Raw genomic sequence first — 109465 nt, forward strand, 5'->3', positions numbered from 1 at the left:
GCGCCATGGCCTCGGCGATGCGGCGCGAGGCGAAATACTGGCTCTCGGCATAGATGTGCCGCCGCGCGCGCATGATGAGGTCCAGGTACAACGCCTCGATCTCATGGATGGCCGGCGCGTCGGGCATCTCGGGCCGCGTGCGCGCGATGCCGATCTCGACATCCTCGAATTGCGGCGCGAGCCATTCGGGCCAGAGATCGGCCTGGCCCTCCACCGGCGGCAATTCCTCCCCGCCCGCGATCTTCCAGCGTTCCCGCGCCAGCTCCGCCAGGGCGGCGGCGGCGGGGCCGGTCAGGGCCGTGGTCGCGTCATGCCAGGGCTTGTCGGGCGCGCCATTCGGGAGGATGCGACGCGGCTCGTCGTCGGCATGGTCGCGCGTGTCCCAGCGTTCGCCCGTCATGTCGATGCCGCCACAGAAGGCGATGGCGTCGTCCAGCACCAGGATCTTCTGGTGCTGCGAGCCGCCCACGGGGTGCGCGCCATCCAGCCGCGCGGTGATGCGCGGATGCGCCTTCCAGCGCAGCAGGGTGAAGAAGGTGGTGCCGCGGAACAGGGTGCGGATGGCGCCCAGGTCCCAGCGCAGGATGAAGACCTCAAGCTCCGGCCGCTGCCGCACCAGCCACAGGATGAAATCGGCGAGCCGGGGCGGCGCGCCCTCCGCCGCCTCGCCCGGCGTCAGCTCGATGCGCGCGTCGAAATCCCAGCCGATGAGCATGATGCGCCGCCGCGCCCGCAGCATCGCGTCGCGCGCCGCGCGGAAGTAATCGGCCGCGTCCACGACGACGGCCATGCGGTCGGCGCGGGCGGTGCGCCAGCAGGTCTGGCCTGGGCGAAGCAGGTCGTGGTTGCTCATTTCCCGCATTGGCGGGCGCGACGCCGCCAGGGTCAAGGCATGCGCGCGATTTGCCAACCTGCCGTGCGGGCGGCCGGCGCGCCCGCAGCCTGCGGTGGCTTGCCGCCCGGCCGGCGCCAGGGCTATGCCTCTCCACATTCCCCAGACAGAGATCGAGGTGCGCCCGATGGCGAAGACCATGTTCACGCCGGCCGGCCCCGTCCACCTGCATTTGCACGACCTGCCCGCGGGGCTCGACCTCGGGCCGGTGGTGGCGGTGGACACGGAGGCGATGGGCCTGGATGCGCGGCGCGACCGGCTGTGCCTGGTGCAGCTTTCCTCCGGCGATGGCGCGGCGCACCTGGTGCAGCTCATCCCCGAGAGCCTGGGCGGGCATGGCTACAAGGCGCCGAATCTGGCCGCGCTGATGAGTGACCCCGCGACGGTGAAGCTGTTCCACTTCGCCCGCTTCGACGTGGGGCTGCTGCACCACGCGCTGGGCGTGGAGATCCGCCCCGTGCGCTGCACCAAGATCGCCTCCAAGCTGATCCGCACCTACACCGACCGGCACGGGCTTAAGGACCTGCTGCGCGAATTGCTGGGCGTGGAGATCAGCAAGCAGCAGCAGACCAGCGACTGGGGCGCGCTCGAACTCACGCCCGAGCAATGCGCCTATGCGGCCAGCGACGTGCTGCACCTGCACGCGCTCTGGGCGAAGCTGGAGGCGTTGCTCAAGCGCGAAGGCAGGCTGGAACTGGCCCAGGCCTGCTATGATTTCCTGCCGACGCGCGGGAAGCTCGATTTGCTGGGGTATGAGGAGCCGGACCTGTTCCATCACTGACACGCGATCGCCGCAGGGCGCAGCCCGGAGGCGTGAATCGCGTGTTTCATCACTGACACGCGATCGCCGCAGGGCGCAGCCCGGAGGCGTGAATCGCGTGTCCCGTTCCAGCAGGCCCGGCGCCGGGGTCAGCCGGGGTCTATCCACCCCACATGCCCATCGGCACGGCGATAGACCACGTTGATCGTGCGGCTCACGCTGTTGCGGAACACCACCACCGGCGCGCCGGAGAGATCAAGCCGCATGGTCGCCTCGCCCACCGAGAGCACATGCAGCTCGCCCAGCGGCTCGGCCACCACGGCGGGGTGGTCGGCATTGGTGATGGCCTCACCCTCCTCGGCGTCCTCGTCATGCGTGACGACATACTCGCGCAGCACCTCGGACGTCTCGCGCTCGGCCGCCTGGCCGCGGGCGTGCTCATTGGCGCGGCGGCGGTAGCGGCGCAGGCGCTTGGCCACATGCTCGGCCGCCTCGTCGAAGGCGCGCTGCGCGTCAGGCCCCTGCCCCTCGCCGCGCAGGCTCAGCCCGCGCCCGGCATGGAGGTTGATGTCGCAGGCGAAATGCCCGCCATTGCTGCCCTTGGCCCCCTTGTGGAAGGTGACGCGCGCTTCCAGCGCGTGGTCGAAATACTTGCCCGTGATCGCTTCCAGTCCGTCGGCCACATGGACGCGCAGCGCGTCCGATGTCTCGACCTGCTTGCCAGCGACGGTGATGTGCATGGGCTACCTTTCCTCTGTCCAGCCGTCATCCGGCCAGCAGGGAGGTCGCCCTTCAGGCCGTGACGGCCTTTTCGCGCTTGCGCTGCACCGATGAGGGGATGCGCATCGCTTCCCGGTATTTGGCCACGGTTCGACGCGCGATGTCCACGCCTTCTTCACGTAGACGCAACACGATTGCATCATCCGAAAGAATGGCGCAGGGCGGCTCCGCGTTGATCATTCCGCGAATGCGATGACGCACCGCCTCTGCACTCACGCTTTCTCCGCCCGCGGTGCCCGCGATGGCGGTGGTAAAGAAATACTTAAGCTCCAACGTGCCACGCGGCGTGGCGAGATACTTGTTGGCGGTGACGCGGCTGACGGTGCTTTCGTGCATCTCCACCGCCTCCGCCACGTCGCGCAGGATCAAGGGGCGCAGGTGCTCCACGCCATGGCGGAAGAAGGCGTCCTGCCGGCGGATGATCTCGCTGGCCACCTTCAGGATGGTGTTGGCCCGCTGCTCCAGGCTCTTCACCAGCCAGTTCGCGGATTGCAGTTGCTCGGCCAGGAAGGTCTTCTGCTCGCGGTCGCGCAGGTTCACCACGGCGCGGGCCGCGAAGCCGCGGTTGACCAGCACGCGCGGCAGTGTCTCGGGGTTGAGGTCCAGCACCCAGCCGCCCTCGGGCGAGGGGCGCATCAGCACGTCGGGCTGGATGGTCTGCAAGGGCGCGTCATCGGCGCCGGCGCCGGGCTTGGGGTCGAGGCGCTTCAACTCGGCCACCATCTCGGCCAGGTCCTCGGCATCCACGCCGCAGGCCTCCATCAGGCCGCGCATGTCGCGCCGGGCCAGCAGGCGCAGGTGGTCCAGCAGGCGGGCCATGTAGGGGTCGTAGCGGCCCCGGTCCTCCAGCTGCACCTGCAGGCATTCGCGCAGGTCGCGGCAGAACATGCCCACGGGTTCGAAGCGCTGCATGGCGCGGCGCACGCGCTCGACCACCGCGACATCGCAGCCCAGCCGCGCGGCCATGGCGTCGGCGTCCAGCGTCAGGCGGCCGCTGGGCTCCACCATCGCGAGAAGGGCCGCGCCGATCAGCCGCTCCTGCCCCTCGGGCAGGTTGAGGCGCAGCTGCTCCGCGAGCCGTTCGCGCAGGTTGGGGCCGGCGCCGGCCATCTCCTCGATGCCCGAGAGATCATCGCTGAAATCGGCACGGCCGCCCGCACCCACCGGCCCGAAATCCGGCGTGTGCGCCTCGCCCGCATCCACCACGTTGGAGTAGTCGGCGTCGAGCGCCTGTTCGGGGAAGGTGTCGGCGCTGGCGGCCGCGGCGGCGTCGGGCGGCGGCGCCTCGGCGGCCACGGCCACGCTGCGGGCCTCGTCGCGTTCCAGCAGCGGGTTGCGCTCCAGCTCCTCCTCGACGAAGGCCATCACCTCCATGTTGGAGGATTGCAGCAGCTTGATCGCCTGCCGCAGCTGCGGCGTCATCACCAGCGATTGCGACTGCCGCAGGTCGAGGCGCGGGCCGAGCATGGACGCCATCAGCCGCGCTCAGTCGCGGGGGCGGCGGGCCCTGGCACCGCCGCCATCAAAGGCTGAATTTTTCGCCCAGATAGACGCGCCGCACGCCTTCATGGGCGACGATCTCCTGCGGGCGGCCCTCCATCAGCACCTGGCCGTCATGCATGATGTAGGCGCGGTCGATGATCTCCAGCGTCTCACGCACATTGTGGTCGGTGATGAGCACGCCGATGCCGCGGTTCTTCAGGTGCTTCACCAGGTCGCGGATTTCGCCGACGGCGATGGGGTCGATGCCCGCCAACGGTTCGTCCAGCAGGATATAGGCGGGGTGGGTGGCCAGCGCGCGCGCGATCTCGCAGCGCCGCCGCTCCCCGCCCGACAGCGCCAGCGAAGGCGCGCGGCGCAGATGCGCGATGCCGAATTCGTTGAGCAGGCTGTCCAGCATCTGCTCGCGCCGGTCGCGCTTGGGTTCCACCACTTCCAGCGCGGCGCGGATGTTGTCCTCGACGGAGAGGCCCCGGAAGATCGAGGCCTCCTGCGGCAGGTAGCCAAGGCCCAGCCGCGCGCGGCGATACATGGGCAGGTGGGTGACGTCGGCCCCGTCCATGGTGACGCTGCCCTCGTCGGGACGCACCAGGCCCGTGATCATGTAGAAGGTGGTGGTCTTGCCCGCGCCATTGGGGCCGAGCAGCCCCACTGCCTCGCCACGCTTCAGGTGCAGCGAGACCTGCCGCACCACGGGCCGCTTCTTGTAGCGCTTGCCCAGCCCAGTCGCGACCAGCCCGCCCGAGCCCTCGACGGCGGTCAGCGCCGGCGCGGCGGGGCGCGGCGCGGGGGTGCCGCGGATGACGGCGGGGGCGGCCGGCGGCGGGGTTTCGGCGGCGCGCATCCGCGCGGTGGGCGCGGCGGGCGGGGCCGGCGCGGGCTTGCTGGCCGGGACCACGGCGGCCGGCGGCACGGGCGCAGCCGGTCGGACCGGCGCGGCGGGCGGAACCGGCGCGGGCTTGGGTGGCGCAGCCTCGGCGACTGGGGGCGGGCTCACGGGCTGGGGCCCGGGTGGCGCAGGCCGCGCCGCGTCCGACGTGGCCGGCTTGGGCGGCGGAGGCGTGGACGCGACAGCGGCCGCGAGGGGTGGCGCCACGGAAGGCGCCGCCGGTGCGGAGGATGCGCCCGCGGGCAGCCCGGATTGTGTCCCGGCGGGCAGTGTGTTTGGCGTCACGGGCGCGGCCGCGGGCGCGGGGGGCGCGGCCGGCTGCCCCACGCTCACCTCCGGCGGCGTGGCGACGGCCACCAGCAGCCCCGCCAGGGTCGTGCTCCGGCCCGGCGTGGTGAAGGCGGGCGCGGGCGAAGGCACCGTGTTCGGCGCGGCGGCGGGCGCCCGACCTTCCGGTGGGTTCTCCTTCCCCCCGCTCACGGCCGCGTGCCCTGTCCGGGCAGGGTGGATTCCCGCGCGCCGGGCGCCACCACGCCCTGCACGCGCTGGCCGCCCTGGCCCACCAGGCGCGAGACGCCGGTGTTGAGGTTCACCAGCGCCTCCTGCCCGTTGATCTGGTTCTGCCCGCGCGTGATGCGGACATTGCCCAGCAGCCGCGCCTGGCCCGTCTCGGCCGAATAGACGCCGCGGTCACCCCGCACCACCTCCTCGGCGCTGCGGATCTCGACATTCCCGAACAGCTCCACCCGGTCGAGCCGCCCCTGGCCGGGCGGGGGCGCGGCGGCGCCCTGGGTGCCCGGGCGCGGCGCGGTGCGGGCGGCCGCGGCCTGCGGGTTGTTGGCGTCCTCCAGCAGATAGGCCACCAGCACGTCGGCGGTGATGCGCCGCCCGTCCTCGGTGACGACCAGCGCATTGCCCCGCGCCACGGCCATGCGGCGCTGCGTCCAGTATTCCAGGCTGTCGCGCGCGGTGATGGCCTGCTGCGGCGTGGTCAGGCTGATGTTGCGGCCGGAGAGCACGAGCACCGACTGGTCCATGTCATAGACCGCGCGGTCGCCGGTCGCGACGTCGGTCGCGGTGGAGATGCGGACATTGCCCTCCGCCTCCAGCCGCCAGATCTCGTTGCTGCCGCCCAGCGCCTCGCTGCGCGGGCCATTGGCGGGGGCCGGGGCCGCGCCGGGCTGGGGCCGGTAGCGCGCCAGCAGCCGGGCGGCGTCCACCGCGGTGCCCGCGCGCTCGGCCCGGGCGCCGCCGCGCGCCACCACCACCTGCTCGGCCTGGCGCCACTCGATGCCGTCATTGGCCGTGATGTCCACGGGCCCGCCCTGGCTGAGGTCTATGGTCTGCGCCAGCGCGGGACCGGTCAGCAGCAATGGCCCGAGGATGGCGAGGGTGCGGATCATTCCCGCGCCTCCAGCACCGCATGGGCGCGTCCGGTGAAGATGACGACGGCGCCGCGATCGGTCATTTCAAAGCCTTCCGAATGGATGGTGCCGAAGGGGCCCTGGGCCCGGGTGGGGCTCTGGCCGCTGGCCGCGCCCTCGGTCACGCGCACGGCGGCGCGCTGGGTGCGGAACATCATCCCGTTGTCGTGAAAGACGGTCACCTCGCCCTCCAGGTCCAGCAGGCTGCCGGCGCGATCGTAGCGGCCGTCCCGGCTTTCGAGATAGACCCAGCCGCCATCGGTCAGCAGGATGTCGGCCTTGGGCTGGTCCAGCACCACGATCTCCTGCCCCTCGGGACGCCCATCCTCGCCGCGCGCCACCCGGCCGCCGGCGGCGCTGACGGTGTAGGGGCGGCTCACCTCGTCCACGCCCTGGTAGCGGGGGGCGACCATCTGCAGGGCCTCGGGCTCCGGCCCCGGGGCGCGGCGGAAGGAGAGGCGGGCGTCGCGCCCGTCAATGTCCGGCCAGAACAGGATGAGGGAGAACAGCCCCGCCGCCAGCAGCGGCAGGCTCAGCTTGGCCAGCCGCACCGTCCAGCGCCGCCGCGCGAGCGCGCGCCTGGTGGGCGCCACGCGGGCGCGCGAGGGGATGAGGCCACGCTCGCGGTCGCTGGGCAGCACCGCGAAGTCCTGGCGCACCGGGCGGTTCGCGTTCACCGGGTCGGCCATGGCGCCCCCCCTTTCCCGACACGCGCGCGGCCCCACGCGAGCGCCACGGGGGCGCGGGCGGGCCAGGGCGCGGCGGGGCGTGGACGCAAGCTGGACACGGGCCTTGTATGGGGGCCGGCCCGCGCCGGGGTCAAGGCAAGGATCATGCCAGAGATGTGGCGGCCTGTTGCGAAAGGTGTCAGACCCGCTCGGACACCTTGATCGCCACCTTGCAGCCCAGCTTGATCGCGGCCGAGAGCACCCGGTAGCCGGGCGTCAGTTCCGCCTCGTTGGCGAGGCCGATGTCGCGGTGCTCCAGCTCCTCCGCGCGGAAGCGGGCGATGTCCTCGCGCAGCTTCGCCTCGTCGGGGCCGAGCTTGGCTTCCTGTTCCTGGTAGTGCTCGTCGATCGCCTCCTCGACGGCGACGGTGCAGGCCATGGCCGCCCGCGCGCCCATGGCGGCCGTGGCGGCGCCAAGCGCGAATCCGGCCACATGCCAGAAGGGCAGCAGGGCGGTGGGGCGCACCCGCCGCTCCGCGATCAGGCGGGAGAAGGTGTCGAGATGCTCCTGCTCCTGCTCCTGCATGTGGCGGATGGTGGGCTCGTGCTTCGTGCCGCGCAGCACCGCGAGCTGGCCCTGGTAGATCCGCTTCGCGCCATATTCCCCAGCATGGTCCACGCGGATGACCTGCTCCAGGTAGCGGCGGGGGGTGGTGCTCATCGGCGGCGGTTCCTCTCGGCGATGACGAGGGCGAGCCCCGCCAGGGAAAGACCATAGATCAGGTTCAAAGCGGCCATGGAAAGGGGGACGCCCGGAATGAGCCACACCGGCTCGTCGCAGGGCTTGGTGGGGGCGGCGGCAAGGCTCGCCATCATCTGGTCCAGCGTCATGGCGCCGCCGGCCGTGGGGGCCGCGCAGCCCGGCAGGGGCGAGGGCCACCAGCCGAACTCCACCCCCACATGGAAGCCCGCGATGCCGGCCGAGACCAGCGCGGCCGCGCCCGCGGCCCACAGCAGCTTGCGCCGCGCCACGAAATGCGCGGCCAGCGCCAGCGCCGCCGCCGCCCAGTAGGGCCAGCGCTGCCACAGGCACAGCTCGCAGGGGACGAGTTCGAACCAGGTCTCGCTGCCGCGCGCGAAAAGCGGCGCGGCGGCGGCCAGAAGGGCGACGAGAAGGGCACCGGACATGTGGCGGCATGTGCCCTGCGTCCGCCCCTTCCGCAATGCCCGGCGGCCACGTTACGCTTCCCGCACCAAAGGGAGGCCATTGTCCATGCTGCGTATCTGGGGCCGCACGAGCTCGTCCAACGTCATGAAGCTGCTCTGGCTCTGCGAGGAGCTGGGCATACCCTATGAGCGGGTGGATGCCGGCGGCGCCTTCGGCCGCACGCGGGACGCGGACTACCTGGCCATGAACCCCAATGCCCGCGTGCCCACCCTCGAGGAGCCGGACGGCTTCGCCCTGTGGGAGAGCAACACCATCTGCCGCTACCTGGTGGCCACCCGCGCGCCCGGCCATGCCCTGCACCCCACCGAGCCCCGGGCCCGGGCGCGGACGGAACGCTGGATGGACTGGCAGCTCGGCCATCTCAACGCGCCCATGACCGTGATCTTCTTCACCTATGTCCGCACGCCCGAGGAAAAGCGCGACATGGTGGCCACCGCCGCCGCCCGGAACGAGGCCGAGGCGCTGTGGGACATGGTGGAAAACGCGCTGGGCGACGACCCCTATCTGGGCGGGGCGGAGCCGAGCCTGGCCGACATCGCGCTCGGCCCCTACCTGCACCGATGGCTGAACCTGCCGATCACGCGCAAGGCGCAGCCCCGCATCGAGGCCTGGTATGCGCGGCTGAAGCAGCGCCCGGGCTTCGCCACACACATCGCCGTGCCGATGAGCTGAAAGGGAGCGCGCGCATGCGAACCACCGTCACCCATGCGGAGGGGCGGGACTTCACCCGCGGCCTGCGCGCCTTCTTCGAGTATGGCGACCTCGGCATCGCCGGCGCCACCGAGGGGCGCTTCGGCGCCCATGTCATCCGCGCCATCCCGGGCGAGCACCCGCAGCCGCAATGGCACCTGCACGAGCTGGAGTTCCAGATGGTCTGGGTGGTGCGCGGCTGGGTTCGCTTCGAATACGAGGATATCGGCGAGGTGACGCTGACGGCGGGCACGAGCGTGCTGCAGCCGCCCCGCGTGCGCCACCGCGAGATCGCGCATTCGGATGACCTGGAGCTGGTGGAGATCACCTCGCCTGCGCAATTTGAGACGCGGCTGGTGGACGGGCCGGGCTGAGGCTTCCTCGGCGCCCCCCCTCCAGCCCCCCCTCCAGCCCCCCCTCCAGCCCTCTGGGGCAGGCGTCCAAAAAAAATGGCGGTGCATTGCTGCACCGCCAAGTTAAGGGAGGAAACGTCCAAGAAAGCGGGCAGGAACCGAAATTCCTGCCGCCCTCTTCATATAGCCGGGTGATCGCTCGCATGCAAGCGAGTTATTGCATTGCAACATGGAAATTTTTGATAGGCGGCGCGGGGGGTGGCACGGCGGTTGCAAACCACCCTCTCCATGAGGAATTTCCCGGCTTTTTCCGCCCTCGCCTGGGCCGTCATCATCAGCCTGACCCTGGCCTCGGAGGGGGTCCGCGCCCAGCCCTTGTCGCCCACGCAACTCTGCCGTGCCGCCATCGCAACGGCGGAGCGCGAGGCCAGCCTGCCCCCCGGCCTGCTCCAGGCCATCGGGCGGGTGGAATCCGGCCGGGCGGACCCGATCACGGGCGAATTCGGCCCCTGGCCCTGGGCCATCAATGCCGAGGGGCGCGGCCATTTCTTCCCGGACAGGGCGGCAGCCATTGCCGGTGTGGAGGCGCTTCGTGCCCGGGGGGTGCGGGTGGTGGATGTGGGCTGCATGCAGGTGAACCTGCATTTCCACCCCCAGGCCTTCCCGGACCTGGCCACCGCCTTCGACCCGCTGGCCAATGCCCGCTATGCCGCGCGCTTCCTGACGGACCTCCAGTCCCGCACGCCGGACTGGCTGCAGGCCGCCGGCCACTACCATTCCCACACGCCCCATCTGGCCGAGGCCTATCGCGCCCGCATCGCCGCCGCCTGGCCCGAGGCGCAGGCGCGGCTCGCCCAGGACCGGGCGCTGGCCACGCGGGGCGTGCCGCGTGTGGCGGCGCTGTCCAATGGTGAAGAACGCGCGCAGATCCTGGCCGGGGCGCCGGGGGGCGGGCGGGGGCTCGATTCCTACCGGGCGCGGCCCGTGGTGATCGCGGGGCGTGGGCCGCCCGCGCTCGCCATGGCCAGCGCGCCGCCGCCCGTGCCGGTGACGGCCGCGTCGCGCCGGCTGCCGTGGTATCGGCCCCCGTCGGAGTAAGGAACGCTAATAGACCGCGCGGCCACCCGAAACGTCGAAGACCGCGCCGGTGGTGAAGCTCACGGCATCCGAGGCGCAGAAGGCCACCATCTCGGCCACCTCCCCGGGCAGGCCGAAGCGGCCCAGGGGAATCTTGGACTTCATCCAGGCGATCTGCGCCTCGGTCATCTGGGCAAAGAGTTCCGTCTCCACCGCGGCCGGGGTGACGCAGTTTACCCGCACGCCCGTCTCGGCCAGCTCCTTCCCCAGCGACTTGGTCAGGCCGATCACGCCCGCCTTGGCCGCCGAATAGGCGCTGGCCATCGGGTTGCCGTCCTTGCCCGCGATGGACGCGATGTTCACGATCCGCCCCGCATTCCGCGCCCGCATCCCCGGCAGCACGGCGCGGCAGCAGAGATAGACGCCGATGAGGTCCACCTCGATCACCTGGCGCCAGGCCTCCACCGGATAATCCTCCAGCCGGTGGTTCGGCCCGGTGATGCCGGCATTGGCGACCAGGATGGCGCAGTGGCCAAGGGCCGCCTCGGAGCGTGCCAGCGCTTCCCCCACCGCCGCCGCATCGGTCACGTCCACCGCCTCGGCATGGGCGCCCAACGCCTTCGCCGCCGTCGCCACCGCCGCCGCGTCCCGGTCCCAAAGTGCCACCCGCGCGCCGCCCGCGGCCAGCCGTTGCGCGATGGCAAGCCCCAGCCCCCGCGCGCCGCCCGTCACCACCGCCATCTTCCCATCCAGACCGCCCACGCACCGCCTCCCTGCCGCGCCGGGGGCGCTTGGCCCCCATCCCTTGTTTCAAGGGGGCCACGGTGCGATGGTGCGGCCCGCATCGCAACACTCCGGTTGAGGACCCCTGCGGGCGCGTGCGCTGGCGGGGTTAAGATAAAGGCAAGGACCGCATGGCCAAGATCAAGGTGAAAACCCCCGTCGTGGAGATGGACGGGGACGAGATGACGCGCATCATCTGGGGGTTCATCAAGGACCGCCTGATCCTGCCCTACCTCGACATCGACCTGAAGTACTACGACCTCGGCATCGAATATCGCGACCAGACCGACGACCAGGTGACGGTGGATGCCGCCAATGCCACCAAGCAGTATGGCGTGGGCGTGAAGTGCGCGACCATCACCCCCGATGAGGCGCGCGTCGCCGAATTCGGCCTGAAGAAGATGTGGCGCAGCCCGAACGGCACCATCCGCAACATCCTCGACGGCACGATCTTCCGCGAGCCCATCATCTGCAAGAACGTGCCGCGCCTGGTGCCGCACTGGTCCAAGCCCATCGTGGTCGGCCGCCATGCCTATGGCGACATCTACCGCGCCGCCGAGACCAAGGTCCCCGGTGCCGGCAAGGCCACGCTGACCTGGACGCCCGCCGATGGCGGCGCGCCGGTCGAGATGGAAGTCACGAACTTCCCCGCCGGCGGCGGCGTGCTGATGGGCATGCACAACACCCGCGCCAGCATCGAGGGCTTCGCCCGCGCCAGCCTGAACTACGGCCTCTCGCGCGGCTACAGCGTGTATTTCAGCCACAAGAACACGATCCTCAAGGCCTATGACGGCGAGTTCAAGGACATCTTCCGCAAGGTGTTCGACACGGAATTCGCCGACAAGTTCAAGGCCGCCGGCATCACCTACGAGGACCGGCTGATCGACGACATGGTGGCCTGCGCGCTGAAGTGGGAAGGCGGCTATGTCTGGGCCTGCAAGAACTACGATGGCGACGTGCAGTCGGACATCGTGGCGCAGGGCTTCGGCAGCCTCGGCCTCATGACCTCCGTGCTGCTCTCGCCCGATGGGCAGACGGTGGAATCCGAGGCCGCCCACGGCACGGTGACGCGCCACTACCGCGAGCACCAGAAGGGCCGTGAGACCTCCACGAACCCCATCGCCTCCATCTTCGCCTGGACGCGCGGCCTGGCCTATCGCGGCAAGTTCGACGGCACGCCCGACGTGACCGACTTCGCGAACGCGCTGGAGCAGGTCTGCATCGAGACGGTCGAGGGCGGGCAGATGACCAAGGACCTCGCCATCCTCATCGGCAAGGACCAGCCCTACCTCTCCACCCAGGCCTTCCTGGCCGCGCTGGACGAGAACCTGAAGAAGAAGATGGGCTGAACAGGCCCAGGACGCGCCGGGCACCTGCCCGGCGTGAACGGCCCCGGAGGACTTCACGATGCATGTGGATTACTACTACTCGCTGAATTCCCCCTGGGCCTATCTCGGCTCCACGCGCTTCGAGGCGATGTGCGCGAAGCACGGGGCCACCGTCGCCCCCTTCCCCGTGGATTTCGGGGTGATCTTCCCGGCCTCGGGCGGGCTGCCCCTGCCAAAGCGCGCCCCGCAGCGCCAGGCCTACCGGCTGATGGAGCTGGCCCGCTGGAGCCGGCACCTGAACCTGCCGCTGAACCCGCAGCCATCTTCCTTTCCCTTCAACGAACCGCCCATCGCCGCCGCCGTGGTGGCCCTGCGCGAGACGCAGGGCGTGGTGCCGGCCATCCGGCTCTCGCACCGCATCATGCGCGCGATCTGGGCCGATGACGTGAACCCGGCCGACCCCGCCACCTTCGCCACGCTCGCCGCCGATGTGGGCCTGGACGGCCCGGCCCTGCTGAAGCTGGCCGAGGACCCGCAATGGGCCGACCGCCGCCGCACGGACAGCGAGGCGGCCCTGGAGCGCGGCGTCTTCGGCGCGCCCAGCTTCGTCATCGAGGGCGAGATCTTCTGGGGCCAGGACCGGCTGGACTTCGTGGAACGGAAACTCGCCGGCCAGGGGTGAGCCCGGCATGACCGGCTGGCCGATCAGCCCGCTCGACCTCGCGGCCCTGCTGGTCTTCCTGGGCTGCTGGACGGGCTATTCGGCGGTGGTGGACCGCGTTCCCTCCATCCGCTCGCGCTCCGTCATCGCGGCGATGGACATGCACCGCCGCACCTGGATGCGCGCGCTGCTGACGCGCGACAACCGCATCAGCGACACGGCCATCATCGGCAACCTGATGGCCAGCACCTCCTTCCTGGCCAATACCTCCATCTTCATCCTAGCGGGCCTGGTGGCGCTGCTGGGCGCGCCCGATCTCGGCCAGCGGGCGCTCTCCGCCCTGCCCTTCGCCCAGCCGCCCGCCACGGACTTCGCCTGGGAGCTGCGGATCTTCCTGCTGGTCTTCATCTTCGTGCGCGCCTTCTTCGAGCTGACCTGGGCGTTGCGCCAGTTCAACTACTGCTCGATCGTGGTGGGCGGCATCGGCCTGGGCGAGGACGCCCTGCCCCAGGCCGACATGGCGGCCGAGGTCGCCAACCGCGCCGCGCGGCACTTCAACACGGGGCTGCGCGCCTACTACTTCGGGCTGGCCGCGCTGACATGGATTCTTCACCCGGTGGCCCTGATCCTGGCGTCGCTGCTGGTGCTACGTGAGCTGCACCGGCGGGAATTCCGCTCGGTGGTGCGGGAGGCGCTGACGCGTGGATAGTGTGGTTCGTCATGTCCTGGAGCTGTCACGGCGCGGGGCGCTGCGCGGGGCCGCGGGCCTCGCGGCGCTGGCCGCGCTCACGCCGCGCCCGCTGCGCGCCCAGGCGCCGGGACCGCTCTTCACGCTGGGCGTGGCCTCGGGCGACCCGTGGCCGGATTCGGTGGTGCTCTGGACGCGCCTCGCCCCCGCCCCGCTGGAGGATGGCGGCGGCATGGGCAATGACCCCGTGCCCGTGGCCTGGGAGGTGGCGGAGGATGACGGCTTCCGCCGCGTGGTCGCGCGCGGCGAGGCGACGGCCCGGCCAGAAGCGGCCCACGCCGTGCATGTCGAGGTAGGCGGGCTGCGGCCGGGGCGCCCCTATTTCTACCGCTTCACCGCCCAGGGCCAGCAGAGCCGCACGGGCCGCACCCGCACCGCCCCCGCGCCCGGCGAGGCCGCTTCCCTGAACTTCCTCGCCGGCGGCTGCCAGAACTACGAGCACGGCCACTTCACCGCCTGGCACCACGCCGCGCGCGAGGAGGACGTGGCCTTCGTCTTCCACTATGGCGACTACATCTACGAGCACGCCGGCCGCCGCCCGGGCCAGGGCGGCTGGGGGCCGGTGGTGCGCTCCCACCACGGCCCGGCGACCTTCACGCTCGACCAATACCGCAGCCGCCACGCGCAATACCGCACCGACCCGGACCTCGCCGACGCCCAGGCCGCCCACCCCTTCATCACCACCTATGACGACCATGAGGTGGAGAACAACTGGGCCGCCATGCAAAGCCAGCGCGACGGCACCGGCCGCTTCCGCGACGTGATCGTGACGCCCGAGCAATTCGCGCTGCGCGCCGCCGCCGCCTTCCAGGCCTGGTATGAGCACACGCCGGTGCGGCCCTCCGCCCGCCCGCGCGCGGAGCACATCACCGCCTTCCGCCGCCTGCGCTTCGGCGCCCTGCTGGACTTCCACGCGCTCGACACCCGCCGCTTCCGCGACGACCAGCCCTGCGGCGACGGCACGCGAATCCCTTGCGAGGCGGTGGCGCGGCCGGACGCGCAGATGCTGGGCCCCGTGCAGGAGCAATGGCTGCGCGAGGGCCTGCGCGAGGGCCGCGGCACCTGGCAGGTGCTGGGGCAGCAGGTCTTCTTCACACCCCGGGTCTTCCCCGGCGGCCCCATCAGCATGGATGGCTGGGATGGCTACCCCGCCGCCCGTGCCCGCGTGCTGGACATGCTGGAAGGCCGCAATGCCGTGGTGCTGACGGGCGATGTCCATCGCGCTTGGGCGGGCGACATCCAGCGCACGCCCGAAGGCCCGGCGCTGGGGGTGGAGTTCGTCACCACCTCCATCAGCAGCGAGGGCGATGGCGGCGAGGCCCAGGCCACGGCCGAAGGCGTGCTGCGGAACAACCCCCATCTGCGCTTCCACAGCAACCGCCGCGGCTACACGCGGCACGAGGTGCGGGCGGACCGGCTTTCGGCCATCTACCGCGCCGTGCCCTATGTGGAACGCCCCGGCGCGCCGCGTGAGGACCGCGCGCATCTGGTCACGCTGGCCGGGCGGCCGGGCATCGTGCCGGGCTGACGCGCCGGCTCAGGCCGCCGCCCGCGCGGGCTGCGCCATGCGCCGACCCACCAGCACGGCGCGCAGCACCTGCTCGGCGCAGGCTTCGAGGTCGGCGGCCGCGCGCGCCATCGCCTGCTCCAGGCTGCCCGGCCCGCGCAGGCTGGCGAAACGGGCGTCGAGGCCCAGCGCCTCCGCCCCTTCCCCCAGCGTGCCGGCCAGCGCGATGACGGGCACGCCGAGCGACCGCGCGCGCCGCGCCACCTCGGCGGGAATCTTGCCGCGCAGGCTCTGGCCATCCAGCCCGCCCTCGGCGGTGAGGACGAGGTCGGCGCCCGCGATCCGCCGGTCGAGGTCGAGCCGCGCCAGCGTCACCTCCGCCCAGGGGCGCAGTTTCGCGCCGAGAAAGGCATGCAGCCCGGCGCCCAGCCCGCCCGAGGCGCCGCCACCCGGAAGGTCGAGCAGCCCCACGGCGCCCAGGTCCCGCGCCGCCACCGCCGCGAAGCGATGCAGCCCGGCCTCCAGCCGCTCGATATCGGCGAGCGAGGCGCCCTTCTGCGCGCCGAAGCCGCGGCTGACACCCTCCGGCCCGCAGAGCTTCACGCGGGTGTTGCAGGCGACTTCGACGGTCACGCCGGCCAGGCGCGGGTCGCGGCCGGCGGTCTCGATCCGGTCCAGCGCGACCAGCGCGCCCCCGCCCGGCGGCAGGTCTTGCCCCTCGGCGTCCAGCAGCCGGAAGCCCAGCGCCTGGGCGAGGCCCGCCCCGCCGTCACAGGTGCCGCTGTCGCCGCAGCCCAGCAGAATGCGGCGCGCGCCGCCCTCCAGCGCGGCGCGCAGCAGCTCACCCACCCCGCGCGTGGTGGTGGCCAGCGGGTCCCGGGCGTCGCGGGGCACCAGCCGCAGCCCGCCGGCCGAGGCCATCTCCAGGATGGCGGTGTCATCCACCCGGCCCAACACCGCCTCGACCGGCGCGCCGGTGGGGCCGGTGACGCGCACCGCCCGCAGCCGCCCCCCGCCCGCCGCGGTCATGGCGCGGGTGAAGCCCTCGCCGCCATCCACCAGCGGCAGGCAGGTGACCTCCGCCGCCGGGCAGGCGCGGGCCAGCCCTGCCGCGATGGCGGCGGCCACCTCCCCGGCCAGGAGGCATTCCTTGTAGCCCGAGGGCGCGACCAGAATCCGCATGCGTCCTTCTCTCCGTCTCGCGGAAGGGTGTTGCGGGAAGGTGGCCGCAGCATGAACGGGGCTGCCATTTTTCCGCCCGCATGGACAATCGCCCGTGCCGGGATAGGGTTTCGGCAAACGGAGGAAGAACATCATGGCGCGCATCGGCTTCGTGGGGCTCGGCAATATGGGCCTGCCCATGGCCCGCAACCTGGTTCGGGCGGGGCATGAGGTGGCGGGCTATGACCTCAGCGCCGCCGCCATGGACGCCGCCGCCGAGGCCGGCATCACCCGCGCGCAATCGGCCGCCGATGCGGCGCGCGGGGCGGGTTTCGTCATCACCATGCTGCCCGCCGGCACCCATGTGCGCGAGGCCTGGCTGGGCGCGGGCGGCATGGCCGAGGCTGCCGAACCCGAGGCCGTGCTGCTCGACTGCTCCACCATTGACGTCACCACGGCGCGGGAGGTGGCGGCAGGACGGCCGATGCTGGACGCCCCCGTCTCGGGCGGCACCATGGGGGCGGAGAATGGCACGCTCACCTTCATGGTGGGCGGCGATGCCGCGGCCTTCGCCCGCGCCAGGCCGATCCTGGAGGCCATGGGGCGCAGCATCGTCCATTGCGGAGAGGCCGGCGCGGGCCAGGCGGCCAAGCTGTGCAACAACATGCTGCTGGCCATCTCCATGATCGGCACCTGCGAGGCCTTCACGCTCGCCGAAAAGCTCGGCCTCAGCCATGAGGCGCTGTTCGAGGTGGCGAGCAAGTCCTCCGGGCAGTGCTGGTCGCTGACCACCTATTGCCCGGTGCCCGGCCCGGTGCCGGGCAGCCCGGCCAACCGCGGCTACGCGCCCGGCTTCGCCACGGCGCTGATGCTGAAGGACCTCGGCCTCTCGCAGCAGGCGGCGGGCGCGGTGGGGGCGGCCACGCCGCTGGGGGCGGCGGCACTCACCCTCTATGAGCGCTTCGCGGCCGATGGCGGGGCGCTGCGCGACTTTTCGGGCATCATCGAGATGCTGCGGGAGGCCTGATCCGGGGCTTCCGGTTCAGCTAGGCATCGAGCGCCAGCAGGGCCAGCGCCGTCAGGATCAGGTTCAGGGGTTCAGCGAGGATCAGCATGGGGGCAATATGCCCCTTGCCCGCGTCAGGCTCGGTCGCAACCTGTCAACGAAAAACCAGCACCGGAATCCGGCAGCCGCGCAGCAGGGCGGAGGTGGTGCTGCCCAGGATCATGGTGCGCAGCCGGCCGTGGCCATAGGCGCCCATCACCAGCAGGTCCACGCCCGCATCGGCCACATGGGCGGCGATGGCCTCATGCGTCTCGCCTTGCAGCAGCACGGGACGGGCGGGGCGGCCGGCGGCCTCCAGGATGGCGGCGGGGGCGGATTGCAGCGAGGCCCCGCCGGAGCCGACGGTGACGAGGTCCAGCGCCATCCCCTCCAGCAGCGGGCTGCGGGCGGCGAACTCCACCATCCGCAGGGCCGCGGCACTCCCGTCATAGGCGATGGCGCAGCGCGCGATGGGCTTGAAGGCGCGGGCCGAGACCAGCACGGGCCTGGGGCTGGAACGGAGTACGCGTTCCAGGTTGGCGCCCAGGTGGCCGGCCGCGAAATCCGCCGCCTCGCCCCGCTTGCCGATGACGAGCAGCTCCGTCTCGCGTTCCAGCTCCAGCACATTGTCCACCAGCGCGCCGTGGCGTTGGGTCAGGCGCACCTCCGCCACACCCGCCGCGCGCAGCCTTGCCTCGGCGGCGTCCAGGATGGCGCGGCCGCGCTTCAGCGCCAGCTTCCCCCGCGCCTCGTCCAGCGCGGCGAGTTCCTTCAGCAATTCCTCGGAACGGTCGAGGCCCAGCGCCCCGCTGCGGTCCACCGGCGCCTCGGCGGGCGTGCGGGGGAGGACGTGCAGCACTTGCACGCCGGCGCCCAGCGCGCGCGCCGCCCGGGCGGCGTGATCAATGATGCTCTCGGCGTAGATGGAGCCGTCGGTGCAGGCCAGGATGCGTGGCATGTTCTCGTCCCCCCTCAGTGCGTCGCCGGAGCATCGGTGGCCCCTGGCTTGTCGTGGCGACCCAGCCGCCCGAGCAGTTCGGAGCTGGCCTGGTTGAGGCCGAGGATGTCCACCTCCGTCCCCTCGCGGCGGAATTTCAGCACAACGCGGTCAATGGCCGCCACCGCCGTGAGGTCCCAGACATGCGCGCCCGAGACGTCGATGACGGCGCGCTCGATCGCCTCGCGCAGGTCGAAGCTGTCCACGAAGGCGTCGGCGGAGGCGAAGAAGATCTCGCCCGTGACGGTGTAGGTCCGGCTGCGGCCATCCTCGGAGAGGGTGGAGGTGATGCGGAAGATGCGCGCCGCCTTGCGCGCGAAGAAGATCCCCGAGAGCAGCACGCCTACCGCGACACCCTGCGCCAGATCATGCGTCAGCACCGTCACGATCACCGTGGCGACCATCACCACCGAGGATTCCCAAGGATGCACCGCGAGGTCGCGCAGCGAGGACCAGCGGAAGGTGCCGATGGAGACCATGACCATCACCGCCACCAGCGCCGCCATGGGGATCTGCCGCACCAGGTCACCCAGCAGCATCAGCAGGATCAGCAGGAAGACGCCGCCCCACAGCGTGGACAGCCGCCCCCGCCCGCCCGACTGCACGTTGATGACCGATTGCCCGATCATGGCGCAGCCCGCCATGCCGCCGAAGCAGCCGGCCACGATGTTCGACAGCCCCTGGCCCGCGCCCTCGCGGTTCTTGTTGGAGGGGGTGTCGGTCAGCTCGTCCACGATCTGCGCCGTCATGAAGGATTCGAGCAGCCCCACCACCGCGAGGGTGAGCGAGGTGGGCAGGATGATCCGCAGCGTCTCCAGGTTCCAGGGCACGTCGGGCAGCAGGAAGGCGGGCAGGTCGGTGGGCAGTTCGCCCATGTCGCCCACGGTGCGGACCTCGATGCCGAAGAGCAGCGCGGCGGCCGTGAGGAAGACGATGGCCACCAGCGGCGAGGGCACGGCCGTGGTGAAGCGCGGCAGGATGTAGATGATGGCCAGCCCCACGGCCACCATCGGGTAGGTGATCCAGTTGACGCCGATGAGTTCGGGCAGCTGCGCCATGAAGATCAGGATGGCCAGCGCGTTCACGAAGCCCGTCATCACCGAGCGCGAGACGAAGCGCATCAGCACGCTCAGCTTCAGGACGCCCGCGATGATCTGGAACACGCCGCACAGCAGCGTCGCCGCCAGCAGGTATTGCGGCCCATGGTCGCGCACCAGCGTCACCATCACCAGCGCCATCGCACCCGTGGCCGCCGAGATCATGGCCGGCCGCCCGCCCGCGAAGGCGATGACGATCATGATGCAGAAGGAGGCGTAGAGCCCCATCTTCGGGTCCACGCCCGCGATGATGGAGAAGGCGATGGCCTCCGGGATCAGCGCGAGGGCCACGACCGTGCCGGCCAGGATGTCGGCGCGGACATTGGGGAACCATTCGGCGCGAAGCCGTTCGAGATGCGTCAAGTGAGGAAACTCCGCGGGGGGCGCGCCAAGGGCGCGCGCACGTCAACAGGCCGCGCCCGGAAGGGTGGCGCGGAGGTCAGGCCAGTGACGTGGTGTCAGGGCGGAGCGAAACGCATCTGCGAGTCCTACCGCCCCATATTGCGCCGCACAACCCGCGAAGTGTCAGTCGCGGTCTCACAGCCAGGCGATGGCGCTCACCACCAGCACCAAGCATGCGCGGCGGATTCACGCCTTCGGTGATCCCACCGAAGGCGATCCGACGCGAGTCGCGGGATGAGGACGAAGGGCTCGCTCAGCAGGAGGGCGAGGCCGAGCACAGGCTCAATCCGGGAAGGGGTCGGGCACGCCCTCCGGCAGCGCCACGCGGTCCACGTTCAACGTGAAGGAGACGGCGGTGTAGTAGCCCGTGATGCCGAGCAGTTCGGCGCAGCCCTTCTCGCCGAAGAGGCGGCGGGCTTCCTCGAAGGCCTCGTCGCTGACATCGCCCGTGGCCTGCACCTCGGAGACGAAGCGGAACACCGCGGCCTCGTCCTCGGCCATGTTGGACGGCGTGCGGCCCAGCCGCACATCCTCCGCGATGGCGGGGCTGAGGCCGCCATCCATCGCCATCTTGTGGTGCGCGAACCACTCGAAGCGCGCGCGCCAGCGCCTGGCCGTGACGAGGATCGCAAGCTCCGACAGGCGCGGCGGCAGGCTGCTCTCCCAGCGCATGAAGCGGCCCACCTGCTGCAGGCGCTCGGCCATCTCGGGGCTGTGCAGCCAGGCGGGGAAAGGCCCCTTCACGCCCGAGCGCGCGCCCGAGCCGATGCTGGCGGCCACCTCGCGCTGGCGGGTGGTCATGGTGGCCTCGGTCAGTGGCGTGAAGCGGGTCATGGGCGTTTCCTCCTGTGCCGTTGCGGGTAGGATGGAACGAGACAGGGGGAACGCCAATGGCCGCGCGGAACGTGCTCTTCATCATGTGCGACCAGCTGCGCTGGGACCATCTGGGCTGCGCCGGCCACCCGCACCTCCGCACCCCCAACCTGGACCGGCTGGCCGCGCGCGGGGTGCGCTTCGACCACGCCTATGTGCAATCAGGGATCTGCGGCCCCTCGCGGATGAGCTTCTACACGGGCCGCTATGTCGCGAGCCACGGCGCCACCCACAACCGTGTTCCCCTCAGCGTGGGCGAGGTCACGCTGGGCTGGCACCTGCGTGAATCCGGCCGCACCCTTGCCTTGGCGGGCAAGACCCACATGCTGCCCGACAGCCACGGCATGAAGCGCCTGCTGCTGGACGGTCAGGACGAACTGGCCGTGCTGCTGCGCGAGGGCTGGTTCACCCTGCTCGACCGCCATGACGGCCACCATGCCGAGACGCAATCCGCCTACGCGCATTGGCTGCGCGCCCAGGGCTATGACAGCGCCGACCCCTGGACGGACTACGTCATCGCCGCCACCGACACCGACGGCAGCATCCGCAATGGCTGGAAGATGCGCCACGCCCGCCTGCCCGCCCGCGTGCGTGAGGAACACAGCGAGACCGCCTACACCACCGACCAGGCGCTGCGCTTCATCGAGGCGCAAGGCGACACACCCTGGGTGCTGCATCTGAGCTATGTGAAGCCGCACTGGCCCTACATCGCCCCCGCCCCCTACCACGCGATGTATGGGCCGGAACACGCCTTGCCCGTGCGCCGGCACGCGGTCGAGCGCGGCAGCAACGCCCACCCCGTGCTGCGCGAATTCCAGGAGGAGGAGGTGGCGCAGAGCTTCCAGAACGATGCCTGCATCGAGGCCGTCCGCCCCACCTATATGGGCCTGATCACGCAGGTGGACGACCATCTGGGCCGTGTGTGGGATTTGCTGGAGCGCATGGGGCGCTGGGAGGACACGCTGGTGGTGTTCACCTCCGACCATGGCGACTATCTGGGCGACCACTGGCTGGGGGAGAAGGAACTCTTCCACGACTGCGTCCAGCGCGTGCCGATGATCATGTATGACCCCTCGCCGGACGCCGACGCCACGCGCGGCACGGTGGAGCCACGCTTCGTGGAGGCCATTGATCTCGTCCCCACCTTCCTCGACGCACTGGGCCTGCCGGAGGCGCCGCATGTGCTGGAAGGGCGTTCGCTGCTCGGCCTCACGCGCGGCACCGCGACCGCGTGGCGCGAGGCGGCGATCAGCGAGCTGGACATCACCTTCCGCGCGGCGCGGCGGCGGCTCGGGCTGCCCACCGGCCAGCATCGCGGCTTCATGCTCCGCACCGCGGAGTGGAAGTACATCCACTGGACCAGCGGCCTGGCGCCCCAGCTTTATGACCTCCGCGCCGACCCGGACGAGTTTTTCGATCTTGGCACCGACCCCGCCCACGAAGCGACGCGCGTGGCGATGCGCGAACGCCTGCTGGACTGGGCCACCAACCTGAAATGCCGCACCACCCTCACCTGGGCCGAGGCCGAATTCCGCACCGACCGCCACAAGGCCGCCGGCGTCTTCTATGGCGAGTGGTGAAGCCAGCCCGGCGCGAAGACGGTGATGCCATCCACCTCGGCCAACAGGTCGCGCGCCGGGTCGCGGCGCGCCTCCACCAGGGCGCGGGTGGCGTCGTCGCGCAGGATGTAGAGGGTGCCGGCCTCCCACTGCCCCGCCTCCAGCGCAGCGCGCACGCGGGTGTTCAGCGCCACCACCAGCGCCGGGTCCACGCGGGAGAGATAGACGGCGTCGCTCGGGATGCCGCGCGGGGCGGTCCAGCGGCTCAGCTCCTCCCAATCCTCGCCGAAATTGCCGGCGGGCACGGCGCGGACGCGCTGGATGCGTCGGGCGGCCTCGTCCCAGAAGGGGTCGGGCAGGCGTTCGGCGGCGACGGGGGGTGCCGCGGCCACCAGGGTGCGGAACTGCCCCATGCCGGCCTGGATGTCGGCGGCCTGCAACAAGAAGGCCCCCAGCAGCGCGGCCCGCAGCCAGGGCCGCGCGAGGTGCCGCGCCAGCACCGCGATGGCGGCGAAGATCAGCGCATAGCCCAGCGGCCAGAAGAAGCGCTCGGAGGAGCGGAGCATGTCCGCCAGCCGCCGCGCGAAGCCCGGCAGTTCAAACAGTGGAAAGACCTGCCCCGCGATGGCGAGGTTGGGCGAGATGGCGAAAGCGAGCATCCCCGCCAGCACCAGCAGCAGCACCGCATGCGGCCGCAGCGCGGGCCAGGCCCCGCCATGGCGCAGCACGAACCACAGCGCCAGGGCCAGCAGCAGCAGAGTGCCGGCGCCGAGATAGCTGCCCCCATGCTCCCAATGCCGCAGCCCCGGCAGGCCGGGCAGCAGCCAGCCCCAGGCGGTGCCGTCGAAGGGGGCGGTGAGGTCGAGCTGCGCCAGGCCGTAATGCAGCCCCATGGGTGCCACCTCGCCCGTCACGGTGAAATACCCGGCGAGCCAGAGGGCGGAGAGGAAGCTTGCCGGCACCAGCACCGCCTGGATCAGGGTGGCGCCCCAGGCGCGCTCCCGCCACAGCCGCCCGAGCAGATCCGCGACCCACAGCCCCGCGCACATGGCCAGCACATAGGCGTTGAGCAGCGCGACCGTGCCGAGGCAGGCCATCCACCACGCCGTCTGCCCCCGTGCCGCGGGCCGCAGGCAGAGCCACAGCGCCCAGAGCAGCGCCCATTGGCTGACCAGGGCGAAATGCCCGCCCATGCGGTTCAGCAGCATGGGCTGCCAGGCGAAGAGGATGGCGCCGAAAGCCCGCGCCCAGGGGTCGCGCACGGCCACGCCCAGCAGCTTCCAGGCGAAGCCCGCCTGCAGCGCCGCGCTCAGCACCAGCCAGGGGCCCCAGTATTGCGGGATTTCGACGATCGGCCGCAGCGCCTTGGCCAGGAAGGCCATCAGCGGCACCACATCCACGTAGAAGATGGCACTCGACAGTTCGAGCCCGTAGTCCGGGTTGCGCCCGGGCGGCCAGGCCCAGGGGGCGGGCGCGAAATACATCCAGGCGACGAGGTAGGCCACGGGGTCCGGCCCCAGCGTGCCGTGCAGCAGCCAGCCCAGATCGTTCACGTCGAGGATGCGCGGGCCGAGTGTCAGCAGCGGCGCCAGCGCGCCGCACAGCAGAACAAGGGCCAGGGCGGCCCATCCGGACCACCGGCCGGCGCGTGCGCCTTGCTTCCTCACCCGGTCAGGGTGTCAGTCCGCCCCCCGGGGCTGTCAAGCTGGAGCTATGCCGAGACGTTCCAACGCGCGGCTTACGCCGCGACACTCCAAAGCGCGGCTTACGCCGGGAAGTTCCAACGCGCGGCTTACGCCGCGACCTGCCGGTAATTCCGCGCGAAATACAGCAGCGCCGGGTCCGCGCCGCCGATCCGCACCGCCTCCACCTCCGCGAAGATCACGACATGCGTGCCTTTCTCGATCATGTCGGTGATGCGCGCGTCAAAGGCCACAAGGCAGCCCTCCAGCGCCGGCGCCCCGGTGACGATGGGCGACCAGGTGCCGAATTCGAACCGCGCCTCGCCATCCACGCCCGTGGCACCCGCAAAGATCCCCGAAAGCTCCTCCTGGCTGCCGCACAGCGTGTTCACGCAGAGCGTGCCATTCGCCCGGAACAGTTCGGCCGAGGAGACGGTGCGGTTCATGCACACCAGCAGCGTGGCCGGGCTGTCGGTCACGCTGCACACCGCGCTGGCCGTGAAGCCACCGCGGCCGGCGGGGCCGCCCGTGGTGATGATGTTCACCGCCGCCGGCAGGCGGGCCATGGCATCACGGAATTCCTTGCGCTCGATGGGCATCGGGTTTCGGTTCCTAACCGCAGGGGGTGAGACGGATGTTCTCGACCATGGCCGAGACGCGCGCACCGGTGTCGTCCGTATCGGTGCCGAGGGCAATCTCTTGCAGGGGTGGCGGGGGGCCGCCGAAACTTTCGGTCCAGTCGGCGGCGAGGTCCACCCGCTCCTCGAACCAGCGCCCGGTCGGGGCGGCGGCGGGGCGCAGCACGCGCACCTTGCCGAGGCCGCCCATCCAGGGGCTGTAGAAGGCCGCGGGTTCCCGCCCCGTGCCGCCCCAGACATAGATGAGTGCCGAGCGCGGCAACGGGTGGTCGCCCGCCCGCGCCTGGGCCACCGCGTGCTGGGTGCGCTGCCAGAGCGAGGCGCGCGCCGGCCAGCCGGAAAAACCCACGGTGAGTGAGATGGCGCGGTCCTCGCCGCCACGGCGCGTCAAATCCGTCGGCGGCGGGCCATGGTCCACCCGCCAGCGCCAGGTGAGGCAGGCGGCCTGGCCGGGCGTGCGGCGCCAGATGAAGCTGCCGGCCGAGACGCCCTCGATGGCCACGCCGTTCGGGGTGGCGCGGAAGCGGGCCGGCGTCAGCCCGTCATAGGGCGCATGGGTCCAGCCGGCCTGAACCAGCGCCGCCTCCAACGAAAGGGCGGCGCGCGCCCTGCCTGGACAGACGATGCCTGGCAGGGCGATGGCGGGCGCGGCAAGGGCGGCTATCATGGCACGACGCTGCATCGGCCTTTAAATGGCCGTAACCACGCGACACGCCAAGGGAGTTCCCGACCATGTCCAGCCTTTCCATCCAGGCCACCGACGGAACCGGCCGCTTCGACACCCTGCTGGTTCGCCCGAAATCCGAGCCCGCGGGCTGCGTGGTGCTCATCCAGGAGATCTTCGGCGTGAACGCCGCCATGCGCGCGCTGTCCGAATGGGTGGCCGACATGGGCTTCATCGCGCTCTGCCCCGACCTGTTCTGGCGGCAGGAGCCGAATGTGGACCTGGACCCCGATGCCGGCCAGGCGCAGTGGGAACGCGCCTTCGCGCTGATGAACGGCTTCGACCAGGCGAAGGGCCTGGATGACCTGGCCGCCACCATCGCCGCGGCCCGCGCCCTGCCGGGCAGCAACGGCAAGGTGGGCACCATGGGCTTCTGCCTGGGCGGGCGCATGGCCTGGCGCACCGCGGTCGGCACGGATGCCGAATGCCATGTCAGCTACTACGGCGTGGGCATCGAGGGGATGCTGGAGGACGCGCCGCAGATCAAGCACCCGCTGCTGATGCACATCGCGGAAAAGGACAAGTTCGTGCCGCCCGAGGCCCAGGCCGCCATCCTGGCCGGCGTGAAGGGCCACCCGCAGGTCACGGCCCATGTCTATCCGGGCGTGGACCACGCCTTCGCCCGCATGGGCGGCCATGCCTGGGATGCGCGGGCGGCCACCATCGCCAATGGGCGCACGGCCGAATTCCTCGTGCGGCACCTGGGCTGACCGGCGATGGAACTGCGCTTTTCCGACATCACCGCACCCCGCCCGGACCGCGACGCCCTGGCCGCGCGCTACGCCGCCCTGAACGCGGCTCTCTCCCAGGCGCCCGAGGCCACCCTGCGCGAATGGGACGCGCTGCGGCGCGAGGTGGATGGCTGGATGGCGCTGGCCCATCTGCGCTTCGCCCAGGACACCACGGATGCCGCGGCCAAGGCCGAGCGCGAATATGCCGACGCCCTCGGCCCCGTGGTGCAGGGCCATGAGACGGCGATGAAGCGCCGCGTGCTGGAGGAGGTGGACCTCGCCTTGGTCGCCGAAATCTGCGGCGCGCACACGCCGGCGCTGTGGCGTTGCGACATCACCACCTTCGCCCCCGAGATCGCGGCCGATATGGAAGAGGAGGCGAAGCTCTCCGCCCGCTACACCGCGCTGCTGGCGGGGGCGAAGCTGCGCGTGGCGGGGGAGGAGGTGAACCTCTCCGGCCTCGCCCCCCATGCCGAGCACCCGGACCGCGCCCGCCGCCACGAGGCGGAGGCCGCGCGCTGGTCCTTCTTCGCGCAGAATGGCAAGGAATTGGACGCGATCTACGACGCGCTGGTGAAGCTGCGGCACGGCATGGCCCGCAAGCTGGGCGACGAGAGCTTCACCGCGCTGGCCTATCGCCGCATGCGCCGCCTCGACTACGGGCCGGAGGAGGTCGCGCGCTACCGCGAGGAAATCGTGGCGCGCGTGGTCCCCCTGGTGGCCGAGCTGCTGGAGGCCCGCCGCGCCGCCCATGGCTGGGACCGCCTGCGCTACTGGGACGAGGCGCTGATAGACCCCGACGGCAACCCCGCCCCGCTCGGCGACCACGACACCCTGCTGGCCGCGGCCCAGGCCATGTTCGACGGGATGGACCCGCGGCTGGGCACCTTCTTCCGCGGCATGGCGGCGGGCGGGTTCCTCGATCTGAAGAACCGGCCGGGCAAGGCGGGCGGCGGCTTCTGCATCAGCTTCCCGGTGCAGGGCGCGCCCTTCATCTTCGCCAACTTCAACGGCACCCACCACGACATCGGCGTCTTCACGCACGAGATGGGCCATGCCTTCCAGTGCTGGCAAAGCCGCGCCCTGCCCGGGCTGGACCAGCTCTGGCCTGGCATGGAATCGGCCGAGATCCATTCGATGGGCCTGGAATTCCTGACCCATCCCGGCATCCATCATTTGGTGGGCGAGGCGGCGGCCGAGCGGTTCCGGCGCATGCACCTGATCAGCTCGCTCGCCTTCCTCCCCTATGGCGCCTGCGTGGATCACTTCCAGCACGAGGTCTACACCAACCCTGACGCCACGCCCGCCGAACGCCACGCCATCTGGCAGCGGCTGGAGAAGCTCTACATGCCCTGGACCGATTACGGGGACCTGGAATACCCGGCCAAGGGCGGGCGCTGGCAGGCGAAGCAGCACATCTACAACTCGCCCTTCTACTACATTGATTATGCGCTGGCGCTGTGCTGCGCGATGCAGTTCTGGCAACGCTCGCGCCGCGACGCGCCGGCCGCGCTGGAGGCCTATGTGGCGCTGTGCGGCCGTGGCGGGTCGCTGCCCTTCTCGGGGCTGGTGGATTCGGCGGGGCTCGCCTCGCCCTTCGCGCCGGGGGCGCTGGCGGGCGTGGTCGAGGAGGCACGGGCGGTTCTGGCCTGAACCCGCGCCCCCCAGGGCTCACTCGAGGCGCCCGCCTCGGGAGAGGTGCGGCCGCTGCATGTGTGATTGCATTGCAGGCCCGGGCACCCACGTCTAATCCTGCGTCATGCAGCGCAAGCTTCTCATGATCGGCACCAGCAACACCATCAAGCATGACGGCTTCGCCGCCGTCCTGCGAGGGATGGACCCGCCCTTCGCGGTCCAGGCGGTGGGTCTGGGCGGCTCGCCCTCCGCCCTGCTGCCCTACATGCTCAGCAGCGCCGACCTGGCCGGCGTGACGCACCTCGCCATGGACCCCGCGGACAACGGGCAGATCTGGCAGCACGGCGACGGCGTGAGCAGCCTGGTGCTGTGGCACACGGTGGATTGGCTGCGGGCCCGCGGCATCGTGCCCGTGCTGCTCATCACGCCGCAAACGCCCATCCAGGACATCGCCCAGGCGGCCCGCGCGGCCCGGCTCGCGGAGGCGAAGGCCCGCGGCGTCCCGGTGGTGGATGGCTATCAGCTGGTCGAGGACGGCGCCTGCCCCTTCGACATGCTGGACACCATGCACCTCGGGCCGGCCCTGCGCGCGGCCATGATGGAGAGCTTGCTGTCGGTGGTGACGAACGTGGCACCCGGCCCCTTCGCCGAGCTCCCGCCATCCTTCGCCGCCCCACGGTTCGAGGCGGCCGGCGCCGAGGTGATCGAGCGCCAGTCCAGCCTGCGCCTCCAGCGATACACCTTGCTGCGCCCTGGCGAGGTTGCGCGGTTCAGCCTGCCGGCCCACGGCATGATGGTGGGCCTCTCCTTCAACATGCTGGGCGATCCCGTGCGGGTGCGGATCACCTCCGACGAGGCCGAGCGTGTCGAGAGGCTCCATCGCATCCCGCCGCAGCAGGACGGCAGGATCCTGGAGCTCATCCACAAGGTCGATCAGCTGGGGGTCGCTCTCCCCGGCCGCCACTTCGCCCTTCGCCTGGAGGATGAGGACCGCATCGAGCTGGAGGCGGCGGTCTGCATGTTCCCCCGCCCGGCACAGGAAGCGGCTTGAGCACCGCGACCGCGGGGGCTGAGGCATAATGTGCGGCTGATTCACGCCGCCGGCCTGCGCCGGCGACGATCAGACGCGTTATTCCACCCGCGCCCCCGCCGCGATCCAGGCGATGATCTGCGCGCGCTGTTCGGTCGTCATGTCGGTCAGGTTGCCGGGGGGCATGGCCTCGCTCTGCACCTGCTGGCGCATGGCGGCGGCCCAGCGGCGGATCTGCTGCGGCGTTTCCAGCATCACGCCCTTGGGGGCCACGGCGATGCCCTCGAAGGTGGGGCGGGCGGCGTGGCATTGCGCGCAGTGGCTCGCCACCAGCGCCTGGACGTCCTGGAAGGGTGGCGCCTCCACGCCCGCGAAGCGCGGGTCGGGTCGGGGTGCGGCGATCACGAAGATCAACGCCACCGCCAGCGCGCCGCCCGCCGGCAGCGCCCAGTTCCGCCGCCCCGAATGGCGCAGCACGAAGAATTGCCGCACCAGCGCGCCCGCCAGCGCCAGCAGGATCAGCAGCAGCCAGTTCAGGTGGTGCTGATAGATCAACGGGTAGTGCGGGCTGATCATCAGGAACAGCACGGGCAGCGTCAGGTAGGTGTTGTGGACGCTGCGCTGCTTGCCCCAGGCGCCATATTTGGGGTCGGGTGTTTCGCCCGCCCGCATGGCGGCCACCATCTTCCGCTGGCCGGGGATGATCACCATCGCGACATTGGCCACCATGATCGTGCCCGTCATGGCGCCGATCAGCAGGAAGGCGCCGCGGCCGGAGAACAGGTGCGTGGCGATGAGCGTGGCCACCACCAGCATGGCGGCCCCGGCGGCCAGCAGCTTGGTTTCGTTCTCGCCGAAGCGCGAGCGGCACAGCAGGTCATAGCCCACCCACCCCCCCACCAGCATCAGCGCGGAGAGCAGGATAGCCAGCCACACCGGCAAATCCAGCACGGCGGGGTCAATGAGATAGGTGCTGGCCTGGCCCCAATAGATCAGGACGAACAGCGCGAAGCCGCTCATCCAGGTCCAGTAGGCTTCCCATTTGAACCAGTGCAGCTTCTCGGGCAGGGCTTCGGGCGCGTTGATGTATTTGCGCTTGTAGTAGACGCCGCCGCCATGGATGGACCATTGCTCGCCGCGCACCAGCCGGTTGCCATCGGCGGGCGGGTCCAGGCTGTTGTCCAGCGCGATGAAATAGAAGCTCGCCCCGATCCAGGCGATGCCGGTGATGATGTGCAGCCAGCGCAGCAGCAGGTTGGCCCACTCGGCCAGATAGCCAGCGTCGAATTCCATCCCTCAGCTCCCCCGATAGGTGCTGTAGCCATAGGGCGAGACCAGCAGGGGCACATGGTAATGCCCTTCCGCCATGCCGAAGGTCAGCGTCACCACGTCGAGGAAGGCGGGCTCGGGCAGGCTCACCCCCTGGGCGCGAAAATAGGCGGCGACCTCGAAGCTGAGCTCGTAGCGGCCGGGGGCGAAGGCCTCGCCGGCCAGCAGGGGGGCGTCGGTGCGGCCATCGGCGTTGGTCACGCCCTGGGCCAGCAAATGCCGCGCCTCGCCGTCCCGCCGGTGCAGCGCATAGCCCATGCCGGCGGCGGGCCGGCCATGGGCGGTGTCCAGGACATGGGTGGAAAGCCGGCCCATGGGGGTGCCTCGATGTTGCAATGCAGGATAGCGCGGCGGCCACGGCCACTGGCAAGCGCCCGGTGATGGCAGGGATGCCGGGCTTGCGCTTGATTGCCCAGGCCTGCGGCCCTAATCGCCACATTCCGCCGCAGGACACCGCAGATGCCGCCCATCGCCCCGAACCTCGTCGCCGCCGTCAATGAAGCCCGCCACTGGCAGGACATGATGGCGATGGCCGAGCTGGGCGCCTTCACCGACCCGGACGGCCATATCGGCGTGAACCGCCCCTGCCTGTCCGACCTGGACCGCCAGGCGCGGCGCCTGCTGCTGGGCTGGGCGGAGAAGGCCGGGCTTTCCGCCAGCGTGGACCGGCTGGGCAACCTCTTCCTGCGGCATGAGGGCACGGACCCCACGCTGGCCCCCGTGCTGACCGGCAGCCACATGGACAGCCAGCCCAATGGCGGCCGGTTCGACGGCATCTGGGGCGTGATCGCGGGCTTCGAGGCCGTGCGGGCGCTCCGCGAGGCCGGCGTTCAGACGAAGCGCCCCATCGAGGTCGTGGCCTGGACCAATGAGGAAGGCGGCCGCTATGCCCCCGGCTGCATGGGCAGCATGGCCTATGCCGGCTTCGCCCCCCCCGAGACCTGGGACGCCATCACCGACCGCGAGGGCATCCCCTTCGGCCAAGCCCTGACCGCCCTGCTGGAGAGCGAATCCGACCTCCCCCGCCGCAAGCTCGGCGTCGTGGAAGGCCCGGCCCCCTTCGCCTATGTCGAAGCCCATATCGAGCAGGGGCCGATGCTGGAGGCGCGGGAGGCGGACATCGGCGTCGTCACCGGCATCCAGGGCAGCCGCTGGTTCATCGTGGACATCATGGGCAAGTCCGACCACGCCGGCACCACGCCGCTCGCGATGCGCAAGGACGCGGTGCAGGACATGCTGCGCGCCATCCAGGCCCTGAACACGCTGATGCACGACCCGGCCGATGTGCTGCGCTTCACGGTCGCCAGCATCGAGGTGCAGCCCAACACCTCCAACTCGGTGGCGGGCCTCGCGCGCTTCACCATCGATTTCCGCCACCCCGACAATGCCGTGCTCCAGGCGCGCGGCAATGCGATCGAGGGCGTGATCCAGGCCGCACTCCGCCACTGCACCGCCCGCGTGACCGAACGCTTCCACGCCGTCCCGGCCGATTTCGGCGCCGTGGTGCCGGATGCGGTGGAGGCCGCGGCGAAATCCCAAGGCCTGCGGCACATGCGCCTGCCCTCCGGCGCCTTCCATGACGCGCAGTTCCTGGTGCCCATCTGCCCCACGGGGATGATCTTCGTGCCCTGCCGCGCCGGCGTCTCCCACCACCCTTCCGAACACGCCACCCCCGAGGCCCTGGCCGCCGGCACCCGCGTGCTGGCCCAGGTCCTGGCGGACCTGGCCAACCGCTGAGATGCCCATGTCCGAACTCTCCTTCCCCAAGGCCCGCATCCGCACCCTGCTGCTGGAGAACATCTCCGACACCGCGGTGAACCTGCTGGCCGAGGACGGCTACACGAACGTCACGCGCGAGAAGAAGGCGCTGGAGGGCGAGGCGCTGCACGCCGCGCTGAAGGGTGTCCACATGCTGGGCATCCGCAGCCGCACCACGCTGACGGCCGAGGCGCTGGCCGCCGCCGACCGGCTGCTGACCATCGGCTGCTTCTGCATCGGCACCAACCAGGTGGACCTGGACGCGGCGCGGCGCCTGGGCATCCCGGTGTTCAACGCGCCCTTCAGCAACACGCGCAGCGTGGCCGAACTGACGCTGGGCGAGATCGTGATGCTGCTGCGCGGCGTCTTCCCCAAGTCCAACGCCGCCCATGCGGGCGAGTGGGACAAGAGCGCCGATGGCTACCGCGAGGTGCGGGGCCGCACGCTCGGCATCGTGGGCTATGGCAATATCGGCAAGCAGCTTTCCGTGCTGGCCGAGAGCTTCGGCATGCGCGTCATCTACTACGACACGGCCGGGCGCCTGCCGCTGGGGAACGCCTCGCGCTGCGCGAGCCTGGATGAGCTGCTGCACTGGTCCGACGTCGTCACCGTGCATGTGCCGGAAACCGCCGACACCATGGGCATGATCGGTGCGGCGCAGATCGCGAAGATGCGCCGCGGCGCCTTCCTCATCAACAATGCCCGCGGCACGCTGGTGGACCTGCCGGCCCTGGCCGAGGCCCTGCGCGCCGGCCACCTGGGCGGCGCCGCGCTGGACGTCTTCCCCGAGGAGCCCAAGCGCAACGGCGACCCCTTCCACGCCCCCGTGCAGGGCCTGCCCAATGTGATCCTGACGCCGCATATCGGCGGCAGCACGGAGGAGGCGCAGTCGCGCATCGGCGAGGAGGTGGCGCGCAAGCTGGCCGACTACTCCGACACCGGCAGCACCGAGGGCGCCGTGAACTTCCCCCAGGTGGCGCTCCCCGCGCGGCCCACCGGCACGCGCTTCATGCATGTCCACCGCAACGCGCCGGGCGTGCTGGGCAACGTCAACCAGGTCTTCGCCAAGCGCGGCGTGAACATCGCCGGCCAGTATCTGCAGACCGATGGCGAGATCGGCTATGTGGTCGTGGATGCCGGGGCCACGCGCGACAGCGAGGCCATCCTGACGGAGCTGCGGGCCTTGCCGGGGACGATCCGGGCGCGGTTGCTCTACGAAAAGGAGTAGGGTCGTCGCCATTTCGATCGCGACGCGACACGAAATCCATGCTGAACTGGGGTATCTTCCTGCCAGGAGCCCCCCCATGCCCACCCCCCGCACCGCCCTTGTCGGCCACGTGCTGGTCTATCTCGTCGTCCTGCTGCTGGCGCTGGACGGTTTGGCGCAGATCCTCCAGCCGGGCTTCATGGTGGCCATCATGGAGGGGTCGCAAATTCCGCTGGCCATGGCGCCGCTGCTGGGCACCATCACCCTGGCCTGCGCCGCCATCCTGGCCGTTCCGCGCTCGGCGCCGCTGGGCGCGGTGCTGGTCACGGGCTTCCTGGGCGGGGCCATCGCCATCCATTTCCGCCTGGGCGAGGTCGGCACCCCGCCGCAGATCATCTGCCTGGCGCTCGGGCTGGCCGCCTGGGTGGGTCTCTATCTGCGCGATGCGCGCATCCGCGCCGTGGTGCGGTCGCCGGCCTGAATCCTGGCGCCTGATCCGCGGAGGCGGAGGCGCCGGAGCGGGAGATCACTTGCTCCAAGAAGGCTTTAGCGCAGCCGCCGCCCCCGCCGGAACCGCCACCAATCCTGCACCGGCCCCAGCACCAGCAGCGGGCTCGCCGCCAGGGTCGCCAGCGCGAAGGCCGCCGCCACCTCCCGCGCGCCGGAGGCGAAGGCCGCCACCGTCAGCCCCGCCAAGCCTCCCACCACCACCAGCCCCAACGCGAAAAGCCCCAGCACCAGGCGGTGCCGGGGGGAAAGCCATTCGGGCGGGGGGGACACGCCCTCGCGCGGGGCGCCGTCGCGCCCGACCTCGAAGGTGCGGGTGGGGTCGAGGCCGAAGGGCCGGTCGTCAGCCAGGCAGGAACTCCGGCCTCAGCGGCGGACCACGAAGATGGTGGCCGGCTGGATGCCCGCCTGGCGCATGCGCCGGCGGCGCCACCAGATGGAGATGGCGGCGATCAGCCCCGCCCCGATGGCCACCGGGATCAGCAGGCTAATGAACAGGATGGCCACCGCCACCAGCACCAGCCCCAGCGTGGCCGCCAGCACCAGGATGGCGATGCCGCCGGTGCGCGCCAGCACGCGGTCCAGCCAGGAAGGCCGGGGGGCCTCGCGGAACTCGCCCTCGGGCGTCATGTCCAGGATGGGCGGGCGGCAATGGGGATCGTTCATGGCGCCCCCACATGTCGCCCCGCGCGGCGATCGGTTCAAGCCCCGTTGCGCCCGCCGACACACTCCGTAAAGGAGAGGTTCACGCGACGGAGTGCCCCCATGCCCCTGCTCGGCTGCATCGCCGATGATTTCACCGGCGCCACCGACCTCGCCAGCACGCTGGTGCGGCAGGGCATGCGCGCCGTCCAGGTGATCGGGGTGCCAGATGGCGACCTGCCCGAGGCGGACGCCGTCATCATCGCGCTGAAATCCCGCACGATTCCCGTGGCCGAGGCCATCGCCCAGTCGCTGGCCGCCTGCGAGGCGCTGCTGGCGGCAGGTGCGAAGCAGATCCTCTTCAAATACTGCTCCACCTTCGACAGCACGGATGAGGGCAATATCGGCCCGGTGGCGGAGGCGCTGATGAAGCGGCTCGGCACCGGCTTCGCCATCGCCTGCCCGGCCTTCCCGACCAATGGCCGCACCATCTACCAGGGGCACCTCTTCGTGGGCGCCCATCTGCTGAGCGAGGGCGGGATGGAGAACCACCCCCTCACCCCCATGACCGACCCCAACCTGGTGCGCGTGCTCTCGCGCCAGACGCGGGCGGGGGTGGGGCTGATCCCCTTCGCCAGCGTGGAGCGCGGGGTGGCCGCCATCCGCGCCGACATGGCCCGCCTGACCGAATCGGGCCGCGGCCTCGCCATCGCCGATGCCGTGACGGACGCGCACCTGATGGCGCTGGGCGAGGCCTGCGCGAACCATGCCCTCATCACCGGCGGCTCGGGCATCGCCATGGGCCTGCCCGAGAATTTCCGCCGCGCCGGGCTGCTGCCGGTGCGCGACGACGCCGATGCGCTGCCCCCCGCCACAGGCCTCTGCGCCGTCGTCGCCGGCTCCTGCTCGCGCGCCACGCTGGGGCAGATCGGCCTCGCGCGCGGTCATGTGCCGGTGCTGGAACTGGACGCGCTCGCCACGCCCGATGCCGCCGCCCTGGAAGCCCAGGCGCGGGAATGGATGGCGGACAAGCTCGACGCCGCGCGGCCCGTGGTCATCGCGGCCTCGGCGCCGCCGGACAAGGTGGAGGCCTTGCAGGCGAAGCTCGGCCGCGACGCCGCCGGCGCGCTGGTGGAGGACACGATGGCCGCCATCGCGGCCGCCCTGGTCGCGGCCGGCGTGCGCCGCCTGGTGGTGGCGGGCGGCGAGACCTCGGGCGCCGTGGTGCAGCGCCTGGGCGTGAAGTCGCTGCGCATCGGCCCCGAGATAGACCCCGGCGTGCCCTGGACCCACGCCACCTCCGAGGCCGCGCGGGAGGGCCTGCACCTGGCCCTGAAGTCAGGCAATTTCGGCGCGCGGGACTTCTTCCTGAAGGCCTTTGCATGAACGAACAGCAGGCCCGGGAGGAGCTGGTGGCGCTCGGCGCCTCCCTCTTCCAGCGCGGCTTTTCGGTGGGCAGCGCGGGCAACATCTCCGTGCGCCTGACCGATGGCTACCTGATGACGCCCACCAATTCCTCGCTGGGACGGCTCGATGCCGCGCGGATCAGCAGGCTGGACGCCAACTGGGCGCATGTGGGCGGCGACAAGCCGACCAAGGAGGTCTTCCTCCACCGCGCCTTCCTCACCGCCCGGCCCGATGCCGGGGCGGTGGTCCACCTGCACAGCACCTACGCCACCGCCATCTCCTGCCTCGATGGCGTGATCCCGCCGCTCACGCCCTATTTCGTGATGCGCGCGGGGCGGGAAATTCCCCTCATCCCCTATTACCGCCCCGGCGATGCCGCCATGGAGCCCGCCATCCATGCGGCCGCGCGCCGTGCCAAGGCCGTGCTGCTCGCCAATCACGGCCCCGTGATCTGCGGCCCCACCCTGACCGACGCGGTGAACGCCGCCGAGGAGCTGGAGGAAGCCGCGAAGCTGGCCCTGCTCTTGCAAGGCCGGAACCCCCGCCTGCTCACACCCGGGCAGGTGGATGACCTTCTGCAAACCTTTGGATGACCCTGATGGACCGCCTCGCCCCCGCCGAAACCCCGCTCAGCCCCGCCATCGCCGCCCGCTGGAGCCCGCGCAGCTTCCTGCCCGACGCGGTGCCCGAGGCCGCGCTGCGCCAGGTGCTGGAAGCCGCGCGCTGGGCCTCCTCCGCCTATAACGAGCAGCCCTGGCAATACCTCATCACCCGCAAGGAGAACGAGCCGGAGGCCTATGCGAAGCTGCTGGCCTGCCTCGTGCCCTTCAACCAGGGCTGGGCCAATGCGGCACCCGTGCTCATGCTGGCCTGCGCCCGCGTGAACTTCGCCGAGAAGGGCAACCCCAACCGCTGGGCCGAATACGACACGGGCCAGGCCACCAGCGCCATGGCGATCGAGGCGGCCGCCCTCGGCCTGCAGATCCACCAGATGGCGGGCTTCGACGCCGCCGCGGCGCGCACGGCCTTCGCCATTCCGGAGGATGTGACGCCCGTCGCCGCCCTCGTCCTGGGCAAGCCCGGCCCCGCCGATGCGCTGCCCGAGGCGCTGGCCCAGCGCGAGATGGCGCCGCGGTCCCGCAAGCCCGCTTCCGGGATGTTCTTCGCCGCCGCCTGGGGCCAGCCGGTCTGAGCCAGGGGATGTGAGCCAGAGGGTGTGATAAAGGCGGGAGCTCACCCGGAGGTGAAGCTTCCGTCATTCACCATGCCTTGGGGTCTTGCCGGCACAACGCAAAGGGCGTGACCCGCGTTGTTTTCCGTCCCCCCGCGACGACAGCTGCTGGGGGAGGAAGTGGAGAAGACTGTGCCGGCAAGAAATGAAGGTTGCGTCGCGTGCCGCGAGGCGCCGGAGATGTTCCCCTTCACCATGGCCTTCCAGCCCGTGGTGGACCTGGAGGAGCAGCGCATCGAGGCCCATGAGGCCCTGGTGCGCGGCCCCGAAGGCGAAGGCGCCGCCACCGTGCTGGCGCAACTGACCCCGCAGAACCTCTACGCCTTCGACCAGGCCTGCCGCGTGAAGGCCATCGAACTCGCCGCGCGGCTCGGCCTGCAGGGGCGGCTGAACATCAACTTCCTGCCCAACGCCGTCTATCAGCCCCGCGCCTGCATCCAGGTGAGCTTGCAGGCGGCACGCCGCCATGGCTTCCCGATTGACCGGCTGACCTTCGAATTCACCGAGAATGAGCGCGTGCAGGACCCCGCCCACACCCGCTCCATCATCGAGGAATACCGCCGCCAAGGCTTCCAGATCGCCCTCGATGATTTCGGCACGGGCTATTCGGGCCTGGCGCGGCTGGCGGAGCTGCGGCCGGACATCCTGAAGCTCGACCGCCGGGTGATCCAGGATTGCGACCGTGATCCGGTGCGGCTCGCCATCATCCGCAGCCTTGTGACGATGGCGCGCGACATCGGGGTGAAGCTGGTGGCCGAGGGCGTGGAACGCGAGGGCGAGATGGAGGTGCTGCGCGCCGCCGGGATGCGCTACATGCAGGGCTTCCATTTCGCCCGCCCGGTCTTCGAGGGGCTGTCGCGCTGGCCGCTGCGCGACTGAACCCTCAGCTTTCGGCGAGAGGCCGATCCGCCGCGACGCCACTGCCGCCTTCGCGGATAGCACCCTGGCCACCGGTCAACGCCCGCAGCAACCCATCCAGGAATTCCTCCCGGCCGATGCTGTCCGTCTGGCTCGCCGCCAGCGCCTCCTGCCGGCCCGGCGCGGCCGCGGCCAGCAGCGCGCGGGCGAGGTCGGGCGCATTGCCACGGCGGAAATGCAGCCCGTCCAGCCCCGGCCGCACCTTCTCCGCCATGCCGCCGATGTCGGAGACGATCAGCGGCACGCCCGCGCGCCGCGCCTCCTGGATGACGACGGGCGAATTCTCCCACCAGACGGAGGGCACGACCACCCAGCCCGACAGGCGCATCAGCCCCAGCACATCGCCCGAATCATAGCGGCCGGCGAAGAAGATGGCGGGGCCCGCGGCGTCCAGCGCCGCCTCCAGCGCGGGGAAGAGGCGCAGCACCTCCTCCCGCTCGCAGCCATGCAGCGAGAGGAACAGGCCGGGCTCCCGCGCCAGGGCCAGGGCGAAGCCGCGGATCAGCACGTCCAGCCCCTTGAAGGGGGTGGGCTGGCCGAAAAAGGCGAAGTGCTGGCCGAGGCCGGGTTCGGCCGACGCGCGGGGCGTGGCGGCCAGTTCCTCGCCCAGGACATTCTCCAGCACCGTCTCCTCGCGCGCGGCGAAGCCCCAGTCGCGGAAGCGCGTCCGGATGAACTCGGAGGGGTAGATGACGCCGTCGAAGCGGTTGAGCAGCGCGAGCCAGGTGGCGCGGCGCAGGGCGAAGTGGCGCGGCGTCCGCTCGGGGAAGCAATTGGCGCAGAGGGCGGGGGCGTAGCCATGGCACAGCTCCCGCCCCCGCGTGCGGATCATCTGCCCGTGATGGGCGCAGATCGCCAGCATCTCGTGCAGGGTCAGCACGAAGCGCGCATCGGGCCGCGCCTCCATCAGCGCCGCCACGAGGTCGAAGCCCACGCGCCACACATGGTGGAAGTGGAACACCTGCACCGGCTGCGCCACCAGCAGCGCCAGCAGCGCCTCGCGCGCCGCGAGGTCGGACCAGAACAGCCGGTCCTCGGTCATGCCATAGGGGTCGTAGAGGTGCTCGTCCGGGGCGTGGCGCAGCAGCCGCCCGCCCGGGGCGGCGGGGCCCATCTCCGCCGCCGCGACCAGGATGGCGCGGTGGCCCGCCGCGCGCAGCGTGGTGAATTCGCGAAAGGCCGCCATCTCGCCGCCGCCCTTGGTGAAGGCGGGGTGGGCATGGGCGACGATGCAGATGGCGGTGGGTGCCTCAGGCATCGGCCGCCTCCGCCTGGAAGAGGGGCGCGAGGCCCCGCCAGAAGCCGTGCAGATGCCCGGCCACCATGCGCGAAGCCGCGCTGTCCTGCGCGCCGAAGCCTGGCGGGGGCAGGCCCGCCCCGGTGGCGGCCGACAGCCGCGCCACCGCATCGGCCGCGTCGGGCAGCCCCGCCACGGTCGCGATCTGTTCCAGCAGCGGCAGGGCGGAGAGCGGCAGGCGGGGCTGGAAGGCGTCGTCGCGCTCCAGCGCCGCCGCCAGTTCCAGCATGTCGAGGATGACGAGGCCCCCCGCCGCGTCCAGCCCGCGCCGCAGCGGCCCGCGCAGCGCGGCGAGCCCCGCCCCGCCATGCGCCGCGATGCGCCCGCGCGACAGGAAGATCTCCAGCGCCGGCTCGGTGAATTCACGCGCGCCCAGCAGCAGCAGGGCATCGGCCCGCGCCTCGATGGCCGGCGCGGCCATGGCCAGCAGCCGCACCGCCTCGGCATCGTCCAGCCCGTGCAGCACCAGCAGCAGGGGCCGCGCGGCGGGCGGGGGTGGGGGCGCGCCGATGAGCATGGCGGCGAAGCTCTCCTCCCGCGCCTGCAGCAGGTCGCGCAGCCAGGCCAGCGTCTCGCCCAGCTCCGGCCCCGCGGGCAGGGCGGCGTGGCGGTGCAGCGCGGCCAGCAGCAGCGGCGCGGGCAGGGTGCGGGGGTTCACGCGGAACCATTGCGCCTCGCCCGCGTGGCGCATCTCCATCACCAGTTCGAAGGGGGGGGCGGGCAGTTCGGTCAACTGGGGCAGCAGGCCATGGGCCAGCAGCATCGTCTCGCTGGTCAGCGCGGGGGACTGGGCCATGGGCAAGGGCCGCACCCGCCCCTCCTCGAGCAGCAGGGCCAGCAGCGTGAGGCGCGTGTCGGGACCGATGGCGGGGTCCAGCGTGAAGGCCATGGCGCATTCGCCCGAGGGCGCGGCCCAGGCCTCCACGCGCGGGAAATCGGCGGGTTCCAGCCAGGGCACCCCGGCCAGCCAGCGGGTGAAGGCGCCGGCGGGGCCGAGCTGCGGCGACAGCAGCGCGGCCGCGGCGCCACCCCCCGCCGCCTCACGCAGCAGATGGAACACGCCGCCCCAGCCGGCCTGGTGCAGCGCCGCGTCAGGGGTGGGGCCGTGCGCGTCGCCAGGCAGGGCCTGTCGGCCGGACTGGCGCCCGGCCACCCATTCCAGCAAGGGCGGCTCCGTCCCGCCAGGGCGGGGCCCCACCAGCAGGAAGCCGCGGCAGGTCCGGCCGGGGGGCAGGGCGGCCAGCAGGTCGGGCTCGTCGAAGAGAACGAGGCTCTGCGCGGGGGCGGCCGGCAGCAGGCGCAGGGTGGGTTCGCTGCCATCCTCGGTCCACTCGACCCGGCCGGCCAGCAGCAGATGCCCAAGCCCCACCGCGCGGCAGACGTTCAGCACCAGAAGGGGCGGCGCGGCCGGAGGGCTCGTGGAGGCCGGCTCCCCAACCGGCGCGGTTTCGGCCAGCAGGCCGGTGATGCGGCTGTTGGACCGGCCACCGGCCTCGGCCCCGGTGCCCAGCGCGGCGGCGGCCAGGAAGGGCGGCAGGCCGGCGGCCAGCTGGCCTTCCAGCATCACCTCGCCCAGCTTCACCCCGGCCGCGTGGAGCGTCACGCGGCGCGGCCCCCGCCCGTTCGCCAGCGCCGTGCCGGCGAAGTGCAGGTGGAAGCCGAAGGCGGGCAGCGGGCTGCCATCGTCGAAGGGCAGGTCGGCGCGGTGGACGTCGCAGCGCACCGGCAGCCGGCCCATGCCCTCCATCTCGATCACGGCCTCGGTGCCGGGCGCATGGACCAGCCAGCCCCAGGCCTCCTTGCCATCGGCGCCGTCGAGATGGCCGCGCGGCCGGAAGGGGGCGGGGTTCAGCACGGGCGGATGGAGCGGGATCTCGCCCCCCGCATGGACCACGGACAGCGCGCCCTCGCTCCAGTCGGGCAGGCCGCGCACCAGCAGCTGGAAGCCGCGCCCGGCGGGAATCGGGCCTTCGGCCGGCAGGTCGCGCCGCGCCAGCAGCCGGGCCAGCGGCCAGTCCTGGCGCAGCCCCCCGGTCGTGGTCAGGCGCAGCCGGGCGCTGGGGATGCCGGCCTCGGGCAGCCGCACCCAGCCACCCAGCAGGGTGATGCCATCGCCGTGCTCGGCGGTGTCCACATAGCCATCGAGCGCATAGACGCTCACCGTCCGCCCCCCGGCGCGGCCCAACATGGCGGGACGCGAGCGCTGGGCCGGGGCGGAAGGAGGCGCGGCACATCATGCATGTTACAAGGATACCATCCGGGCCACCCCCTGGGGAGGGGCTTCGTCCCGGGCGGCCGCGGGCCCTCGCCCCGGAAGCGCATGTTGCGCCCGGCGATGGGAGGAGGCAGGAACGCGGCATGACCGAAGCCGCCAGCCCTGCCCAGGTTGCCCCCACCTCCGACGCCATTTCGGGGCACATCTCCGACTGGGCCCGGCTCGCGGCCGGCGCGTGCCTGTCGGGGGAGCTGGAGGCCGGGGGGCGGCACATCACGCTCTTTCTCGACCTGTCCATCGTGCCGCCCGCCCTGGCCGGGCGGCGGCTGCAGCTGCGCCTGGGCGAGACGGGGCTGATGGCGGTGCCGCTTCGTCCCTCCACAGCGCAATTGGGCCCTGCGCAATTCGGCCCTTTGCGCCTGACGCTCGCGGATGCGCTGCGCCATGCCGGCAGCCCCCCGCGCCTGCTGGCGGAGGGCCTGCCCCCCCTTCCCCCCGGCCGGCTGGCGGGTGCGGCGCTGCAGGCCATGGCGGTGGCCGACGAGGCGAGCTTCCTGGCCAGGGCGGCGCGCCGCGACGGCCGCGAGGCCGACCCGCTGCTGGCGGTGCTGGGCGCCCGGGCGGCCTATCGCGCCCTGCCAGGCTTCGCCGCGCGCGCGGCGGCGCTGACCCTGCTGGCCGAGCTCCTGCTGGCGCGGGACCTGGCGCGGCTGACCGCCGATGACCATGCCGAGGCGCGCTGGCTGCGCGCCGAGGGCCGCGTCCTGCTGGCCGAAGGCCGGGCGCTGCTGGACGACAACACGGCCCCGGAGCCCCTGGCGCTGCGCTGGATGATGGCCCTCGGCGCCGCCTGCGGAATGCTCTGCCTCTGCCAGGACGACATGACGGAGGCGCGCGCCTGCTTCGGCGCGGCGGCGGCACAGGCGTCCGGGCTCCACCTGGCGCCGGAGGCCGCGCTGGACCTCGTGCATGCCTGCCTGATGGAGGGGGTGCTGCTGGGCCTGGAGGGCGAGGCCGAGGCCGCGCGGCAGGTGCTGGAGCGCGGCGTGCGCGCCCTGCAGCCCAGCGTGACGGCACGCAACCTGATGACCGACATCGCGGCCCTGGACGAGCTGATCGCGGCGGGCCGCATGGCGCGGCAATGCTTCGTCGCGCTGGCGAAGTTCGGCCTGCTGACGGCGCGCGCCACGCCGCGCTACCACGAGGGCACGCCCTTCGAACTCCGGCACTTCGCCCCGTCCGTGCCGCGCCTCCTCGCGGCCGGGCTCTGCCCCCGCCTCGCCGACGGCCTGGCCTCGCTCGGGATCGCACGGCCATGATCCGTCTCCTCGCCCAGCTCGACGACAGCGCGCGGGAAGTGCGCTTCACCGCCACGCCGGACCAGGCGCTGCCCGCGCCCGTCGAGGTGACGCTGGACGGCGTGGTCCTGGCCCGCATCCCGGCGGGCGATCCCGGGGCGCAAACCCTTGTCCTGCCCTTCGAGGCGCTGCGCGACATCAGCCGGGGCGAGCTTGCGTTCCGGCCCGGGGGCGCGCCCCCGCCGCCCGGCGCGCTGCGGCCCGAGGGGGAGTTCTTCGAGGCGCTGGCCCTGCCCGACGCCGCGACCTTCTTCCAGAAGGTGCAGCTGAACCATTCGCGCTACGCCTCGCCCCTGCTGCTGGAATTGGGCGCACGCTGCGCGCATGAGCGCTTCACCCATGACCCGCTGACCCGCGCGGCGGCACTCGCCATCCTGGCCCATCGCCACATCGAGCGCCTCAGCACCCAGCGCGCCCCCGCCGAGGAGGCGCGCATCGCCTGGCTGCTGGAACGCGCGCGGCCGCTGATGGCCGAGGCCTGGCGCCGCCTGCCCGCGCATGTGCCCGATCCCCCCCGCCTGCCCTGGCAGGAGGTGCGCTGGAGCGTCTCCCTCGCGACCGTGGCCGGGCTGCTGCACATGGCGGGCGGAGACTACGCCGCCGCGCGCGAGATGTACGCCCTGCCCCGCCACTGCCTGCACCACGCGGCCCTGTCCAAGGTCAGCGCGCTGAACATGGTGTCGGGCTGTTTCCTGCACGGGGTGCTGTCCCACATGCTGGGCGATCCCGACGCCGCGCGCGCCAGCCTGGAGGCCGGCATCGAGGGGGTGAAGCCCGTGGTGCAGGCCCAGGACCTGATGGCCAATATCTGGGTCATCGGCGACCAGGTGAACGTGATGCGGATCGCGCGGCAATGCTTCATCGCGCGCTCCCGGCTGGGCCTCGTCCCGCCTGGCGCCGGCGTCGAGCCGCCTCTCGGCGCCGCCGCGGTCCTCACCCTGGACGAGCTCGCGGCGCCGATGCCCGCGATGGTGCGGAAGGGGCTGCTGCCGCGGCTGCAGGAGCACATCCTGCGGCATTCCCGGCCCTAGCGCGCGGCCCCGGTCGTGATGGCGCGCCGTGAAGGGCGCGTCGCGCCGCCGGCTGCTTCGTGGTGATGACGTCCTGGCCCTCCGCCGCGAGGCCGTGATGCGAGGGAAGATGCCGGCGCCGGCCCACCATGGCCTCAGCCGCGGATGGCCCTCTCCGCCTCCATCTCCATCTCCACCTGGGGCGGCATCGCTGTCACCTCGTGCAGGCGCAGGCCGGGCGCCAGTTCCTCGGCGCGGTCCGGTGTCGTGAGGCGACGCAGCGCGGCCGCCATCGCCGCCTCGCCCGCCCGCCATCGGTCGGCCAGGGTGGCGGTGGAGAAGTCGAAGGCCTTGCCCGGCCCCGCCTCGTCGAAGGCGGCGCGGTAGCCCATCAGCACCACCGTCGCGCGCGCGCCCACCCCGGCCGCGCGCAGAAGCTGCGCCACCTCCGGGTTGGACCGCCGTTCCTCGGGCAGGTGGCGGGCGAGGCAGGCCATGCGCGCCCGCACCTCCCATTCCCGCGCATGGGCGACCAAGGCCTGGCGCGTCTGGTTGCCGAAGGCGAGGTCCGCCGCGCGCGCCAGGGCCGCGGAGACGTGGCGCGGCCGCTGGCCCGCCCGATGGAAGAGTTCGACGACGAGGCAGGTCAGCGCCTCCTCCCCCACCTCACTCAGGATGAGGTCGAGCGGCGCATTGGCCGAAAGCCCGCCATCCACCAGCCGCCGCCCCTCCAGTTCGGCGGGCGGAAACAGGCCGGGCATGGCGCTGGAGGCGAGGATGTGCTCGGCCGTCAGCCAATCGCCGCGCGCGGTGTCGAAGACCACGCGCGCGCCGGTCTCGGCATCGGTGGTGACGATGGACAGGCGCGTGGGCCCGCGGTTCAGCCGGTCGAGGTCGAGTGTCGCCTCCAGCCGCGCGCGCAACGGCGCCAGGTCATAGAAGGCCGGCCCGCCACCCAGGCGCAGATCGGGGCGGAACAGGCCGGGCCGGCCCATCAACAGCGTCTGCCAGGCGGCGGCGCGGTTGTGCGCGGCGCGCCAGGCGCCCTTGGCCGGCGCCGGGCCGAGCAGGAAGGTGGTGAGCGGCGTGGGCTGCTGCGCCAGGGAATCCCAGAAGTCGCGCAGCGCCGCACCGCCCTCGCCCGGCGGGGCGGCGGCGAAGAGGGCCGCGTTCACGGCCCCCACCGAACTGCCGGCGATCCAGCCCGGCATGGGCTGGCCGGAGGCTTCGAGCGCGGCGCAGGCCCCGGCCTCGAACGCGCCCAGCGCGACGCCGCCCGAGAGGACGACGGCCACGGGGGGTGTGGGGCGGCTCATCGGGAATGGGGTCCGCTGCCCGTGCTCGCGGCGAGCAGCGGCGGCGCGAGCGAGGCACCGAGCGGCCGGAAGGGCCAGGCGGCCAGCATCAGCGGCAGGGCGGCGGCGTGGGGCAGCGCCCCGGCGCCGAGCGCGCGGCCTTCCTCCGCCGCCGCCTCCAGCGCGGCCTGGCGACGCGCGGAGAGCACGACAGGGAAGCCGGCCGCGGCGAAGGCATGGGCGGAGGCGCGGCCGATGCCGCTGGAGGCGCCGGTGATGACGCCGGTGATGACGATGGTGCGCGGCGGGGGGGACATGGGAACTCCGGGGAAGTGTCCCTCCTACAACCCGCCCCGCCCGCGCGGGTTCCGCCACATCATCCGGCAACCCATCGGTGCGGCCAGGGTTTTTTCCTGACGGTGCCGGCGCCACAGCCGCCACCGCAAGCCACGCCGAGCCCGATGCCCACCCTTCCCCGGAAGGACTTCGCGAACTTCATCGCCTGGCCGCATGTGCTCATCGCCATCGGGACGGGGTTGCTCACCCGCATCGCCCCCGCCACCCCCTAGGGTGGCAGCGGCGTGGGAAGACCTTGACGGCGCGACCCATGCGGGCCCCGCGCTGACCTCCTTCCCGTGGCGCCGGAGCTGCGCCACGCGCCAAGGCGGCAGGCGCCCCGTCCAAGAGGCGCCGCCGTCGCGCGAATGGGCGCTACCACCAGGGCGTGGTGAACGAGAAATACAGCGCCGTCCCCGCCAGCAGCACCGCCAGCGCCAGCAGCAGGGGCACGCGCGCCGGGTTTGGGCCGGTGCGCCCGCCCACCCCGCGCGAGGCGCTTTCCGTGCCACGCTCGGCCGCGCGGGCGGCCGCGACTTCTGCCGTGGTGGGGGAGGTGCCACCCGCCTCGTCATCCGTGCCGAGCGGCGAGGCGGCGGGGTCCAGCATGGGCAGCTTGTCGCCCGTGGCCCCGGCCTCGATGTCGCGGCGCAGGTGCGTCACATTGGGGGCCGCGGTGGCGGCCGCCGTGGGACGCGGACGGGGATTGATCTCCGTCGGGTCGTTGTGTCGCGGCAGATCATTCGTTCCGGTCATGGCTTTGCCCTCTACAGGAGAGGGAACGCGCCGGACCGGAGCCGGGTTTCAGACGGCCCCGTCGCGAGGCGGGTCTCAGGCGTCCCGCCGGAAGGCGGGTCTCAGGCCGAGAGCGCGGCCTTAATGGCCGCCAGCGCCGCGTCCAGCTTGTCGCCATCCGGGCCGCCGGCCTGGGCCATTTCCGGCCGCCCGCCGCCGCCCTTGCCGCCCACCGCGCCCGAGGCCGCGCGGACCAGCGCCACAGCATCGGCGCGGCCCTTGGCCACCTCGCCGACGCCGACCACGATGCTGGCCTTGCCGCCCTCGTTGGAGACCAGCGCCGCGACATCGGCGGTGCCGGATTTCAGGATGGCTTCCGCGAGGCCCTTCAGTTCGCGGCCGGGCACGTCGCCCATGTCGCGCAGCGCCACGCGCAGGCCGCCCACCACCTCGATCTCGGCGCTGCTGCCGGTGGCGAGCTTCTTCCGCGTTTCGGCGAGGTCGCGCTCCAGCTTGCGGCGCTCCTCGATCAGCATGGCGACGCGGGCGGGCAGGTCGGCGGGCGTGACCTTGAGCGCGAGTGCGGCCTCGCGCAGCAGCCGGGCCTCGGCCTCCACCACGGCCAGCGCGGCCGCACCCGTCACGGCCTCCACGCGGCGCACGCCGGCGCTGACGGCGCCCTCGGCCACCAGGCGCAGCAGGCCGATATCGCCGGTGCGGCGCACATGGGTGCCGCCGCAAAGCTCGATGGAGTAGTGGCCGCCACGCTCAGCCGCCGCCTCGTCGCGGCCCATGGCGACGACGCGGACCTCCTCGCCATACTTTTCGCCGAAGAGGGCCATGGCCCCTTCCGCCACCGCGGCCTCCGGCGTCATGAGGCGGGTGGTGACCTCGGCATTCTCGCGGATGCGGGCATTCACCTCGGCCTCGACCCAGGCGAGGTCCTCGGCCGCGATGGGGGTGGGCTGGGACACGTCGAAGCGCAGCCGGTCGGGTGCGACCAGCGAGCCCTTCTGGGCCACATGCGTGCCGAGGCGGCGGCGCAGCGCCTCGTGCAGCAAATGGGTCGCGGAATGGTGCGCGCGGATGGCGGAGCGGCGGGTGTGGTCCACCTCCGCCACCACGGCCTGGCCCACGCTGATGTCGCCCTGCTCGACCACGCCCAGGTGAATGAACAGGTCGCCCAGCTTCTTCTGCGTGTCGCGGATGCGGATGACGCCGTCGGCGGTGCGGATCACGCCCGCATCGCCCTGCTGGCCGCCGCTCTCGCCGTAGAAGGGGGTCTGGTTGAGGATGACCGCGACCTCGCGGCCCACCGCCACGGAGTTCACGGGGGCGCCGCCGGCCAGGATGGCGGTGATGGTGCCTTCCGCGCGCTCGGTGCTGTAGCCGAGGAACTCGGTGGCGCCGACGCGCTCCTTCACGTCGAACCAGACGGTCTCGGTGGCGGCCTCGCCGCTGCCGGCCCAGGCGGCGCGGGCGCGCTGCTTCTGCTCGGCCATCGCGGCCTCGAAGCCGGCCACGTCCACGGCGCGGCCCTCGGCGCGCAGCGCGTCCTGCGTCAGGTCCAGCGGGAAGCCATAGGTGTCGTAGAGGCGGAAGGCGACGTCGCCCGGCAAGGGCTGGCCTTCACCGAGCTTCTCCTTCTCGCCCTCCAGCAGATGCAGGCCGCGTTCCAGCAGCGAGCGGAAGCGCGTCTCCTCCAGCTGGAAGGTCTCGGTGATGAGGCCCGCCGCGCGCGAGAGTTCCGGGTAGGCGGCCGCCATCTGCCGCTCCAGCACCGGGAACAGGCGGTGCAGCAAGGGCTGCTCGGCGCCCATCATGTGGGCGTGGCGCATGGCGCGGCGCAGGATGCGGCGCAGCACATAGCCGCGGCCCTCGTTGGATGGCAGCACGCCATCGGCCATCAGGAAGGCGCCGGCGCGCAGGTGGTCGGCCACGACGCGGTGGCTGGCGCGGAAAGCGCCGTCCGGCTCCTGCCCCGTCAGCTGCGCGCTCTCCAGGATGATCGCCCGGAAGGTGTCGGTGTCGTAGTTGTCGTGCTTGCCCTGCAGGATGGCGGCGAAGCGCTCCAGCCCCATGCCCGTGTCGATGGAGGGGCGGGGCAGCGGGTTGCGCGTGCCCTTCGGCTCCTCCAGGAACTGCATGAAGACGAGGTTCCAGATCTCGATGAACCGGTCGCCATCCTCGTCGGGGCTGCCGGGCGGGCCGCCGGGAATCTTGTCGCCGTGGTCGTAGAAGATTTCGCTGCACGGGCCGCAGGGGCCGGTGTCGCCCATGCGCCAGAAATTGTCGTCGGTCGGGATGCGGATGATGCGGCTGTCGGGCAGCCCCGCGATCTTGCGCCAGAAGTCGGCCGCCTGCTCGTCCTCGGAATAGACGGTGACCAGCAGCTTGTCCTTCGGCAGCGCGAAGTCCTTGGTGATCAGCGTCCAGGCGTGCTGGATGGCCTGTTCCTTGAAGTAGTCGCCGAAGGAGAAATTCCCCAGCATCTCGAAGAAGGTGTGGTGGCGGGCGGTGTAGCCCACATTGTCCAGGTCATTGTGCTTGCCGCCGGCGCGCACGCATTTCTGCGCGGTGGTGGCGGTGCTGTAGGGGCGGCGCTCGGCCCCCGTGAACACGTTCTTGAACTGGACCATGCCGGAATTGGCGAACATCAGCGTGGGGTCGTTGCGCGGCACCAGGGGGCTGCTTTCGACCACGGCGTGGCCATGGCGGGCGAAATAGCCGAGGAAGGTGGCGCGGATGTCGTTGCTGCTGCTCATGCTGCGTGCTGTAGCGTGGCGCCGGTTTCCCCTCAAGTTGCCCCCCAAGGTTGGGGGAGGCGCGGCACGGCCCTTGCAGACATCCTGTGCCTGACCGCCCACAGGCCGGGTTCTGCCCACCCCCTGGGCAGATGTTTGCTGGAGAGTGCCTCATGTTTCGCCGTCAACTGATCCTGGGGGCCGCCGCCCTTCCCCTCGCCGCACCCGCTTTGGCGCAATCCGCCTGGCCGGCCCGCGGGCCCGTCCGCCTGATCTCGACCTTCCCGCCCGGCGGCTTCGCCGACACCATGGCGCGCCTGCTGGCCGCGGAACTGACGCCGCGCATCGGCCAGTCGGTGGTGGTGGAAAACCGCGCGGGGGCCGGCGGCACGCTGGGCGCCAACCTGGCCGCCCAGGCGGCACCCGATGGCTACACCCTGGTGATGAGCCATTCCTCGCCCTTCGGCGTGGCGTCGGGCACCTATCCGAACCTCGCTTACAATGTGGTGGACGGCTTCACCCACCTGGCCCTGCTGGCCGAAAGCGCCAACCTGCTGATGGTGAAGGGCGACAGCCCCATCCGGACGCTCGCCGACTACATCGAGGCCGCGCGGCGCGGGCCCATCCGCTATGGCTCCTCCGGCATCGGCTCGGGCACGCATCTGATGGGCGAGGTGATGTCGCGCCAGGCCAACCTGCCCAACATGGACCATGTGCCTTACCGTGGAAGTGCCGCCGGCCTCGCGGACCTGCTGGGCGGGCGCATCGAGAGCATGTTCGACCCCATCACCACCAACACGGGCATGATCCGCGACGGACAGGTGCGGGTGCTGGCGCTGTCCACCCCCACGCGCATCCCGGCCTTCCCCGACATCCCGACCTTCGCCGAACAGGGCATGCCGGTGCTGACCAACACGACCTGGGCGGGGCTCTCGGGCCCGCGCGGCCTGCCGGCCGACATCGCGACGAAGCTGACCGAGGCCTCGGTCGCCGCCATGGCCACGCCCAATGTGACGGCGCGGCTGGAACAGCTGGCCAACTACGCGCCCAACCCGCCCGTGACGGGCGAGGCCTACACCGCCTTCATCCGCGAATTCGCGGAGAAGTGGGGCGGCGCGGCGCGGCAGTTGGGGATCGTCGCGGGGGCCTGAGCTCCGGCGTTCAGGCGCCGGCCTTCGGCAAATAGGGGATCACCTCGATCCCCAGCGCCGCCTCGACCACGGGGTAGAGCCCGTGGTCGAGCAGCGCGGGCGCCAGCGGCACCTCGGCGCTCGGAATGTGCAGCACCACCAGAAGCTGCCCCTCCCGGATGCGCCCGGCCGAGACGGGCGCGCCCGTCTGCGCGTCCAGCGTGGTGATGACGTCGGGGAAGGTGGCCAGCCGCTCGCCGCCCGCTTCCACAGCGATCCATTCATTCATCAGGTGCAGCGTCGCGTCGCCCACCTGGAAGCGGCCCACATCATAGGCGGCCTCGGTATAGGCCAGCGCCTCGCGCCGCGCCGGGCCTTCCGCCAGGATCCGGCCGCGCGTGTGGGCGCAGATGGCCTCGATCACGGCCCGCCCGCCGGAAGGCCGCGCGGCGAGGATCGCCTCGCCCAGGGCCAGCGCGTAGGAAATGCCGCCCACCGCCGCGTTTGCCTTCACGAAGCCGTTGGTCACGGGGTTGCGGCAGGAGGCGATGAAGCCGCCCGACATGTGCCCCGCCGTGCGCAGGATGGGGCTGACCATGGCGGTGGCGCCGCGCGTCACCAGCTCGATGTAGCGGCCCTCGGCGCGGTTGCCGCCCGCCACGGTCTGGATGGTGGGGGTGGGGTCGCGGTGCATGCCCATGCTGCCCATGTCGCCGGTGGGGTGGGCGCGGATGTCGCCCACCGCGTCCAGCACCACGGCCTTCATCATCACCGCTGGCAGCCAGCCGTTCAGCGTGGAGGACATGCCGTTCTGCCCGACCATGAAGCCGTCGATCTTCCGGCCGAACTCACGCTCCAGCAGCTGGGCGGCGCGGACATAGTCCACCGCCAGCATCTCCCACGCCGTCTGGTCGCCGGGGGCGCCGATGGCGGCGGCGGTGGCGATGATGGCGCCGTCGGGCAGTTCGTCGGGGTGCATCAGCACGGGCCGGCCGCAATGGATGGCGGCGGTGCCCAGCACGCGGCCATGCTCGGCCCAGCCGCCGCCGCCCGCGGCCAGCACGGCCCCGCCAGCCAGCGCGGCCTCCATTTCGGCCGCGCCGAGTTCACGGGGCATGGCGTGGTCCTTCTCAGTAGGCCGGCGTGGATTCCGTCACCGAGACCTGGGCCAGCACGACCTTCCAGCCCACATCCGGAAAGCGCACCCAGGTCTGGCTCTGGCGGGCGGGCATGTCGCGGCCGCGCATGTCGAATTCCAGATGCACCGTGGCGAGGTCACGGCCGAAGGTGGTAATCACCACGCGGCGCCGCGCCAGCTTGATGCCGGGCCCGGGCGGGCGGCGCACGCGATGGGCATGGATCTCGTCGAAACCATAGCCATTCTCGTGGATGGCGGCGCGAATGGTGAGCGGGCTGTTCCAGAAGGTGGCGTCCAGCACCTCCACATCCTTGTCGATCAGCGCCTGTTCGTAGCGTTCGAAGAGGGTGCGGATTTCTTCCACCACCTCGGGGATATTCAGTTCCATTCAGCGTCCGATCGGGTTTGATGGCACAGCGAAGCCGTGAATCGGCCGCTCAGCAAGTCAGCGTCCGATCGGTTCGTTGGCAGCAGCGAAGCCGTGAATCGGCCGCTCGGCAAGGGCGAAAGCGTGATCAACGCAAGCTGATCACGGAGAGCCGCTCTCCAAGGCCAGGGCGGTGCGGACCAGCAGCGCATCGGCGCCGCGCGCGGCCAGCAGGGACAGCCCGACGGGGCGGCCATCGGCGAGGCTGCCGGGAATGCTGATCTGCGGATGGCCCGCCAGCCCGCCCTGGGCGCAGAGGCCCAATATGGCGTCGCGGATGGGCCCGAGCACCGGCAACGGCAGCCCGGCCTTCGGCGCCGGGAAGGGCGTGGTGGGCATGGCGAGGATGGTGCCCGGCGGCAGCAAATGCCGCAGCCGCCCGCGCGCCTCCTGCCGCACCATGGCGGCCCAGCCGCGCTCACCCTCCGGCGTGGCGGCCCCCAGCACCAGCCCGCGCGCGACCGAAAAGGCCATGCGCGGATTGTGCGTCTCGATCCAGGGGCGGAAGGTCTCCCAGGCCTCGACGGGCTGCAATGTGCGCTGGGCGCGGGCCCAGGCGGTGAGGCCGCCGGGGGCCAGCAGGTCCTCGCGCCAATCCGGCACCAGGGCCTTGAGCCGGTCCAGCAGGGGTTGCAGCGCCGCGGCCGTTTCGGGCTCCGCAAAACCGAAGGCGTCGGTGGCCACGATCAGCCGCATGGGCACCGCGTCCGGGATGGCCTCCTGGAGCAGCACTTCGCTGGCCCGCGCGAAGGTGGCCGCATCGCGCGCGAACCAGCCCGTGGTGTCGGAGCTTGGCGCCTGGGGCAGCATGCCCGTGAGGTCGAGCCGCCCATGGGTGGGGCGGATGCCATGGAGCCCGCAGAAACTGGCCGGCACGCGCACGCTGCCGCCCGTGTCGGTGCCGAGGGCGATGTCACACAGCCCCTGCGCCACCGCGCTGGCCGAGCCGGAGGAGGACCCGCCCGGCACATGCCCGGGTGCCGCGGGGTTCAGCGGCGTGCCGTCGAAGGCGTTCTCGCCCAGGATGCCGAGCGAGACCTCATCGGTCACGGTCTTGCCCACCAGCTCCGCGCCGGCGTCCAGCAGCGCCTGCACCGCCCAGGCATGGCGGCTGGGCGTGGGGTCATGCGCCGCCCAGTCCGGGTTGCCGCCGCCCGTGGGGTGGCCGGCCACGTCGAACAGGTCCTTGGCGGCGAAGCTCAGGCCGGAGAGCGGCCCCCCTGCCCGGCCCGCGATGCGGATCGCGGGGCCGGGCAGGAAGGGGTCATTCCTCATCGGCGTCCGCATCCCCCTCCGGCGCGGCCAGCATGCCGCTCGCCACCGTGTCGGCCTGGCCGCGGATGCGGCGCTCCACGCTGTCGGCCATCTCGGGGTGGTCGCGCAGGAACTGCTTCGCGTTCTCGCGCCCCTGGCCGATGCGCGTGCCGTCGCAGGAGAACCAGGCGCCCGACTTCTCGACCACGCCGGCCTTCACGCCGAGGTCCAGCAACTCGCCGACCTTGGAGATGCCCTCCCCATAGAGGATGTCGAACTCCACCTGGCGGAAGGGCGGCGCCATCTTGTTCTTCACGACCTTCACGCGGGTCTGGTTGCCGATGACGTCCTCGCGCTCCTTGATCGCGCCGATGCGGCGGATCTCCATGCGGATGGAGCTGTAGAACTTCAGCGCGTTGCCGCCCGTGGTGGTCTCGGGGTTGCCGAACATCACGCCGATCTTGAGGCGGATCTGGTTCAGGAAGATCAGCAGGCAGTTGGAGCGCGACACGGTGCCCGTGAGCTTCCGCAGCGCCTGCGACATGAGGCGGGCGTGCAGGCCGACATGGGTGTCGCCCATCTCGCCTTCCAGCTCGGCCTTGGGGACGAGGGCGGCCACGCTGTCCACCACCAGCACGTCGATGGCGCCGGAACGCACCAGCGTGTCGGCGATCTCCAGCGCCTGCTCGCCGCCATCGGGCTGGCTGATCAGCAGGTCATCCACGTTGACATGCAGCTTGCGCGCATAGCCGGGGTCGAGCGCGTGCTCGGCGTCGATGAAGGCGCAGGTGCCGCCCTTCTTCTGCGCTTCCGCGATGATGTGCAGCGCGAGCGTCGTCTTGCCCGAGGATTCCGGGCCGTAGATCTCGATGATGCGCCCCTTGGGCACGCCGCCGATGCCGAGCGCCAGGTCGAGGCCGAGCGAGCCCGTGGAGATGACCTCGATATCCTCCATCGACGTCTTGGCGCCCATCCGCATGATGGAGCCCTTGCCGAAGGCGCGCTCGATCTGGCTGAGGGCCGCCTCCAGCGCCTTACCTTTTTCCATCTGGCTTCATCCTTGGATCACGCCCGGCGGTTCTGGCCGGGCAAATTCGGGTCAGGCACTATGTGCCGGCCAGGGGTGAGTCGCAAGGAAGACCCGGTTGCGCGCGGGCGCGCCTCTCAACCAGGGGGTGCGGAGATGGCGGAAAGGAGCGACGCGGCGACCGCGTCGCGCAACGCCTCGGGGGTGAAGGGCTTGGCCAGGAAGGCGAAGCCCTCGCGCTCCGGCGCGCCGCCGACCGAGGCCGCCGAATAGCCCGACAGCAGCAGCACCGGCAGGTCCGGCTGCACGGCGCGCGCGGCGCGGGCCAGTTCCAGCCCGTCCAGCCCCGGCATGGCGACGTCGGTGACCAGCAGGACGGGCCGCAGCCCCTCGCGGATGGCGTCCAGCGCATCCTGCGAATCCTCCTGGGCCAGCACCTCATACCCGGCCTGGGTCAGCGTCAGCGCGGCCACCCGCAGCAGGGTGCGCTCGTCATCCACCAGCAGGATGGGGCCGGCAGGGGTTGCCACCACAGGTTCCGGGAAAGGGAGGGTGGGCGCGGCCTCCGAGGAGGCTTCGGGCGGCGGTTCGGCGCGGGGCAGCAGGATGCGGAAGAGGGTGCCGCCCTCGGGCGGGCATTCCACCTCGATCCGCCCGCCCGACTGGCCCACGATGCCCTGCACGGTGGCCAAGCCCAGCCCGGTGCCGCCGGATTCGAGCTTGGTGGAATAGAAGGGCTCGAAGATGCGGGGCAGCACCTCGGGCGGGATGCCGGGGCCGGTGTCGCGCAGCTCCAGCGTGACGTAGCGGCCGGGCGGCAGCAATTCGCCGGCCGCGATCTCGTCCGCCAGCACGAGGCGCCTTCCGGTGGTGAAGATGAGCCGCCCCCGCGCCCCCATCGCCTGCCGCGCGTTCACGGCCAGGTTCAGCAGCACGCGCGACCATTGGTCGGGGTCCACCAGGATGTGGCGCGAGGGCTGTTCGAGATGCATCTCGACCTGGATGCCCGGCCCCATCAGCCGCGGCAGCAGGCGCACGAACTGCATCACCGTGTCGTTCAGCGCCACGCTGCGCGGGGCCAGCACCTGCTGCCGCGCGAAGGCGAGCAATTGGCGCACCAGCGCGGCCCCCCGCTCGGCGGCCGCCTCGATGGCCGCGACCTCGACGGCGACCTCGTCCGGCAGTGGCGCCACGCGGGCGGCGGCGGCGGCCCCCAGGATCACGCCCAGCAGGTTGTTGAAGTCATGCGCGATGCCGCCCGCGAGCCGCCCCAGCAGCGCGAGCCGCTCATCCTGCCCATCGCCCGTGGGGGTCAGGGCCAGCAGCACGCCCCGCGCGCAGGGGGTGATGGCGAGCGAGACGGAAAGCCGCGCGATGCCGACCCGCCCCGGCGCGCCGCGCAGCCCCGCGGCCAGCGCCTCGGCCGCCTCGGGCAGGAGGTCCCAGGCCTTGTCGCCGGGGGCGAACCCCTCCAGCTGGGCACGGAAGGGCGGGTTGGCCGCCACCACCTCCCCCAGCGCGTCGAGCAGGGCGAGCGGCTGGGGCAGCGCATCCAGCAGCGCGCCCGGCGGCACCATTCCCTTCATGCCCCGCCCGCGCGCCGCATGACGAGGGCGATGATGCGCGCCACCGCGTCCCAATGCTGGGCGGGGATTTCGGCGTCGAGGTCGAGCCGGTGCAGGGCGCGCGCCAGCGGGGGGTCGGCCATGATGGGCACGCCCGCCTCCTTCGCCACCTCCCGGATGCGGGCCGCCATGGCATCCACCCCCTTCGCCACCACCTTGGGCGCGGCAGACTGGCCGGGCTCATAGGCCAGGGCAACGGCATAATGCGTGGGGTTGGTGATGATGACGGCGGCCTTGGGCACGGCGGCCATCATGCGCGCCCGGCCCTTGGACTGGCGAAGCTGGCGCATGCGGCCACGGATCGCGGGGTCGCCCTCGCTTTCCTTCGCCTCGTCCTTGACCTCCTGCTTGGTCATCTTCAGCTGTTCGAGGTGGCGGTGCCGCACCCACAGGATGTCGGCCAGCGCCAGCAGGGCGAAGGCGGCGAGTGTCGCCGCCAGCAGCCGCGCCACCCCCTGCCCCGCCGCGCCGAACAGGGCGCCCGGCGGCGCCTCGATCAGCGTGGAGAGCCCCGGCAAATCCCGCGCCACGAACCAGAGTGCCGCCATGACGATGAGCATCTTGAGCAGGGTGCGGAGGAACTCCATCAGCCCCTCCTTGCCGAACATCCGCCCGAAGCCCTTCATCGGCGAGATCTTCGACAGGCTCGGCGCCATGGACTTGAAGTTCAGCGCGGCGCGCGTCTGCAGCAGCGTGGCCAGCACCGCGCCCAGGATGGCCGCCACGGCCACCGGCCAGGCCAGGTGGAAGAACAGCCAACCCCATTCCCGAGCCGCCCAGCCGGTGTCGAGCTCATGCGCCCGCGCGAAGCCCCCCGCCATGGCCGCCGCCAGCTCCGCCACGCGCCCCGGCAGCATGATGGCCGCCCCCAGCGAGGCGACCAGCAGCGTGGTGAACCCCACCGCCTCGCGCGAAAGCGCGACCTGCCCGTCCTGCGCCGCCTTTTGCAATTTGCGGGCGGAGGCCTCTTCCGTGCGTTCGCCTCCGCCCTCCTCGTCCTCGGCCATGGCTCAGCCGAGGCCGGGCAGGCGGGACAGCGCCTCGTTCGTGGCGCGCCACCAGGCGTGGAAGAGGGCGGGCATCAGCAGGATCAGCAGCAGGAAGCCGCCCAGCAGCTGCGCGGGCGCGGCGACGACGAAGACCTGGAGCTGGGGTGCCACGCGCGCCAGCAAGCCCATGGCCGCGTTGAAGAAGATGGCCGCCAGCACGAAGGGCGCGGCCAACTGCATGGCCACCGCCAGCACGCCGGCCACGAAGCGCGTCAGCAATTCGGCGGCATCGCCCAGCGGCAGCGGCTGCCCGGGCGGCAGCGTGGCATAGCTGCCGGCCAGCGCCCGCAGCGGCACCTCGTAGAGGCCCGTGGCCAGGAACAGCGCCGCCGTCAGCAGGCCGAGCATCCGCGCCGGCGCCGTCACGCTGCTGCCCAGGAACTGGTCGCCCTGCAAGGGCGAGGCAAGGCCCATCATCAGCGCGATCACCTGCCCCGCCTGGGCCAAGGCCAGCGCCACGAAGCGCGCGCAAAGGCCGATCCAGGCGCCGACCAGCACCTCCACCGCAACCAGCAGGGCCAGGGCCGCGACCTGGTCCGGCAAAGGCGGCAGCTCGGGGCTCAGCACCGGGGTCAGGACGAAGACCAGCAGCACGCCCAGTGCCAGGCGCTGCGTCATGGGGATTTCGGATTCGCCCAGGCCCGGCAGCAGCATCACCGCGGCACCCATGCGGCAGAAGACCAACGCGGCGTGGAAGGCCAGCACCGGCAGGGCCTCCAGCAGCGCGAGGTCGGCGGGGGTGATCATCAGGGCGCGCCGCCCAGCGCCACCACCTGGTCGAAGAGGGTCGCGGCCCAGCCGCGCATCAGCCCCGACATATGGGGCCCGAGGAAGAGCAGCAGCACCACCATGGCCGCGAGCTTGGGCAGGAAGGCCAGGGTCGGCTCCTGGATTTGCGTCAGCGCCTGGATGAGCGAGACGACGAGGCCGATGCACAGCACCGCCAGCAGCGGCGGGCCGGCCAGTTGCAGCGCGACCCACACGGCCTCGCGCATGGCCATCACGGTGGCCTGTTCAAGCATGCGGTTGACCCCTCGCGTTTTGCGGGCGGGTGGTGCGGTGCCGTCAGATCGGCATGCGCATCACGTCCTGGTAGGCGGTGACGACGCGGTCGCGCACCGTGGTCGCGGTCTGCAGCGCGAGTTCGGCGCGGGAGATGGCCAGGACCACATCGGTCACGCTGCCCGTGCCGGTGAGTGCGGCGGTCGCGCTGGCATCGGCCTGGTGGCCGGTCTGGATGGCGCCCTGCACGGCACGGCTCAGCGCGTCGCCGAAACCGCCCGCGGCGCCGACGGCCTCGTTCAGCCCCGCGCCAAGCCCTTGCGCGGCGCGATAGGCGGCCGCGGCGCCCAGCGCCGCACCCATGATGGGGGCGGCCATCAGCGCAGCGCCTCGATGGCGCGCATCAACATGCCGCGCGTGGTCTCCAGCACGGCGAGGTTGGCGGTGTAGCTGCGATTGGCCTCGCGCATGTCCATGTTCTCCACGAGGCCGTCCACATTGGGCGTGCGGACATAGCCACGCTCATCGGCGGCGGGGTGCCCGGGCTCGAAGCGCTCCGGGAAGGGGCTCTGGTCGCGACCGACGCGGGCCACGCGCACCGTCTCCGCCCCCAGCGCGCGGTCGAGGCGGTTGGCGAAGGTGACGGTCTTGCGGCGATAGGGCTCGGCGCCCGGGGCGTTGCCCGTGCTGTCGCGGTTGGCGATGTTCTCGGCCACCACGCGCAGCCGCGAGGATTGCGCGGCCATGCCGGCGGCGGAGATGGAGAGGGCGCGGTCGAGGTCCATGGCGGTTCACTCCGTCAGGGGCGGCCCAGCGCGGTGCGGAACAGCGCCAGGTATTTGCGGTGCAGCCCCATGGTCATGGCGTGGGACTGGTCGTTCTCGGCGATGCGGAGGGCCTGTTCGTCAATGGAGACGGCGTTGCCATTGGGCGTGCGCTCGCTCACCGCGGCCACCAGGCCACGGTTGGCGCCGCCCGCGGGCAGCAGGTGTCGCGCATCGGTGGCGACCATGGCGGGCCGCGCCACGCGGCGGGCGAGGATGTCGGCGAAGGGCACGGCGTCCCGCGCGCGGTAGCCCGGCGTGTCGGCATTGGCGATGTTCGCGGCCAGCATGCGCTGCCGCCCATCCAGCCAATGCAGGCGCTGTTCGACAAGGGCCATGGGGCCGGAGCGCATGAGGTCCATGGGGCGGAGCTTGGCGCGGGAAGGTTAAGGAAGGCTAAAGCGGCCCGGTGTGGGTCGGTCAGGGTTCCTTAAGGGCCTGGCGGGCAGAAATGCCCGATGGCCCCTCCCCCCTGCCCCGCGGTGCCGCCCCCTGCCCAGGCCGCGCCCGAAATCCAGGCGGTGCTGGCGGCCATCCAGTCGCTGGAAGCCACCATGGCCGTGGCGCGCGCGCTGGTCACCTCCGGCCGCGCGGTGGAGCTGGAGGGGCTGGAGGCCGAGGCCGCGCGGCTCGCCGCCGCGCTGGCCTGCCTGGAGCCGGGTTCGGCCCCGCTGCTGCGCCCCGCCCTCGATGACTGCCTGCGGGAGCTGGAGCGCCTCGACCTCGCGCTCCGCCTGCCCTGAACCCCCATCCGCGTCGGCAGGAGGCCACGCCATGACATCACCTGCCTATCTCCAAGCGGGGGCCGCGCTGGCGGCCGTGCTGCTGCTGTTGTGGGGGGGCGCGCGGCTGTTGCAGCGCCGGGGCCTGGTGGCGCGGCCCGATGCGCGGCTGCGCCTGGCCGATACCTGCGCGCTCGATGCGCGGCGGCGCCTGGTGCTGTTCCGCTGCGACGGGCGGGAGGGCCTGCTGCTGACCGGCCCCATGGGCGACCAGTTCCTGGGCTGGCTGCCGGAGCGCGCGCCATGAGGGTTTTCGCATTCGCCCTCGTCCTCGCGCTGCTGGCGGGCGGCGCCTCGGCGCAGTCGGTCGCCATTGACCTCGGCGCCACGGGGCAGCCCGGCGCCACGGCGCGGCTGGTGCAGCTCACGGCGCTGGTCGGCCTGCTGTCGTTGGCACCCTCGCTGCTGGTGATGGCGACGGCCTTCACACGCATCGTCATCGTGCTGGCGCTGCTGCGCAGCGCCATCGGCGCGCAGGGCGTGCCGCCCAACCCGGTGCTGATCGGGCTGGCGCTGTTCCTCTCCTTCTTCGTGATGCAGCCGGTGCTGGAGGCCGCCTGGGTGCAGGGCATCCAGCCCATGACCGAGGGCCGCATGGACGAGATGGCGGGCCTGACGGCCGCGGCGCAGCCCTTCCACCGCTTCATGGCGGCCAATGTGCGCGAGACGGACCTGGCCATGTTCCTCGACCTCGCGCGCCTGCCGCCCGCGACGGCCGCCGAGGCGCCCTGGCGCGCGCTGATGCCGGCCTTCCTCGTCACCGAGTTGCGCCGCGCCTTCGAGATCGGCTTCCTGCTGTTCCTGCCCTTCCTCGTGATCGACATGGTGGTGGCGTCCATCCTGATGTCGCTCGGCATGATGATGCTGCCGCCCTCGGTGGTGTCGCTGCCCTTCAAGCTGATCTTCTTCGTTCTGGTGGATGGCTGGACGCTGCTGGCGGCGAGCCTCGTGCAGGGCTTCGCGATGTAGCTATTCCGTCATCGCCGGCGGCAGCACCTCCTCGCCGCGCGGGCGGGGTTCGGGCGGCACCCAGGGGCGGTCGCCGCGCCAGTCGCGGTCGGAGAGGACACGTCCCTCCATGCTCCAGGCCGCGTGCGCGCCGTTCCGCCACAGGCTGAAGCGGTCCACCACCAGCGTGCCCGGGCAGCGGCCGCGCAGCGGCTCGGGCGAAAGGATCAAGGGCACCGTGCCGCAGACCTCGCGCGGGGCGTATTGCGGCGGCAGGCGCTCGTTGCGGCGCGGGATGGGCGGGCGCAGCAGCACCAGGCGCGGGGTGCCGGCTTCGTCGCGCATCGTGCAGGCATCGGGCGCGCAGGTGATGCGCCCGCCGGCCACCTCGCCCTGCGCGGGCAGCGGCGTGGCGCCGGAAGCCCCCCAGACGCGCAGCCAGGACTCCTGCACGAAGCGCGAGGCGCCGGGGCGGCGTTCCACGAAGACCTCGCCCGTCGCGCGCAGGGCGAAGAGGCGGCCATCGCCCGCCACCAGCGCATCGGGCGGGGGGGCCACGGCGCCCGCCAGCATGCCGCCCAGGGCGGCCGGCAGCCCCCAGAGCCGCCAGCGCGTGCGCCACAGGCACAGCCAGCACATTCCCAGCGCCGTCACCAGCAGCCCCCAGGCGGGCGGCGGGGCCAGCGAGAGCGCGGCCCCCGGCCAGGACGCCACCGCATGCGCCACGGCCAGGATGCCCCGCACCCCCCAGCCCATGATCCAGAGCGGCCATTGCTCCAGCCCCAGCGGCATCAGCAGCAGGGCGAGCATGCCGGCCGGCATCACCAGCACGGAGGTCAGCGGCACCGCCAGCGCATTGGCCGCCACGCCGTAAAGCTGCACGCGGCCGAAATGGTGCAGGCCGGGCGGCGTGGTGGCCAGCCCCGCCAGCACCGAGGTCAGCGCCGTGCCGGCCAGGGCCGCCAGCGGCCACCACCACCAGCGGCGCGGCCCCGCATCGCGGCGCAGCCAGGGGCGCGCCACCTCCCAGCCCGCCACCAGCGCCATCACGGCGAAGAAGCTCATCTGGAAGGAGGGCCCCAGCACCACCGCCGGGTGCAGCGCCAGCACCACCACGGCCGCGAAGGCCAGCACCCGCGGCGAGAAGGCCCGCCGCCCCGCCAGCAGCGCCACCGTCACCAGCGCGGCCATGGCGAAGCTGCGCTGCATGGGCACCTGGCTGCCCGTCAGCACCATGTAGAAGCCGCCCGCCGCCAGCGCCGCCAGCGCCGCCGGCGCGCGCGTGCCGAAGCGCAGCGCGAAGCCGGGCCAGAGCGCGAGCCCCCCCCGCACCACGAAGAAGGCCATGCCCATGACCAGGCCGATATGCAGCCCCGAGACCGAGAGCAGATGCACCAGCCCGCTGTCACGCATGGCGGCGAGGTCGGTGGACGGCACGGCGCTCTGCCCGCCCGTCAGCAGGGCCGCCGCGATGCCGCCCGGCGCGCCGGGAAGGGCGGCCGTGACCCGCGCCTCGATCGTGGCGCGCCAGCCCGAGAGCGGGGGCGCGCGGCCGCCTTGCGCCAGGATTTCCACCGGCCCCAGCGCGAAGCCCGAACCGCCCTGCCCCGCGAAATACGCCGCGCGCTGGAAATCCCAGCCGCCCGGATGGGTGGGCGGGGGTGGCGGGCGCAGCAGCGCGCGGATGCGGACCATGTCGCCCGGCTGGGGGCGGGCCGCGTCATCGGCGCGCAGGCGCACGCGGATGGTGCGGCGGGCGGGGGGCATGTCCTCGGCCCAGCGGATGCCGGCGAGGGTAAGGCGCGCGCCCTCCGGCAGCAGGTCGGTCTCGGCCACGGTGCCGGTGACGATCAGCGCGGTGCGCGGCGGGTCCAGCATGGGCGGCACCAGCGCCGCGTGCAGCAGGGCCAGCGCGAAGCCCAACCCCGCCGCCGCCGCGAGCCCCATGGCCCAACCCGCCAGCACCGCCCGCCGCGCGAGCCAGACCGCCACCGGCAAGGGCAGCAAGCCCGCCAGCGCCCAGGCGGGGTGCGGCTCATTCCACAACGCGAAATAGAGCAGGATGCCGCAGGCCAGCGCCACGGGCAGCCAGAGGGCCAGGCGGCGGCGCTCCGCCTCCAGCATCCGGACGACCCAGGGTTGTGGCGGGGCCAGCATGGCGCAGCGATGAACCACCCCTCCGCGCGCGGCAAGGGCCATGTTAGGAACTGGATTATGACCGTCCGCACGCGCTTCGCGCCCTCCCCCACCGGCTTCCTGCACATTGGCGGCGCCCGCACCGCCCTGTTCAACGCGCTCTTCGCCCGGCGCCATGGCGGGCAATACCTGCTGCGCGTCGAGGACACGGACCGCGCGCGTTCCACGCCCGAGGCCGTCGCGCAAATCCTGGAAAGCCTGGAATGGCTTGGCCTGAGCCCGGATGAGCCGCCCGTGATGCAGTCCGCGCGCGAGGCGCGCCATGCCGAGGTCGCGCACGAACTGCTGGCCGCCGGCAAGGCCTACCGCGCCTACGAAACCTCCGAGGAACTGGCCGCGATGCGCGAGCGCGCGATGGCCGAGAAGCGCCCCCCCCGCTACGACGGCTTCTGGCGCGACCGCGCGCCCGGCCCGGAGCAGGCGGGCAAGCCCTTCGCCATCCGCCTCAAGGCGCCCACCGAGGGCGAGACGGTGGTGGACGACCTGGTGCAGGGCACCGTGCGCGTGGCGGCCACCGAGCTGGATGACATGATCATCCTGCGCAGCGACGGCACGCCCACCTACCTGCACGCGGTGGTGGTGGATGACCATGACATGGCCATCACCCACGTCATCCGCGGCGACGACCACCTGACCAACACCTTCCGGCAATGCATGGTCTATGACGCGATGGGCTGGCACCGGCCGCGCTTCGCGCATATCCCGCTGATCCATGGCGCGGATGGGGCCAAGCTGTCCAAGCGCCACGGCGCCGTTTCGGTGCTGGAATTCCGCGAGCAGGGGCTGCTGCCCGAGGCCGTGTGCAACTACCTGCTGCGCCTGGGCTGGGGCCATGGCGACGAGGAGATCATTCCCCGCGAGCGCGCGGAAAAGATCTTCGACCTGAAGGATGTGGGCCGCGCGGCCAGCCGCATGGACTACGCCAAGCTGTCGCACCTGAACGGCGTCTATCTGCGCCAGGCGGACCCGGAGGCGCTGCTGCCCGAGGTGATGCGGCGCCTGGCCGCCATGGGCCAGGATTTCGGCACGGAGAAGATCGCCCGCGTGCGCGCCCTGCTGCCGGCCTTGCAGGAGCGCGCGAAGTCGCTCGTCGAGTTGGCGCAGTCGGCCGCGTTCGCGGTGTCCGATTCCGCCCCCGTGCCCGACGCCAAGGCCGCCGCCCTGCTGACGGAAGAGGCGCGGGCGCGGCTGCTGAACCTGGCGGAATTCCTCTCGGCCATGCCCGAATGGACGCGGGCGGACCTGGAACATTGGCTGCGCGACTATGCCGATGTGAAGGGCATCAAGCTGAAGGACGTGGCCCAGCCGCTGCGCGTGGCGCTGACCGGCAGCACGATGAGCCCGCCGATTGACCTGACGCTGGAGGCGCTGGGGCGGGATGAGGCGCTGGCGCGGATCGTGCTGGCGGCGGAGGGGGGGTCGGGGGTGGTGTGAGGGGGGGGCTCTGCCCCCGCGCCCCCGCCGGGGTCCGTGGCGGACCCCGGACCCCACCGTCAGTTTGGGAAAAAATTCTTCCTTACTATCTTACGATCTTACTATCTTACCGGCCCCCAACCGGAGGCCGCCCCATGCTCGCCAAGCTCACCGCCAAGAACCAGCTGACCCTGCCCAAGCGCGTCGTGGACGCCCTCGGCAATCCCACCCATTTCGAAATCCAGGTCCACAAGGGCGCGCTCATCCTCTGGCCCGGCCGCGTGGTGTCGCTGGAGCGGCAGGCGGAGACGGCGGGCATTCCGCCCGAGGTGCTGCGCGAGGCACGGAGGCTGCTGGCGGAGCGGAGGGCGCGCAATGAACACAGCGAAGGATAATCGTATATTGACATCATGAAGCGCGGCATAAGCGGAATTTATCAGAAGTGCTGCGAGAAGTAGGTTTAGAGATACCTGAACGAATTCGTTCTGAGCTTCAACAACAGTGTAATCTAGCGTGAACGCTACTAAGTGGGCCGAAACCGGCCTGCGCCGCATCGAAGACAAGCGCCTCACCGTTCGGCGGGCTAACTGGCCTAAGAGGCCTCGCCAACTGGCGCGGGCGGCAGACTTTCAAGTGGCGTCAACCTTAACGGTTAGGCCTCGGCGTTGCCTTGGTAGGCTTGGGCGTCGCAAGCATACGACGTACAATTGCGTCCGGTCGCCCGCCAATGTCCGAGGTCGCCATGTCTGATCCTGTTACAGTGCACGTCAGCCGAGGCTCGCGGATGTACACCTACCTTTGGACTGTCCAAGTCGGGTGGGCGATGCATCACGAAGCCATGGAGCGCATCTTTGGATTCGCCCGCGAGAAGCCAACCGACGGAACGACTAAAACGGGCCTCTTCACAAGACAAAGCAAAAAAATGGTTTTCATACCGAAGACAGGGGTCTTTGAAGTAGCTGCCAGTGGGAATTGGCCAGAAGAAATATGGTATTATACGAGAGATGGTGTCGAACACCCCACGCCAAATAGCCCTATCCCAGGAGAAATTTCTCTTGGAACCGGAGAACCATTATGGGTAATTATGAACGCGACGTTTGCTCTTTACGTTGAAAGATGTAATGACTGGCTCAGAAAGAAAAATACTAATTATCAAAACTGGCCACCTGTAAGTAATTTCTGCCGTGTTATTAGAAATGCTATTGTCCACGGCGGGAAGATAAATATTGAAAACCCAAACGCCCCGAAAGTTTCTTGGCTTGGCCTATCCTATGATTATACAAATCTTGGAAGAAATATATTTGACGATTTAGCGGACGGCGATTTTATCATTTTGGCTAAAGCGTTAGACGATGAAATGACCGCACTTGGGGCTCCTGATCAGCTGCCTTAAACGTATTTAACGGATATTTAATAAAATAACGCCGCATACTGATAAATTGAATTTTTAACGTCTGGGTAGACTTTATTAAAGGGCAGTATGCTTCGCCTCTAGGATGTCGAGAGTTACATCGATCCGGCGGATGTATTGCGGGAGGCACGCCGGCTGCTGGCCGAGCGCGAGGCGCACAAGGGCCGCGACGAAAAATAGTCGCATATTCCTAACACCGAAGTCCAGCGCGAAGGGCTGCCGTCACGGCATACCCGCGCTACCCTCCCGCCCATGAACCTCTCACGCCTCCTCGCCGCGCGTGCCGCGGCGCAAAAGCCCATCACCGTCGGCGTCATCGGCGCCGGCAAGTTCGGCGCCATGTTCCTCGCCATGGCCGCGCGGTCGCCGGGCATCCATGTCGCCGTCATCGCGGACCTCTCGCCCGCCCGCGCGCGGGAGAACCTGGCCCGCATCGGCTGGAGCGCCGAGCAATCCGCCGCCCCCAGCCTCGATGACGCGCTGCGCACGCGCGCCACCCACCTCACTGAAAACGCCGCCCTGGTGAATGACCCGCGCATCGAGGTGGTGGTGGAGAGCACCGGCAACCCCGCGGCCGGCATCGCCCATGCGCTGGCCGCCATCGCGGCACGGCAGCACATCGTCATGGTGAATGTGGAGGCCGATGTGCTGGCCGGCCCCCTGCTGGCGAAGAAGGCCGCCGCCGCCGGCTGCGTCTATTCCATGGCCTATGGCGACCAGCCGGCCCTGGTGTGCGAGATGGTGGACACGCTGCGCGCCATGGGCATGCCCATCATCGCCGCCGGCAAGGGCACCAAATACCTCCCCGCCTTCCACGAATCCACGCCCGAGACCGTCTGGGGCCATTACGGCCTGACGCCCGAGGCCGCGGCGGCCGGCGGCATGAACCCGCAGATGTTCAACTCCTTCCTGGACGGCACCAAGAGCGGCATCGAGATGGCGGCCATCGCCAACGCCACCGGCCTGACGCCACCGGAGGATGGGCTCTCCTTCCCGCCCGTGGGCGTGCAGGACCTGCCGCATGTCTTCCGCCCGCGCGAGGTGGGCGGGCATCTGGCGCGCAAGGGCGTGGTGGAGGTGATCTCCTCCCTGGAGCGCGACGCGCGGCCGGTGGTGGGCGACCTGCGCTGGGGCGTCTATGCGGTGTTCGAGGGCGAGACGGACTACATCCGCCGCTGCTTCTCCGAATATGGCGTCCACACCGACGGCACGGGCCATTACGCGGCGCTGTGGCGGCCCTATCACCTGATCGGGCTTGAACTCGGCGTGAGTGTCGCGAGTGCGGCGCTGCGGCGTGAGCCCACCGGCTGCGGCGACGCCTGGCGCGGGGACGTGGCGGCCACCGCCAAGCGCGACCTGAAGGCCGGCGAAATCCTGGATGGCGAGGGCGGGTCCATGGCCTGGGGCAAATGCGTGCCCGCCGCGCGCAGCCGCGCGGAGGGGCTGCTGCCCATCGGCCTCGCGCATGGCGTGCGGCTGCTGCGCGACGTGCCGCGCGGGGCCATGCTGCGGCAATCCGACGTGGCGCTGGACGATGGCGCGCTGGCGGTGCGAATTCGGCGGGAAATGGAAACGACCTTCACGGATTCTTGAGGCACTTTGGGTTGAGTGGGGGCATGCGACGCATCACAGCCCCCCTCGCCCGCCTCAGCCTCGCCGCCCGTGTCACGGTCGTGGGGCTCCTTGCCATCACCGTCTCGGTCCTGGCCGTCGAAGGCTGGACGGCCTGGCGGGACCATCGCGCGGACCATGCCGCGCTGGAGGCGCAGCTCGAACGGGACCTTGTCCTGCTCGATGGCCTCACCGCCCGGGTCGCGGGCGGCGGCGCCTGGCGGCTGACCGAGGCCGGGCAGCTCGCCCGGGGCGATGTCGTGATGGAAGGTGCCAATGACCTGGTGGACCTGGTGCGCGCGGCCACCGGCGCGCGCACGGCCATCTTCCGTGGCGATGAGGTGGTGGCGGGCACGGGCCGTCCCGATGGCTCGCGCCTGCTGGGCCAGCGCACGGCCGCCGGCCCGCACCGCGACACGGCGCTGGGCGAGGGGCGCATCTACCGCGGCCTCACCCGGATCGAGGGTGCGCCGCATATCGCGATCTACAGCCCCATCCGCGATGCGGGCGGCCAGGTGATCGGCATGCTCTTCGTGGGCCAGTCCCGCGCCACGATGGACGCGGCGCTGATGGAGAAACTGTGGCACGCGCTGGTGGCCACGCTGCTGTTGGTGGGGTTGGCGGGCGGGCTGCTCTGGGTGGGTCTGCGCCGTTCGCTGCGCCCCCTGGAGGAGCTGCGGCAATGGGTCGCGGCCGGACTCGCGGAACAGCCCGTGCCGCACCTGGCACGCCGGGATGAGCTGGGCGCGCTGGCCCGTGCCCTGGAGGAGAACCGCAGCACCGCGCAGGAGAAGGCCCGTCTGGAGGCGGCCCTGCGCACGGCCGAGGACGGACGCAAGCGCCGCACCGCCGCCATGGAGCGCAGCGCGGAGGAGTTCGGCAGCAATGTCGGCTCGGTCATGGCGGGCTTCGAGGACTCCGCCAGCACCATGCTGACCGCCACGACGCGGCTGTCGGACGCCATGGGCCGCACCTCCGCCCAGGTGACCGAGACGGCCGCGCATTCGGCCGAGAGCAACGCGAACCTGCAGGCCGTGGCCTCGGCCGTGGAGGAGCTGGCCGCGAGCGTGAACGAGATCAGCAACCAGGTCAGCCGCGCCGCCGTCGTCGCGGCCGAGGCGGTGACCGAGGCGCAGCGCGGCGATACGCGCATCGAGGCCCTGACCCGGAGCGCGGACCGCATCGGCGACATCCTGAACGTGATTTCGGACGTGGCCTCGCGCACCAACCTACTGGCGCTGAACGCCACCATCGAGGCGGCGCGGGCGGGCGAGGCGGGCAAGGGCTTCGCGGTGGTGGCGTCCGAGGTGAAGAACCTCGCCACCCAGACCGCGGGTGCCACGCAGGACGTGGCGGCGCAGATCGCGGCCATCCGCCAGGCGACGGCCGAGGCCGCGCAGGGCATGCGCGCCATCTCCGCCGCCATCGGCCGGATGGACGAGGTGGCGGGCGGCATCGCGGCCGCCGTCGAGGAACAGGGCGCGGCCACGCGCGAGATCACGGGGCGGCTGCAACTGGTGGCGCGCGGCAATGCCCAGGTGGCCGACACCATGGCCGATGTGGCCCGCATGGCCGAGGCCGCGGCCGACGCGACGCTGGAAGTGGAGAGCAGCGCCGCCACCGTGCAGGGCGAGGCCGGGGTGCTGCGCGCCGAGGTGGATGGTTTCCTCGCCACCCTGCACGAGCAGATGGAGGAACGCCGCCGCTTCGACCGCCTCGCGGTGGAAGGCCGCGACGCCACGGTGGTGGTGGAGGGTGCCACGGAGCGGCTGCGCCTGCTCGACATCTCGCTGGGCGGGGCGGCGCTGCGCCGCGCCCAACCCCTGCCCCCCGGCGCGGCGCTGACCATCACCCTGCCAGGCGCTGGCGGCCCCGCCACGGGAAGCGTGGTGCGCTGGGAGGAGGGCGTGCTGGCCGTCAACTTCGACCAGCCCATCGGCACCGCGGTGATGGAGGCCGTGACGCGCGAACTGGGTATCGCCGCCTGAGGCGTTCCCAAACGCGCCATGTTCTGTAGGCTTCCTCCAAACCCTTGAGGAGGAAGCCGATGCCCACATTGTTCGACCTGACCGGCAAGGTCGCCATCGTCACTGGCGGCAGTCGCGGCATCGGGCGCGCCATCTGCGAGCGGCTGGCGGAACATGGCGCGAAGGTCGTCGTCAGCTCGCGCAAGCTCGATGCCTGCCAGGAGGTGGTGGACGCCATCACGGCCAAGGGCGGCACCGCCATGGCGGTGGCCTGCAACATCGGCCGCAAGGAGGAATTGCAGAAGCTGGTGGACGCCACGCGCGCGGCCTATGGCCCCGTGGACGTGCTGGTCTGCAACGCCGCGGTGAACCCCTATTTCGGCCCGTCCCAGGACATTCCGGACGAGGCCTATGACCGCATCATGAATTCCAATGTCCGCTCCAACCTCTGGCTGTGCCAGATGGCGATTCCGGAGATGGCGGCACGGGGTTCGGGCTCGGTCATCATCGTCTCGTCCATCGGTGGGTTCCGGGGCTCGCCGCGGCTGGGCATCTATGGCGTCAGCAAGGCGGCCGACATGCAGCTGGCCCGTGCGCTCGCCACCGAATGGGGGCCTTCGGGCGTGCGCGTGAATGCCATCGCGCCCGGCCTCGTTCGCACCGATTTCGCGCGCGCGTTGTGGGAGGACCCCGTGAACCTGAAGAAGCGCACGCGCGATACGCCGCTTCTTCGCATCGGCGAGCCGGACGAGATCGCGGGGGCCGCGGTGTTCCTGGCCTCCCCCGCCTCGGGCTTCATGACGGGGCAGAGCATGGTGATTGATGGCGGCGTGCTGGCCGGCCCGCCGCTGCTGAGCGAGGATTGATCCGCGCCCCGGCTTCGCGGCAGAGGGCCGCGAAGCCGGGTGCTTGGCTGCGCGGCCGATTCACGCCCCCGGCCATGCCGGGGGCGATCGGGCGCTCGGCTGCGCGGCCGATTCACGCCCCCGGCTGTGCCGGGGACGATCGGGCGCTCGGCTGCGCGGCCGATTCACGCCCCCGACTACGCCGGGGACGATCGGGCGCGGCTACCCCTTCTTCACATTCCAGAACAGCGGCATGCCGCTCAGCATGTCCGTCACGTTGCGGCGGTGCGCCGTGGCCAGGAAGTATTGGCCGAGCGGGATCATCGGCACGTCCTGCATGGCCTGCGCCTGGATGCGCCGGCCAATCGCCTGCTGGGCCGCGAGGTCGGGCGCGCTGAACCATTCCTGGCGCAGCGCCTCCAGCGCCGGGCTGTCGGGCCAGCCGATCCAGCCATTGGTGCCATTGCCGCGCAGCCCGAGGTGGCCGGCGGGCGAGGCGAAGTCCAGGCCCCCGCCGAAGGTGAAGAAGGCGCTCCAGCCCCCCCGCTCCACGGGCTCGCGCGAGGTGCGGCGTTGCAGCACCGTGCCCCAGTCCAGCGCCTGGTAGTCCACATTCAGGCCAATGCGGCGGAAGGCATCGGCGCCCACCTCGCTCATGGCCCTCAGGAACGGCAAGTCCGTCGGTACGATCAGCGCCACACGCTCATTGTTGTAGCCGGCCGCGGCCAGCGCCCGGCGCACGGCGGCCGGGTCGCGCGGGCCGGTCAGCGGCGCCAGCCCCTCATTGGACGCCAGCGGCGTGCCCGGCGTGAACACGCCCACATCCCCCCGCCAAAGCTCGGGGTTGTTGCCCACGATGGCCTGCATGAAGTCCGACTGGTTGATGGCGCCCAGCACCGCCCGCCGCACGGCCGGGTTGTTGAAGGGCGGCTGGAGGTGGTTGAAGCGCAGGAAGCCGATGAAGCCCGTCGTCTCCAGCGTCTTCACCTCCACCTGGCGGTGGCGGCGCAGCACGGGCAGCAGGTCGGTGACCGCCTGTTCCCACCAATCCACCTCCCCCGCCTGGAGCGCGGCCGCGGCCGTGGCGCCATCGGGCATCACCACCCATTCCACGCGGTCCAGATGCGCCACCTTCGGGCCGGCGGTGAAGGAGGGCGTGCCCCCCTCGCGCGGCACATAGCCGTCGAACTTGGCATAGACGGTGCGCGCGCCGGCCACGCGCTCATTCGCCACGAAACGATAGGGGCCGGAGCCCACGATCTCGCTGACCTGCGTCGCCGCATCGGTGCGGGCCAGGCGCTCGGGCATGATGAAGGGGACGGTGACGGTGGTCTTGCCGAGGGCCGCCGGCAGCAACGGAAAGGGCGCCTTCAGGCGGAAGCGCAGGCGGCGGTCATCCAGCGCCGAGAGTTCATCGGTCGCGGCGAAGAGCGCCTGGCCGAAGGGGTCACGCGCGCCCCAGCGCCGCAGGCTCGCCACCGCATCGGCCGCCCGCACGGGTTCGCCATCATGGAAGCGCAGATTGGGGCGGAGCGTGATGGTCCAGGTGCGGCCGTCATCCTCGACCACATGGCCCTCGGCCATCTGCGGCTGGGCGCGGAACTCCGCATCCGTTCCATAGAGGGTGTCGTAGACCAGGTAGGCGTGGTTGCGGCTGACGAAGGCGGTGGACCAGAGCGGGTCCAGCACCGTCACATCCGCCTGCGGCACGAAGCGCATCACGCGCGCGGCCTGGGCGGTGGCGGGCGCGGCAAGCGCCCCGGCGAGGGGCGTGGCAAGAAGCGCGCGGCGCGGCAGGCGGGGCATCCGGATCATCCCGAGGTTGACGGGACGCATCCTGGGGGTGCGGCGCGGCGCCGCGCAACAGCTTTGACAGGGTGGGAAACCGGCCGCTGCCGGCCACGACGTGAGCGGACCCATGGACCCCCTTGCGGGGGGTCGGCCCAGGCGAGGAACCGTCCACACGCCCGCCGACCGGCGGGACGCCCTCCGCCACGGCCCGCGGGCCGGAACGGAGGTGGCGGGACCGGCGCCCCACCTATTCGAGGAAGGGCACCGGACAAGGCTCTCGCCGCGAAACACGCGCGCGGCACTGGCAGCGACCGGAAGGAGAACGGAGATAGGGTGCCCCTCCCCGCATTTGAAGTGCGATGCGCGCGGGCGGCCCCGCGCGCACCGCATGGCGTCAGCACGCCAGGTTTTCCGCGATGTAGGGCGGCAGGGCGAAGGCGCCGGCGTGGATCTCGGGCGTCCAGTAGCGCGTCTGGCCCAGGATGCCCGCGGCCTCGGCACGCGCGCGGATGGTGGCCACGTCCACGGCGCGCAGCGTCGCGTCCTTGGCGGCCCAGCCCAGCGTCATGAAGCCGCCCACATAGGTCGGCACCGCGGCCACATAGGCCCAGGTGTCAGGGAAGGACTTGGCGCGGCGGATGTTCGTCTCGCGCAGTTCGTCGGCCTGCATGAAGGGCACGCCGCACTGGTTGACGATCAGGCCGCGGTCGCTCAGCAGGCGGGCGGCGTTGGCGTAGAACTCATCGGTGAAGAGCACCTCGCCCACGCCGATGGGGTCCGTGCTGTCCACGATCACCACGTCGAAGCTGCCCGAGGCGGCCTGGCGGACGTAATCAATGCCGTCGCCCACGATCACCTCGGCGCGCGGGTCGTTCCACGCATCGCCCGCGATCCCGGGCATGAATTCCTTGGCCAGGCGGATCACCTCGCCATCAATCTCGACCATCACGGCCTTCTCAACATTGCGGTGCTGCAGCACGCGCCGCAGCACGCCGCCATCGCCCGCGCCGATGATCAGCACGCGCTTCGCTTCGCCATGCGCCAGCAGGGGCACATGGGTCAGCATTTCCTGGTAGACGAACTCGTCGCGCTCGGTGATCTGCACCACGCCATCCAGCAGCATGACGCGGCCGTGGCTGGTGCTCTCGAACACCATGATGTCCTGGAAATCGCTCTGCACGCGCGCGAGTTCGCGCTTCACCAGGAAGCGCTGGCCCCAGTCGGGGTAGAGGGTTTCGTTCACCCAGGAATCGGTCGCCATCTTCGTCTATCTCCGCAAGGCCCACACAGAAGAAGGGCCGGGCGTCGCCACCCGGCCCCGTTCAACAGCACATATTGCCGGCGTTCAGCCGATCAGGCCGCGCTTGTGCTCGGCGAGCTGCACGCGCTCCGCCAGGAAGCCGCGCTTCAGGAACGGGATCGCCTTGTAGGGGTCGCAATCGCCGCAGACGAAGATGTCCAGCGCCGCGTAGTCCCGCTCCGGCCAGGTGTGGATGGACACATGGCTCTCGGCCAGCACCAGCACGCCCGACACCCCGCCATTGGGCGAGAAGTGGTGGAAATGCCCGTGCAGGATGGTGGCACCCGTGGCGATCGCGGCCTCGCGCAGCACGGCGTCGATGTGGCCGGGGTCGTCGAGGTTGGTCGCACCCCACAGGTCTATGATCAGGTGCGTGCCGGCGTAGCGCACGCCGTTCCGTTCGACGAAGTAATCCTTCGCCTCACTGACCGAACCGTGACCGGCGTCACCGTGAGAGACAGTCTGGGCGTTGCTCGGGAGCGTGTCCGAGTTCATCCCCAGTCGGACGAGAGAGTCCATTTGGTTCCCTTTCCTACCAGCAGATGACCAGGTGTATCGGCTGTGCGGCCAACTCGGCCGTCGGTTCGATCATGGTCAGTGGGGGGGCCTTCTGAGGCATGGGGGCCCGGGGGTCAAATGAAATCGGGACCTTGCGCCGTGATCCCTGTGCAAGGCGGCACGCCCCCAGCGCAAGGCTCATCCGTCAGCCACGGTCTTGCGGCAGGCTGCGGAAGAGATCAAGTTCGCGCGCGAGGCGCGGCAGATCCGCGAGGCCGCGCACCGGGTCGCTCGTCAGCGCGTCAAAACCGGCCTTCAACGGCGCTTCCGTCATGCGCGCGGCGTAGCGGGCGCGCAGCGCGGGAAGCTGGTCCTCCTCGCCCGCCAGGATGCGCAGGGCGGCCAGGCGCAGCACCTCGCGCTGGGCTCCGGCGGGCAGCGCCTGCGTGTCATCGGTGCGGTCGAGGTGCCGGGCCAGGGCGATGGCTGCGCCCGCATGGTCACGCGCGGCGGCGAGGATGCCGGAGAGCGCCAGATCGCCCTCGGCGCCCAGCGCGGTGAGCGATTCGACGGCGCGCTCCGTCTGGCCGCGCAGGGCCTCGGCGCGGGCGGCGAGGATGGCGCGGCGGCGGGCCAGCGCGACGGGCAGGTTGCGCACGGAGGTGGCGGTGAGCGCCTCCAGCGCCGCATCGGCGTCACGCGCATCCAGCCGCAACTCCGCGAGGCGCGCGCCCAGCGCGGCGCGCCCCTCGCCCGCCGGCGTGCGTTCCAGCGCGCGGGTCAGCAGCGCCGCCGCGCGGTCGTTCAGGTCGAGCGCGGCGAGGCGCCCGGCCAGCCCCTCCAGCACCGCGGCCGCCGCATCGCCGGTTGGCATCAGGTCCGGCTGGGCGTCGTGCATCGCGACGGCGGCGAGCGGCGCGTCCGTCTCCAGCGCCTGGAGGAAGGCCTGTTGCAGGCGGGGGCGGATGGCCGCCGCCTGCTCGGGGAAGAGCGAGGCCGTCTCCCGCAGCAGCGCCATGGCGGCGCGGGCATCGCCCGCCTCGCGCCGAAGGTCGGCGATGCGAAGCCGCGTCACCACCTCCTGCGCGTCGCCGCGCCAGGCGAAGAGCGTCTGTTCCAGCCCCTGCGCCGCCTCGGCCGGCGTGACGCGGCCGAGTTCCAGGCGCCGTTCCAGCGCGTGGCGCAGGGCGCGCGCGCGCATCAGCCGGTCACGCGAACGGGCGGCGGCGTCGAAGAGGTCCAGCGCCTCCTCCGTGCGGCCCTGCGCGTTTTCAGTGAGCGCGCGGGCCAAGGCGAGGCTCGGGTCCGGGCCCGCCTGTTCCAGCACGCGGGCGGCGGCGGGACCCTCGCCGCCGGCGGCCAGCGTTTCGGCCAGCACGGGCAGCAGGCGGCGGCGCAACCCCTCGGGGTAGGACATGAACAGCGGCGCGGTGGCGGCGAGGGAAGCGGCGGCGGTGCGCGTCTCGCCACGGGAGGCGTCACGCAGGGCGCGCCAGAGCATCACCTCGTCACTGGACGGGATCTCGACCTCCAGCGCGCCGGCAGGCGGGGTGCGGCCGGCCAGCAGCGCGGCAGCGCCGGAGAGGAAGCGGTGGCGCGGGTCCCGCGCGGCGGCGGGCGTCTCCTCGGCCGCCATGCGGAGCATGGCCTGCGCCTCCTGCGGCAGGCCGAGCGAGAGCAGCGTCTCGGCCACTGCGAAGCGCAGGGGCGCGCGCTGCAAGGGGGCGGCGCTGGCCACCGCCGCCTGTTGCGCGCGCAGGCGTTCCATCAGCGCGGGCACGGGCGCCGCCGGGAAGTCGAAGCTGCGCGTCATGGCGCCCGCGCCCTCGGTGAGCGGGCTGACCTCGGGGGCCGGCGCGGCGCCGGTCAGCACGAAGCGTCCCGCGCCCGCGCGCAACGCGATGCGGTCGGAGCGCGCGAGGATGGCGGCGCCGTGGAAGGTCTCCGGCAATTCCATCTCGGGCAGGCGGCGGGTGACGGGCTGGCGCGCGAGGGGGTCGCGCAGCGTGCCCAGCAGCAGGGGCAGGCCCGTTTCGGCATCGGTCAGCGCAACCACCTGCGCGGCGCCGGGTGCCGTGAGGAGAAGGGATTCGGCCTCCGGCACGGCGCGCAGATGCGCCACATCGGGCCCGCCCGGCGCGCGGGGGCCGGGAATGAGCAGCCAGTCCGCACCGTCGCGCTCCACGACCAGGCGCTGGTCGGCGGCGAGCGGGAAGGTCAGCACGCTGGCGCCGGGCAGGCGCTGCACCTGGGCGGCGGCGAAGGCGCGGTCGGCCCGGACGGCGCCGAGCTCGAGCGGCCGTTCGGAGGCCAGAACCACCAGCGCGGAATCCCCCCGGCGCAGCGCGGCGAGGCCAAAGCCCGCGGCCTGGGGCAGGCGCAGGGCGCTGGGCTGGTTGGCACGCAGCACGGCGCGCGCGCGGATGGGGGGCGGCCCGGCCAGGCTGTTCAATGGCGGGTTGGCAGTGGACGCAGGCTCGGCCACCGGCGGAGCCAGGGGCGCGGGCCGCGCGGGCGGCGCGGCCGGCACGGCTGCGGCGGGGCTTGCGGGCGCGGTCGCGGTCGCGACAGGGGCCGCGGGCGCGGGGCGCGTCGGCGCGGGCGGCGGCGCGGCCGCCACCGGCGCGGGCGGCTCGACGGCGGGCGGCGGAGGCTGCACGAAGGCGCCGCTGGGAATGGTGGAAGCGGGCTCGGCCGGAGCGGCTGCGACAGGGGCGGCTGCGACAGGGGCGGCGGGCGCGGGCGCGGCAGTGGGCGCGGGCATGTCGGGGCTCGGTGCGGCGGCGTTCGGCGCAAGCCGGGGCGCTGGCGGCGCCGTGGCGACGGGCGCGGCCGGTCTCGGCGCAGCGGGACGCGGAGCGGCGGGACGCGGAGCGGCGGCTGGGGCCGCGACGGGCGGCGGCGCGGCCTCGGGCGCAGCCGCGTCCATTACATCCACCGCCACCTTGGGGCCGTTGCGGAAATGCCGCACACGGCTGCCCTCGGCGATCAGCAGCTCGATGCCGCCCTCCACCCGGTTCGCGGCGGTGATGTTGCGCGGCAGACGGCCGCGCCCGGGCAGGACGACGGCATCGGGGTTGGGGAAACGCAGCAGCACGCGACCCGGCGTGGTTTCGACCGTGTAGGCGGGCGCCGCCGTCCAGTCGAAGACGATGCGCCCGAAGCCGGGGTGGTTCCCGGTGCGGACGCCCACACGCTCCTGCGCCGCGGCCAGCGGGGCGAACCCCGCCAGCAGCAGCGCCAGAAGCGCGACAAGCCGGGCCATGCGCCGCATCAGTCGAAGCTCGCCAGCAGGCGGTCGATATCGGCCTGGCTGCTGGCGGCGGTGGGCAGCTGGGGGCCATTGGCCAGCGCACGGCCCTCGGTCTCGGGCGTGATGGCCACCTCGGGCTCCGGTGCCGGCGCATTCTCCGTCGTGGTGCCGAAGCGGCGGGTCACGTCGGAGACACGCTGCTCGATCACCTTCAGCGCGCTCACCACCTTCGTGATGCGCTGGCCGGTGATGTCCTGGAAGCTGCACGCCTCGTAGATGCGCGTGACGGCAACACCCAGCGCATCGGCGTGTTCCGCCGGCAGCTTGGTCTGCAGCTTCTCCAGCCCCTCGCACACATCCAGGATTTCGTTGGTCGCGGTGGCGGTGTGTTCCACCACCGCGTCCAGCTCATCCGTCGCGGTCGGGATGTGGCGGTCGTTGATGTCGTCCACCCTCAGGGCGGCGATCTCGGATTTGGCGCGCGCGACCTCGCGGCCCAGCGCCTCCAGCTCTCCCAGCAGGGAGATCTCGGTGGTCGTCAGGTCGCCGGAGAGGCTGCCGAGCACCTCGCGCACGGCACGCTCGATCTGCTCGGGATTTTGATCAGGCATGGACGAGCACCTTCTCGATCTTTTCCTTCAGCGTCTCGGCGTTGAAGGGCTTGACGATGTAGTTGGAGACGCCGGCCTGCTTGGCGGCGACCACGTTCTCGGTCTTGCTCTCGGCCGTGATCATGATGAAGGGCAGGCTCTTGAGCCGGCTGTCGGCGCGCACCTCCTTCAGCAGGTCGAGGCCCGTCATCGGCTCCATGTTCCAGTCGCTGATGACCAGGCCGAAATTGCCGGCGCGCAGCTTCGCCAGCGCCTCGGCGCCGTCCGTCGCCTCCTCCACATTGTCGAATTCGAGCTGCTTGAGCAGGTTGCGGATGATGCGCAGCATGGTCTTGTAATCATCCACGATCAGCACGTTCATGTTCTTGTCGATGGCCATCGGCGGCTTGTCTCCGGGGTCAGGGTGAAGGGGCGAGGCGGGCGCGCAACCGCGCCAGCTCGGTGGTGGCCTGCCGCGCCCGATCGGGCTGCATGGCGGCAAGGATGGGGGCCGCGCGGGCTTCGCGCATGCGGGCGAGGACGGGCAGCAGCACCTCCATGTCCAGGTCGTTGAAGATCACGGAGGCGTCGCGCGGGCGCATCGCCTCGTAGAGCCGCACGAGTTGGCGCAGACGCTGTTCGGCGCGTTCGTCCTGCGCGGCTGTCTCGCTCTCCAGGCGCTGCTGGAGCGTGCCGAGCTGTTCGATGCGCGCGGCCAGGCGCCGTTCGGCGGCGGCCAGCAGCATCTCGCGCTGCGCCGTCTCGGCCTCCCGCGCCTCGATCGCCAGGCGGCGTTCGCGCAGGGATTCGAGCAGGGCGCGCTCGGCGGCCTGGATTTCGTCGGGCGGGGCTTCCGGCTGGGCGGCGGGCGCCGGCGCCGCCGGGGCCTCCGGCGCGGCGGCAGGGGCCTGTGCCGCGGCGGGCGTGCCGAAACCGTCATGCAGCATCAGGCCGCGCGTCAGCAGCAGCCCCGCCATGGCGAGGATGGCGAGCGGCAGCAGGCGGGGGCGCCAGCGCCTCATGCCACGCGCCCCAGGGCCCGGAGCAGTTCCCGCTCCGCCTCGCTGCGGGGCGCGGGCGTGCCGGGGGCGGCCGGGGCCGCGGCCAGCGGGCGGCCCGCCTGCACCGCGGCCTCCAGCCGGTCGGCGATGGTCTCGGCGCGTTCCAGCAGATAGCGCAGGTCATCCTGCGCGAGGCCCGCCGCTTTCAGCCTTTCGCCGAATTGGCGGTCCGCCTGCTCGGTCGCGGCGCGCAGCCGGGTCAGCACGGCATCGGCCTCGCGCGTCGCGTCCGCCAGCCCGTCGGCACCGCTGGCCAATGCCTCGCGGTCCGCGCGGAGCGCGCGCAGCATGCGGTCCAGCCGCCAGGCCATGGGCAGGGTCAGACCCAGCAGCAGCACCACCGCGATGTCGAGCAGGAGGGCGAGCTGGCTCATGTTCCCACCACCTCCGAAGGCGCCCGCAGCACCTGCGAGATCCGCACCGCCCGCCGCGTCTCCCGCCTGCCGTATTCCGCCTCGAACAGCGCCACGGGCCCGCATTGCAGCTTCACCGGCGCCTGGGGCTGGGCGTTGAGGGTGATGCGGTCCCCGGGCTTGAGGGCGATGATGGCCGAGAGCGGCATCACCTGCTGGTCCAGCACCACGTCGAGCGAGACGGCGGTGTCGCGCAGCTCCCGCGCCAGGTGGGTTTCCCAGATGCTGTCGCGACCGAACTTCTCGCCCATGAACTGCTGCAGCAGCAGCTCGCGCACCGGCTCCAGCGTGGCATAGGGCAGCAGCAGGTCCAGCGCGCCGCCACGATCCTCCATGTCAATCCGCAGCTTGGTCAGCACGCAGGCATTGGACAGGCGCGAGATGGTGGCGAAGCGCGGGTTCACCTCCAGCCGCTCGAAGCGGAATTCCACCTCGGTCAGCGGGCCGAAGGCGTCGCAGAGGTCCTTCAGCACCACGCAGATCAGGCGCTCGACCAGGGTGCGCTCGATGGTGGTGTAGGGGCGGCCCTCGACCCGCATCGCCGCGGTGCCGCGGCGGCCGCCCAACAGCACGTCCACGACCGAGTATATCATGGCGCTGTCCACCACGATCAGCCCGTAATTGTCCCATTCCTCCACCTTGAACACCGCGATCATCGCCGGCAGCGGCACGCTGTTCAGGTAGTCGCCGAAGCGCTGGCTCGCGATGCTGTCGATGCTGACCTCCACGTTGTCGGAGGTGAAGTTGCGAAGGCTGGTGGAGAGGATGCGCACGAGACGGTCGAAGATGATCTCGAGCATGGGCAGGCGCTCATACGAGACCAGCCCGGAATGAATCATCCGCTCGATGCCGGACTTGCCGACCTCGCCCTCGCCCGCCTGCTCGAAGCCCAGCAGGCTGTCGATCTCGGCCTGGTTCAGGACGCGCGTGGCGTCGGGCGTGGGGGAAGGCGCGGGCGTGCCGCTCTCCTCCTCCCCTTCCAGCGCCGCGCCCCAGGCGGCGGCGAGATCGTCTTCCTCGGTGCTCATTGCACGAGAATCTCGGTGAAGAGCACGTCGGTGACGCGCACGGGGGTGGCGGCGATGTTCGCGCGCGCGATCAGCTCCTCGCGCAGGCGGTGGGTGCCGGCGCTGCCGCGCAGCTCCTCGGGGCGCACCTCTCGCAGGTAGGTCGTGAAGAGGTCCAGCAGGCGGGGCATGGCGGCCTGCAGGGCGGTGGCATCGGCCTGGCCCCGCACCTCGATCTGGCTGCGCAGCCGGATGAAGACGGGGCGGCGGTTGCCGGAATTGAGGTTGGCCACGATGTCCGGCATGGCGACGAAGACGGCGGGTTCGGGCGGGCGGGGGCCGGTGTCCACCTCCTCGGCGGCGGCTTCCTCCACCGGCGGGGCCGCGTTCATGCCGAGCAGCCCGGGCAGCACGCCCGAGAACCACAGCCCCGCGCCCGCGCCCAGCAGCAGGAGCGGCAGGGCGAGCAGGATCAGCTTCTTCTTCGAGCGGCGCGGGGCATCCCCCTCGCCCCCCGCCTCGCCAACCGTCTCGGCCTTCGCTGCCGCGGCCATCGGGCCCACCCTTGTTGCGTGAGGCGGCAGAATGGGGGGCAGGGCGTTAAGGAACCGTTGCGCGGCCCGCCACCCCCTTCATGCCGGCACCCGGCAGGGCTTGCCGCCGCCATGCGGCAAAGCCTGCCCCAACCCCCCGTCCCGGGCTGGCACGCGGCTTGCCCCCATGGCGGCACCTGGCCCCTCGGCCGGGGCCCGAGGACCGCGCCATGGACAGCCCGAGCTACATCATCCTCTCCCGCCTCACCTCGCAACTCCGCGCGAGCCAGGTGACGGCGCACAACCTCGCCAATGCCGACACGCCGGGCTTCCGCGCGGCGCGGCCCATCTTCGCCGAGCATGTGGCGCGGCAAGGCCGGGTGGACGGCCCGCGCGAGGGGCGGGAGGTGGCCTATGCCTGGGACCGCGCGACCTGGCGCGACAACCAGGCCGGCGCCATCACCCGCACCGGCAACCCGCTGGATGTCGCCATCCAGGGCGATGGCTTCTTCACCGTGGAAACCCCGCGTGGCGAGCGCTTCACCCGCGCCGGCCGCTTCGCGATGGGCGCCAATGGCCAGCTGGTGGACCACCACGGCCATGCGGTGCTGAACGCGAACGGCCAGCCGATCGCCATTGCTCCGAACGACACGCAGATCGAGATCTCGGGCGATGGCACCATCCGCAGCGAGAACGGCATATTAGGCCGCATCCGGCTGGTGCGCTTCGACAATGAGCAGGCCTTGCAGCCCGAGGGCGACCGCCTCTTCGCCGCCGCCGGGCAGGAGCCGCAGGAGGTGGCCCAGCCCCGCATGGTCCAGGGCGCGGTGGAGGGCAGCAATGTCGTCTCCGTGCTGGAGATGACGCGGATGATGGCCGAGCTGCGCGAATTCCAGATGGCCACGCAATTCCTCGAACGCGAATCCGAGCGCCAGCAGAGCGCGATCGACCGCCTGCTGCGCCGCCGCACCTAAGGAGACCCATCCATGCGCTCCCTGCACATCGCCGCGGACCTTCGCGTTCTGTCGCGGCTCACCGGAAAGGTTCGCTGACCATGCGCTCGCTCCACATCGCCGCGACGGGCATGCTGGCCCAGCAGACCAATGTCGAGGTCATCTCCAACAACCTCGCGAACATGAACACCACCGGCTACAAGCGCCGGCGGGCCGAGTTCCAGGACCTGATTTACCAGAACCTGCGCCGCGTGGGTTCGCAAAGCTCCGATGCCGGCACGGTGCTGCCCTCGGGCGCCCAAGTCGGGCTTGGTGTGCGCACGGCGGCCATCTACCGCATCAGCGAGCAGGGCAATCTGCAGCAGACCGAGAACCGCTTCGACCTCGCCATCCGCGGCAATGGCTATTTCCAGGTGCAGCTTCCCACCGGCGAGGTGGCCTACACGCGTGACGGCACCTTCAGTTTGAGCCCCGAGGGCGTGATCGTCACCGCCGAGGGCTTCGTGGTGAACCCGGGCATCAACGTGCCGGCCGCCGCGCGCGACGTGACGATCAACGCCTCGGGCGAGGTGCTGGTCTCGCTCGACGGGCAGGTCGCGCCGCAGAATGTGGGGCAGATCCAGACGGCCATCTTCGCCAATGAGGGCGGCCTTGTCGCCATGGGCGACAACCTGTTCCTCGCCACCCCCGCCTCGGGCGAGGCCCAGGCCGCCGCCCCCGGTCAGCCGGGCCATGGCTCCCTGATGCAGGGCTTCATCGAGACCTCCAACGTGAACACGGTGCAGGAGATCACGTCGCTCATCACCGCCCAGCGCGCCTATGAGATGAACAGCCGCATCATCACGGCCTCCGACGAGATGCTCTCGACGCTCACGAGGCTGCGTTGATGTCGCGCCGTCTCTTCCTGGCGGGGCTGCTGGCCGCGCCGCTGGCCGCCCGCGCCGAGACGCCGCCCGCCCTGCTGCGCCCGCATGTGCTGCTGGAGGGGGACACGCTGCGCGTCTCCGACCTCTTCGACCAGGCCGGGCCGCGCGGCGCCACGCCGCTCGCCGCCGCCCCCCTGCCCGGCCGGCGCATGGTGCTGGAGGCGCAGAACCTGTGGAACATCGCCCGCGCCCATGGCGTGCCCTGGCGGCCGCTGACGGGGCAGGAGCGCGCGGTGGTCGAACGCCCCGGCCGCCCCGTGCCCCGCGCCGAGATCGAGGCGCTGCTGCGCGCCGAACTCACGCGCCACGGCATGGACGAGGAGATGGAGATGGACCTGCCCGGCCTGATCCCGCCCATGATCCCGGGTGCCGCCTTCTACGAGATGGCGCTGGAGGGCGTGGTGCTGGAACAGCCTTCCCTGCGCTTCGCCGCCACGCTGCTGGTGCTGGCCGATGGCATGCCCGCCCAGCGCATGCGCCTGGTGGGCCGTGCGGCCCCCACCACGCCCGTGGTGGTGGCCACCCGGCGCCTGGCCCTGAACGAGATCATCGCCCCCGAGGATGCGCGCCTGATCCGCCTGCGGGCCGAGCGCGTGCGGCCGGGCCAGGCGCAGCAGCTGGAACAGGTGGTGGGGCAGGAACTGCGCCGCCCCATGGCCGTGGAACAGAGCTTCGCGCTGGTGGACCTTGGCCCGCCCTCCATCGTGCAGCGCAACGCTCTCGTCACCCTGTTGCTGGACACGCCCGGGCTGCAACTGGCCGTGCAGGGCCGCGCCATGCGCGCCGCCGCCCGTGGCGAGGCGGTGACGGTGATGAACCTCACGAGCCGCAGCGTGGTGGAGGGCATCGCCATCGCCCCCGGCCGCGTGCGCGTCGCCATGGGCAGCGTGCCCGTCTCCAGCACCCCCCTCTCCGCGACCCGATGAAGGCCCCTCGCATGAACCGCGCCGCCCCAGCCCTTCTCGCCCTGTTGCTGCTGGCCGGCTGCGGCCAGGCGGAGCGCCTGTCGCGCGTCGGCCGCGCGCCGGACTTCACGCCCGTCAGCGACCCCACGGCCGATCCACGCTGGCGCCCCGTCTCCATGCCCATGCCCGCGCCGCAGGAGGCGCCGGCCATGGCCAATTCCCTGTGGCGCCCCGGCAGCCGCACCTTCCTGCGCGACCAGCGCGCGGCGCAGGTGGGGGACCTGATCACCATCCTCGTCTCCATCCAGGACCAGGCGCAGTTGCAGAACCGCACCCAGGCCACGCGCGGCGGCACGCAGGAGATGGGCATGCCCGCGCTGCTCGGCCTGGAGAACGCCGTGCCGCGCGTGCTGCCCAACACGGTGGACCCCGCGCGCCTCATCGGCACCAACAGCACCGGCACGGCCGATGGCACGGGCAGCGTGCGCCGCACCGAGCAGATCACGCTGCGCCTCGCTGGCGTCATCACCCAATCCCTGCCCAACGGGAACATGGTGGTGATGGGGCGGCAGGAGGTGCGGGTGAACAACGAGATGCGCGAGCTGACGGTGCAGGGCATCGTCCGCCCGCAGGATATCGGCAGCGACAACACGGTGCGGCATGACCGGCTGGCGGAGGCGCGCATCGCCTATGGGGGGCGGGGTTCGCTCAGCGACATCCAGCAGCCCAGGCTGGGGCAGCAGCTGCTCGACATCCTGCTGCCCTTCTGAGTTCCCCACGAAGTTTTCGCCGGCGGCAATGGCGCGGGGCGCCGTGTGCGCCGGCGAAACCTTCGCGGGGGCCCCACCGGATGATACCCCACGAAATCGCTTCGCGCTTTCGCGGGGGCCCCACCGGACCCTCTTCCTGCCTGGCCAGCCCCGTTGCCGCGGCGAAGCCGCGGCGCCGATCGGGGGGCGGATGCGCCGCCCCTATTCGGGACGCACCACATGGCGCGCCAGGTCGAAGGCGATGGCGGCCGCATCCACCGCCTCCGGCACCGAGAAGACCGCGCAACGGCCCATGGTCGAGGCGGGCGCCAGGTGCCGCTCCACGACATGATAATCCTGCGCGCGGTCCATGTAGTCGTCGAAGATGATCAGCGTGCCGGGCTCAGCCTTCAGCAGGCAGGCCAGGAAACAGGCCACCCGGAAGCGGCCGTCAATCAGGATCAGGTCCGGCGCGTGCGCGCGCCTCTCGATCTCGTGCCAGACTTGCAGCGGGTAGCCCGGCCATTGGCGGCACGCCTGGGTGTCGGCCGGGCGCCCCCATTCGGCGGTCTCGCCGACATGGGCGAGCATCAGCCAGAAGCCTGTGCCCGGCCGGCGCGCCTGCGCGGCGGCGCGCTGGACGCGTTCCGCGAAGGGCCGGTCGGATTCGACGGAATAGACCCGTGGCACGCCAAGCCGCAGCGCCAGCAGCGTGCTGCCCCCCGTGCCATATTCGAGATAGCAGGTGGCGGCCTTCAGGCGCTCCTCCAGCAAGGCGCGCGCCTCGGGCGGCATCTGCGGTTCGTCCGGCACGTCGTACATGATGGCGGTCCCCCTGGGCCATGGCGTCGCGGCCAGGCGCGCGGCGCCCCGGTCCGGCCGCGACGGGCGCGGCCACCGGAATGAGCAAGCCCCGGGCCAGCCGGCCTCGCGCGGGGCCAAGCCGCCGCCGAATCCCACGCATCGCCGCCTTCCCCCGTCCGGCCCGGCGGGATTAGGCTCATGCCCGCGACGCAATCCCGGGGAAGCGCCATGGACGACGAATTCGACTATGTGATCGTGGGCTGTGGCGCCGCGGGGTCGCTCCTCGCCGCGCGGCTGAGCGAGGACAGCGCCGTGCGCGTCTGCGTGCTGGAAGCAGGCCCCAAGGACCGCAACCCCTTCATCCATATCCCCGCGGGCTTCATCAAGACGCTGAAGGACCCCTCGGTCACCTGGCAGTTCCGCACGGCACCGACCGAGCGCACGGGCGGGCGGCCCATCGCCACCGTGCAGGGGCGCACGCTGGGCGGCTCCTCCTCGGTCAATGGGATGATCTACAATCGCGGTCAGCCGGGGGATCTCGATTCCTGGGCGCAGCGCGGCAATCGCGGCTGGGGCTATGCCGACAGCCTGCCCTATTACCGCCGCACCGAACGCCGCCTGGGCTATGGCGAGGCGGACAAGCGCGGGCGCGAACAGGGCATCCCCGTCACCGACATGGACTGGATCAACCCGCTGAGCGAGGCCTTCATCGCGGCCTGCGAAGGGGCGGGCATCCCGCGCAACCCCGACTACAATTCCGGTGACCAGGCGGGCGTGGGCTATTTCCAGCGCGCCATCCTGAACGGCAAGCGCGTCTCGGCCTATCGGGCCTTCCTGCACGGGGCGCTGGCGCGGCCCAACCTCGAACTCCGCACCGAGGCGCGGGCGAACGCCATCCTGATGGAAGGCAAGCGCGCCATCGGCGTCACCTACCAGCGTAAGCAGGGCGGGCCTTCCACCACGGTGCGGGCGCGGCGCGAGGTGATCCTCTGTGGCGGCACGGTGAACACGGCGCGGCTGCTGCAGGTCAGCGGCATCGGCCCCGCGCCCCTGCTGCAATCCTTGGGCGTGGAGGTGAAGCACGAACTCCGCGGCGTGGGCGAGAATTTCCGCGACCACTACGCGTCCCGCGTGGTCTGGCGCGCCAAGCCGGGCGTGACCACGCTGAACGAGCTGGCGAAGGGGCTGCGCCTGGGTGGCCAGGTGGCGCGCTGGGGCATGGGGCAGCCCAGCATCCTCGCGACCGCGCCCAGCCACGTCTATGTCTTCTGGAAGAGCTTCGAGGGGCTGGACCAGCCCGATTTGCAATGCGTCTTCACCCCCGGCAGCTACAAGGAGGGGCAGGTCTATGTGCTGGACGACTACCCGGGTGTCACCGCCGGCGCCTGGCAGCACCGCCCCGAAAGCACCGGCTGGGTGCGCGCGAAAAGCCGCAATGTCTTCGAAGACCCCGAGATCCAGCCCAACTACCTGAAGGACGAGAATGACCGCCGCGTCCATCTCGGCGGCATCCGCCTCATCCGCCGCCTGCTGGCCCGACCGGAGATGGCGCCTTTCCTGGAGATGGAGACGCTGCCCGGCCTCGACGCGCAATCGGATGACGAGCTGCTGGACTTCGCCTACCGCAATGGCAGCACGACCTATCACCTGATCGGCACGGCGCGGATGGGCCCGGCCACGGACCCCACGGCGGTGGTGGATGACCGGCTGCGCGTGCACGGGATGGAGGGGCTGAGGGTGGTGGACGCCTCGATCATGCCCAGCATGACCAGCGCCAACACCTATGCCACCACGCTGATGATCGCGGAGAAGGCCAGCGACTTCATCCGCGGGCGGGCGCTGGAGAGCGAGGCGGCCTGAGGCCGCCCGGCGCCTCAGCCGACCCGCACGCGCAGCGAAGCGAGGCTCTCCTCGGCCGGGGCGATCCGCGCCAGCATGGCGCGGCACAGCGACTGGCCATGCACCGCGGTCGAGCACAGGCCCGCCGCTTCGCGCGCCGCATAGGCGGCCGCGGCTTCGGCGATGAGACCGGGCGGCATCTTGCCGGAACAGGCCATGGACCAGCCGGCAAATCCGCGCGTCACGGTCGGCACGAACTCGATCACGCGGATGTCGGTGTGGCGCCGGTCGCGGAGCAGGCGATCGAAGGTGGCGAGCAGGATTCCGGCCGGTCCCTCAAGAACCTGCGCGAACCACCCTCCCCCCACCGCGAGGGCGCCGGTGAGGCCATCCTGCCGGTTCCGCACGCTGGACGCGGCGGCGATCTCATGGGCTTGCCGCTCCAGCAGATCGGGATCGGCCTGGGTGGCGAGGCTGACATAGGTGAGGCTGTGCAGCATGGCATGGAGGCCCGCCCCACGCGCCGCGCCGTCGGGCCATCCGATCGCGCTGCGGCGTTGCCGGTTGTCCATGATGTGGGGATGCACGACGCCAACGGGCGCTGAGGCCATGCCGCGCGCATCGAATGCCATGGGGAAGGTGATCCTGATATGATGGGGTAAGGCGCCGCTTCCGCCGCCGAGACGGCAGGACCTATGTTCGGGGCGCGCCCCAAGCACGAAGTGGCGAAGATTTTTTGTTTTCGCCACTTCGTTTCGCTTTATGCGATTTTTTTACCCTAAAGTCAATCGGATCTTTGCGCCAGGACGTGCGTCGTTTGTGCCTGGCGATGGCGGCCAAGTGCTGCGAATGGCATGCGAGGCCCTGGCCTTCTGGCGGAGCCGGATGGCCTGACATGGCGCGCGGCGATGTGGGGTAGGGACCGGTGGCGGTGCCGCGCTCGGATCGAACGCCGCGCCACCTGTCCGGACCAGACCGCGACGTTCAGTCGTCGCGGTGGACCTTCTCCATCCGCTCATGCCGCTCCTGCGCTTCGATGGAGAGGGTGGCGATGGGGCGGGCTTCGAGGCGGCGCAGCCCGATGGGCTCGTCGGTTTCCTCGCAGTAGCCGTAGGTGCCGTTGGAAATCCGTTCCAACGCCTGGTCTATCTTGGAGATCAGCTTGCGGGCGCGGTCGCGGGTGCGAAGTTCCAGGGCGCGGTCGGTCTCGACACTGGCCCGGTCGGTCAAGTCCGCCTCGGTAATGCCGCCGGCGGAGAGCGAATTCAGCGTGACGCCCGCCTCACGCAGCAACTCGTGGCGCCATCTCAGCAATTTTTGGCGGAAATACTCCTGCTGGAGGGCGTTCATGAATTCTTCGTCCTCTGAAGGACGATAGTCGGGCGGCAGCGTCACGACCATTCTTCTTGCCTCCCCTACACGGTGCGGCAAGCCCGGCGCCCGCCGCCCTCCCAGGGCGGGCGGACCATAGGCGGGAGCATTCGTCACAACAAGGGGTCAATCGCGACAAGTGTATGACCCTGTTTGGCTTCGACCGGACAAATGGCGCGTCAGCGGCCCAGCCTGGCCAGGGTGATGCGGGCGCGCAGGGCAATTCCTCCCACCAATTCGCGCAGCGCGGGGTCATGGCCGGCCTCGCCCTCCGCCAGGGCCGCGAGGCGCCGCAGCGCCGACTCGGGCAGTTGCCCCGCCAGCAGCCCGGCCTGCAGCCCCGTCAGCTCCTGCAACAGGGCCTGGCCGCGGCGGGCGGCGGTCGCGTCCCGCTCCGCGGGCGTCAGGGCGGGCGGGGGCACGCCCATGCCGAGCCCGGCCATGGGGGCGATGGCGGCCGCATGGGCCGGCGCCTCGCTCTCGGCCAGGCGAAAGCCGGCGGGCCCGCGCGCGGCGCGCCGCGCCGTCACCCCATAGCCCCGGATCGGCTCGACCATGCTGGCCCTCTCCTTTCGTCCCGCTGCTGCCGCCCCCCGGCAGGTTTCACGCATCCCCGGCAGGCTTTGCCGGCCAGACAGGGCTCCAGGGCTGGCATGCCGGTTGCGAGGCACCTGGGGCCCCGCTCCGGGGCGACTGGAAGGTGGAGGTATTGTGTTGCCAGCGGATGAACGCGCCGCCCCCAAGGGGCTGTGGTCGGCCATGCGGCGGATGGGGGGCTTGCTCGCCCTGCTCCTGCTGCTGCCGGGCCTGGCCCTCGCGCAGCCCGTCCGCATCAAGGACATCGCCGACATCGAGGGCGTGCGCGACAACCAGCTGGTGGGCTACGGCCTGGTGGTGGGCCTGCCCGGCACCGGCGACAGGCTCCGCACCGCCATCTTCACCCGCCAATCCCTGGTGGGGATGCTGGAACGCCTGGGCGTGAACACCCGCGACAACGAGGCGCGGCTGGACACGCGCAATATCGCGGCCGTGATGGTCACGGCCAACCTGCCCGCCTTCGCCCAACCCGGCTCGCGCATTGACGTCGCCATCTCCTCGCTGGGCGACGCGCAGAACCTCACGGGCGGCATGCTGGTGGTCACCCCCCTGCTGGGCGCGGATGGCGAGGTCTATGCGGTGGCGCAGGGCGCCGTCGCCACGGGCGCCATCGGCGCGCGCGGCGCGGGGGCCAGCGTGCAGCGCGGCGTGCCGACCTCGGCGCGGATTTCGGCGGGTGCGATCGTGGAGCGCGCGGTGCCCTTCACCCTCGCCAACCGCCCGACCCTGCGGCTGGCGCTGCGCAACCCCGACTTCACCACGGCGCGGCGCATCGCCGCCGCCATCAACCGCGCCCAGGGCCAGGGGGTGGCGCGCGCGACCGACCCGCGCACCGTGCTGCTGAACCTGGGCAACCGTGATCCGGTCGCCTTCATCACCGACATCGAGCAGCTGCGCGTGACACCCGACCAGGTGGCGCGGGTGGTCATCGAGGAGGCGTCCGGCACCATCGTCATGGGCTCCAATGTGCGGGTGTCGACGGTGGCGATCGCGCAGGGCAACCTCACCATCCGCATCACCGAGACACCGCAGGTGGTGCAGCCCAACCCGCTGGCGGGCGGCGAGACGGTGGTGGTGCCGCGCACCCAGATCGAGGTGGACGACCAGCGCGAACGCCGCGTGGGCGTGCTGGATGGCGGGGTGACGCTGGAAGAGCTGGTGCGCGGGCTGAACAGCCTGGGCGTCGGCCCACGCGACCTGATCACCATCCTGCAGACCATCCGCGCGGCGGGTGCGCTTCAGGCGGAACTGGAGGTGCGCTGATGTCCACGCAAGCGCCCCGCCTGCAGCGCCGTTTCCTTGTCCGCTCCGCGGCGGGGCAGGCCGAACTGGAGGTCCGCTGATGATCATCCCCCTCCCCACCGCCGGCGCCACCACCACCCAGGTGCCGCCGCGCATGCGGCAGGCCGCCCAGGCCTTCGAGGCCCAGGTGCTGGCGCAGATGCTGCAGCCCGCCTTCGCCGCCGCCCACAATGACAAATCGCCCTTCGGCGGCGGGTCCGCCGAGGCGCAATGGCGGCCCATGCTGGTCGAGGCCTTCGCCACTTCCGCCGCGCGCGGCGGGCGGGGCATCGGGCTCTCCGACATGGTCCTCGCCCACATGATCCGCACCCAAGCCCAATCACAGGAGAACCATCCATGATGGACGCCGTCATCGCCGCCGGAGAGCGCCTCGCCGAGGCCCTTCGCGCCGAGAACGAGGCGCTGGCCGCGCTCGACCTCACCCGCGCCGCCGCCATGGCCACGCGCAAGGTGCAAGCCACCGACGCCTTCGCCGCCGCCACCGCCGCCGCAACCCGGGTGGGCGCCCGCGCCGAGGGTGGGCTGCGCCAGATGGCGGAGAAGTTGGCGACCGACCTCGGCTCGCTCGGCCAGCAGAACCGGAAATTGCTGGAGGAGGCGATCGCCTTGCAATCGCGTGTGATCGAGACCATCGCCACCGCCTCTCGCCCCGCGGCCCATGCGCCGGGCTATGGCCGCCAGGGCCGCCACCGGCCGGGCGCCCAGGCCGCGGCCCTTGCGGTGGTGACGCGGGCCTGACAGAACCGGGCCGCATGGATGGCCCGGGGTTCGAAGCGGAATGGCAGGCGCTGCTGGCGGGGGAACCCGGCCGCGCCGGCGCCATGGCGGGGCTGTTCGGCCCCCTCTTCCACCCCACCGCGCCCGATGGCTGCGTGGTGGTGGGGCGCCTCGCCCAGACGCTGGACGGGCGCATCGCGACGCGCAGCGGCCACAGCCAATGGATCGGCGGCGAGGGCGATCTGCGCCACACCCACCGGCTGCGCGCCCTGTGCCACGCGGTGCTGGTGGGGTCCGCCACGGTGCGCGAGGATGATCCGCGCCTGACCACGCGGCGCGTGGAAGGCCCCTCGCCCGTGCGGGTGGTGTTGGATGCCTCGCGCCGGCTTTCCACCGATTACGGCATCTTCCGCGAGGGCCCGCCCACCCTGCTGGTCGCGGCCGAGGATGGCCCGGCACGGCACGGCACGGCCGAGGTGCTGCGCGTGCCGCGCGACGAGGGTGGCGGCCTCGACCTGCCCGCCCTGCTGCGGGCGCTGGCGGCGCGGGGGCTGACGCGCATCTTCGTGGAGGGCGGCGGGCAGACCGTCTCGCGCTTCCTGGCGGCCGGGTGCCTCGACCGGCTGCATGTGACGGTGGCGCCCATGATATTGGGCTCGGGCCGCCCGGCCTTCGCGCTGCCGGAGGTGAACCGCATCGAACAGGGGATGCGCTTCGGCTGGACGGTGCATGACATCGCGCCCGACGTGCTGTTCGACATCGCGCTGGATCGGCGCGCGCCATGAGCCAGGCACTGTGGCATGTGGCGCCGGGCCGGGCCGAGCTGCGCCCCGCCCCGTGCGGCGAACCCGGGCCGGACGAGAACCTGGTGCGCGCCCTGGCCTCGGGCATTTCGCGCGGGACCGAGCGCCTGGTGCATTTCGGCCGCGTGCCCCCCGAAGCCGCCACCCAGATGCGCGGCCCCATGCAGGAGGGCGATTTCCCCTTCCCCGTGAAATACGGCTACTGCCTGGTGGGCGAGGTCGAGGCCGGGCCGCATGCGGGACAGCGCGTCTTCTGCCTGCACCCGCACCAGTCGCGCTTGGTCATCCCAGCCGGTCTCTGCGCGCCCCTGCCGGACGCGCTGCCCACGCGCCGCGCCGTGCTGGGGGCGAACATGGAAACCGCGCTGAACGCCATCTGGGATGCGGCCCCCCTGCCAGGGGAACGCGCCATGGTGATCGGCGCGGGCGTGGTCGGGCTGCTGATCGCCGCGCTGCTGGCGCGCATTCCCGGCGTGGCGGTGACGGTGGTGGACCGCGACCCCGCCCGCGCCGCGCTGGCGGAAACGCTGGGCGCGCGCTTCGCCCTGCCGGATTCGGCGCCCGGCGAACAGGAACTGATCTTCCACGCCAGCGCCAGCGAGGCGGGGCTGTGCCTCGCGCTGAACCGCGCCGGTTTCGAGGCCCGCATCATCGAGGCCTCCTGGTTCGGTGCCACCACCCCCGCCCTGCCGCTGGGGGCCGATTTCCACCACAAGCGGCTGCGCCTGCTCTCGACCCAGGTGGGCCATGTCAGCCCCGCCATGCGCGGGCGGCGCAGCCATGGGCAGCGCATGGCGTTGGCGCTGGACCTGCTGGCCGCCGATGCGCGGCTGGACGCGCTGCTCGGGCCCGAGACACCCTTCGCCGACCTGCCCGCCCGCATCACCACCTTGCTTGAACCCCCACCGGGCGCGGCCCAGCCGCTCTGCCCCCTCGTCATCTACTGAAAGGCCTGCCGATGTTCAGCCTGACCGTCGTGGACCACATCATGATCGCGCACAGCTTCCGCGGCGCGGAGTTCGGCCCCGCGCAACGCCTGCATGGCGCCACCTTCGTGGTGGAGGCGGAGTTCCGCGCGCCCAAGCTCGACCACCTGCATCTGCTGATCGACATCGGGCTGGCGAAGGACGAGCTGCGGAAGATCCTGTCCGCGCTGGACTACCGCAACCTCGACGAGGAGCAGGTCTTCGCCGGCAAGAACACCACCACCGAATATCTCTGCCTGCACATCCATGGCCTGCTGGCCGCCGCCTGCCGCGACGGGCGCATGGGGCCGGGCGGGGATGGGGTGACGGGCATCAAGGTGCTGCTGCGCGAGAGCCACATCGCCTGGGCCGCCTTCGAGGGGCCCGTGGAAGCCTGACGCCATGGAGATCGCGCTGATCGTCCCCGCCCCCTTCGACACCATCTCGGGCGGCTATCTCTATGACCGGCGCATGGTGGCGGGGCTGCGCGCGCTGGGCCACGGCGTGCGCGTCGTGGAGCTGGCCGGCACGCACCCCCTGGCCGACGCCGCGGCGCAAGACGCCGCCGGTGCCGCGCTTTCCGGGCTTCGCGCGGGCGAGGTCGCGCTGGTGGACGGCCTCGGCCTGCCCGCCTTCGCCCCGCACCGCGACGCATTGGCCGCAAGCGGCGCGGTGGGGCTGATCCATCACCCGGTCAGCCTCGAACAGGGGCTGGACCGGGAGGCGCTGGAGCCCATCGAGCGCGACCTCTTCGCCGCCTGCGCGCGGCTGGTGGTGACCTCGCCCATGACGGCCACCACGCTGGGCCAGTTCGGCGCCGAACCCAGGCGCGTTTCCGTGGTGGAGCCGGGCACGGACCCCGCGCCGCGCAGCCAGGGCTCGGGCGGGCCGGGCTGCCGGATTCTCGCGGTGGGTTCCATCATCCCGCGCAAGGGGCATGACGTGCTGCTGCGCGCGCTGGAGCGGCTGACAGACCTCGACTGGACGCTGCGCATCGTGGGCGCGCCACATGACCCGGTTCACCTGCACAGCCTGCAGGCGCTGGTGGAGGAGTTGGGCCTTGGCGCGCGGGTGGAATTCCTGGGCGGGCTCGACACCGCCAGCCTGGAGGCGGAATACGCCGCCGCCGACCTGTTTGCCCTCGCCACCCATTACGAGGGCTATGGCATGGTGGTGGCCGAGGCCCAGGCGCGCGGCCTGCCCATGGCGCTGTGCACCGGGGGCGCGGTGGCGGACCTGGTTGCCCCGGGCTCGGCCATCCTGGCCCCGCCCGGTGACTTTAACTCCCTCTCGCGCGGGATGCGCCGGCCCATGCTGGACACCACCCTGCGGGCGCAGATGGCGGACGCCGCCTGGCGCGCCGGCCAGGCCCTGCCGCGCTGGGAAGATCAGGCGGCCCGCCTCGCCACCATCCTGGAGAACGCCCATGGCTGAGAGCTTCGACGGCGACTGGCTCTCCCTGCGCGAGGGGTTTGACGCCGAATCGCGCGCCCCGAGCCTCGCCCAGGCGCTGCTGGACCATTTGGACGAGGTGGCCCGCCCGCGCTTCCTCGACCTCGGCGCCGGCACGGGCAGCCTGACGCGCTGGCTGGGCCATGTGCCGCAGCGGCCGCACGCCTGGGTGCTGGCCGATGCCGATGCGGATCTCATGTCCCGCGCCTTCGACACCATGATGGAGGCGGCCGAGGACTGGGGCTGGCGCGCCACCTGGCCGCAGAAGAAGGCGCTGCTGCTGCATTCGCCCCAGGGCGCCTGGCGGATCGAGGGGATTCTCACCGACCTCGCCCGCGCGCCGGAGGGGCTGCCGCTGGACCGCGTGGACGCCGTGACCTGTTCCGCCCTGTGCGACCTGGTGTCGGAACGCTGGGTGGAGGCGCTGGCCGAGGCCCTGGCCCGCCACCGCCTGCCCTTCTATGCGGCGCTGAACGTCTCGGGGCGGGAGCGTTTCATGCCCCCGCATCCGGATGACGCCTGGGTGGCCCGCGGCTTCGGCCGCGACCAGCGCCGGGTGAAGGGCTTCGGCGGGCCGGCGCTGGGGGTGGAGGCGCCGGCCGCCCTCGCCCGCGCCTTCGCGCGCCACGGCTATGAGGTGCTGACGGCGCCGAGCGACTGGCGCATCCCCCGCCAGGCCGGCGCCATGGCGCGCGAACTGGCGCTGGGCCATGCCGAGGCCGCCATGCGCCACGAAACCCGCGAGGCCGCGCGCATCGAGGCCTGGGCCGAGACGCGTGCCACCCAGGCCGAGGCGGGGCGGCTTGCCGTGCGGGTGCCGCACCGCGACGTGCTGTGCCTCCCGCCCGCATGAAGCCTTGCCCCGTCTGATACCTTGCCCCGTCTGATGCCTTGCATCGGCCCGTCCGACATGGGTTGATGGGTCCCGCCCCCACCGGACCGGAGACCCCCCATGTCGAGCGTCAAGGACCCCGCGGCCGAGGTCCATGTCGAGCAGCGCCGCCAGGCCCGCATCGACATGGCCGCCGCCCATCGCCTGGCCGTGCTGCATGACTTCCACGAGGCCATCGACAACCACTTTACCCTGATGGTGCCGGGCCGGCCGGGGCGGTTCTACCTCAACGCCTATGGGCTGCATTGGTCCGAGGTGACGGCCAGCAACCTGATCGAGGTGGCGTTCGACGGCACGGTGTTGGAAGGCACGGGGCCGGCCGACCGTAGCGCCATCTGCATCCACGCGCCCATCCATGAAGCCACGGGCGCGGCCTGCGTGCTGCACACCCACATGCCCTATTGCACCGCCATCTCGCAGTTGGAAGACATGACCATCGAGATGACAGGGCAGAGCGCCCTGCAGTTCCACGACCGCATCGCCTATGACTACGACTACAACGGCTTCGCCCATGAGCATGAGGAAGGGGCGCGCATGGCCGCCCTCATGGACGGCAAGCCCATCCTGATGCTGGCCAACCACGGCGTGGTGGTGACGGGAAATTCCGTCGCCCAGGCCTATCACCGCCTCTATTACCTGGAGCGCGCCTGCCGGACGCAGATGTTCTCCATGTGGACCGGCCACCGCCGCCGCTTCGTGAAGGAGGAGGTGCTGGAGAAGATGCGCGCCCAGGCCGCCTGGAAGGACCCGACGATGGCGATGAGCGGCCCCGAATACCACTTCGCGGCGCTGAAGCGGGTGCTGGACCGCAGCGACCCGACCTACGCGGATTGATGACGGGAGGCACACGAAAGGAGGAGTTGCGAGTTGCAAGCGCCTCCACCACTCCCAACTTCCTGTAGGCGATCGCACAGGGGCACATGAAGCCATGCCGCAGCCAAATTGGATCATTTCGTGTCACGGTTACTCGGACGTGAGGTCAGGCTCCCGGTTCGCCATCACGAAGCGGCAGAGCTACGAGAATTTCAGCATCCCGCGCGGCGTGGAACTGGTCACCTACACCGAGCAGGGGGTGAACCTGAGCATGGCCCAAGGCTGGGACCTGTGGGACAAGCTGACAGGCAACCAGGAGGCCGCGGCCTACGCCCAGCGGCACAAGGGCAAGACATGGCCCACATCCGTCATCGACTACGGGCTGAGCGGACCGCACGACGCCGCGGATTTCGCGGACTGGGTCAGCCCCGCGGGGCATAACGCGTGCGGGTTGTTCGAAGTGGGCAACCCTGTCTCCTTCCACCCCTTTCCCATCGCGACGCAGGTGACGACCCTGAAAGCCGTCGTGATGGAGGCGAAGAAGCAGAACGTTGCCCGTGTGTACTATCTGGCTTGCCAGGAACTCGGTTAGGCCCTTGCGCAACCCGCCCCCGGGGCAGGCGCAGTCCCGGGCAGAGCGGGCGCTCCACCCTGGATGGTGGGCCCGCGGCGTGCCGGCCGGCACCGCGGAACGCTCGCGTGAAGGGAGTCGCGATGACGCCGCCCATGCCAGATTGCCACATGCCGCGCCCGGCGGGATGGTCGGCGGGGAGGGATGCGTGTTCCCGGTGACCCACGCCACGCCCCGCGGCACCATCCCGCGGTGCCGCGACGCCGGCGCCCCATGAGCGACGAGAAGGAGGCCAGGCGGGCCGCCGCGCTCCGCGCCAACCTGCGCCGGCGCAAGGCCCAGGCCAGGGCGCGGGCGGAAAGTGACGCCCGGGCGCGCGCCGAGGCCGGTCATACCCCCTCTGCGCCCCCCTCGGATGGACGCGACCCGCCCGAAGCGGGTAATCCACCGCCTCCGGGAAGCGAGCCACCGCCCCGGGAGTAACCTTCTGGGATACCCTGTGCCATGCCCATCATGCCCGACCATTGGATCCGCCGCATGGCGACGGAGCACGGCATGATCGAGCCCTTCGTCGAGGCGCAGAAGCGCGAGGGCGTCATCAGCTACGGCCTCTCCTCCTACGGCTATGACGCGCGGGCGGCCGATGAGTTCAAGGTCTTCACCAATGTGGACAACGCGGTGGTGGACCCGAAATCCTTCAACGAGACGGGCTTCGTCACCCGCACGGGGCCGGTCTGCATCATCCCGCCCAATTCCTTCGTGCTGACGCACACGGTGGAATATTTCCGCATCCCGCGCGACGTGCTGGTGATCTGCCTCGGCAAGTCCACCTATGCGCGCTGCGGGCTGATCGTGAACGTGACGCCGCTGGAGCCGGAATGGGAGGGCCAGGTGACCATCGAGATCAGCAACACCACCCCGCTGCCGGCCAAGGTCTATGCCCATGAGGGCATTTGCCAGTTCCTCTTCCTCAAGGGCGAGAGCGCGCCAGAAGTGAGCTATGCCGACCGCAAGGGGAAATACATGGGGCAGCGCGGCGTCGCGCTGCCGCGGTTGTAGGGGGCGCTGAGCATGGACCGCATCCGCATCCGCGGGGGGCGCGCGCTGAATGGCAGCGTCCCCATCTCCGGCGCCAAGAACGCCACCCTGCCGCTGATGGCGGCCGCCCTGCTGGCCGATGGGCCGCTCACGCTGACCAACGCGCCGGACCTGGCCGACATCGCCACCATGCGCGCCCTGCTGGTGCAGCACGGCCTCAGCGTGGAACACGACAAGGCCGCACGCACCCTGACACTTTCGGGGTCCGCCACGCAGCTTGAAGCGCCCTATGACATCGTCCGCAAGATGCGCGCCTCGGTGCTGGTGCTGGGGCCGCTGGTGGCCCGGCATGGCCGCGCGCGCGTCTCGCTGCCCGGCGGCTGCGCCATCGGCACGCGGCCCGTGGACCTGCACATCAAGGGCCTGCAGGAGATGGGCGCCGAGATCGAGATCACGGCCGGCTACATCGAGGCCAAGGCGCCCGCGGGCGGCTTGCGCGGCGCGCGCATCCTCTTCCCGCAGGTGAGCGTGGGGGCCACCGAAAACCTGCTCATGGCCGCCTGCCTGGCGCAGGGCGAGACGGAGCTGGTGAACGCGGCGCGCGAGCCCGAGATCACCGACCTCGCCATGTGCCTCATGCGGATGGGCGCGCGGATCGAGGGCATCGGCACCGACCGGCTGCGGGTGGAGGGCGGGGCCACCCTGCTGCCCGCCACGCACCCCATCGTGCCCGACCGCATCGAGGCCGGCACCTATGCCTGTGCGGCGGCCATCACCGGCGGCACGCTGCATCTGGAGGGTGCCAGGCTGGAACACCTGGGCTCCGTGGCCCGCGTGCTGCGCGAGGCGGGCGTGGACGTGGCCGAGACGCATACGGGGCTCAACGTCAGCCGCATGAACGGCCTGCGCGGCGCCGATGTGATGACAGAGCCCTTCCCCGGCTTCGCCACCGACATGCAGGCGCAGTTCATGGCGCTGATGTGCGTGGCGGAGGGTGCGTCCATGATCACGGAGACCATCTTCGAGAACCGCTTCATGCACGTGCCGGAACTCACGCGCATGGGTGCCCGCATCAACTTCCACGGCAGCAGCGCCATCGTGCGCGGGGTGCCGAAGCTTTCCGGCGCGCCGGTGATGGCGACGGATTTGCGCGCCTCCGTCTCGCTGGTGCTCGCGGGGCTGGCGGCCGAGGGCGAGACCATCGTCAACCGCGTCTATCACCTCGACCGCGGCTATGAGCGGGTGGAAGCCAAGCTCGCCGCCGTGGGTGCCGAGATCGAAAGGCTGCCCAACTGATGGACATGCCCATGACCACGCATTTCGCCGACAGCAGCACGGGCCTGGTGCTGGCGCTGCCCAAGGGGCGCATCCTGAAGGAGCTGGCGCCCTTCCTGGCGCGCGCCGGGATCATCCCCGCCTCGGACTTCACCGACGAGGACAGCCGGCGCCTGCGCTTCCCCACGAACGACGCCGCACTCGACGTGGTGCGCGTGCGGCCCTTCGACGTCGCCACCTTCGTGGCGCATGGCGCGGCGCATGTCGGCGTCTGCGGGGCCGATGTGCTGATGGAATACGACACGGACCAGATCTACGCGCCGCTCGACCTCGGCATCGGCCGCTGCCGCGTCTCGGTGGCGGAGCAGGTGGCGACGGCGGGGCGCGAGGATTGGCGCGCCTGGTCGCGGATCGCGGTAGCCACGAAATACCCGAACATCGCGCGCCGCCACTTCGCCGCGCGCGGCATCCAGGCCGAGGTGGTGCATCTGAACGGGGCCATGGAGCTGGCGCCTTCGCTGGGCCTGTCGCGCGTGATCGTGGACCTGGTGCAGACCGGCTCCACGCTCAAGGCCAATGGACTGGTGGAGACGGAGGTGATCGCGCACGTCACGTCGCGCCTCATCGTCAACCGCACCGCGCTGAAGACGCGGCCGGAGGAGATCACGGCCTTCGTGGACCGTTTCCGCGCGGCGATGGAGCAAAGCGCATGATGGCCACCGATTCACGCCTCCGGGCCAAGGCCCTCCGGCGATCGGGGCACATGATGGCCACCGATTCACGCCTCCGGGCCGAGGCCCTCCAGCGATCGGAGGCGGCATGAAGCGCCTTTCCACCACCGAGCCGGGCTTCGAGGCGGGTTTCACCGCCATCCTGGAAGACGGCCGCGACACCACCACGCGCGTGGATGCGGCGGTCTCCGCCATCATCGCCGCCGTGCGCGAAGAGGGCGATGCGGCCCTGCTGCGCTACACCGCGCGCTGGGATGGCTGGGCGCCGGCCACCGCCCAGGACCTGCGCGTGACGGCGGCCGAAGTCGAGGCAGCGCTGGCCTCGATCCCCGCTGATCTGCTGGCCGCGCTGGACGTGGCCGCGGCGCGGATCGAGGCCTTCCACCGCGCGCAGCTTCCCACGGACCTCGACCTCAACGGCGCCGATGGCGTGGCCGTCGGCATGCGCTGGGGGCCGCTCGATGCGGTGGGGCTCTATGTGCCGGGCGGCAAGGCGGCCTACCCCTCCTCGGTGCTGATGAACGCGCTGCCGGCGCGGGTGGCGGGTGTGGGGCGCATCGCCATCGCCGTGCCGGCGACCGAGGGCGCCATCAACCCGCTGGTGCTGGCCGCCGCGCACCGGGCGGGTGTGTCAGAAATCTGGCGCGTGGGGGGCGCGCAGGCGGTGGCCGCGCTCGCCTGGGGCACGCAGAGCATCGCGCCCGTGGACCGCATCGTGGGGCCAGGCAACGCCTATGTGGCCGAGGCGAAGCGCCAGGTCTTCGGACGGGTCGGCATCGATTCCATCGCGGGCCCTTCCGAGGTCGTCATCCTCGCCGATGCCGACAACAACCCGGACCATGTGGCGCTCGACCTGCTGGCCCAGGCGGAGCATGACGAGGCGGCGCAGTCCATCCTCATCACCGACAGCGCCGCGCTGGCCGATGCGGTGGCCGCTTCCGTGGCGCGCGAACTCCGGACGCTGCCGCGCGCCGGCATCGCCGGCGAATCCTGGCGCGACCACGGCGCCGTGATCCTGGTGCGCGACATGGAGGAGGCGGCGGCGCTGACCAACCGCCTCGCCCCCGAGCACCTGCAGATCATGGTGGCCGACCCGCGTGCGCTTTTCGCGAAAATCCGCCACGCGGGCGCGGCCTTCCTGGGCCGCCACACGCCCGAGGCCATCGGCGATTATGTGGCCGGCCCCAACCATGTGCTGCCCACCGGGCGCACCAGCCGCTTCGCCTCGGGGCTTTCGGTGTTCGACTTCCTGAAGCGCACCACCTGGGTGGAGTGCAGCGAGGCGGGCCTCGCCGCCATCGGGCCGGCCGCGGTGGCCCTGGCCCAGGCCGAGGGGCTGGGGGCGCATGGCCTCAGTGTCTCCACCCGGCTGCACAGCAACGCGCCTTCCATCATGGCGAAAACTTGACCATCGCTCGTTCCGGGCGCATCTAGGCCCCGCCGGCGCCGGGGGCTGACCGCGGCGCGATCATCCGCGCCCACCCCGAGATGCCCAAGGAAGCGTATGTCGAAAGAGGATATGATTGAGTTCAGCGGCCAGGTCGTTGAACTTCTGCCCAACGCCATGTTCCGCGTGAAGCTGGACAATGAGCACATGGTCCTGGCCCACACCTCGGGGAAGATGCGCAAGAACCGCATCCGGGTGCTGGCGGGCGACCGTGTGAATGTCGAAATGACGCCCTATGACCTGACCAAGGGAAGAATCACGTTTCGGTTCAAGTGAGCCTGCGGCGCACTTGAACCAAAGGGTTTTTTTGATGCCCTCAAGCGCCGGGCGCGCGCTCCGCGCGCTTGGCTTTCGGCGCGTTTCGGTGGCGACTGCCGTCAGGTGCCACGGGCGCCGCCGACCGCTGTGCGGCCGGAGCGTGGGCAAGGGGCGCCACGGGCCTGCCGTTGCGCTGGTCGGCTACGGGCCCTGCCGCACACCTGACCGCCGGACCCCTTGATGCCTGACACCCCCCTCCTCCTCGCCTCCGCCAGCCCCCGCCGCCTGGAGCTGCTGGCCCGCATCGGCGTCGTGCCGGACCGCGTGACCCCGGCCGATGTGGACGAAACGCCGCTGAAGGCCGAGCTGCCGCGCCTGCTGGCCCGCCGCCTGGCCGAGACCAAGGCCCGCGCCGTGGAGGCCCCCGGCGCCATGGTGCTCGCCGCCGACACCGTCGTGGGCGTGGGCCGCCGTATCCTGGGCAAGCCCGCCGATGCGGAGGAAGCCCGGCGCTTCCTCACCCTCCTCTCCGGGCGGCGGCACCAGGTGCACACGGGGGTGGCGCTGCGCCTGCCCGATGGCGCGCTGCGCCAGCGCCTGGTCAGCACCACCCTCGCCTTCCAGCGCCTGACCGACCAGCAGATCAACGCCTATGTCGAAACCGGCGAATGGCAGGGCAAGGCCGGCGGCTATGCCATCCAGGGCCGGGCCGAGATGTTCGTCCGCTTCCTCTCCGGCAGCCATTCCAACGTGGTGGGGCTGCCGCTGTTCGAGACCGCCCAGCTTCTGCGCGGCTGCGGATGGCTGCGCCCCTGACCGAAATCCACGTCAGCCGCGCCCCGGGCGAACGCCGGGTGGCGCTGCTGCGGGACGGCCGGCTGGAGGGCTTCCGCCTGGAACGCCCGGCCCGCCCCGATGGCGTGGGCGACGTCGTCCGCGGGCGCGTGGTGGCGGTGATGCCCGCGCTGTCCGGCGCCTTCGTCGAACTGCCCGGCGGCGAGAGCGGCTTCCTGCCCGCCAATGAGACCGAGGCACGCCGCCTGCCGCCCGAGGGCACGCGCCTCGCCCTGCGCGTGCTGCGCGCCGCACAGGGCGGCAAGGGGGCGCGCGTCTCCGCCCGCGTGGCGGACCGCCCCGGCGAGGGCGTACTGGCGCGCGGCGCCGACCAGGCGCTGCGCTGGGCCGCGCAATTCCCCGATTCGCGGGTGCTGACCGACAGCCCCGCCGAGCTCGCCCGCCTGCGCGGCGCGCTGGGCCCGCGCGCTTCCCTCGGCCTGCCCTTAGACGACGTGCTGGAGGCGGAGATCGAGGCGCTGCACGGCCCGGAGGTGGCGCTGGATGGCGGCGGGCGGCTCATCCTCTCGCCCCTGCCCGCGCTGACGGCGGTGGACGTGGATTCGGGCGGCGCGGACCCGGTGGCGGTGAATGCCCGCGCCATTCCGGAATTCGCCCGTCAGATGCGGCTGCGAGACCTCGCGGGGCCCATCCTGCTCGATGTGGCGGGGCTCACGACCAGGCAGCGGGCGGCGCTGGAACCGGCGCTGCGCGCCGCGCTGGGCGGCGATTCGCTGGTGGAGTATCTGGGCCTCGGCCCGCTGGGGTTGTTCGAGATGCGGCGGCGGCGAATCCACCCGCCTTTGCACGAGGTGCTGGCCGACCAGGCGCTCGCCCAGGGCCTTGCCATGCTGCGCCAGGCGGCGCGTGAGGCGGCGGCCGCCCCCGCCCGGCGGATGGCGCTGCATGCCCCGACGCCCGTGCTGGAAGCGCTGCGCGCCCTGCCCGGCGCGCTGGCGGAATATGCCGAGGCCGCCCGCCATGAACTGGCCCTGCGCGAGGCCCCGATACCCGAGGTGACCGATGCCTGAACCCCGCCCCTGCCCCATCTGCCGCCGGCCCATTCCGGCCCCGCGCGAGGCCGGCCAGCGGCGCGCCAGCTTCTGCTCGGAGCGGTGCCGGCAGGTGGATCTGGGACGTTGGTTCACCGGCGGCTACGCCATTCCCGCCACCGAGGCCGATGAGGACGAAAACCCGCGCGGGTGAGGGTGGACAGCCCGGCTGGGCTTGGCTATCACCCGGCGACCAACGGCGCCCAGGTAGCTCAGTTGGTAGAGCATGCGACTGAAAATCGCAGTGTCGCTGGTTCGATTCCGGCCCTGGGCACCACTCCTTTTCCGCCACGCTTTCTTTTTGTCGCCTTACACGCGCTGTAATGCGCGCGGATGTGGTGATGGTCAGCCCGCCCATGCCGCATGCAGCACGTCCCGCCGCATCCCTATTCCGCGGGCTGCGGCGCGGCGGGTGGCGCGTCCTCCAGCCGCCGCAACTCGGCGGCCCGTGCGCCCGGCGCGCTGGTGAAGCGGGCCAGCAGAGCGTAGGCCACAGGCACCACGAAGAGCGTCAGCAGCGTTCCCAGCAACAACCCACCGCCGATGACCAGGCCGATGGTCGAGCGGGACTCAGCCCCGGCACCGGAGGCCACCGCCAGCGGCACGGCGCCGAGGATGCTCGCCGCGGTCGTCATCAGGATGGGGCGCAGCCGCAGCGCCGCGGCTTCCTCCGCCGCCTGGGCCGGTTCCATGCCCTCGTCGCGCAGCTGGTTGGCGAACTCCACCAGCAGGATGCCGTTCTTGGCGACCAGGCCGATCAGCAGGACCATCCCGATCTGGCTGTAGATGTTCACCGTCAGCCCGGCCAGGACCAGCGTCAGCAGCCCCCCGGCCAGGGCGAGCGGCGCGGCGGTCATCACGATCAGCGGGTGCAGGAAGCTTTCGAACTGGGCCGCCAGCACCAGGAAGGTGAGCACCATGACCAGGGCGAAGATGACCAGCACGGCCTGCCCTGTCTCCTGCAGGTCCAGGCTTTCGCCCAGCCAACGCAGCGTGGCCTCGCCAGGCAGGGATTCGGCGGCGATGGCCTCGGCGCGGTCGATCGCATCGCCCAGCGTCACGCCGGGGGCAAGGTTCGCGCCGATCTCCACGGCGGCCAGCCGGTCCACGCGGCGGAGTTCCTGCACCGTCCCCACCTCGCGCAGCTCGACCACGGCCGAAAGCGGCACCAGCTCGCCATTGCGCGCGCGCAGATGCACCGTGCCGATATCACCGGGCGCCGCACGGTCGGCCGGCTCGGCGCCCAGGATCACCTCATATTCCTCGCCTCGGTCGAGCCACCGCGTCACCTCCCGCTCGCCGAACAGGACGCCCATCGTGTCGCCGATCGTCGCGGCGTCCAGACCGAGGCCGGCGGCGCGATCGCGGTCGATGCGAATTTCGATCTGCGGCTTGGTGGCCTTGTCGGAGGTGTCGAGGGCCACGAGGCCGGGGATGGAAGCGGCCTCAGCCAGCATGGTCGCACCCCACTCGCGCACCCGCTCACGCTCCGTTCCGGCCACGGCGAAGCGGAACTGGCGGCCGCTCCGGCGCTGGCCGAGCTTGGGCGGGGCCACGGCGAAGGCCCGCACACCGGGAATGGCGGCCAGCCGCCCGCGCAGCTCCGCCACCAGGGCAGCCTGGGACATATCCCGCTCGCCCCAGGGCTTCAACCGCAGGATCACGATGGCACGATTGGCGATGGCGGCACCGCTGCGGCCGGGCGAGACGATGCTCAAGAACTCTTCCGCCGGGCCATCCTCGCCCATGAAGGGGGCCAGCGCCGCCTCGATCCTCTCGACCGAGGCGAGGGTGTCGGAATAGGCGGCGCCCTGCGGGCCCTCCGCGATGATGATGACGGATCCGCGATCCTCATCCGGGGCGAGTTCCTGCGGCAGCGCCATCCAGGCCGCGACGCCCGCGCCCGCGAACAGCAGCCCGGCCAGCAGCACCAGCGCCGGCGCCCCCAGGAGGAAGCGCAGCGCGCCCCGGTAGCGGTCGCGCAGCCAGTCCTGTGCACGCAGGCTGATGCGCGCGACGCGCCCATCCTCCTGCATCCCGGCAAAGAACCGGGCCGAGAGCAGCGGCGCCAGCGTCAGCGCCGCCATGGTGGAGAACACCACCGTCGCGGCCAGCATGATGGCGAATTCCGCGAAGAGCCGGCCGACATTCCCCTGCAGGAAGGCCAGCGGCAGGATCACCGACAGCAGCGCGGCCGAAGAGGCGAAGACCGCGAAGCCGACCTGGCGCGTCGCCCGCACCGCGGCCAGCAGGATGGGCTCGCCCTGCTGCTGGCGGCGGCGGATGTTCTCCAGGATCACCACCGCGTCGTCCACGCAGAAGCCGATGGCCAGGATCACCGCCAGGATGGTCAGCACGTTGATCGAGAACCCCAGCGCCGCGGCCACCGCCAGCGCCGGAATGATGGAGGCCGGGATGGTGACCGCCGGGATCAGCGTGGCGCGCAGCGAGCCCAGGAACAGGTAGATGACCAGCACGATGACGCCGATGGTGATGGCCAGCGTCCAGGCCACATTGGCCAGCGTCTCGCGAATGAACAGCGCCTCGTCATAGGAAAGCTGCAGCGACACGCCCGCGGGCAATGACCCGCCGAGGCGCTCGGCCGTCTGGGTAACGCCGGAGGAGACCTCCAGCGCATTGGCGTCCGACCGGCGGAGGATGCCGATGGCAATCGCCTCCTGCCCGCCGGCGCGGAAGGCCGAGCGGTAATTCTCCACGCCGATCTCGACCCGCGCGACATCGCCCAGGCGCACGCGGCCATCGCCCGTCGCCTCGCCCTCGCGCAGGACCAGCCCGGCGAAGTCCTCGACGGAGCCGAGGCGGGTCAATGCCCGGAGCGTCAGCTCCTGCCGTCCGGTTTCCAGGCGGCCGGCCGGAATTTCCAGGTTCTCCGCCCGCAGGCGGTTGGCGACATCCACCGGCGTCAGCCCCCGCGCCGCCAGCGCCGACTGGTCGAGCCAGATCCGCATGGCGTAGCGCCGCCCGCCAAAGATCTCCACGCCCGCCACCCCGGGCACGATGCCGAGCGGGTCGACCAGCCGGCGTTCCGCGAGATCCGTCAGTTCCGCCGTGCTGAGGCTGTCGGAGCGCAGCGTGAGGTACATCACCGCATCGTCGTCGGCCGAGGCCTTCTCCACCACCGGCTCCTCGATGGCGGCCGGCAGGTCGCGGCGCGCGCCGGCGACCTTGTCGCGCACCTCCGCCGCCGCGGCGTCGAGATTGGTGCCGGTCCTCAATTCGATGATGATGACGGAGGATTCGTCGCGCGTGATGGAACGAATGATGCGGATGCCGGCGATGCCCGAGAGGTTGTCCTCGATGATGCGCGTCACCTCGCGCTCCACCACCTCGGCCGGCGCGCCGTTGTAGAGCGTTCGGACGGAGACCACCGGCGGGTCCACGTCCGGGTATTCGCGCACGGACAGCGTGAAGGCGGCGCCGATGCCGATCGCGACCAGCAGCAGGTTGAAGGCGAGCGCCAGCACCGGGCGCAGCACCGGCAGGTCGAACAGGCTGCGCATCAGCGGCGCGCCACCGGCCCTGGGCCGGGCGCGGCCGACGGCGGCGAGGCCTCGACGCGCGCACCGTCCTGCAGGCCCTGCAGCCCCTCCAGCACCACATGCGCGCCGGCTTCCAACCCTTCGCGGATCTCCATGCTCTCGGGCAGGCGCTGCCCGATGCGGACCGGCGTGCGGTGGGCCACGCCGGCCTCGACGCGGAACACGAACTGCTCCGGCCCCTCCAGCACCACCGCCCGCGGCGGAACCGTGACCGCCTGCTCCACCACCTCGGCCGCCACGCGCACCTGCATCAGCATGCCGGGGCGCAGCGCGCGGTCCCCGTTGGGCAGGCGGGCCTGCACGAGCACCGTGCGCAGCACCGGGTCCACGCGCGGAACCACGATGCGCACCGTGCCCTCGAATACCCGGCCGGGAATGGCGGCGGAGGTTGCCGTGATGGCAGCGCCCTCCATGATGCGGGCGGCGTCCCGCTCGGGAACGGCCAGGCGCAGGTCGATCGGGTCCACCGCATCGAGGGCCACCAGTGGCGTGCCCGGCTGCACCAGGGTGCCGATGCTGACCTCCTTCAATCCGAGGCGGCCGGCGAAGGGGGCCGCGATCCGCGACTGCGACAGCCGCGCTTCCGCCGCCGCCGCGCGCGCCTGGGCGCCGGCGAGGCGTTGGCGCAGATCCGCCACGTCCCCCCTGGGCGCGAAGCCGCCGCTGGCCAGCCGGGAGGAACGCTCGACCTGCTGCTCGAACTCCGCCGCGTCGGCCTGGGCGGCGCGGGCCTCGGCCTCGGCAGGGCCGGGATCCAGGGTGACGAGGATTTCGCCCTCGGCAACCTCCGCCCCCTCCTCGAAGGTGAGTTCCGTCACGCGGCCGGTGATCTCGGCGGCCAGCATCACGCTGCTGGTGGCGCGGACCGTGCCGAGCGCCCTGACCTCCCGCACCAGCCGGCCGGCCTCGGCGGTGGCCAGCACGACCGGCGTGGGAGGCGGTGCCGCGGACGCGGCCTGGTCCTGTGGCGCGGGCCAGAACAGCCATGCCGCAAGCGCGACGGCGGCGAGCAGCGCCGCGCCAGCCGCGATGGCGCCGCGTCGCCCTGTGGCGCCGTCACGAGGTGTCACGCTTGTCATCCGGGGAGCAACGGTGCGGGCCGGGCGGGAGTTGCCGGGAACCGTGCGAAGGCAACAAAGCGTTACACGCCGGCCGTGGGCCACGCGGCTCCTGGACGCTCGGCAAGTCACCTCGGCAGAGCTGAACGCGGATGATGGCTGCCCCGGCCTCAACCAGAAGCGCGGACCGGCCGGATGAATCCGTGCCGGCGTGGTCCGCACATCAAGGAAGGGGAAACGTGAGGTTGGAAAGCCGAGTGGAACAGCGGTGGGAACCGGATTCCAACCTTCTCTGGTGTTCGTGAGGCGCGTCTCACCCTGATCAGTCGTACTCAATTTCCACCTTGAGAACCCGCAGCGTGCCGGGGTGGAAAGTACCCTCCTAGCGTTCGCCCCGGTCATTCGTCCCGTGCACTCGGTAGCAGCCATCCTTCGTCCTCATCCGGGTCACCAGCCACCCCTGGGCCTCGACCTGCTGCTGCAACGCGGCACGCGGCTGCCACTCTGCCAGCGGCACGTTGCAGCGCTGGTCGGCCATGGCCGAGCCGACGCCAAGGGCGCAGAATGCAGGGGCGATGGCTGGACGTCGTCGGGTCATGGCATCGCATCCCGTCAGTTGAACGATAGGATGACAAAGCCATGCCAACCTGACAGCAGACTGAATGCCGCGGCTTCCAGGTTCAGCTTGCTGTAAGGCGCCGGCACTACGACCAGGAGCGGCCGGCGACGCGAAGGACCAACGGATGCGAGTTTCTATGGATCGAGGACGACGCCATCCTGGGCGCTGCGGTGCGGGACCAGATCGCGGCTGACGGTCATGCGGTGGATTGGGCAACGCGGCTCGACACGGCGCGGGACAGCGTCGCTCCTTCTTGATGGGCGACGCAGGGCGCGCGGGGTGAAGCCGGATGGTACGCCCTGGGCAGTGGCGCATGAGCGCCCCGACCGGCACAGCCGCGAGGCGATGGGGGTGATCGAGCTGACCGACATGGCCGTTGCCACCTCCGTCAATTACCGACACTGGGCGCAGGTCGAAGGCAGGGTGGTCTCGCACACCACGGATCCCGCCGCCCGCCAGCCGCGCGACAACGGAATCGCCTCCGTCTCGGTCCTGGCAGCAACCTGCATGGCGGCCGATGCCTGGGCAACCGCGTTCATGGTGCTCGGCGTGGAGGCGGCCAGCAGGCTGGCGGCCGCAGCCGCTTTGGGAACCATCTTCGTGCCCAGTGACGGGACGGTCCGATCCACGATCTGAACCCATCCCGGCTGCGGCCGTGCTGGCGACAGGACCGTGCCGATCAGCGCGCCGGTGCAGGCCGTCAGGAATGCCCGGCGGCTGAACCAGTGCAGCACCCCGCGATTCATGGTCCGCGCCCATACCCTTCCCGCAGCCGATCGATGACGCCGAGCGGCCTGGGTCGTGGCAGCTTCGCCGCTTGTCGCCGCGCATGAAGCTCATGAAGCACGACCTCGCCATCCGTCGCACGTTCCAAGGTGAGCTGGCGGGTGAAGACTTCCCTCGATCCGGGATGCTGTCCGATCAGCACGATGGCGGCCTCCGGCAGATGTTCCACAATCAGGCGCAGCATGGCATCAGCCGAGGCGGGATCGAGTGTGTCGGTCGCATTGCCCAACAGGATCCAGCGGGGGCTGAACAGGACGATGCGCGCGAAGGAAAGGCGCTGCGCATCTGCCGGGCTGAGGATCTGCGTCCAGTCTGCCGCTTCGTCCAGCCTTTGGACGAGTTGCGTGAGACCCACCTCGGCAAGGGCCGTCTGGAGGGCGGAATCCTCGTGCCATGCCACAGCATTCGGGAAGGCGAGCGCCTGGCGCAAAGACCCCTGCGGCAGGAACGGCCACGGGCCGACTGCGATCATCGCGTCATCGGCCGGCAGGTCCACCTGGCCGCGCCCCCAGGGCCAGATGCCGGCCAATACGCGGAACAGGGCGCTTGCCGCCTCGGGGTTGCCATCGATCAGGACACGTTCACCCGGCGCCACCGTCAGCGTGAGGTCGGACAACATGGCGGTGCCATCGGCCGCCGTGATCCATAGGTCCCGCACGCCGATCCGCGGTGCCGGCGCGCGATTCAGGTTGATCGCGCTCTCCCCTGTGCGTGCCGCCTCCGCGGCGACGAGGCGGATCGCCTCATCGAGCATGAGGACGCGTTCGACCGAGGCCCGCCATCCGGCAATCACCGCCAGATTGTCGATGGGCCAGGACAAGGCCGCCGTGGTCTGCTGGAACGCCTGCCCCGACTGAACCAGGCGGCCGAGCGAGAGCGTGCCCTCGAGAAACCGCGGTACGCCGACCAGGACCGGAAGCACGCCGGCGAGGACAACGTAGCCTGAGGAGAAGGTCAGCAACCGCGCCAGTCCCACGGATTGGTCGCGCCAGGATTGCGCTATGGTCTCGAAGACCGTCTTCAGCCGATCGCGCTCCAGGGGTTCACCGCGGGCGACGGCAATGGGTTCCCCGCCTTCATGGGACCGCACCAGGCTGAAGCGGAACTCGGCCTCGCGGGTCTGCCGCATATCGGTGGCCCGGACGAGCGGCCGACCGAGCATGAAGGCGACGACCGCGCCGGCACCGGCATAGCCGAACGCC

Annotated in this window: 112 protein-coding genes and 1 tRNA gene (2 of these 113 cut by a window edge); 57 read left to right on the top strand and 56 right to left on the bottom strand. The window is 71.6% G+C overall.

Annotated elements, in window-relative coordinates; genetic code table 11:
- Positions 1-853: the 5' portion of a phospholipase D-like domain-containing protein gene (locus GGQ83_RS12760; RefSeq protein WP_184384590.1), read on the bottom strand. It extends 614 nt beyond the left edge of the window; the window shows 853 of its 1467 coding nt (coding positions 1-853); the start codon lies at positions 851-853; the stop codon falls past the left edge of the window.
- A gap of 166 nt (positions 854-1019) precedes the next feature.
- On the opposite strand from GGQ83_RS12760, the gene GGQ83_RS12765 reads away from it, so the two are divergent.
- Complete coding sequence (locus GGQ83_RS12765) at positions 1020-1673, top strand: ribonuclease D (RefSeq protein WP_184384592.1); 654 nt, start codon at positions 1020-1022, stop codon at positions 1671-1673.
- Positions 1674-1801: 128 nt separating this feature from the next.
- Here GGQ83_RS12765 and hpf read toward each other — a convergent pair whose 3' ends face one another.
- From hpf to GGQ83_RS12800, 7 genes are all read right to left on the bottom strand, one after another.
- A complete protein-coding gene (gene hpf, locus GGQ83_RS12770) occupies positions 1802-2392 on the bottom strand; it encodes a ribosome hibernation-promoting factor, HPF/YfiA family (RefSeq protein WP_184384594.1) in 591 nt (196 codons plus the stop codon).
- 52 nt (positions 2393-2444) lie between these two features.
- A complete protein-coding gene (gene rpoN, locus GGQ83_RS12775; RefSeq protein ID WP_184384596.1) occupies positions 2445-3908 on the bottom strand; it encodes an RNA polymerase factor sigma-54 in 1464 nt (487 codons plus the stop codon).
- A gap of 46 nt (positions 3909-3954) precedes the next feature.
- A complete protein-coding gene (lptB, locus tag GGQ83_RS12780; protein WP_242535157.1) occupies positions 3955-4776 on the bottom strand; it encodes an LPS export ABC transporter ATP-binding protein in 822 nt (273 codons plus the stop codon).
- 521 nt (positions 4777-5297) lie between these two features.
- A complete protein-coding gene (locus GGQ83_RS12785) occupies positions 5298-6224 on the bottom strand; it encodes an LptA/OstA family protein (protein ID WP_184384598.1) in 927 nt (308 codons plus the stop codon).
- Complete coding sequence (lptC, locus tag GGQ83_RS12790; RefSeq protein ID WP_184384600.1) at positions 6221-6934, bottom strand: LPS export ABC transporter periplasmic protein LptC; 714 nt, start codon at positions 6932-6934, stop codon at positions 6221-6223. Before lptC ends, GGQ83_RS12785 begins: the two co-directional genes overlap by 4 nt.
- A 178-nt stretch (positions 6935-7112) precedes the next feature.
- Positions 7113-7634, bottom strand: a complete 522-nt coding sequence (locus GGQ83_RS12795; protein ID WP_184384602.1) for a demethoxyubiquinone hydroxylase family protein — start codon at positions 7632-7634, stop codon at positions 7113-7115.
- Positions 7631-8101: a disulfide bond formation protein B gene (locus GGQ83_RS12800; protein WP_184384604.1), complete on the bottom strand. Its 471-nt coding sequence runs from the start codon at positions 8099-8101 to the stop codon at positions 7631-7633. Before GGQ83_RS12800 ends, GGQ83_RS12795 begins: the two co-directional genes overlap by 4 nt.
- Positions 8102-8186: 85 nt before the next feature.
- Between GGQ83_RS12800 and GGQ83_RS12805 the strand changes: the two genes are divergently transcribed.
- From GGQ83_RS12805 to GGQ83_RS12815, 3 genes are all read left to right on the top strand, one after another.
- Complete coding sequence (locus GGQ83_RS12805; protein WP_184384606.1) at positions 8187-8813, top strand: glutathione S-transferase family protein; 627 nt, start codon at positions 8187-8189, stop codon at positions 8811-8813.
- 14 nt (positions 8814-8827) lie between these two features.
- On the top strand, positions 8828-9205 hold the full coding sequence (locus tag GGQ83_RS12810) for a cupin domain-containing protein (protein ID WP_184384608.1): 378 nt from the start codon (positions 8828-8830) through the stop codon (positions 9203-9205).
- Between the two features lie 267 nt (positions 9206-9472).
- The gene (locus GGQ83_RS12815; protein ID WP_184384610.1) at positions 9473-10282 is read left to right on the top strand and encodes a transglycosylase SLT domain-containing protein; all 810 of its coding nucleotides are present in this window, start codon (positions 9473-9475) and stop codon (positions 10280-10282) included.
- Positions 10283-10288: 6 nt separating this feature from the next.
- Here the strand turns inward: GGQ83_RS12815 and GGQ83_RS12820 are convergent, their stop codons facing one another.
- Positions 10289-11023 (bottom strand): SDR family NAD(P)-dependent oxidoreductase, encoded by a 735-nt coding sequence (locus GGQ83_RS12820; RefSeq protein ID WP_184384612.1) that lies wholly within the window; start codon positions 11021-11023, stop codon positions 10289-10291.
- A 152-nt stretch (positions 11024-11175) separates the two neighbouring features.
- Between GGQ83_RS12820 and GGQ83_RS12825 the strand changes: the two genes are divergently transcribed.
- From GGQ83_RS12825 to GGQ83_RS12840, 4 genes are read left to right on the top strand one after another with little or no spacing between them, the layout of a single operon-like run.
- Positions 11176-12393: an NADP-dependent isocitrate dehydrogenase gene (locus GGQ83_RS12825; RefSeq protein ID WP_184384614.1), complete on the top strand. Its 1218-nt coding sequence runs from the start codon at positions 11176-11178 to the stop codon at positions 12391-12393.
- A gap of 58 nt (positions 12394-12451) precedes the next feature.
- Positions 12452-13054, top strand: coding sequence for a 2-hydroxychromene-2-carboxylate isomerase (locus tag GGQ83_RS12830; protein ID WP_184384616.1), 603 nt, complete (start codon positions 12452-12454; stop codon positions 13052-13054).
- A 7-nt stretch (positions 13055-13061) separates the two neighbouring features.
- A complete protein-coding gene (locus GGQ83_RS12835; protein WP_184384618.1) occupies positions 13062-13742 on the top strand; it encodes a DUF599 domain-containing protein in 681 nt (226 codons plus the stop codon).
- Entirely contained in the window at positions 13735-15309 is a 1575-nt protein-coding gene (locus GGQ83_RS12840) for an alkaline phosphatase D family protein (RefSeq protein ID WP_207018206.1), read from the top strand. Before GGQ83_RS12835 ends, GGQ83_RS12840 begins: the two co-directional genes overlap by 8 nt.
- Positions 15310-15318: 9 nt before the next feature.
- Here the strand turns inward: GGQ83_RS12840 and GGQ83_RS12845 are convergent, their stop codons facing one another.
- Positions 15319-16470 carry a glycerate kinase family protein gene (locus GGQ83_RS12845; protein WP_184384620.1) on the bottom strand — a complete coding sequence of 384 codons (1152 nt, stop codon included), beginning with the start codon at positions 16468-16470 and terminating at the stop codon, positions 15319-15321.
- 133 nt (positions 16471-16603) lie between these two features.
- On the opposite strand from GGQ83_RS12845, the gene mmsB reads away from it, so the two are divergent.
- The gene (mmsB, locus tag GGQ83_RS12850) at positions 16604-17476 is read left to right on the top strand and encodes a 3-hydroxyisobutyrate dehydrogenase (protein WP_184384622.1); all 873 of its coding nucleotides are present in this window, start codon (positions 16604-16606) and stop codon (positions 17474-17476) included.
- Positions 17477-17609: 133 nt separating this feature from the next.
- Here mmsB and GGQ83_RS12855 read toward each other — a convergent pair whose 3' ends face one another.
- From GGQ83_RS12855 to GGQ83_RS12865, 3 genes are all read right to left on the bottom strand, one after another.
- The gene (locus GGQ83_RS12855) at positions 17610-18452 is read right to left on the bottom strand and encodes a universal stress protein (protein WP_184384624.1); all 843 of its coding nucleotides are present in this window, start codon (positions 18450-18452) and stop codon (positions 17610-17612) included.
- A gap of 14 nt (positions 18453-18466) precedes the next feature.
- The gene (locus GGQ83_RS12860; protein WP_184384626.1) at positions 18467-19951 is read right to left on the bottom strand and encodes a SulP family inorganic anion transporter; all 1485 of its coding nucleotides are present in this window, start codon (positions 19949-19951) and stop codon (positions 18467-18469) included.
- 321 nt (positions 19952-20272) lie between these two features.
- Positions 20273-20824: a carboxymuconolactone decarboxylase family protein gene (locus GGQ83_RS12865; RefSeq protein WP_184384628.1), complete on the bottom strand. Its 552-nt coding sequence runs from the start codon at positions 20822-20824 to the stop codon at positions 20273-20275.
- Positions 20825-20880: 56 nt separating this feature from the next.
- Here GGQ83_RS12865 and GGQ83_RS12870 point away from each other — a divergent pair, with 56 nt between their 5' ends.
- Positions 20881-22443 (top strand): sulfatase-like hydrolase/transferase, encoded by a 1563-nt coding sequence (locus GGQ83_RS12870; RefSeq protein ID WP_184384630.1) that lies wholly within the window; start codon positions 20881-20883, stop codon positions 22441-22443.
- Here the strand turns inward: GGQ83_RS12870 and GGQ83_RS12875 are convergent.
- The 3 genes from GGQ83_RS12875 to GGQ83_RS12885 form a co-directional block, all read right to left on the bottom strand.
- On the bottom strand, positions 22428-24089 hold the full coding sequence (locus GGQ83_RS12875) for a DUF6311 domain-containing protein (RefSeq protein WP_184384632.1): 1662 nt from the start codon (positions 24087-24089) through the stop codon (positions 22428-22430). The genes GGQ83_RS12870 and GGQ83_RS12875 overlap by 16 nt on opposite strands.
- Positions 24090-24214: 125 nt before the next feature.
- Complete coding sequence (locus GGQ83_RS12880; RefSeq protein ID WP_184384634.1) at positions 24215-24703, bottom strand: flavin reductase; 489 nt, start codon at positions 24701-24703, stop codon at positions 24215-24217.
- A gap of 13 nt (positions 24704-24716) precedes the next feature.
- Entirely contained in the window at positions 24717-25409 is a 693-nt protein-coding gene (locus tag GGQ83_RS12885; protein ID WP_184384636.1) for a DUF3047 domain-containing protein, read from the bottom strand.
- A gap of 65 nt (positions 25410-25474) precedes the next feature.
- On the opposite strand from GGQ83_RS12885, the gene GGQ83_RS12890 reads away from it, so the two are divergent.
- The 3 genes from GGQ83_RS12890 (at position 25475) to GGQ83_RS12900 (ending at position 28883) form a co-directional block, all read left to right on the top strand.
- The gene (locus GGQ83_RS12890) at positions 25475-26176 is read left to right on the top strand and encodes a dienelactone hydrolase family protein (RefSeq protein ID WP_184384638.1); all 702 of its coding nucleotides are present in this window, start codon (positions 25475-25477) and stop codon (positions 26174-26176) included.
- A gap of 6 nt (positions 26177-26182) precedes the next feature.
- On the top strand, positions 26183-27850 hold the full coding sequence (locus GGQ83_RS12895) for a M3 family oligoendopeptidase (protein ID WP_184384640.1): 1668 nt from the start codon (positions 26183-26185) through the stop codon (positions 27848-27850).
- A 106-nt stretch (positions 27851-27956) separates the two neighbouring features.
- Positions 27957-28883 (top strand): hypothetical protein, encoded by a 927-nt coding sequence (locus tag GGQ83_RS12900; RefSeq protein WP_184384642.1) that lies wholly within the window; start codon positions 27957-27959, stop codon positions 28881-28883.
- Between the two features lie 78 nt (positions 28884-28961).
- Here GGQ83_RS12900 and GGQ83_RS12905 read toward each other — a convergent pair whose 3' ends face one another.
- Positions 28962-30155, bottom strand: coding sequence for a urate hydroxylase PuuD (locus GGQ83_RS12905; RefSeq protein ID WP_184384644.1), 1194 nt, complete (start codon positions 30153-30155; stop codon positions 28962-28964).
- Between the two features lie 3 nt (positions 30156-30158).
- A complete protein-coding gene (gene uraH, locus GGQ83_RS12910) occupies positions 30159-30506 on the bottom strand; it encodes a hydroxyisourate hydrolase (protein ID WP_184384646.1) in 348 nt (115 codons plus the stop codon).
- Between the two features lie 144 nt (positions 30507-30650).
- On the opposite strand from uraH, the gene GGQ83_RS12915 reads away from it, so the two are divergent.
- The 3 genes from GGQ83_RS12915 (at position 30651) to GGQ83_RS12925 (ending at position 33637) form a co-directional block, all read left to right on the top strand.
- On the top strand, positions 30651-31928 hold the full coding sequence (locus tag GGQ83_RS12915) for a Zn-dependent hydrolase (RefSeq protein ID WP_184384648.1): 1278 nt from the start codon (positions 30651-30653) through the stop codon (positions 31926-31928).
- Between the two features lie 7 nt (positions 31929-31935).
- Positions 31936-33177 (top strand): phosphoglycerate dehydrogenase, encoded by a 1242-nt coding sequence (gene serA, locus GGQ83_RS12920; protein WP_242535144.1) that lies wholly within the window; start codon positions 31936-31938, stop codon positions 33175-33177.
- Between the two features lie 76 nt (positions 33178-33253).
- Positions 33254-33637 (top strand): DoxX family protein, encoded by a 384-nt coding sequence (locus tag GGQ83_RS12925; RefSeq protein WP_184384652.1) that lies wholly within the window; start codon positions 33254-33256, stop codon positions 33635-33637.
- A 65-nt stretch (positions 33638-33702) separates the two neighbouring features.
- Here GGQ83_RS12925 and GGQ83_RS12930 read toward each other — a convergent pair whose 3' ends face one another.
- Positions 33703-33936, bottom strand: a complete 234-nt coding sequence (locus GGQ83_RS12930; protein WP_184384654.1) for a hypothetical protein — start codon at positions 33934-33936, stop codon at positions 33703-33705.
- A gap of 93 nt (positions 33937-34029) precedes the next feature.
- Positions 34030-34329 carry a hypothetical protein gene (locus tag GGQ83_RS12935; protein WP_184384656.1) on the bottom strand — a complete coding sequence of 100 codons (300 nt, stop codon included), beginning with the start codon at positions 34327-34329 and terminating at the stop codon, positions 34030-34032.
- A gap of 99 nt (positions 34330-34428) precedes the next feature.
- Here GGQ83_RS12935 and otnK point away from each other — a divergent pair, with 99 nt between their 5' ends.
- The 4 genes from otnK to GGQ83_RS12955 all read left to right on the top strand — a co-directional run bounded on the left by otnK (position 34429) and on the right by GGQ83_RS12955 (position 37822).
- Positions 34429-35691: a 3-oxo-tetronate kinase gene (gene otnK / locus GGQ83_RS12940; protein WP_184384658.1), complete on the top strand. Its 1263-nt coding sequence runs from the start codon at positions 34429-34431 to the stop codon at positions 35689-35691.
- Positions 35688-36305, top strand: coding sequence for a 3-oxo-tetronate 4-phosphate decarboxylase (gene otnC, locus GGQ83_RS12945; RefSeq protein WP_184384660.1), 618 nt, complete (start codon positions 35688-35690; stop codon positions 36303-36305). The genes otnK and otnC overlap by 4 nt, the downstream gene beginning before the upstream one ends.
- Positions 36306-36310: 5 nt before the next feature.
- Positions 36311-36904 carry a nitroreductase family protein gene (locus GGQ83_RS12950; RefSeq protein WP_184384662.1) on the top strand — a complete coding sequence of 198 codons (594 nt, stop codon included), beginning with the start codon at positions 36311-36313 and terminating at the stop codon, positions 36902-36904.
- A gap of 219 nt (positions 36905-37123) precedes the next feature.
- Complete coding sequence (locus tag GGQ83_RS12955) at positions 37124-37822, top strand: EAL domain-containing protein (RefSeq protein WP_184384664.1); 699 nt, start codon at positions 37124-37126, stop codon at positions 37820-37822.
- Positions 37823-37826: 4 nt separating this feature from the next.
- On the opposite strand, the gene GGQ83_RS12960 is transcribed toward GGQ83_RS12955, so the two are convergent.
- Positions 37827-39119 carry a glycosyltransferase gene (locus GGQ83_RS12960; protein WP_184384666.1) on the bottom strand — a complete coding sequence of 431 codons (1293 nt, stop codon included), beginning with the start codon at positions 39117-39119 and terminating at the stop codon, positions 37827-37829.
- Complete coding sequence (locus tag GGQ83_RS12965) at positions 39112-41346, bottom strand: hypothetical protein (RefSeq protein ID WP_184384668.1); 2235 nt, start codon at positions 41344-41346, stop codon at positions 39112-39114. The genes GGQ83_RS12960 and GGQ83_RS12965 overlap by 8 nt, the downstream gene beginning before the upstream one ends.
- 170 nt (positions 41347-41516) lie before the next feature.
- Here GGQ83_RS12965 and GGQ83_RS12970 point away from each other — a divergent pair, with 170 nt between their 5' ends.
- Together GGQ83_RS12970 and GGQ83_RS12975 are read left to right on the top strand one after the other, a co-directional pair.
- Positions 41517-42692, top strand: a complete 1176-nt coding sequence (locus tag GGQ83_RS12970; RefSeq protein WP_184384670.1) for a hypothetical protein — start codon at positions 41517-41519, stop codon at positions 42690-42692.
- The gene (locus tag GGQ83_RS12975) at positions 42689-43762 is read left to right on the top strand and encodes a hypothetical protein (RefSeq protein ID WP_184384672.1); all 1074 of its coding nucleotides are present in this window, start codon (positions 42689-42691) and stop codon (positions 43760-43762) included. The genes GGQ83_RS12970 and GGQ83_RS12975 overlap by 4 nt, the downstream gene beginning before the upstream one ends.
- 134 nt (positions 43763-43896) lie before the next feature.
- Here the strand turns inward: GGQ83_RS12975 and GGQ83_RS12980 are convergent, their stop codons facing one another.
- From GGQ83_RS12980 to alaS, 4 genes are all read right to left on the bottom strand, one after another.
- Positions 43897-45057, bottom strand: a complete 1161-nt coding sequence (locus GGQ83_RS12980; protein WP_184384674.1) for a patatin-like phospholipase family protein — start codon at positions 45055-45057, stop codon at positions 43897-43899.
- Entirely contained in the window at positions 45054-45353 is a 300-nt protein-coding gene (locus GGQ83_RS12985; protein ID WP_184384676.1) for an SDR family NAD(P)-dependent oxidoreductase, read from the bottom strand. The genes GGQ83_RS12980 and GGQ83_RS12985 overlap by 4 nt, the downstream gene beginning before the upstream one ends.
- A 394-nt stretch (positions 45354-45747) precedes the next feature.
- Positions 45748-46128, bottom strand: a complete 381-nt coding sequence (locus GGQ83_RS12990; protein ID WP_184384678.1) for a hypothetical protein — start codon at positions 46126-46128, stop codon at positions 45748-45750.
- 101 nt (positions 46129-46229) lie between these two features.
- Positions 46230-48872: an alanine--tRNA ligase gene (gene alaS, locus GGQ83_RS12995; RefSeq protein ID WP_184384680.1), complete on the bottom strand. Its 2643-nt coding sequence runs from the start codon at positions 48870-48872 to the stop codon at positions 46230-46232.
- A 152-nt stretch (positions 48873-49024) separates the two neighbouring features.
- Here alaS and GGQ83_RS13000 point away from each other — a divergent pair, with 152 nt between their 5' ends.
- Positions 49025-50002, top strand: coding sequence for a Bug family tripartite tricarboxylate transporter substrate binding protein (locus tag GGQ83_RS13000; protein ID WP_184384682.1), 978 nt, complete (start codon positions 49025-49027; stop codon positions 50000-50002).
- Positions 50003-50012: 10 nt separating this feature from the next.
- On the opposite strand, the gene GGQ83_RS13005 is transcribed toward GGQ83_RS13000, so the two are convergent.
- The 11 genes from GGQ83_RS13005 to GGQ83_RS13055 all read right to left on the bottom strand — a co-directional run bounded on the left by GGQ83_RS13005 (position 50013) and on the right by GGQ83_RS13055 (position 58689).
- Complete coding sequence (locus GGQ83_RS13005) at positions 50013-51098, bottom strand: DUF917 domain-containing protein (protein WP_184384684.1); 1086 nt, start codon at positions 51096-51098, stop codon at positions 50013-50015.
- A 13-nt stretch (positions 51099-51111) separates the two neighbouring features.
- Entirely contained in the window at positions 51112-51507 is a 396-nt protein-coding gene (locus GGQ83_RS13010; protein WP_184384686.1) for an AtzH-like domain-containing protein, read from the bottom strand.
- A gap of 141 nt (positions 51508-51648) precedes the next feature.
- A complete protein-coding gene (locus tag GGQ83_RS13015) occupies positions 51649-52821 on the bottom strand; it encodes an amidase (RefSeq protein ID WP_184384688.1) in 1173 nt (390 codons plus the stop codon).
- Positions 52811-53848 carry a recombinase RecA gene (recA, locus tag GGQ83_RS13020; RefSeq protein ID WP_184384690.1) on the bottom strand — a complete coding sequence of 346 codons (1038 nt, stop codon included), beginning with the start codon at positions 53846-53848 and terminating at the stop codon, positions 52811-52813. The genes GGQ83_RS13015 and recA overlap by 11 nt, the downstream gene beginning before the upstream one ends.
- Before the next feature lie 116 nt (positions 53849-53964).
- Positions 53965-55413, bottom strand: a complete 1449-nt coding sequence (locus GGQ83_RS13025; RefSeq protein ID WP_184384693.1) for an ATP-binding protein — start codon at positions 55411-55413, stop codon at positions 53965-53967.
- Entirely contained in the window at positions 55410-56459 is a 1050-nt protein-coding gene (locus tag GGQ83_RS13030) for an EscU/YscU/HrcU family type III secretion system export apparatus switch protein (protein WP_184384695.1), read from the bottom strand. The genes GGQ83_RS13025 and GGQ83_RS13030 overlap by 4 nt, the downstream gene beginning before the upstream one ends.
- 3 nt (positions 56460-56462) lie before the next feature.
- Positions 56463-57248, bottom strand: a complete 786-nt coding sequence (locus GGQ83_RS13035; RefSeq protein WP_184384696.1) for a flagellar biosynthetic protein FliR — start codon at positions 57246-57248, stop codon at positions 56463-56465.
- Positions 57248-57523, bottom strand: coding sequence for a flagellar biosynthetic protein FliQ (locus tag GGQ83_RS13040; RefSeq protein ID WP_184384698.1), 276 nt, complete (start codon positions 57521-57523; stop codon positions 57248-57250). The genes GGQ83_RS13035 and GGQ83_RS13040 overlap by 1 nt, the downstream gene beginning before the upstream one ends.
- A 43-nt stretch (positions 57524-57566) precedes the next feature.
- Positions 57567-57881, bottom strand: a complete 315-nt coding sequence (locus GGQ83_RS13045) for a flagellar hook-basal body complex protein FliE (RefSeq protein WP_184384700.1) — start codon at positions 57879-57881, stop codon at positions 57567-57569.
- Positions 57881-58288, bottom strand: coding sequence for a flagellar basal body rod protein FlgC (flgC, locus tag GGQ83_RS13050; RefSeq protein WP_184384702.1), 408 nt, complete (start codon positions 58286-58288; stop codon positions 57881-57883). The genes GGQ83_RS13045 and flgC overlap by 1 nt, the downstream gene beginning before the upstream one ends.
- A gap of 14 nt (positions 58289-58302) precedes the next feature.
- Positions 58303-58689, bottom strand: coding sequence for a flagellar basal body rod protein FlgB (locus GGQ83_RS13055; protein ID WP_184384704.1), 387 nt, complete (start codon positions 58687-58689; stop codon positions 58303-58305).
- 96 nt (positions 58690-58785) lie between these two features.
- Here GGQ83_RS13055 and GGQ83_RS13060 point away from each other — a divergent pair, with 96 nt between their 5' ends.
- Genes GGQ83_RS13060 through fliP form a run of 3 tightly spaced genes read left to right on the top strand, consistent with a single transcriptional unit; the run spans position 58786 to position 60078 of the window.
- Positions 58786-59070 carry a hypothetical protein gene (locus tag GGQ83_RS13060; protein ID WP_184384706.1) on the top strand — a complete coding sequence of 95 codons (285 nt, stop codon included), beginning with the start codon at positions 58786-58788 and terminating at the stop codon, positions 59068-59070.
- A gap of 31 nt (positions 59071-59101) precedes the next feature.
- Positions 59102-59356, top strand: a complete 255-nt coding sequence (locus GGQ83_RS13065) for a hypothetical protein (RefSeq protein ID WP_184384707.1) — start codon at positions 59102-59104, stop codon at positions 59354-59356.
- Positions 59353-60078: a flagellar type III secretion system pore protein FliP gene (gene fliP / locus GGQ83_RS13070; protein ID WP_184384709.1), complete on the top strand. Its 726-nt coding sequence runs from the start codon at positions 59353-59355 to the stop codon at positions 60076-60078. Before GGQ83_RS13065 ends, fliP begins: the two co-directional genes overlap by 4 nt.
- Here the strand turns inward: fliP and GGQ83_RS13075 are convergent, their stop codons facing one another.
- Positions 60079-62214, bottom strand: a complete 2136-nt coding sequence (locus GGQ83_RS13075) for a ComEC/Rec2 family competence protein (RefSeq protein WP_184384711.1) — start codon at positions 62212-62214, stop codon at positions 60079-60081.
- Positions 62215-62271: 57 nt separating this feature from the next.
- Here GGQ83_RS13075 and gltX point away from each other — a divergent pair, with 57 nt between their 5' ends.
- The 6 genes from gltX to GGQ83_RS13105 all read left to right on the top strand — a co-directional run bounded on the left by gltX (position 62272) and on the right by GGQ83_RS13105 (position 69521).
- Positions 62272-63687 carry a glutamate--tRNA ligase gene (gene gltX, locus GGQ83_RS13080; RefSeq protein WP_184384713.1) on the top strand — a complete coding sequence of 472 codons (1416 nt, stop codon included), beginning with the start codon at positions 62272-62274 and terminating at the stop codon, positions 63685-63687.
- 134 nt (positions 63688-63821) lie between these two features.
- Entirely contained in the window at positions 63822-64061 is a 240-nt protein-coding gene (locus GGQ83_RS13085; RefSeq protein ID WP_184384715.1) for an AbrB/MazE/SpoVT family DNA-binding domain-containing protein, read from the top strand.
- Positions 64062-64504: 443 nt separating this feature from the next.
- Entirely contained in the window at positions 64505-65059 is a 555-nt protein-coding gene (locus GGQ83_RS13090; protein ID WP_184384717.1) for a hypothetical protein, read from the top strand.
- A 270-nt stretch (positions 65060-65329) separates the two neighbouring features.
- Positions 65330-66670, top strand: coding sequence for an NAD(P)H-dependent oxidoreductase (locus GGQ83_RS13095; protein WP_184384719.1), 1341 nt, complete (start codon positions 65330-65332; stop codon positions 66668-66670).
- Between the two features lie 23 nt (positions 66671-66693).
- Entirely contained in the window at positions 66694-68676 is a 1983-nt protein-coding gene (locus GGQ83_RS13100; RefSeq protein ID WP_184384721.1) for a methyl-accepting chemotaxis protein, read from the top strand.
- A gap of 59 nt (positions 68677-68735) precedes the next feature.
- Complete coding sequence (locus GGQ83_RS13105; RefSeq protein ID WP_184384723.1) at positions 68736-69521, top strand: SDR family NAD(P)-dependent oxidoreductase; 786 nt, start codon at positions 68736-68738, stop codon at positions 69519-69521.
- A gap of 201 nt (positions 69522-69722) precedes the next feature.
- Here the strand turns inward: GGQ83_RS13105 and GGQ83_RS13110 are convergent, their stop codons facing one another.
- The 10 genes from GGQ83_RS13110 to GGQ83_RS13155 form a co-directional block, all read right to left on the bottom strand.
- Positions 69723-71315 carry an ABC transporter substrate-binding protein gene (locus GGQ83_RS13110; RefSeq protein WP_375781524.1) on the bottom strand — a complete coding sequence of 531 codons (1593 nt, stop codon included), beginning with the start codon at positions 71313-71315 and terminating at the stop codon, positions 69723-69725.
- A 370-nt stretch (positions 71316-71685) separates the two neighbouring features.
- Positions 71686-72552, bottom strand: coding sequence for a polyamine aminopropyltransferase (gene speE, locus GGQ83_RS13115; protein ID WP_184384727.1), 867 nt, complete (start codon positions 72550-72552; stop codon positions 71686-71688).
- A gap of 84 nt (positions 72553-72636) precedes the next feature.
- Positions 72637-73110: an adenosylmethionine decarboxylase gene (gene speD / locus GGQ83_RS13120; protein WP_184384730.1), complete on the bottom strand. Its 474-nt coding sequence runs from the start codon at positions 73108-73110 to the stop codon at positions 72637-72639.
- A 184-nt stretch (positions 73111-73294) separates the two neighbouring features.
- Positions 73295-76354 (bottom strand): hypothetical protein, encoded by a 3060-nt coding sequence (locus tag GGQ83_RS13125; protein ID WP_184384732.1) that lies wholly within the window; start codon positions 76352-76354, stop codon positions 73295-73297.
- 8 nt (positions 76355-76362) lie between these two features.
- The gene (locus GGQ83_RS13130) at positions 76363-76953 is read right to left on the bottom strand and encodes a protein phosphatase CheZ (RefSeq protein ID WP_184384734.1); all 591 of its coding nucleotides are present in this window, start codon (positions 76951-76953) and stop codon (positions 76363-76365) included.
- Positions 76946-77332: a chemotaxis response regulator CheY gene (locus tag GGQ83_RS13135; RefSeq protein ID WP_184384736.1), complete on the bottom strand. Its 387-nt coding sequence runs from the start codon at positions 77330-77332 to the stop codon at positions 76946-76948. Before GGQ83_RS13135 ends, GGQ83_RS13130 begins: the two co-directional genes overlap by 8 nt.
- Positions 77333-77351: 19 nt before the next feature.
- Positions 77352-77954, bottom strand: coding sequence for a MotE family protein (locus GGQ83_RS13140; RefSeq protein WP_184384737.1), 603 nt, complete (start codon positions 77952-77954; stop codon positions 77352-77354).
- Positions 77951-78367 (bottom strand): DUF6468 domain-containing protein, encoded by a 417-nt coding sequence (locus tag GGQ83_RS13145; RefSeq protein ID WP_184384739.1) that lies wholly within the window; start codon positions 78365-78367, stop codon positions 77951-77953. Before GGQ83_RS13145 ends, GGQ83_RS13140 begins: the two co-directional genes overlap by 4 nt.
- Complete coding sequence (gene fliM / locus GGQ83_RS13150) at positions 78364-79434, bottom strand: flagellar motor switch protein FliM (RefSeq protein ID WP_184384741.1); 1071 nt, start codon at positions 79432-79434, stop codon at positions 78364-78366. Before fliM ends, GGQ83_RS13145 begins: the two co-directional genes overlap by 4 nt.
- Positions 79431-79967, bottom strand: a complete 537-nt coding sequence (locus GGQ83_RS13155; RefSeq protein ID WP_184384743.1) for a flagellar basal body-associated FliL family protein — start codon at positions 79965-79967, stop codon at positions 79431-79433. The genes fliM and GGQ83_RS13155 overlap by 4 nt, the downstream gene beginning before the upstream one ends.
- A gap of 209 nt (positions 79968-80176) precedes the next feature.
- On the opposite strand from GGQ83_RS13155, the gene flgF reads away from it, so the two are divergent.
- The 4 genes from flgF (at position 80177) to flgH (ending at position 83500) form a co-directional block, all read left to right on the top strand.
- Positions 80177-80920: a flagellar basal-body rod protein FlgF gene (gene flgF / locus GGQ83_RS13160; RefSeq protein ID WP_184384745.1), complete on the top strand. Its 744-nt coding sequence runs from the start codon at positions 80177-80179 to the stop codon at positions 80918-80920.
- Positions 80921-81000: 80 nt separating this feature from the next.
- Complete coding sequence (gene flgG / locus GGQ83_RS13165) at positions 81001-81786, top strand: flagellar basal-body rod protein FlgG (RefSeq protein WP_184384748.1); 786 nt, start codon at positions 81001-81003, stop codon at positions 81784-81786.
- Positions 81786-82751 (top strand): flagellar basal body P-ring formation chaperone FlgA, encoded by a 966-nt coding sequence (flgA, locus tag GGQ83_RS13170; protein WP_184384750.1) that lies wholly within the window; start codon positions 81786-81788, stop codon positions 82749-82751. The genes flgG and flgA overlap by 1 nt, the downstream gene beginning before the upstream one ends.
- An 11-nt stretch (positions 82752-82762) precedes the next feature.
- Complete coding sequence (gene flgH, locus GGQ83_RS13175; protein WP_242535145.1) at positions 82763-83500, top strand: flagellar basal body L-ring protein FlgH; 738 nt, start codon at positions 82763-82765, stop codon at positions 83498-83500.
- 201 nt (positions 83501-83701) lie between these two features.
- Here the strand turns inward: flgH and GGQ83_RS13180 are convergent, their stop codons facing one another.
- A complete protein-coding gene (locus tag GGQ83_RS13180; protein ID WP_184384754.1) occupies positions 83702-84301 on the bottom strand; it encodes a class I SAM-dependent methyltransferase in 600 nt (199 codons plus the stop codon).
- Between the two features lie 210 nt (positions 84302-84511).
- On the opposite strand from GGQ83_RS13180, the gene GGQ83_RS13185 reads away from it, so the two are divergent.
- A complete protein-coding gene (locus GGQ83_RS13185) occupies positions 84512-86143 on the top strand; it encodes a GMC family oxidoreductase (RefSeq protein WP_184384756.1) in 1632 nt (543 codons plus the stop codon).
- A 14-nt stretch (positions 86144-86157) separates the two neighbouring features.
- Here the strand turns inward: GGQ83_RS13185 and GGQ83_RS13190 are convergent, their stop codons facing one another.
- The 3 genes from GGQ83_RS13190 to GGQ83_RS13200 form a co-directional block, all read right to left on the bottom strand.
- Entirely contained in the window at positions 86158-86709 is a 552-nt protein-coding gene (locus GGQ83_RS13190) for a BLUF domain-containing protein (protein WP_184384758.1), read from the bottom strand.
- 397 nt (positions 86710-87106) lie between these two features.
- Positions 87107-87523: an RNA polymerase-binding protein DksA gene (dksA, locus tag GGQ83_RS13195; protein ID WP_184384760.1), complete on the bottom strand. Its 417-nt coding sequence runs from the start codon at positions 87521-87523 to the stop codon at positions 87107-87109.
- A gap of 149 nt (positions 87524-87672) precedes the next feature.
- Positions 87673-88050, bottom strand: a complete 378-nt coding sequence (locus GGQ83_RS13200; RefSeq protein WP_184384762.1) for a flagellar assembly protein FliX — start codon at positions 88048-88050, stop codon at positions 87673-87675.
- A gap of 211 nt (positions 88051-88261) precedes the next feature.
- Between GGQ83_RS13200 and GGQ83_RS13205 the strand changes: the two genes are divergently transcribed.
- The 19 genes from GGQ83_RS13205 (at position 88262) to GGQ83_RS13295 (ending at position 102517) form a co-directional block, all read left to right on the top strand.
- Complete coding sequence (locus GGQ83_RS13205) at positions 88262-89353, top strand: flagellar basal body P-ring protein FlgI (protein ID WP_242535161.1); 1092 nt, start codon at positions 88262-88264, stop codon at positions 89351-89353.
- A 79-nt stretch (positions 89354-89432) separates the two neighbouring features.
- Complete coding sequence (locus tag GGQ83_RS13210; RefSeq protein ID WP_184384764.1) at positions 89433-89732, top strand: rod-binding protein; 300 nt, start codon at positions 89433-89435, stop codon at positions 89730-89732.
- The gene (locus GGQ83_RS13215) at positions 89729-90130 is read left to right on the top strand and encodes a hypothetical protein (protein WP_184384766.1); all 402 of its coding nucleotides are present in this window, start codon (positions 89729-89731) and stop codon (positions 90128-90130) included. The genes GGQ83_RS13210 and GGQ83_RS13215 overlap by 4 nt, the downstream gene beginning before the upstream one ends.
- 14 nt (positions 90131-90144) lie before the next feature.
- Positions 90145-90894, top strand: a complete 750-nt coding sequence (locus GGQ83_RS13220; RefSeq protein WP_184384767.1) for a RibD family protein — start codon at positions 90145-90147, stop codon at positions 90892-90894.
- Positions 90891-91859, top strand: coding sequence for a zinc-dependent alcohol dehydrogenase (locus tag GGQ83_RS13225; RefSeq protein ID WP_184384768.1), 969 nt, complete (start codon positions 90891-90893; stop codon positions 91857-91859). Before GGQ83_RS13220 ends, GGQ83_RS13225 begins: the two co-directional genes overlap by 4 nt.
- Before the next feature lie 11 nt (positions 91860-91870).
- Entirely contained in the window at positions 91871-92275 is a 405-nt protein-coding gene (locus GGQ83_RS13230; RefSeq protein WP_184384769.1) for a 6-pyruvoyl trahydropterin synthase family protein, read from the top strand.
- A gap of 4 nt (positions 92276-92279) precedes the next feature.
- A complete protein-coding gene (locus GGQ83_RS13235; RefSeq protein ID WP_184384770.1) occupies positions 92280-93311 on the top strand; it encodes a glycosyltransferase family 4 protein in 1032 nt (343 codons plus the stop codon).
- Complete coding sequence (locus GGQ83_RS13240; RefSeq protein WP_184384771.1) at positions 93304-94182, top strand: class I SAM-dependent methyltransferase; 879 nt, start codon at positions 93304-93306, stop codon at positions 94180-94182. Before GGQ83_RS13235 ends, GGQ83_RS13240 begins: the two co-directional genes overlap by 8 nt.
- 99 nt (positions 94183-94281) lie before the next feature.
- Complete coding sequence (locus tag GGQ83_RS13245; RefSeq protein WP_184384772.1) at positions 94282-95055, top strand: class II aldolase/adducin family protein; 774 nt, start codon at positions 94282-94284, stop codon at positions 95053-95055.
- Between the two features lie 94 nt (positions 95056-95149).
- Entirely contained in the window at positions 95150-95626 is a 477-nt protein-coding gene (locus tag GGQ83_RS13250) for a putative adhesin (RefSeq protein WP_340643623.1), read from the top strand.
- Positions 95627-96109: 483 nt separating this feature from the next.
- Complete coding sequence (gene dcd, locus GGQ83_RS13255) at positions 96110-96664, top strand: dCTP deaminase (protein ID WP_184384775.1); 555 nt, start codon at positions 96110-96112, stop codon at positions 96662-96664.
- A gap of 12 nt (positions 96665-96676) precedes the next feature.
- Entirely contained in the window at positions 96677-97939 is a 1263-nt protein-coding gene (gene murA, locus GGQ83_RS13260) for a UDP-N-acetylglucosamine 1-carboxyvinyltransferase (protein ID WP_184384777.1), read from the top strand.
- On the top strand, positions 97939-98631 hold the full coding sequence (gene hisG / locus GGQ83_RS13265; protein ID WP_184384779.1) for an ATP phosphoribosyltransferase: 693 nt from the start codon (positions 97939-97941) through the stop codon (positions 98629-98631). The genes murA and hisG overlap by 1 nt, the downstream gene beginning before the upstream one ends.
- A gap of 106 nt (positions 98632-98737) precedes the next feature.
- Positions 98738-100057 (top strand): histidinol dehydrogenase, encoded by a 1320-nt coding sequence (hisD, locus tag GGQ83_RS13270; RefSeq protein ID WP_184384781.1) that lies wholly within the window; start codon positions 98738-98740, stop codon positions 100055-100057.
- 96 nt (positions 100058-100153) lie between these two features.
- Positions 100154-100372, top strand: a complete 219-nt coding sequence (gene infA / locus GGQ83_RS13275) for a translation initiation factor IF-1 (RefSeq protein WP_007003972.1) — start codon at positions 100154-100156, stop codon at positions 100370-100372.
- A gap of 222 nt (positions 100373-100594) precedes the next feature.
- Complete coding sequence (locus GGQ83_RS13280; protein WP_184384783.1) at positions 100595-101170, top strand: Maf family protein; 576 nt, start codon at positions 100595-100597, stop codon at positions 101168-101170.
- Positions 101155-102219 (top strand): ribonuclease E/G, encoded by a 1065-nt coding sequence (locus tag GGQ83_RS13285; RefSeq protein WP_184384785.1) that lies wholly within the window; start codon positions 101155-101157, stop codon positions 102217-102219. The genes GGQ83_RS13280 and GGQ83_RS13285 overlap by 16 nt, the downstream gene beginning before the upstream one ends.
- Positions 102212-102394: a DNA gyrase inhibitor YacG gene (locus tag GGQ83_RS13290; RefSeq protein ID WP_184384787.1), complete on the top strand. Its 183-nt coding sequence runs from the start codon at positions 102212-102214 to the stop codon at positions 102392-102394. Before GGQ83_RS13285 ends, GGQ83_RS13290 begins: the two co-directional genes overlap by 8 nt.
- Before the next feature lie 47 nt (positions 102395-102441).
- Positions 102442-102517: transfer RNA gene (locus GGQ83_RS13295), tRNA-Phe, on the top strand.
- A 109-nt stretch (positions 102518-102626) separates the two neighbouring features.
- On the opposite strand, the gene GGQ83_RS13300 is transcribed toward GGQ83_RS13295, so the two are convergent.
- From GGQ83_RS13300 to GGQ83_RS20410, 3 genes are all read right to left on the bottom strand, one after another.
- Positions 102627-105761 (bottom strand): efflux RND transporter permease subunit, encoded by a 3135-nt coding sequence (locus GGQ83_RS13300; protein WP_184384789.1) that lies wholly within the window; start codon positions 105759-105761, stop codon positions 102627-102629.
- Positions 105761-106870, bottom strand: a complete 1110-nt coding sequence (locus GGQ83_RS13305) for an efflux RND transporter periplasmic adaptor subunit (protein ID WP_184384791.1) — start codon at positions 106868-106870, stop codon at positions 105761-105763. The genes GGQ83_RS13300 and GGQ83_RS13305 overlap by 1 nt, the downstream gene beginning before the upstream one ends.
- Positions 106871-107240: 370 nt before the next feature.
- The gene (locus tag GGQ83_RS20410) at positions 107241-107792 is read right to left on the bottom strand and encodes a PepSY domain-containing protein (RefSeq protein ID WP_375781525.1); all 552 of its coding nucleotides are present in this window, start codon (positions 107790-107792) and stop codon (positions 107241-107243) included.
- Here GGQ83_RS20410 and GGQ83_RS13320 point away from each other — a divergent pair.
- Positions 107676-108113 carry an FAD:protein FMN transferase gene (locus tag GGQ83_RS13320; RefSeq protein WP_242535147.1) on the top strand — a complete coding sequence of 146 codons (438 nt, stop codon included), beginning with the start codon at positions 107676-107678 and terminating at the stop codon, positions 108111-108113. The genes GGQ83_RS20410 and GGQ83_RS13320 overlap by 117 nt on opposite strands.
- Before the next feature lie 106 nt (positions 108114-108219).
- On the opposite strand, the gene GGQ83_RS13325 is transcribed toward GGQ83_RS13320, so the two are convergent.
- On the bottom strand, positions 108220-109465 hold the 3' portion of the coding sequence (locus GGQ83_RS13325) for an ABC transporter ATP-binding protein/permease (protein ID WP_184384797.1). 578 nt of this gene lie beyond the right edge of the window; 1246 of the gene's 1824 nt are visible here — the last part of the coding sequence; the start codon falls outside the window, past its right edge; the stop codon is at positions 108220-108222.

It is taken from the genome of Roseococcus suduntuyensis (assembly GCF_014196305.1).
Lineage (GTDB): Bacteria > Pseudomonadota > Alphaproteobacteria > Acetobacterales > Acetobacteraceae > Roseococcus > Roseococcus suduntuyensis.

Coding starts and splice junctions, on each gene's coding strand:
- GGQ83_RS12765 (WP_184384592.1), top strand. CDS start 1,020: ATGGCGAAGACCATGTTCACGCCGGCCGGCCCCGTCCACCTGCATTTG.
- hpf (WP_184384594.1), bottom strand. CDS start 2,392: ATGCACATCACCGTCGCTGGCAAGCAGGTCGAGACATCGGACGCGCTG.
- rpoN (WP_184384596.1), bottom strand. CDS start 3,908: ATGGCGTCCATGCTCGGCCCGCGCCTCGACCTGCGGCAGTCGCAATCG.
- lptB (WP_242535157.1), bottom strand. CDS start 4,776: ATGCGCGCCGCCGAAACCCCGCCGCCGGCCGCCCCCGCCGTCATCCGC.
- GGQ83_RS12785 (WP_184384598.1), bottom strand. CDS start 6,224: ATGATCCGCACCCTCGCCATCCTCGGGCCATTGCTGCTGACCGGTCCC.
- lptC (WP_184384600.1), bottom strand. CDS start 6,934: ATGGCCGACCCGGTGAACGCGAACCGCCCGGTGCGCCAGGACTTCGCG.
- GGQ83_RS12795 (WP_184384602.1), bottom strand. CDS start 7,634: ATGAGCACCACCCCCCGCCGCTACCTGGAGCAGGTCATCCGCGTGGAC.
- GGQ83_RS12800 (WP_184384604.1), bottom strand. CDS start 8,101: ATGTCCGGTGCCCTTCTCGTCGCCCTTCTGGCCGCCGCCGCGCCGCTT.
- GGQ83_RS12805 (WP_184384606.1), top strand. CDS start 8,187: ATGCTGCGTATCTGGGGCCGCACGAGCTCGTCCAACGTCATGAAGCTG.
- GGQ83_RS12810 (WP_184384608.1), top strand. CDS start 8,828: ATGCGAACCACCGTCACCCATGCGGAGGGGCGGGACTTCACCCGCGGC.
- GGQ83_RS12815 (WP_184384610.1), top strand. CDS start 9,473: ATGAGGAATTTCCCGGCTTTTTCCGCCCTCGCCTGGGCCGTCATCATC.
- GGQ83_RS12825 (WP_184384614.1), top strand. CDS start 11,176: ATGGCCAAGATCAAGGTGAAAACCCCCGTCGTGGAGATGGACGGGGAC.
- GGQ83_RS12830 (WP_184384616.1), top strand. CDS start 12,452: ATGCATGTGGATTACTACTACTCGCTGAATTCCCCCTGGGCCTATCTC.
- GGQ83_RS12835 (WP_184384618.1), top strand. CDS start 13,062: ATGACCGGCTGGCCGATCAGCCCGCTCGACCTCGCGGCCCTGCTGGTC.
- GGQ83_RS12845 (WP_184384620.1), bottom strand. CDS start 16,470: ATGCGGATTCTGGTCGCGCCCTCGGGCTACAAGGAATGCCTCCTGGCC.
- mmsB (WP_184384622.1), top strand. CDS start 16,604: ATGGCGCGCATCGGCTTCGTGGGGCTCGGCAATATGGGCCTGCCCATG.
- GGQ83_RS12855 (WP_184384624.1), bottom strand. CDS start 18,452: ATGCCACGCATCCTGGCCTGCACCGACGGCTCCATCTACGCCGAGAGC.
- GGQ83_RS12865 (WP_184384628.1), bottom strand. CDS start 20,824: ATGACCCGCTTCACGCCACTGACCGAGGCCACCATGACCACCCGCCAG.
- GGQ83_RS12870 (WP_184384630.1), top strand. CDS start 20,881: ATGGCCGCGCGGAACGTGCTCTTCATCATGTGCGACCAGCTGCGCTGG.
- GGQ83_RS12880 (WP_184384634.1), bottom strand. CDS start 24,703: ATGCCCATCGAGCGCAAGGAATTCCGTGATGCCATGGCCCGCCTGCCG.
- GGQ83_RS12885 (WP_184384636.1), bottom strand. CDS start 25,409: ATGATAGCCGCCCTTGCCGCGCCCGCCATCGCCCTGCCAGGCATCGTC.
- GGQ83_RS12890 (WP_184384638.1), top strand. CDS start 25,475: ATGTCCAGCCTTTCCATCCAGGCCACCGACGGAACCGGCCGCTTCGAC.
- GGQ83_RS12895 (WP_184384640.1), top strand. CDS start 26,183: ATGGAACTGCGCTTTTCCGACATCACCGCACCCCGCCCGGACCGCGAC.
- GGQ83_RS12900 (WP_184384642.1), top strand. CDS start 27,957: ATGCAGCGCAAGCTTCTCATGATCGGCACCAGCAACACCATCAAGCAT.
- GGQ83_RS12905 (WP_184384644.1), bottom strand. CDS start 30,155: ATGGAATTCGACGCTGGCTATCTGGCCGAGTGGGCCAACCTGCTGCTG.
- uraH (WP_184384646.1), bottom strand. CDS start 30,506: ATGGGCCGGCTTTCCACCCATGTCCTGGACACCGCCCATGGCCGGCCC.
- GGQ83_RS12915 (WP_184384648.1), top strand. CDS start 30,651: ATGCCGCCCATCGCCCCGAACCTCGTCGCCGCCGTCAATGAAGCCCGC.
- serA (WP_242535144.1), top strand. CDS start 31,936: ATGTCCGAACTCTCCTTCCCCAAGGCCCGCATCCGCACCCTGCTGCTG.
- GGQ83_RS12925 (WP_184384652.1), top strand. CDS start 33,254: ATGCCCACCCCCCGCACCGCCCTTGTCGGCCACGTGCTGGTCTATCTC.
- GGQ83_RS12935 (WP_184384656.1), bottom strand. CDS start 34,329: ATGAACGATCCCCATTGCCGCCCGCCCATCCTGGACATGACGCCCGAG.
- otnK (WP_184384658.1), top strand. CDS start 34,429: ATGCCCCTGCTCGGCTGCATCGCCGATGATTTCACCGGCGCCACCGAC.
- otnC (WP_184384660.1), top strand. CDS start 35,688: ATGAACGAACAGCAGGCCCGGGAGGAGCTGGTGGCGCTCGGCGCCTCC.
- GGQ83_RS12950 (WP_184384662.1), top strand. CDS start 36,311: ATGGACCGCCTCGCCCCCGCCGAAACCCCGCTCAGCCCCGCCATCGCC.
- GGQ83_RS12955 (WP_184384664.1), top strand. CDS start 37,124: ATGTTCCCCTTCACCATGGCCTTCCAGCCCGTGGTGGACCTGGAGGAG.
- GGQ83_RS12960 (WP_184384666.1), bottom strand. CDS start 39,119: ATGCCTGAGGCACCCACCGCCATCTGCATCGTCGCCCATGCCCACCCC.
- GGQ83_RS12965 (WP_184384668.1), bottom strand. CDS start 41,346: ATGTTGGGCCGCGCCGGGGGGCGGACGGTGAGCGTCTATGCGCTCGAT.
- GGQ83_RS12970 (WP_184384670.1), top strand. CDS start 41,517: ATGACCGAAGCCGCCAGCCCTGCCCAGGTTGCCCCCACCTCCGACGCC.
- GGQ83_RS12975 (WP_184384672.1), top strand. CDS start 42,689: ATGATCCGTCTCCTCGCCCAGCTCGACGACAGCGCGCGGGAAGTGCGC.
- GGQ83_RS12980 (WP_184384674.1), bottom strand. CDS start 45,057: ATGAGCCGCCCCACACCCCCCGTGGCCGTCGTCCTCTCGGGCGGCGTC.
- GGQ83_RS12985 (WP_184384676.1), bottom strand. CDS start 45,353: ATGTCCCCCCCGCCGCGCACCATCGTCATCACCGGCGTCATCACCGGC.
- GGQ83_RS12990 (WP_184384678.1), bottom strand. CDS start 46,128: ATGACCGGAACGAATGATCTGCCGCGACACAACGACCCGACGGAGATC.
- alaS (WP_184384680.1), bottom strand. CDS start 48,872: ATGAGCAGCAGCAACGACATCCGCGCCACCTTCCTCGGCTATTTCGCC.
- GGQ83_RS13000 (WP_184384682.1), top strand. CDS start 49,025: ATGTTTCGCCGTCAACTGATCCTGGGGGCCGCCGCCCTTCCCCTCGCC.
- GGQ83_RS13005 (WP_184384684.1), bottom strand. CDS start 51,098: ATGCCCCGTGAACTCGGCGCGGCCGAAATGGAGGCCGCGCTGGCTGGC.
- GGQ83_RS13010 (WP_184384686.1), bottom strand. CDS start 51,507: ATGGAACTGAATATCCCCGAGGTGGTGGAAGAAATCCGCACCCTCTTC.
- GGQ83_RS13015 (WP_184384688.1), bottom strand. CDS start 52,821: ATGAGGAATGACCCCTTCCTGCCCGGCCCCGCGATCCGCATCGCGGGC.
- recA (WP_184384690.1), bottom strand. CDS start 53,848: ATGGAAAAAGGTAAGGCGCTGGAGGCGGCCCTCAGCCAGATCGAGCGC.
- GGQ83_RS13025 (WP_184384693.1), bottom strand. CDS start 55,413: ATGAAGGGAATGGTGCCGCCGGGCGCGCTGCTGGATGCGCTGCCCCAG.
- GGQ83_RS13030 (WP_184384695.1), bottom strand. CDS start 56,459: ATGGCCGAGGACGAGGAGGGCGGAGGCGAACGCACGGAAGAGGCCTCC.
- GGQ83_RS13035 (WP_184384696.1), bottom strand. CDS start 57,248: ATGATCACCCCCGCCGACCTCGCGCTGCTGGAGGCCCTGCCGGTGCTG.
- GGQ83_RS13040 (WP_184384698.1), bottom strand. CDS start 57,523: ATGCTTGAACAGGCCACCGTGATGGCCATGCGCGAGGCCGTGTGGGTC.
- GGQ83_RS13045 (WP_184384700.1), bottom strand. CDS start 57,881: ATGGCCGCCCCCATCATGGGTGCGGCGCTGGGCGCCGCGGCCGCCTAT.
- flgC (WP_184384702.1), bottom strand. CDS start 58,288: ATGGACCTCGACCGCGCCCTCTCCATCTCCGCCGCCGGCATGGCCGCG.
- GGQ83_RS13055 (WP_184384704.1), bottom strand. CDS start 58,689: ATGGACCTCATGCGCTCCGGCCCCATGGCCCTTGTCGAACAGCGCCTG.
- GGQ83_RS13060 (WP_184384706.1), top strand. CDS start 58,786: ATGGCCCCTCCCCCCTGCCCCGCGGTGCCGCCCCCTGCCCAGGCCGCG.
- GGQ83_RS13065 (WP_184384707.1), top strand. CDS start 59,102: ATGACATCACCTGCCTATCTCCAAGCGGGGGCCGCGCTGGCGGCCGTG.
- fliP (WP_184384709.1), top strand. CDS start 59,353: ATGAGGGTTTTCGCATTCGCCCTCGTCCTCGCGCTGCTGGCGGGCGGC.
- GGQ83_RS13075 (WP_184384711.1), bottom strand. CDS start 62,214: ATGCTGGCCCCGCCACAACCCTGGGTCGTCCGGATGCTGGAGGCGGAG.
- gltX (WP_184384713.1), top strand. CDS start 62,272: ATGACCGTCCGCACGCGCTTCGCGCCCTCCCCCACCGGCTTCCTGCAC.
- GGQ83_RS13085 (WP_184384715.1), top strand. CDS start 63,822: ATGCTCGCCAAGCTCACCGCCAAGAACCAGCTGACCCTGCCCAAGCGC.
- GGQ83_RS13090 (WP_184384717.1), top strand. CDS start 64,505: ATGGAGCGCATCTTTGGATTCGCCCGCGAGAAGCCAACCGACGGAACG.
- GGQ83_RS13095 (WP_184384719.1), top strand. CDS start 65,330: ATGAACCTCTCACGCCTCCTCGCCGCGCGTGCCGCGGCGCAAAAGCCC.
- GGQ83_RS13100 (WP_184384721.1), top strand. CDS start 66,694: ATGCGACGCATCACAGCCCCCCTCGCCCGCCTCAGCCTCGCCGCCCGT.
- GGQ83_RS13105 (WP_184384723.1), top strand. CDS start 68,736: ATGCCCACATTGTTCGACCTGACCGGCAAGGTCGCCATCGTCACTGGC.
- GGQ83_RS13110 (WP_375781524.1), bottom strand. CDS start 71,315: ATGATCCGGATGCCCCGCCTGCCGCGCCGCGCGCTTCTTGCCACGCCC.
- speE (WP_184384727.1), bottom strand. CDS start 72,552: ATGGCGACCGATTCCTGGGTGAACGAAACCCTCTACCCCGACTGGGGC.
- speD (WP_184384730.1), bottom strand. CDS start 73,110: ATGGACTCTCTCGTCCGACTGGGGATGAACTCGGACACGCTCCCGAGC.
- GGQ83_RS13125 (WP_184384732.1), bottom strand. CDS start 76,354: ATGGCCCGGCTTGTCGCGCTTCTGGCGCTGCTGCTGGCGGGGTTCGCC.
- GGQ83_RS13130 (WP_184384734.1), bottom strand. CDS start 76,953: ATGCCTGATCAAAATCCCGAGCAGATCGAGCGTGCCGTGCGCGAGGTG.
- GGQ83_RS13135 (WP_184384736.1), bottom strand. CDS start 77,332: ATGGCCATCGACAAGAACATGAACGTGCTGATCGTGGATGATTACAAG.
- GGQ83_RS13140 (WP_184384737.1), bottom strand. CDS start 77,954: ATGAGGCGCTGGCGCCCCCGCCTGCTGCCGCTCGCCATCCTCGCCATG.
- GGQ83_RS13145 (WP_184384739.1), bottom strand. CDS start 78,367: ATGAGCCAGCTCGCCCTCCTGCTCGACATCGCGGTGGTGCTGCTGCTG.
- fliM (WP_184384741.1), bottom strand. CDS start 79,434: ATGAGCACCGAGGAAGACGATCTCGCCGCCGCCTGGGGCGCGGCGCTG.
- GGQ83_RS13155 (WP_184384743.1), bottom strand. CDS start 79,967: ATGGCCGCGGCAGCGAAGGCCGAGACGGTTGGCGAGGCGGGGGGCGAG.
- flgF (WP_184384745.1), top strand. CDS start 80,177: ATGGACAGCCCGAGCTACATCATCCTCTCCCGCCTCACCTCGCAACTC.
- flgG (WP_184384748.1), top strand. CDS start 81,001: ATGCGCTCGCTCCACATCGCCGCGACGGGCATGCTGGCCCAGCAGACC.
- flgA (WP_184384750.1), top strand. CDS start 81,786: ATGTCGCGCCGTCTCTTCCTGGCGGGGCTGCTGGCCGCGCCGCTGGCC.
- flgH (WP_242535145.1), top strand. CDS start 82,763: ATGAACCGCGCCGCCCCAGCCCTTCTCGCCCTGTTGCTGCTGGCCGGC.
- GGQ83_RS13180 (WP_184384754.1), bottom strand. CDS start 84,301: ATGTACGACGTGCCGGACGAACCGCAGATGCCGCCCGAGGCGCGCGCC.
- GGQ83_RS13185 (WP_184384756.1), top strand. CDS start 84,512: ATGGACGACGAATTCGACTATGTGATCGTGGGCTGTGGCGCCGCGGGG.
- dksA (WP_184384760.1), bottom strand. CDS start 87,523: ATGGTCGTGACGCTGCCGCCCGACTATCGTCCTTCAGAGGACGAAGAA.
- GGQ83_RS13200 (WP_184384762.1), bottom strand. CDS start 88,050: ATGGTCGAGCCGATCCGGGGCTATGGGGTGACGGCGCGGCGCGCCGCG.
- GGQ83_RS13205 (WP_242535161.1), top strand. CDS start 88,262: ATGGGGGGCTTGCTCGCCCTGCTCCTGCTGCTGCCGGGCCTGGCCCTC.
- GGQ83_RS13210 (WP_184384764.1), top strand. CDS start 89,433: ATGATCATCCCCCTCCCCACCGCCGGCGCCACCACCACCCAGGTGCCG.
- GGQ83_RS13215 (WP_184384766.1), top strand. CDS start 89,729: ATGATGGACGCCGTCATCGCCGCCGGAGAGCGCCTCGCCGAGGCCCTT.
- GGQ83_RS13220 (WP_184384767.1), top strand. CDS start 90,145: ATGGATGGCCCGGGGTTCGAAGCGGAATGGCAGGCGCTGCTGGCGGGG.
- GGQ83_RS13225 (WP_184384768.1), top strand. CDS start 90,891: ATGAGCCAGGCACTGTGGCATGTGGCGCCGGGCCGGGCCGAGCTGCGC.
- GGQ83_RS13230 (WP_184384769.1), top strand. CDS start 91,871: ATGTTCAGCCTGACCGTCGTGGACCACATCATGATCGCGCACAGCTTC.
- GGQ83_RS13235 (WP_184384770.1), top strand. CDS start 92,280: ATGGAGATCGCGCTGATCGTCCCCGCCCCCTTCGACACCATCTCGGGC.
- GGQ83_RS13240 (WP_184384771.1), top strand. CDS start 93,304: ATGGCTGAGAGCTTCGACGGCGACTGGCTCTCCCTGCGCGAGGGGTTT.
- GGQ83_RS13245 (WP_184384772.1), top strand. CDS start 94,282: ATGTCGAGCGTCAAGGACCCCGCGGCCGAGGTCCATGTCGAGCAGCGC.
- GGQ83_RS13250 (WP_340643623.1), top strand. CDS start 95,150: ATGCCGCAGCCAAATTGGATCATTTCGTGTCACGGTTACTCGGACGTG.
- dcd (WP_184384775.1), top strand. CDS start 96,110: ATGCCCATCATGCCCGACCATTGGATCCGCCGCATGGCGACGGAGCAC.
- murA (WP_184384777.1), top strand. CDS start 96,677: ATGGACCGCATCCGCATCCGCGGGGGGCGCGCGCTGAATGGCAGCGTC.
- hisG (WP_184384779.1), top strand. CDS start 97,939: ATGGACATGCCCATGACCACGCATTTCGCCGACAGCAGCACGGGCCTG.
- hisD (WP_184384781.1), top strand. CDS start 98,738: ATGAAGCGCCTTTCCACCACCGAGCCGGGCTTCGAGGCGGGTTTCACC.
- infA (WP_007003972.1), top strand. CDS start 100,154: ATGTCGAAAGAGGATATGATTGAGTTCAGCGGCCAGGTCGTTGAACTT.
- GGQ83_RS13280 (WP_184384783.1), top strand. CDS start 100,595: ATGCCTGACACCCCCCTCCTCCTCGCCTCCGCCAGCCCCCGCCGCCTG.
- GGQ83_RS13285 (WP_184384785.1), top strand. CDS start 101,155: ATGGCTGCGCCCCTGACCGAAATCCACGTCAGCCGCGCCCCGGGCGAA.
- GGQ83_RS13290 (WP_184384787.1), top strand. CDS start 102,212: ATGCCTGAACCCCGCCCCTGCCCCATCTGCCGCCGGCCCATTCCGGCC.
- GGQ83_RS13300 (WP_184384789.1), bottom strand. CDS start 105,761: ATGCGCAGCCTGTTCGACCTGCCGGTGCTGCGCCCGGTGCTGGCGCTC.
- GGQ83_RS13320 (WP_242535147.1), top strand. CDS start 107,676: ATGCGGTGGATTGGGCAACGCGGCTCGACACGGCGCGGGACAGCGTCG.
- GGQ83_RS20410 (WP_375781525.1), bottom strand. CDS start 107,792: ATGCGCCACTGCCCAGGGCGTACCATCCGGCTTCACCCCGCGCGCCCT.